A 114,849-nucleotide genomic window follows, 5' to 3' on the forward strand; every position below is an offset into this window, starting at 1 on the left:
CCATCGCGATCGACTGGCCGTACTCGCGGGTCGAGGCGCGGAGGAGGCTGAGCACCTCGCGGCCGGTGCGCGAGTCGAGGTTGCCGGTCGGCTCGTCGGCGAAGATCAGCTGCGGGCGGGTGGCCAGGGCGCGGGCGATGGCGACGCGCTGCTGCTGGCCGCCGGAGAGCTCGTGCGGGCGGTGGGTGAGGCGCTCGCGGAGTCCGAGGGACTCGATCAGGCGGGCGATCCACTCCTCCTCCTCGGCCGTGACGCGGCGGCCGTCGAGCTCGAACGGGAGGCGGATGTTGCCGCGCACGTCGAGGGTCGGGACGAGGTTGAACGCCTGGAAGACGAAGCCGACGCTGCGCCGGCGGAGCACGGTGAGCTCGGCGTCGCCCATCGCGGTGATCTCGACGTCGCCGAGGAAGACGCGGCCGGCCGAGGCGGTGTCGAGGCCGGCGAGCACGTGCATCAGCGTCGACTTGCCGGAGCCGCTGGGGCCCATCACCGCGGTGAACTCGCCGCGCTCGATCGAGAGGGTGACGTCGTCGAGGGCGACGACGGGCGGCGTGCTGCCGTAGAGCTTGCGCACGTCCTCGACGCGCGCCACGACGGAGGAGGTCTGGTTCTGCATGTCCCCGACGCTACGGAGCCGCCTCTGTCGCGGGCGTCGCCCCGGGTGGCCGCCGCCGTCATCCTCCCGGGTGACCCGTGCTGGTCCCTGCGGCCCCCGCGAGATGCCACTTATGAGCGGGATCCACGGCGTGTCGTGCTCATAAGTGGCATCTCGCGGCGGGGATCGGCGCGCGCGTCAGGGGGCGGCGTCAGGGGCGGAGGCCGGCTCGGCGGAGGGTGAGGGCGGAGAGGGCGGCGGTGGCGGCGGGGTCGCCGGCGCGCCAGGCGGGGACGGCCTGCGGGTGGGCGGCGAGGATCTCGCGCGGGGTCGCCTCGGTGAGGGCGCGGAGGGCCAGCAGCTCGGCGCCGCCGGGGGTCGTGCCGAGGGCACGCAGCTCGGCGGTGCGGCGGGCGAAGCGCAGGCGCGGGCGGAGCCAGACCACGGCGAGCAGGAGCAGCGGCAGCCCGCCGACCGCGAGGCCGGCCACGATCGCCAGCGCGCTCGCGAGCTGCTGCTGGTCGCGGCCGGCCGCGGCGAGCACCGCTCCGGCGCCGCTGGCCTCGTCGAACGGCGCGCGCACGGCGTCGCCGAGCAGCGGGATGCCGCCGAGCGTCGAGCCGGCGTCGCTCATGGTGGAGCCGAAGCCGCTGCCCGCGCTCTCGAGGCGTCGGCCGATCTCGGCGAGGCCCGCGATCAGCGAGCCGACGGCGATCCCGGCCGCGATCGCGATCACCGCGACGGCGAGCGCGAGGGCGTCGGCCGTGATCTGGCGGGCGCGGACGGCGGGGAGGTCGGCGTAGATCTGCACCAGCCGATCATCCCCCGCCCGCGGCCGTCGTGCGCGTCGCTGCCGGAGCGGACGGGTCTCGAAGCGGGTCGGTCCCGACGCGCGTCAGTCGAGGAGGTCGTGCAGGACGACGACCTGCTCGCGCTCCGGCCCGACGCCGATCGCGGAGAAGCGGGCGCCGCTCATCGCCTCGAGGGCGCGGACGTAGTCCTGCGCGGCCTGCGGCAGGTCGGCGAACTCGCGGCAGCCGGTGATGTCCTCCTGCCATCCGGGGAACTCCTCGTAGATCGGCTTCGCGTGGTGGAAGTCGCTCTGCGAGACGGGGACCTCGTCGTGGCGCACGCCGTCGACCTCGTAGGCGACGCAGACCGGGATGGTCTCCAGGCCCGAGAGCACGTCGAGCTTGGTCAGCACGAAGTCGGTGACGCCGTTGATCCGCGCGGAGTAGCGGGCGATCGGGGCGTCGTACCAGCCGCAGCGGCGCGGGCGGCCGGTGGTGGTGCCGAACTCGAAGCCTTGCTTGCGCAGGTACTCGCCCCACTCGTCGAACAGCTCGGTCGGGAACGGGCCGGCGCCGACGCGGGTCGTGTACGCCTTGATGACCGCGATGACGCGCTCGATGCGGTTGGGCGCCACTCCGGAGCCGGTGGCCGCGCCGCCCGAGGTCGCGTTGGAGGAGGTGACGAACGGGTAGGTGCCGTGGTCGACGTCGAGCATCGTGGCCTGGCCGGCCTCGAAGAGCACCGTCTTGCCGGCGTCGAGCGCCCGGGCGAGGACGAGCGAGGTGTCCGCGACCATCGGGCGCAGGCGCTCCGTGTACTGCAGCAGGTCCTCCATGACCTGCTCGACCAGGATCGCGCGGCGGTTGTAGACCTTCACCAGCAGGTGGTTCTTCTGGTCGAGGGCGCCCTCGATCTTCTGCCGGAGGATGTTCTCGTCGAAGAGGTCCTGGATCCGGATGCCGACCCGGTTGATCTTGTCGGCGTAGGCCGGGCCGATGCCGCGGCCGGTGGTGCCGATCTGGCGCTTGCCGAGGAAGCGCTCCGTCACCTTGTCGAGGGTGCGGTGGTAGCTGGTGATCACATGCGCGTTGGCGCTGACGAGCAGCTTCGAGACGTCGACGCCGCGGGCGCTCAGCGCCTCGAGCTCGTGGAAGAGCACCTCGATGTCGACGACGACGCCGTTCGCGATGACGGGGACGACGCCCGGCGTCAGAATGCCCGAGGGCAGCAGGTGCAGGGCGTACTTCTCGTCGCCGACGACGACCGTGTGGCCGGCGTTGTTGCCGCCGTTGAACTTGACGACGTAGTCGACGCGGCTGCCGAGCAGGTCGGTCGCGCGTCCCTTTCCCTCGTCGCCCCACTGGGCGCCGGTGATGACGATTGCTGGCATGGCGTGTCCTTCGCGGGTGGGAGCGGAGTCGTGGGGCGTGCACTCGATCTCGAGGGCGGGCCTCGACGGGCCGGGCGGGCATCCGATGGCGCAGCAGCGCGACCAGCCGATCGATTCTAGCGGAGGGGCCCCTTCTGCGGCTCGTGCGCACGGGCCCGGATGCGAGCGCTTGTCGATAGCCGAGCGATGCTCTCGAACCCGTAACGACGCGTTCACACGTGGCGCATAGATTCGAACTCGTTCACACTCCACCGATCACGCGAACAGGAAACCGATGCGCACACTCCGCGCCGCAAGCCTCCTCGCCGTCGTCGCGCTGGGAGCGGTCACCGCCGCCCCCGTCGCGAGCGCGGCCACCCTCGACGACGGCGTCGAGCTCACCCTGGTGTCGACGACCGACACGCACGGGCACGTCTACAACTGGGACTACTTCGCGAACGCGCCCTACGAGGGCGAGGACACGCTCGGCCTCACCCGCGTCGCGACCGAGGTCGACCGCCTCCGCGCCGAGAAGGGCGACGACTCCGTCCTCGTCTTCGACAACGGCGACGCGATCCAGGGCACGCCCCTCACCTACTACTACGGCCTCGGCGACGGCGCCGCGGGCGTCCTCTCGGGCGAGACGACGCACCCGATGGCCACCGCGTTCAACACCATCGGCTACGACGCGCAGGTCGTCGGCAACCACGAGTTCAACTACGGCCTCGACATGCTGAGCGCCTACGAGGGCGATCTGAACGCCCCGCTGCTCGGCGCGAACGTCGTCGACGTCGCGACCGGCGAGCCGTACCAGAAGCCGTACACGGTGATCGAGCGCGAGATCGACGGCGAGACCGTGCGGGTCGGCGTGCTCGGCCTGGTCACCCCGGGCGTCCGCGTCTGGGACAAGCAGTACGTCGACGGCGTGCTCGAGTTCCGCGACATGGTCGAGACCGCGAAGGAGTGGGTCCCGAAGGTCGAGGCCGAGGCCGACGTGGTCGTCGTCCTCGCGCACACCGGCCAGGGCACCGTCCCGGACGCCGAGTACGACCCGGCCGACCTCAACGAGGACGTCGTCAACAACATCGCGACGCAGGTCCCCGGCATCGACGTGGTCGTCGCCGGCCACAGCCACCAGGACGTCCCCGAGACGCTCTACACGAACGTCGCCGGCGAGCAGATCCTCGTCACCCAGCCGTACTTCTGGGCGCAGGGGCTCACCGAGGTGACCCTGAACCTGGTGAAGGACGCCGCGGGCGACCTGCAGGTCGACTGGACCGAGGGCAGCGCGCCCGTCGTCACCCCGGTCTACGCGCGCGACATCGCCGAGGAGTCGACCGCCGTGGTCGACGCCCTCGCCGAGCCGCACGCGACCACGATCGAGTACGTGAACACCCCCGTGGCCGAGTCGCTCGAGGAGCTCTCGGCCGAGACCTCGCGCTACGAGGACACCCCGATCATCGACTTCATCAACAACGTCCAGGCCGAGACGGTCGACGCCGCGCTCGAGGGCACGGAGTGGGCCGACGTCCCGGTGATCTCGCAGGCGTCGCCGTTCTCGCGCACCGCGGTCTTCCCGAAGGGGCAGGTCACGATCCGCGACATCGCCGGTCTCTACATCTACGAGAACACCCTCCGGGGCGTCGAGATGACGGGCGCGGAGGTGCGCGACTACCTCGAGTACTCGGCCCGCTACTTCAACCAGGTCGCCCCGGGCGCTCCGTTCGACCCGGCCACCGGCACGAATGCGATCACCGCGGACCGCCCCACGGGCATCCCGGACTACAACTACGACGCGCTCTCGGGCCTCGACTACGTCATCGACATCTCGCAGCCGGCCGGCTCCCGGATCCGCGACCTGACGCAGCTCGACGGCACCCCCGTCGCCGACGACGACCGCTTCGTGATGGCCGTCAACAACTACCGGCAGAGCGGTGGCGGGGCCTACCCGGCCGTCGCCGCGGCTCCCCTCGTCTACGACGAGCGGCTCGAGATCCGGCAGCTGCTGATCGACTGGGCGAGCGCGCGCGGCGTGATCGACCAGGCGGACTTCTTCGACCAGAACTGGTCGCTGACGTCGGTCGCGGCCGAGGTCCCCGCCGAGCCCGGCACGCCCGAGCCCGGCCAGCCCGAGCCGACCGAGCAGCCGACGGCCACCCCGGTGCCGCTGCCCTCCGCCACGCCCGTCCCCGTCGCCGGGGGCTCGCACTCCGGACCGCTCGCGAACACCGGCGTCGACGCGGCCTCCTCCGCAGGAGGCGCGGCTCTGCTGCTGCTCGCCGGCATCGCGCTGACGGTGCTCCGCCGCCGCCGCTCCGCCTCGCACTCGGAGTAGCCGCCCGCACCACCCGCACGACCGGACGGCGCCGCCCTCACTCCCGAGGGCGGCGCCGTCTCGCGTTCCAGGCGGCGAGCACGCCCGTCGACCACAGCGCCCAGAGCACGAGCAGCGGCTGGAAGACCAGCCGGATCGCCCGGGCAGCGTCGGTCTCGAGGCCGAAGGCCGGAGTCCGGGTGACGAGCTGCGAGACGTTCCCGGGGAACACCGCGACGAAGAAGGCGGCGACGACGATCCCCACCAGCACCCGCCGGCGCCGCAGCAGCAGGAGCGCGAGCCCGAGCGCGATCTCGACGACACCGGATGCCAGGACGACGAAGTCCGCGTCGAACGGCAGCCACGGCGGAACCTGCGCCTGGAAGGACCGCCGCGCGAAGGTCAGGTGCCCCGTCCCCGCGAACACGAGCACGAGGCCCAGGAGGATGCGGGCGATCGTGCGCGGGAGGCTCATCGCCCCAGTCTGCGCCCGCGGTTCCCGCGCTCCGGCTGCACCGCCCCGTATCCTCGATACCGCGCGCGCCGCGCCACCCCGTCCCTACCGCCCTGTCCGCAGACCGTGAAACGAGTTCCATGAGCACCCTGCCCCGCCTGATGGCCTTCGACCTCGACGACACCCTCGCCGCCTCGAAGTCCCCCGTGGACCCGGTGATGGCCGACCTCTTCGTCAAGCTGCTGCAGGCGACCGAGGTGTGCATCATCTCCGGCGGCCAGATCGGCCAGTTCCGGATGCAGGTGCTCGACCGCCTCGAGGGCGCCGACCCCGCCGTGCTGGCGAAGCTGCACCTGATGCCCACCTGCGGCACGCAGTACTACCGCTACGAGAACGGCGACTGGGCGCAGATCTACGCCGAGAACCTCACCGACGACGAGAAGTCCCGCGCGCTCGCCGCCGTCGAGGAGAAGGCCAAGGAGCTCGGCTACTGGGAGTCCGAGACCTGGGGCCCGATCCTCGAGGACCGTGACTCGCAGATCACCTTCTCCGCGCTCGGCCAGGCCGCTCCGGTGCCGGTGAAGCAGGCCTGGGACCCGACCGGCGAGAAGAAGAACACCCTCCGCGAGGCCGTCCAGGCCGTGCTGCCCGACCTCGAGGTCCGCTCCGGCGGCTCCACCTCGGTCGACATCACCCGCAAGGGCATCGACAAGGCCTACGGGATGAACAAGCTCACCGAGCTCACCGGCATCCCCCTCGACGAGATGATCTTCGTCGGCGACCGCCTCGACCCCGACGGCAACGACTACCCCGTCAAGGCGATGGGCGTCGAGACCTTCGCCGTCGAGGGCTGGCACGACACCGCCGCCTACCTCCGCTCCTACGGCCTGTAGGTCTCTGCGAGCCCGGTCCTCCCCCGCGAGATGCCACTTGTGAGCGCGACACGCCGCGAAAGTCCGTCACAAGTGGCATCTCGCGGGGAGCGCCGGGCTCGGGTCAGGCGTCCTCGCTGAGGGAGCCGGTGGCGGTGCCGTCGAGGGCGAGGCGGAGGCGGAGGCGGCGCGGCAGCTTCGCGACGATGATCGCGTGCGACTCCGCGAGCAGCTCCTGGACGAGGCCCTCCTCGACCCGGCCGCCCGCGTCGACGGTCACCCAGTGCTTCTTGTTGAGGTGGTAGCCGGGCTCGATGCCGTCGACGCCCGCGACGAGGTGCACGACGTTCTCGGGCAGCGCTTTGACGCTGACGACGGGCCGGCCGAACCGCTCCATCTCGAGCGCGAAGACCTTGCCCTCGACCTTCCACACCCGCGTCTCCGGGCCGAAGGGGAAGCTCGCGCCTGCGCCCGGCAGGTCGGCGAGGAAGGACTCGAGCGCGGCGGTGTCCACGCGTCCATCATGCCCGCAGAGGTGCCGCCCGCGTAGGCTCGTCCTGTCGTCCGTCCAGCCAGTGGAGCAGTCTCCGCCGTCGGAACGACCGGAATCGGATCCGACCATGCCAGACCCCACGACCACCTCGACCTCCGCTCTGAGCCGTGCGACCGGGAGGTACGCGCGGGCGTTCGCCCTCCCGGGGTCGCTCGCCTTCTCCTCGGCCGGCTGGCTCGGCCGCTTCCCCAAGGGCAGCCTCGCGATCGGGGTGCTCGTCCTCGTGTCTGCGCAGTCGGGCAGCTACGCGCTCGGCGGCGCGGTCTCCGGCGCGCTGACCCTCGCCCTCGCCGTGACCGGGCCGCTCTGGTCGCGGGTGATGGACCGCTGGGGGCAGCGCCGGGCGCTCGCCCTGTCGCTCCCGGTCCTCGTCGCCGCCTCGCTCGGGCTCGTCGCCGCCGTGCTGCTGGGCGCTCCCGTCTGGACCTGGTTCGCGCTCGGGATCCTCGCCGGCGCGGCCGTCCTCGACGTCGGCTCGGCCGTCCGCTCGCGCTGGAGCGCCGCGACCTCGGACCCGGGGCTGCGGCACACCGCGTACTCGGTCGAGTCGGTGGCGGACGAGGCGGCCTTCGTGGTCGCGCCGCCGATCGTCACCCTGCTGGCCTCGCTCGTGCACCCGGCGGCCGGCGTCCTGGTCGGCCTCGGGATCGGCGTGGCCGGCGGTGTCGCGCTGCTCGTGCAGACGGGGACGCAGCCGGCGCTCGCTCCGGTGCGCTCGGCCGCGTCGCCCGCGCGGGAGCGGCTGCCGCTCGGTCTCGTCGGCATCGTGGCGGTCTTCGCGACCATCGGCGGGGTCTTCGGCTCGTTCAACGTCGCGGCGATCGCGACCGCGGAGGCGTCCGGGGCGGGAGCCGCCTCGGGGCTGCTGCTCTCGGCGTACAGCATCGGCAGCGTGCTCACCGGGGTGGTCGTGGGTGCCGCGCGCCTGCCCGGCGGTCCGCGCTCGAGGTTCCTGGTGGCGGGCGCCGTCTTCGGAGTGGTGGTGCCGGTGCTCGTGCTCGCCGGGTCGCTGCCCGTGCTGATCGCGCTGGCCTTCGTCGCCGGCCTCGCGACGTCGCCGCTGCTGATCACCGGCTCGAGCCTCGTCGAGTCGATCGCCCCGCGCAGCCGCCTCACCGAAGCCCTCGCCTGGCCGCCGACCGGCATCGCCCTCGGCGCCACCGCCGGCTCCACCCTGAGCGGCCTGGCCGTCGAGGCCCTCGGCCCGCAGTCCGGCTTCCTGGTCACCGCCGGCGCGGCGGCGCTGGGCGCCCTGCTGACCCTCGCGACGGTCCTGCTCCTCCGCCGCCGCGCCGCCCCTGCGGCGACGCACTCGTCCCGCTGACCGAACACCCAGCCGAGGAGCCCGCACAGCGGGCACACTTCTGCCGCGTCGAGCGGCCCGCGAAGAGGGCCCCGCTTCATGCTGATCGAGTAGCCCGCGCAGCGGACGTATCGAGATCCACCCACCGAACGACGGTGGGTCTCGATACGCCCCTCCGGGGCTGCTCGACCAGCATGCGGCGGGGGTGGCAACCCTGCACCGCGGCAACCTGATCGTCGTCCGGTCGCGGTGATCGCAAGGCGGAGGAGGGAGGCGTAGCGGAGCTACGGCGACCGACGACAACGCCGCGAGCGCCGCGGCCGGGCGGCGATCAGTCCGCGCCGAGGATGACGATGGCGGCCGTGGGGGGCAGCGCGTCCTCGTGGTAGCGCTCGATCTCGGGGATCGCGGCGGGGTCGGCTTGCTCGAGGAAGCCGGTGAGGCGGGCGACCTCGTCGGTCTCGCCGATGGACTCGGCGGCGCGGCGGAGCGCGTAGAGCGCGAGGAGGAAGCCGCGGTTGGGACCGTGGCGCCACGGGATGGGGCCCTGGCCGCGCCAGCCGGCGGTGCGGAGCAGGTCGAGGCCGCGGTGGTAGCCGACGCGCGCGTAGGCGTAGGACGGCAGCGCCGCGTCGATCCCCCACACGCTGTCCGCGAGGAGAGCCCAGGCCAGCGGCGAGCGCGGGTGGGCCGCCGCGAGCGCGGCGAACTCGACGGCTCCCGGGTTCGCGTGCTTGGCGAGGGCCGCGGTGATCGCGGGCTCGTCCGGGAGGAGGGTCGGTTCGGGGCCCAGCAGGTTCTCGCCGTTCATGTCCTCAGGGTAACCCGCTCCCGCTGTGCCCCTCCGGGGCAGCCCGTCGACTCCCCCGTCCGGGCTGCGCCGATAGCATCGACCCCATGGCGACGAAGCGCAGCGAGGTCGAGGCCTGGCTCACGGACATGGACGGCGTGCTGGTGCACGAGAACCAGGCGCTCCCCGGCGCGCCCGAGCTCATCCAGGAGTGGACGGACGCGGGCACCCCGTTCCTGGTGCTCACGAACAACTCGATCTTCACCCCGCGCGATCTCGCGGCGCGGTTGCGGGCGTCGGGGCTGCACGTGCCCGAGGAGCGGATCTGGACGAGCGCCCTCGCGACCGCCGACTTCTGCGCCTCGCAGATGCCGGGTGGCAGCGCCTTCGTGATCGGCGAGGCCGGCATCACCACGGCCCTGCACGAGGCGGGCTTCATCATGACCGAGACCGCGCCGGACTACGTCGTCGTCGGCGAGACCCGCAACTACAGCTTCGAGGCGATCACGAAGGCGATCCGCCTGATCGTCGGGGGCGCCCGCTTCATCGTGACCAACCCCGACGCGACCGGCCCGAGCGCCGAGGGCGTCATGCCCGCGACGGGCGCGATCGCCGCCCTGATCACGAAGGCCACCGGCAAGGACCCGTACGTGGTCGGCAAGCCGAACCCGATGATGTTCCGCTCGGCGATGAACAAGATCGGCGCGCACAGCGAGAACACCGGCATGATCGGCGACCGGATGGACACCGACATCGTCGCCGGCATCGAGGCCGGCCTGCACACCGTCCTCGTCCTCACCGGCATCAGCGACCGCGCCGAGATGGACCGCTACCCGTTCCGCCCCGACGAGGTGCTGACCGGCGTGCACGAGCTGCTCTCGACCGACCCGTACGAGACCGAGTTCCCGCCGGACGACCAGATCCTCTGACCGCCGCCCCGGCCCGCCGCTCCTCACCCCCGACCTGCCGACACTCCAGAAGCAGCGGTAGTCGCCCACTCCGACTCCTCCGAAATTTGCGGTAGTCGAGCGCGAGTACCGCAACTCTTGGAGAGTGGGAGGGGGAAGGGGGCGCCCGGCCGCTCAGAAGCGGACGTGCTGGAGGATCCAGGCGTGCATCGCCACGGCGGCGGCGGCCGAGGCGTTGATCGAGCGGGTCGAGCCGAACTGCGAGATCTCGAGCACGGCGACGGAGGCGGCGATCGCCTCCTCCGAGAGGCCCGGCCCCTCCTGCCCGAACAGCAGCACGCAGCGCTCCGGCAGCGCGAACGTCTCGATCGGCACGCAGCCGGGCACGTTGTCGATCGCGAGCAGCGGGACGTCCTCCGCCTCGGCCCAGCGGGCGAGGTCGGCGACGGTCTCGTGGTGCTGCACGTGCTGGTAGCGGTCGGTGACCATCGCGCCGCGCTTGTTCCAGCGCCGGCGCCCGACGATGTGCACGCTGTCGGCGCCGAACGCATTGGCGCTGCGCACGATCGAGCCGATGTTCATGTCGTGCTGCCAGTTCTCGATGGCGACGTGGAAGGGGTGCCGCGACGCGTCGAGCTCGGCGACGATCGCGTCCATCCGCCAGTAGCGGAAGCGGTCGATCACGTTGCGGGAGTCGCCGCGCTCGAGCAGCTCGGGATCGAGGCGGTCGTCGTCGGGACGCGGACCGACCCACGGCCCCACGCCGTTCGTCGTCGCCTCGGGGGAGGCGGAGGGCCCGGCCTCGTCCACGTGTCGCGCCGCCCGGCCTAGGCCGACGGGGTGCCGTCGACCGAGCCGAGCATGTCGCCGCCGCCGGCGCGGTCGACGAAGCAGTAGTAGCTGCGCTCGCCGGCGTCCCACTGCTCCTGGGTCACGGGGTAGGAGGCGGACACCTGCACGTCGCCGTACGCCTCGGCACCCGCGATGTCGACGACGCCCTGCGCCTGGCAGAGCGAGGAGACCGAGACGGCCAGCGCGTCCTGGCCCGGGAAGGTCGCGTCGGTCAGCTCACCGGTCGCGACCATCTCGCCGGTGTGGGCGGTGGCGCAGTCGACGACCGTGAACTGCTCGGCCCAGACCGTGTCGAACGGCTGGAGGCACTCCCCGCCCAGCAGCGCCGTCCAGGCGTAGCTGCCGGCCGGCAGCGGGCCGACGGTGGGCAGGGCGGCGGTGGGCGCGGTGGTGGGCGTCGCACTCGGCTCGGACGGAGCGGCGGTCGTCGCGGCCGGGGCCGGCGCGGCCTCCTGGTCGCCGTTCGAGCCGACGGCGATCCCGATGGCGAGGATCGCGCCGAGCAGGAGCACGACGCCGACGGCGATCAGGCCGATCAGCAGGCGCCGCCGGCTTCGGGCGCGGTCGGGGCCGGGCGCGCCGACGCTCGTGACGGAGGGGACGGGAGCGGGGGCCGGTGACTTCGCGGGCTTCTCGGCGCGGGGCTTCTCGGCGCGGGGCTTGCGGGTCGAGCGCTTGGCGGCGTTGACGTGCGCGCGAGCGGGAGTGCTGAACGGCGCGACGGCCGGGGCGGCGGACTCGTCCTCGCCGGACGTCCCCTCCGCATCGGTGGTCGGCTCGCCGGAGGCGGTGCCGTCGTCGTCCGGCTCGAGGTTCCAGGCGTAGGCGCCGGCGGTCTCGCGCCAGAGCTCCTCGTCGCCGCCGTCGTCCTCGGGCTCGTCGCGCGGGGCGACGACGTCCTCCCACACCGGCGGCTCGTCCCAGCCGCCGCGGGGGTCGGGCCACTGGTACACGCTGGGCGCCGCGGGCTCGCGCGGCTCGGGCTCGGTCGCACCCTCGGGTCGGTCGCGGCGCGCCTCGGAGCGGCGCCCTCGCTCGCGGAGCGCCGGGGGCGCGGTCGGCAGATCGTCGACCGGCGGTGCCGCGGGCAGGACGGGCGCGGCGGGCGCGGGCTCGGCCGGCGCGACGGGCGACTCCGGCGCGGGAGCCGCGACGGGGCCCGGGGCGGCCGGCGGCTGCGGGAGCACCGGGCCGAGCGGGAAGCGCGGCGAGGGCGTGACCGGTCGCTCGGGAGCGGACTCCGCGGTGGTCGAGTCGTCCGCTGCGGGCCTCGACCGGGGAGCGGTGAAGGCGGCCCAGATGTCGCGACGCGCGGAGGCGGCGTCGGCCTCGGGATCGGACGCGCGCTCGACGGGGGCCTGAGCGTCGTCCTCCGTGGGCGCCTCGTCCGTGGTCGGCGGGGCGGGGGCGGGGTCCGGCTGGACGACGGTCTCAGGATCGGAGCCGGGCTCGGGCTCGACAGGACTCACGGCATCGACCGGCTCTTCGACATCGGCCTGCTGCTCGGAACCGACGCGCTGCTCGGGCTCGACGGGACGCTCGTCCTCGACGGGACGCTCGTCCCCAGCGGGCCGCTCGACCTCGACGGACGGCTCGGCCTGCTCGGCGTCGACGGGGCGCTCGGTAACTGCGACCTGCTCGGTCTCACCGGCCTGCTCGATCGGGCCGGCCTGCTCGGCCTCATCGGCCCGCTCGGTCCCGTCGGCCTGCTCGGCGCTGACGGCCGGTTCGGACCCGGCGCGGCGCTCGACGTCCGCCGACTGCTCGACGACCGACTGCTCGACGACGGACCGCTCGGCCGCGACGGACCGCTCAGCGTCGATGGCGCGCCCCACCTCGGCAGGCTGCTCCGCCTCGGTGGAGTTTCGCGCCTCCGCGGGCTGCCCCGCCTCGGTCGGGTCCTGCGTCTCCGCGGGCTGCTCCTCCTCGGCGGGCGCCGCCTCGGTCGCGGGCGCAGGCTCGGGTGCGGCCTCGGGCGCAGGGCTGCGCGGGGCGTCGAAGATGCTCTTCAGGCGGCCGCCGCTCAGCTGCTCGAGGAGCCACTCGCTGCCGCCGGCGCGGCGCTCGGGCTCGGGCTGCTCGTCGCGCCCGCCGTCAGGCTGGTCGCCGCGCTCGCGGCCGTCGTCGTCCACCATCAGCTCAGCCCGAGGTCGGCCAGCCCGATCGCGGCGAAGTAGGGGTAGCCGGCGCCCTCGATGATCTCGCGGGCCCCGGTCGCGCGGTCGACGACGACGGCGACTCCGGCGATCTCGGCGCCGACCTTCAGCAGGGCCTCGATCGCAGCGAGCGGGGAGCCGCCGGTGGTGGAGGTGTCCTCGACGACGACGACGCGCTTGCCGGCGAGGTCCGGGCCCTCGACCTGGCGGCCGCGGCCGTGGTCCTTGGGTGCCTTGCGCACGACGAAGGCGTCGTACTCGAGTCCGCGGAGGACGCCGCGGTGCAGGATCGCGGACGCGATCGGGTCGGCGCCCATCGTCAGACCGCCGACGGCGTCGACCCGCTCGATCGGAGCGATGAGGTCGAGCATGACGTCGCCGATGAGCGGGGCGACCCGGTGGTCCAGGCTGACGCGCCGCAGGTCGACGTAGTAGCTCGCCTTCTTGCCGCTCGTCAGGGTGAAGTCCCCGTGGAAGACGGCGTCGGAGCCGATGTACTCGATGAGCTGCTGGCGTGCGTCGGTCACGCGCCTACTCTACGGGGCACGCCTACGGCGCGGACTCGGCCCCGCCCGCGCGCGTCGCACCGGCCTTCTCGCCCTGTCCCTCCTCGGCTCCCCCGCGGAACTGGGTCATGTAGAGGTCGTAGTACGCGCCGCGGCGCTGGAGCAGCGCCTCGTGAGCGCCCTGCTCGACGATGCGGCCGGCCTCCATCACCAGGATCGTGTCGGCGTCCCGGATCGTGGAGAGGCGGTGCGCGATGACGAACGAGGTGCGGTCGGTGCGCAGCGCCGCCATCGCGTGCTGGACGAGCAGCTCGGTGCGGGTGTCGACCGAGGAGGTCGCCTCGTCGAGGATGAGCAGCGACGGGTTGGCGAGGAACGCGCGGGCGATCGTGATCAGCTGGCGCTCACCGGCCGAGACGCTGCCGCCCTCGGCGTCGAGCACCGTGTCGTAGCCGTCGGGGAGCTGCTGCACGAAGCGGTCGACCATCGTCGCCCGGGCGGCGTCGACGATCTCCTCGTCGGTCGCGTCGAGGCGGCCGTAGCGGATGTTCTCGCGGATCGTGCCCTGGAACAGCCAGGCGTCCTGGAGCACCATGCCGACCCGCGAGCGCAGGTCGCCGCGGCCGATCCGGGTGATGTCGACGCCGTCGAGCAGGATCCGGCCGCCGGTGAGCTCGTAGAAGCGCATCACCAGGTTGACCAGCGTGGTCTTGCCGGCGCCGGTCGGACCGACGATAGCGACCGTCTGGCCCGGCTGGGCCGAGAAGGTCAGTCCCTCGATCAGCGGCTGCTCCGGGTCGTAGGAGAAGGAGACGTCCTGGAACTCGACGTGGCCGTCGGTGCGCTCGGGCAGCGAGTCGACCGCGGTCTCAGGCTCCTGCTCGTCCGCGTCGAGCAGCTCGAAGGTGCGCTCGGCCGAGGCGACGCCCGACTGCAGCATGTTCGCCATGCTCGCGAGCTGGGTCACCGGCTGGGTGAACTCGCGCGAGTACTGGATGAACGCGGTCGCGTCGCCGAGGGTCAGCTGACCCGAGGCGACCCGGAGCCCGCCGACGACGGCGATCAGCACGTAGGAGAGGTAGGACACGAAGGTCATCGCCGGCATGATCATGCCCGAGACGAACTGGGCGCCGAACGAGGCCGAGTAGAGCGCGTCGTTCCGACGGTCGAACTCCTCGAGCATCTCGCGGTCGCGGCCGAACGTGCGGACGATCTCGAGGCCGGAGAAGGTCTCCTCGATGTGGCCGTTCAGCGCGCCGGTGTTCTTCCACTGCGCGGCGAAGAGCTTCTGCGAGCGGGCGCCGATGACGCCGGCGATCACGGCGGACAGCGGGATCGAGACCAGCGCGATCAGCGCGAGCTGCCAGGAGACGATGAACATCATCACGGCGATCCCGATGATGGTGAGCACCGACTGCACGAGCTGCGAGAACGCCTGCTGCAGCGCCGTCTGGATGTTGTCCACGTCGTTGGTCACCCGCGACATCACGTCGCCGCGCTGCCGGGTGTCGAAGTAGCGCAGCGGGAGGCGGTTGATCTTCGCCTCGATGTCCTGGCGCAGGCCGAAGACGACCCGCATCACGAGGCCGTTGAGGATGTAGCCCTGGGCCCACATCAGCACCGACGCGACGACGTACATCAGCAGCACGATGATGATCAGGCGCCCGAGGACGGTGAAGTCGATGCCCTCGCCGGGCACGATCGCGGTCTTGGAGAGCATGTCGGCGAAGGTGCCGTTGCCCTCGGCCCGCTGCTGCTCGATGATCTGCTCGAGCGGGACGCCGGCGGGCAGCTGCGAGCCGATGACGCCGTTGAAGATGGTATCCATCGCCTGGCCGAGGATCTTCGGCGCGATGACGGTGAGGACGACCGACGCGGACACGAGCGCGACGACCAGGATCATCCGGGCGCGCTCGGGGCCGAGCAGGCTGAACAGCCGCTTGGCGGAGGGCCAGAAGTTCTGCGCCTTCCGGGCGGGCGGGCCGTCGCCGAACATGCCGCCGTCGCCCTCGCCGGGCTCGAACTCGGGCTCGAGCTCGGAGGACTCGGCGACCGGCGCCGTCTGGGCCTCGGTGTCGCGTGCGCGTGCCATCTCAGGCCACCCCTTCCACGCTCAGCTGGGATTCGACGATCTCGCGGTAGGTCGCGTTCGTCTCGAGGAGCTCGTCGTGCGTGCCGCGGCCGACGATGCGGCCCGCGTCGAGCACGACGATCTGGTCGGCGTTCCGGATCGTCGACACGCGCTGGGCGACGATGATCACGGTCGCGTCGGTGGTCGCCTCGGCGAGGGACTCGCGCAGGCGCGCGTCGGTCGCGACGTCGAGTGCCGAGAACGAGTCGTCGAAGAGGTAGACGCGCGGCTTCGCGACGAGCGCCCGCGCGATGCAGAGCCGCTGCCGCTGCCCGCCGGAGACGTTGGTGCCGCCCTGCGAGACCGGCTCGTCGAGCCCGCGCTCCTTCGCCCGGACGAAGTCCTCGCCCTGGGCGATGCGCAGCGCCTCCCAGAGCTCCGCGTCGGTCGCGTCGGGCCGGCCGAAGCGGAGGTTGGAGGCGATGGTGCCCGAGAAGAGGTAGGGCCGCTGCGGGACGAGCCCGACGACCTTCGCGAGCTGCGCGCGGTCGAGCGAGGAGACGGGCACGCCGTCGATGGCGACCGAGCCCTCCTGCGGGTCGAACAGCCGCGGCACGAGGCCGAGCAGCGTCGTCTTGCCCGCACCGGTCGAGCCGACGATGGCCGTCGTCCGGCCCGGCTCGGCGACGAGATCGAGCTGCGAGAGCACGGGGCGCTCGGCGCCCGGGTAGCCGAAGACCACGCCGGAGAACTCGACGCGACCGACGGTCGGCGCCTCGACGCCGCCGGTCGGCGTGGTGAGGCTGGTCCGGGTGTCGAGGACCTCCTGGATGCGCTCGGAGCAGACCACGGCGCGCGGGATCATCATCACCATGAAGACGCCCATCATCACGGCGGTGAGGATCTGCAGCAGGTACTGGAGGAACGCGGTCAGCGAGCCGATCTGCATCTGACCCGCGTCGACCCGGTGCCCGCCGAACCAGAGCACGGCGGCCGTGGCGAGGTGCAGGATCATCATGATCGCCGGGAACATCAGCACGAAGATGTTGCCGACCTTGATCGACACCTCGGTGATCGCCTCGTTCGAGCGGCGGTAGCGCTCCGACTCGAAGGGCTCGCGGACGAAGGCGCGGACCACGCGGATGCCGGTGATCTGCTCGCGCAGCACCCCGTTGATCCCGTCGATGCGGTCCTGCATCAGGCGGAACAGCGGCAGCAGCAGGAAGACCAGCACGCCGACGACGACGAAGAGCACGGGCACCGAGACCCAGACCAGCCAGGAGAGCCCGGCGTCCTCGCGCAGGGCGAAGACGATCCCGCCGATGCACATGATCGGCGTCGAGACCATGAAGTTGAGCGTCATCAGCACGAGCATCTGCACCTGCTGCACGTCGTTCGTGCCGCGGGTGATCAGAGTGGCGGTGCCGAAGCGGCCGACCTCGAGCCCGCTCAGCGAGTCGACCCGGCGGTAGACGTCGCGGCGCAGGTCGCGGCCGACGGCCATCGCGGTGCGCGCACCGAAGTAGACGCCGCCGATCGCCGCGGCGACCTGGACCAGGCAGACCATGAGCATCGTCATGCCGGTGGCCCAGATGAAGTCGGTGTCCCCCTGGCCGATGCCCTGGTCGATGATCTCGGCGTTGAGGCTCGGCAGGTAGAGCGCCGCGAGGGTCGCGATCAGCTGGAGCACCACGACCGCCGCGATCGACCGGGAGTAGGGCTTCGCGTACGAGGACGCGAGACGGAGCAGGATCATGGGTCCTCCGGTCGGGGCGGGGCGGGAGAGGGCGGCCGGATCAACGAGAGGCGGATCGGCCGAGCACGGGGACGGTCGGAGCTTCGGGGCTCGGGCCGAGCGGCGCGGAGGAGCGGCCGCTTCAGGGACGGCGCAAGACAACCATCGACCACCGACACCGGTTCCGCAATCGGTCGGCAGGAGGAGACCGCGCGCGCCCGGCCCCCGTGCGGGGAAGCTGTCGGCGGCGGCTCCTAGACTTCCGGAATGCGCATCGCCACCTGGAACGTGAACTCCATCCGGGCCCGCACCGGCCGCGTCGTCGACTGGCTCGTGCGCGAGGACGTCGACGTGCTCGCCATGCAGGAGCTCAAGTGCAAGCCCGAGCAGTTCCCGCACGAGGCCTTCGCCCAGGCGGGCTACCACGTCGAGATGGTCGGCCTCAGCCAGTGGAACGGCGTCGGCATCGCCTCCCGCCTGCCGATGGAGGACGTCCAGGTCGGCTTCCCCGGGATGCCCGGCTTCGCCAAGGAGCCCGCGGCGGACGGCTCCTTCCCGCTCGAAGCGCGCGCGATCGGCGCGACGGTCGACGGCGTGCGGGTCTGGAGCCTCTACGTCCCCAACGGCCGCGCGGTCGGCGACCCGCACTGGCACTACAAGCTCGAGTGGTTCGCGGCCCTCGAGGCGAGCACCCGCGCCTGGCTCGCGGCCGAGCCCGACCTGCCGCTCGCGCTGGTCGGCGACTGGAACGTCGCCCCGCTCGACAGCGACGTCGGCGACCCGACGCTCGGCCCCGGCTCCACCCACGTCTCCCCCGAGGAGCGCGCGGCCTTCGAGGCCTTCACCGCCGCCGGCCTGCAGGACGTCGTGCGCCCGCTCGCCCCCGAGGGCTACACCTATTGGGACTACAAGCAGCTGCGCTTCCCGCGCAACGAGGGCCTGCGGATCGACTTCGTGCTCGGCTCGCGCGCCTTCGGCGACCTGGTGACCGGCGCCTCCATCCACCGGAACGAGCGCAAGGGCGACGCCCCGAGCGACCACGTCCCCGTGGTGGTCGATCTCGACCTCGACACCTCGCTCGACGACGACCGCCCGATGATCTTCTGACCGTGGCGTCCTCGAAGAAGAAGCGCGCCCGCGCCGAGCAGCCCTCGAGCTCCCAGCGCCCCTCCACGACACAGCGGCCCCCCACCGCCCAGCGCCCCTCCACGGCACAGCGCGCCGCCGCGAGCCGCCCCGCCGTGGCCCGCGCGCACGACGAGCTCCGCGCCGACGCCTACCGCTCCGTCCGCGAGACCTTCGCCGCCGGGAAGCCGCTGCGCCGCCGCTGGGACCTGGTGCTCTCGATCCTCGGCTGCCTCGCGCTCGGGCTGCTCTGCGTGGTGCTCGGCTACCTCGCCGCGATCCTCGCCGTCTTCCCCGGCCAGTGCGAGGGGCAGAACATCGCCTGCGACTACGACCGGATCGACTGGGGCGTCTCGCTCGCCCTGATCGGCCCGCCGATCCTGACGCTGATCGCCGTGGGCGTGACGATCATCCGCTACCTCGTCGGCCGCCGGGTGTTCTGGATCCCGATCGTCGCCTTCGTGCTCTGCGTCGGCACCGCGTTCCTCGCGTCCTGGCTCGTCACCAGCTCGATCCCCGGCTCCGCGCTGGCCTGAGCGGGGCGGCCGTCCACCGGCCGCCCCGCCGTCAGCCGGCGCAGGTCGGGTCGTCGGCGAGCGTCACCTCGGTCTTGTTGATCATCGGCGTGACCCGGACGGCCTGCTCGCCGAAGGTCGCGGCGGGGTCGGCGGCGGTGAAGCCGATCGTCACCGTCGTGGACTCGCCGGGAGCGAGCTGCACCGAGACGCGCGCGACCGGCCGGCCGAGGTCGTCGGTCGGGTCGAAGATCCGGGCCGCCTCACCGAGCGGGTCGGACCAGGACGCCTGCGCCTGCGAGGTCGTCGTGCCGGGAGGGCCGTAGACGTAGACGTTGGTGACGAAGTCGCCGAGCGGGAAGCGGTTCCCGCCGTTCGCCGCCACGTACTTGGGCAGCGTGCGCGCGACCTTCTCCGTGATGGTGTTGGTCAGCGTCACCTGCGTCGAGAAGCTGGTGCCGCCGGCGGCGCAGCGGTTCGTGCTCGACTGGGTCACCGCGGTGTCGAGGTAGTAGTCCATCTTCGAGCCGACCGACGCGTCCTGGAAGAAAACACCGGTGGTCGAGGTGTCGTCGTTGTCCGTCGGCAGGACGCCCGCGATCGGGGTCGGCGCGAGCAGCGCCTGCTCCTCCGGGTCGGTGCTGTAGGCGAGGATCCGGCTCTCGCCGACGGCCTTCACCACGGCCGGGAGCATCTTCGACGGCTCCATGTCGCCGCCGAGGATCTTGCCGAGGACGGTGGCGCTGGCCTCCGAGAAGAACGCGTCCGTCGCGTCGGCGACCGTGGCGTCCGAGTAGCGGAAGTAGACCTTGTTGAGCAGCGTCGAGACCGTGTTCTCGCTGGTCAGCTCGGTGCCGTCGGTGAGCGTCACCGGGCCGGTCGAAGCGAGCAGGTACTGCAGCGCCATCGGGTCGATCGCGAGCACGCCGTCGATCTTCTGCTCCGGGAACTTCTGCGCCCAGAACTGCGTCGCGATCGAGGACGCGGTCGGGAAGTCGGGGCGGCTGGTCGACACGTTGAACGTGGTCGCGAGGTTGCCGCCGAAGGTGTCGAGCGCGCTCTGGTCGACCGTGACCGGCTGCAGCCCGCGGAAGTCCTGGCTCGACTGCTGCGTCCCGACCGTGATCGCGCCGCCGTCCACGTTCAGCTGCATCACCGAGGAGGCGCCGCCGCCCAGGGCCTGCGCCTCGGCGAGGTTCTGGAAGAGCACGAGGTAGCTGCGCGGTCCGCTGGCGCCCAGGGCGTCGGGGAGGATCGCGGTGATCGGCTGGACCTGGTCCATCGCACTGGTCGCCGTCTCGAGCTGCGGGGCGAACGCGTCGAGCGCGGACGCGACCTGCGGCACGAGCGCGCCCCGGTCGATCCCCTCGACGCGGGCCTGCGCCTCGTCGACGACGCCCTTGGCGACGGTGATCTTGTCGGAGAGGGCGGTGATCGCGGCGATGTCGACCTTGCCGTCGACCGGCTTGAGGACGTCGAGCGAGGTGGACGAGAGCGGGGTGACGATCTTGCCCGAGACGTCGTCGGCGATCTCGGTCGCGGCGCGCACGGCGGAGAGGTTCGGGCCGAGGAACGGCACGATCTCCATCACCCGCCACACCGGGTCGTCGGTCTCGTCGCGCGCCTCGCCGGTGAGGGTGGCGATCTGGCCGGCGGTCGACTCCGCACCCGCCGTGTCGAAGCCGGTGAGCTGGTCGGCGACCTGGGAGACCAGCGGGATGGCGGAGGTGAGCTTGGCGCGCACCGTCATCGCCTTCTCGTAGGTCTGCACCGCGAGGAAGGCGGCGACGACCGCGCCGATCACGAGGACCAGCAGGACGGTCAGGGTGATCCAGAGGCCCCGTCTGCTGCGGCGAGGGGTGCCGGAGGCGCGGCGAGAGGAGGTCGTCGTGGTGCTCATTCGAGAGAGCCTAAGCGACGCCCGCCCGCGGACGGCGGTCGATCCGCGCCGTCGTCAACCCAGGAGGAGGGACACGGCGATGAGCACGGGCACCGCCGTGACGGTGGTCACCAGGGCCGTGTCGCGCGCTACGGCGACGCCGCGGTCGTAGCGGGAGGCGAAGTTGAAGATGTTCTGCGCGGTCGGCAGCGCCGCCGTCACGGTCACCGCGAAGAGGTGCTCCGCGTCGAGCGCGAAGGCGAAGCGGCCGAGCAGATAGGCGGTCGCGGGCATCACCAGCGTCTTGAGCAGCGAGGCGACGGCGACCTCGATCCGCCCGGGCCCCGGCTCCAGCGGCCGCTGCCCGCGCAGCGACATCCCGAACGCCATCAGCACGAGCGGGATCGACGCGTTGCCGATGATCGAGAACGGCTCGAGCAGCGGTGCCGGCAGCTGCACCCCGGTGACGGAGACGACCAGGCCGAGCGCCGAGGCGATGATCATCGGGTTCCGCAGCGGCTGGGTGAGAATGCCCGTGACGGAGGCGCGCCCGCTCGTCGAGACGTCGAGCACGGTGAGGATCGTCGGCGCGAGCAGCAGCAGCTGGAGGAGCAGCGTCGGCGCGACCCACTGCGGATCGCCGAGCACGTAGATCGCGACCGGCAGGCCGATGTTGTTGGCGTTCACGTAGGAGGAGGCAGCGGTGCCGATCACCGTCTCCGGCACGGGCCGGCGGAAGAACAGCCGCGACGCGACCAGATAGAGGACCGCCACGATCGCGACCGTGATCAGCGACACCAGGAGGAAGGAGGAGAACAGCACCGTCACGTCGGCGCGGGCGAGCACCGTGAACAGCAGCGCCGGCGTCGTGACGAAGAAGGCGATGCGGGTGAGGACGGCGCGACCCTCGGGCGGCACCAGGCCGAACCGGGCGATCAGGTAGCCGACCGCGATGACCGTCCCGATGATCGCGAACCCGGTGAGCACTCCCTCCACGGCGTCCTCCGTCTCGTCGGCGGAGCCGGGCGGCTCGCGGGCTGGGATCGTCGGCGCGGGTCGGCGCACCGCGTCCAGCCTAGGAGGCGCCGCCCGTTGCCCCGTCGCGAGGCCGGGCCTACGGTGGGCGCATGCCGCATCTCGAGGTCCCCGGAGCGACCCTGCACTGGGAGGCGGACGGCCCCGCCTCCGCCCCCGCCCTCCTGCTCGTGCACGCGGGCATCACCGATCTGCGGATGTGGGACCCGGTCGTCCCCGCGCTCGCGGAGGACCACCTGGTCATCCGCTACGACACCCGCGGCTTCGGCGAGACCCGGACGGACGACGTCGAGTTCGACCCGCGGCAGGACGCCCTCGACGTGCTCGAGCACCTCGGCGTCGAGCGCGCGACGGTGATCGGCTGCTCCCGCGGCGGCTCGCTCGTCCTCGACCTGACGCTCGAGCACCCCGACCGCGTCACCGGCCTGGTGCTGATCGCCCCCGGCGTCGGCGGCTTCCCCTACCCGGACCTCACCGAGGAGGAGGACCGCCGCTTCGACGAGATCGACGCGGTGCTGACCGCTGGCGACCACGAGCGCGTCGCGCGGATGGAGGCGGAGCTGTGGGCGTTCGGCCCCGACCGCGACCCCGCCTCGCTCGATCCCGCGTTCGTCGAGACCGTGCGCGAACTCGCCCGCGGCCGCGCCGGCCACGAGGGCGAGAAGCCGCGGCCGACCGCGATCGAGCCGCCCGCCTACGACCGCGTCGTCGACATCGCCGTGCCCACGCTGGCGATGGTCGGCGCGCACGACGTCTCCGAGTCGCTCCCCGTGCACGCCTTCCTCTCGGCGACCGTGCCGGGCGCCGACGCCCACGTCTTCGACGACGCGGCCCACCTCCCCAGCGTCGAGCGACCCGAGGAGTTCCTCGCGGTCCTCCGCCCCTGGCTGGCGTCCCACGGCCTCTGACGCGAGCCGCGACGGCGGACGCGCCCACGACGGCGCACACTCATGCTGGTCGAGCAGCCCCGCAGGGGCGTATCGAGACCCGCCGACTTCAGCACGCCGGCTCTGCAGACTCGACGTCCGACGCTGGTGGATCTCGATACGCCCGCTGCGCGAGCTACTCGATCAGCATGGACGGGCCCACCGCGGCGGAGAAGCGTGAACATCCCCGCACACCTGCTGGTTGCGCAGCGCGCAGGGAACGGGCGCGCCAGCGCGCAATGTGGTCGCGGAGCGCGCAGGGAACGGGCGCGCCAGCGCGCAATGTGGTCGCGGAGCGCGCAGGGAACGGGCGCGCCAGCGCGCCATCATGCTGGTCGAGTAGCGCGCAGCGCGTATCGAGACCCCGCGTTCCGCAGGAGGGTGGATCTCGATGCGCCCGCTGTGCGGGCTACTCGATCAGCACGGTGGGCCGGGACTACGCGACGTCGGCGAGGTCGAACGCCCAGTCGGCGTAGAGGACGGGCGGGTCGCCGGCCTCCACGACGTCGACGCGGTCGAAGCCGGCCTCGACGCAGATCGCGCTGTCCTCGGCGTCGTCCGCGGGGACGTACGCGTGCACGAAGCGCGGCAGAGGGAACGCCGCGGCCTCCTCGAGGAGCAGGCGCACCGAGCGCGCCACGACACCGCGATCACGAGCAGCGGGAGCGATGCTCCAGCCCGTCTCGTAGGCGAGCGCGCCACGCGAGTGGCCGTACCAATAGCCGATGGAGCCGACGCAGTGCCCGTCGAGCTCGATCGCGTAGAAGAACCCGCTCCCCTCGGCCCAACCGCGCAGGTAGCGGTCGTGCCGGTCGAGGAACTCGTCTTCCGTCTCGAGACGCTCTCCGGACTCCGCGAGATCGCTGCGGAGTGCGGTGACGTCCGCCTGCGGCCAGGGCAGGAGGCGGAGGGTCTCGGAGTGCTGATCGATGCTGACTGTTCTGTGGTCGCTTCCGGGTTCGGGTCCCGTCACGCGATCCGATCCTTCCTCTTGAAGGTGGACCGACGCCCTGCCGCTCCGCCAGGTGTTCGGAGTCGCAGGTCGATCGGATGGCCGCCGGGTGTGTGCAGCCGAGATGTCCGCCCTATCTTCGACCCCTTGGAGGAGCCTTGGCAGGAACCTTGCGAATCTAGCCCCGGACGGGGGGTGCTACCTGCGAAAAGGCTGGTCGCGGCCTGATATCGCGCGCCGATTCCCCCGTCGATCCGCGCAGAGAGGGCCGTTTCGGCGGAGTCGTGCGCCGTGATCGCCGACCTCGCGGATTCGCTCCGGGCCCACGCAAGAAAAGCGCGCGCCGCGGCCCATACGCTCGGGGATGGGCCGGATCCGGCCCGAACCACCCGGTTATACGAGCGTGAGGAGGATCACCATGTCGCAATTCGTGCAGAGCACCGTCGTCGGAGAACCCGAGGTCGTCGAGGACCGCATCGAGACCTCCGGCGCCTGGCTCCGCCTCAAGGCCGCGGCCACCGCACTGCAGCCGCTTCAGGCGCAGGACGGCTCGCTGGCCGACCCGGACCGCCTGGACGACGCCCGCGCCGAGATCGACCGCCTCGTCGACGCGATCCGCACTCTCGCGCCCGCCTTCCCGCACGACGCCGCCTACCTCGAGGCGCTCGTCGTCGACTTCGAGCGCTGGAGCGCCGAGGGCCTCGGCGTCCCGGACTTCCTCGACTCGCTGCAGGCGTTCCAGCCGCAGCTCGACCGGATCGACGGACTGCGCCACCTGGTCGTCTTCCCGATGCTCACGCAGAACGGCAGCCGCGACCGCCACGTCGAGGCGGTGCTCGTCGAGGTCGTCTGGCCGCGCTTCGTCGCCGAGCTCGAGGCGGGGGACTACTCGAACGCGCTGTTCGTGCCCGTGCGCTTCGTCGACTTCACCGCCGGCTACGACACCGACAGCGCCGTGCTCTTCCCCGAGACCGTCGCGATGCGCGCCGTCCCCGCCTTCACCTGGGGCGCGATCTTCGCCGACCGCGAGGCCGCGCGCTTCCGCCGCGTCGTCTCCGCCGCCGCGGAGATCACGCGGCTCGAGCTGCCGGAGGACGCCCGCCGGATGCTCGAGGACCAGCACACCGCGGAGGAGGCCTTCGTGATGTGGGACCTCATCCACGACCGCACTCACATGCGCGGCGACCTGCCGTTCGACCCGTTCATGATCAAGCAGCGGATGCCGTTCTTCCTCTACTCCCTCGAGGAGCTGCGCTGCGATCTGACCGCCTTCCGCGAGTCCGTCGCGATCGAGCGGCGCCTGGCCGGCCAGGAGCACCGCGACGGCGAGGAGGAGGCGCTCGCGGCGCGGGCGCGCACGGTCCAGTACGCCATCCTCTTCGACCGGCTGTTCCGCTTCCCGCTGACCGGCTCGCGGGTGCGCAACTACGACGGGCTCGGCGGCCAGCTGCTCTTCGCCTGGCTGCACCAGCACGGCGTGCTGCACTGGACCGACACCCGGCTCGCCTTCGAGTGGGACAGCGTCGCGGACGTCGTCGTCGCGCTCTCGGACGCCATCGACGAGCTCTACTGGCGCTCGATCGACCGGCCGAAGACCGCGCACTGGCTCGCCGCCTACGCGCTGGTCGCGGCGACCGTGACGCCGCACCCCGCCTCCGCCTGGGCGCGCGGGCTGCCGGACGAGGTGCTCCTCGGCGCTCCGCGCGGGCTGACCGACGCGGTGCTGGACGACGAGTTCCCGCTCTCGATGTTCTACGAGGCCCTCGGCAAGAAGATGGGCGACGTGATCGCGTCGACCGCGGGCATCACCGGGCGCGACTGACCGCGCGGGCGGGCCGCGCAGCGGGCACCTTCATGCTGATCGAGTAGCCCGCGCAGCGGGCGTATCGAGATCCACCGTCCCCAGCACGCCGGGTCTCGATACGCCACCTCCGGCTGCTATTCGACCAGCATGGGGACGTGCACGACCGATACGAATGGAGCGTCATGCGGCGACTCGCGCGGCGGCCTGCCCGACCGTCGTCGGTTAGCGTGGGGCGCATGCCTCCTGGCGCCGTCGCTGCCGACCCCTTCGATGCGGGCTGGACTCGGCGAGCGCCGACCCGTTCCGCCTACGTCCGCGACGCCGTCGCCGCCGGCGTCCTGCTGGTGGCGACCCTCGTCTCCGTCGCCCTCTACGCCTCGGCGGGCTTCACGGACGCCGCGCACCCCGCCGTGAGCACGCTCTGGGCGCTCGCGATGACCCTCCCGCTCGCCCTCCGCAGGCGCTTCCCGTCGACCGTGGCGGTCGCGCTCACCGCTGTCTACGCGCTCGGGCTGATCCTCCAGGTGCCGGAGTCGCTGTTCAACCAGATCTGCCTCTACCTCGCCCTCTACACGGTCGGCGCGTGGAGCCGCGACCGGCGCCTGGCGCTCGTCGTGCGCACGGTCATCGCCGTCGGCATGCTGGGCTGGCTGATCGTCACCCTCGCCACCGGCGCCCCCGTGAGCAGCCCGCTCCCGGCGGAGGAGTCGGCCGGGCTGCTCCCGCCCTACGTCGCGGAGTCGGCGCTGGCCGTCGTCGCGAACCTGCTCTACTTCGGCAGCGCCTACGTCTTCGGCGACGCGTCCTGGCAGTCGGCGCGGCGGCTCGAGGCGCTCGAGGCGCGCACCGCCGAGCTCGACGACGAGCGGGAGCGCTCCTCGCGCCAGGCGGTGTCGTCCGAGCGGCTGCGCATCGCCCGCGAGCTGCACGACGTCGTCGCCCACCACGTCAGCGTGATGGGCGTGCAGGCGGGCGCTGCTCGGCGGGTGCTCGCGCGCGATCCGGAGCGGGCGGCCACGGCGCTCAGCGCGATCGAGAGCGATGCGCGCTCGGCGATCGAGGAGCTGCACCGCATCCTGATCGCCCTCCGCGCTGAGGACACGGCCCTCGACCCGCTCACCGACGCCGCCTCGACCAGGGGGGTCGCGCAGCTCGAGGAGCTCGTCCTCGCCGCGGCCGGCTCCGGTCTGCCCGCCGTGTTCCTCACCGTCGGCGAACCCCGGGACATCCCGGCGACGGTCGGTCTCAGCCTCTACCGGATCGCGCAGGAGTCGCTCACCAATGTGCGCAAGCACGCCGGCCGCGGCGCCACCGCCGAGGTGCGGCTGCGCTACCTCGACGACGCGGTCGAGCTCGAGGTCTCCGACGACGGCGGCGAGGGCGCGCATCCCGTCGCCGCGACGTCCTGCGGGCTCGGGCACACCGGCATGAGCGAGCGCGCCGCGGCCGTCGGCGGCACGGTCGAGACCGGCCCGAGCGGCTCCGGCTACCTGGTGCGTGCCCGCGTCCCTCTGACGAGCGTCCGCGCGGGGTCCGGAGAGCCGGTAGCGTCGTCCGAGGTGTCGTGGGGGCGCCGGGAGCGAGCGAGCGGGGGGCGCGCATGACGGCCGATGTCCGGGTGCTGCTGGTCGACGACCAGGAGCTCGTCCGCGCCGGCTTCCGCACCATCCTCGAGTCCGAGCCCGGGATCGTCGTCGTCGGCGAGGCCCGCACCGGGATCGAGGCGATCGAGCGGGCCTCCGACCTGTGCCCGGACGTCATCTGCATGGACGTGCAGATGCCCGGGATGGACGGCCTGGCCGCTACCCGCGAGATCGTCAAGGATCCGCGGCTGTGCTCCAGCGTCCTCATCCTGACCACCTTCGACCGCGACGACTACCTCTTCGAGGCGCTGTCCTCCGGCGCGAGCGGCTTCCTGCTGAAGAACGCGTCGCCGGAGGAGCTGGTCGAGGCCGTGCAGGTCGTGGCCCGCGGCGACGCGATGCTCGCACCCGACGTGACGCGCCGCGTGCTCGAGCGCTTCGCGACGGCGCCGGCCCGCGCCGAGGTCCACCCCGGCATCGAGGAGCTCACCGACCGCGAGCGCGAGGTGCTCGTGCACCTGGCCCGCGGCTCGTCCAACGCCGAGATCGCCGCCGAGCTCTACGTCGGCGAGGCCACCGTGAAGACCCACGTGTCCAAGATCCTGATGAAGCTGCGCGTCCGCGACCGCATCCAGGCCGTCGTCTTCGCCTACGAGCACGGGATCGCGGTGCCGGGGCGGTCCTGACCGTTCCGGTCCGCGCGCCGGCCCGATCGCGCCCGTCACCGGGCGCTCGTGCCCGTTCGGGCGTCAGCGCCGAGGCTGGGCCGGAGCCGGACGTGGCGGGATTCGACGGACGAACTCCATGCGGATGTCGGGGACGATCTTCCTGTCGAGCACGACGGTCATGTAGCGGCCGTCGACCCGGGCGCCGATGGCGACCACGTCGGGGTCGGTGTCGACGCGGTAGCCGCGCAGCGCCTCGCCGTCGACGACGACCGGGACGCCGCGCACGACGTCCTCGTCGCGCAGGGCGGCGGCGACGACCGGCATGCCGCCGCGGCGGGTGCGGACGCGGCCGGGGAAGGTGTTCCTCAGCACGTCGCCCATGTGCGCGGCGAGGCGCGACTCGAGCGGGCGGCTGCGCTCGGCGGGGATCGGCACGGAGGTGCGCACCGCCTCCCACAGCACGGGGTAGCGCATCCGCGTGACCTGATCGACCATCCACGGCGGGAGGTGGTCGTTCTCGGCGCGCTCGATCGCGCGCTTCTGCTCGGGGGTGAGCGGGACGTGGTTGACCGGGTCGGCGCGGTTGCGCGGATTCTTGAAGAACGAGTAGGAGAGGGAGATCTCGACGAAGCGTCCGAGCGCCATGGTCTGCGCCGCCGCGAACTCCTCGAGGCGGGGCTGCGGGGCGAACGCGAGGACGGGGTCGCCGAAGCGTGCCGCGATCTCGTCCACCCCGGGAGGGGCGGGCATGTCGCGGACCGCCCCCGAAGTGTCCATGCGCATAGGACAAGAGTGGCCTGCCTCCCACGCGATACCAACTTCTTGACGGCAATCGGCTTTCAGGGGATGGTCCGTTCACATGCCGGAAACACAGGGAGCGGCGGCGCCCGCCACCAGGATCGATCCGCGGCGGGCTGCGAGGATGGGGGGATGAGCGCTCTGCACGATCCCGACCTCCGCGGCTTCGCCTCCGACAACTACTCCGGCGTGCACGAGGAGGTGCTCGCCGCGATCGCCGCGGCGAACGGCGCCCACCAGGTCGCCTACGGCGAGGACGTCTACACCGCGGAGCTGCAGCGCGTCTTCCGCCGCGAGTTCGGCGAGCAGGCCGAGGCCTTCCCCGTCTTCAACGGAACCGGGGCGAACGTGACCGGTCTGCAGTCGATGCTGCCCCGCTGGGGGGCGGTCGTCTCGGCCGGAACCGCGCACATCAACTCGGACGAGGGCGGGGCCCCCGAGAAGGTCGGCGGGATCAAGATCCTCACCGTCGAGAGCCCCGACGGCAAGCTCACGCCCGCGCTCGTGGACGAGCAGGCCTGGGGCTTCGGCGACGAGCACCGCGCCCAGCCGCTGGTCGTCTCGATCACGCAGTCGACCGAGCTCGGCACGGTCTACACGCCGGAGGAGGTCCGCGCGCTGGCCGACCAGGCCCACGAACGGGGGATGCGGCTCCACATGGACGGAGCGCGGATCGCGAACGCCGGAGCGGCCCTCGGGCTGCCCCTGCGCGCCTTCACCAGCGACGCCGGAGTCGACGTCCTGTCCTTCGGCGGCACCAAGAACGGCATGCTGCTCGGCGAGGCGATCGTCGTGCTCGACCCCGAGGCGTCCAGCGGGCTGACGTTCCTCCGCAAGACCAACATGCAGCTGTCCTCGAAGATGCGCTTCCTCTCGGCGCAGCTGCTCGCGATGCTCGGCGAGGACGGCGAGGCGGAGCCGCTCTGGCTGCGCTCGGCGCGGCACGCGAACGCGATGGCGGCGCGGCTGCGCTCGCAGCTGGACGAGGCCGTGGCCGCCGGGCGGATCACCGGGCTCGCCTTCACCCAGCCGACGCAGGCGAACGCGGTGTTCGCGACCCTGCCGGCGGGGGTCGCGGACCGGCTGCGCGCCGCCTACCGCTTCTACGACTGGAACCCGGCGACCGGCGAGGTGCGCTGGGTCTGCTCGTTCGACACGAGCGAGGACGACATCGACGCGTTCACGGCGGCGATCGAGCGCGAGCTGGCCGCGTGAGGGCGCGCGCCGTCGGGACCGGGGCGGCGCTGCTCGTCGCGGCCGCCCTGCTCGCGGGCTGCACGGCGGCCGAGCCGGAGGCGAGCGGGACGGCGTCCGCGACGGCCTCTGCGACTCCTCCTGCCTCCACGTCCGCGTCGCCGACCCCGAGCCGCTCCTCCGCCGCCCGGCTCGACTGCGACGCCCTGCTGCCGGTCGCACGCGCGTCGAGCGCCCTCGGGGTCGCGGCCGGCTCGCTCGAGGGCACGCGGGACGAGACGGTGCGCTCCTCGGCCGAGCTGATCCGCGAGTCGGCGCAGGAGAACGGCGGGCTGCTGACCTGCGCCTGGTACGAGGAGGACGGCACGGCGTCGATCACCGCCTCGGCCGCCGAGGACGCCGCGGACGCGTTCGCCGCGGCCGGTCTCTCCGGGGGAACGCGACTCGCGACCGACGTCGAGGCCTACAGCGCCTGCTCGGTCGAGATCTGCTCCGTCGATCTGCTCACCGGCTCGACCTGGGTGACGCTCGCGCTGACCGGCTCGCCGGCCGACGCCGACCTCGCGGCCCTCGCCACGGCGACCGCCGCGGCGGCCGGCGGTCGGCTCGACGAGCCGGTGACCGCGACCGCACCCGCCTGCGCCGAGGTGCTGACCGGCGAGCAGCTGGCCGCGACGGCCGGGCTCGTGGACGCGACCCCGGGGAGCGGGACCGAGGGCGTCGCGCCGTCGACCGCCTCCGGAGCGGCCGCCGCCCGCGCGGGCTACGCCTCGTGCACCTGGACCGACGCGACCAGCAGCAGCTACGCAGGCCTGAGTGTCGACGTGCTGCCGTACGGCGAGGACGGCTGGCGCAATCTGTCCCTGACGACGGGGCTCGCCGTCACCCTGACTCCGCTCGACGGCCTCGGCGACCGCGCGCTCTCGGGCTGCGGCGGCGGCTCGTGCGAGGTCGACGTGCTGGCCGACGACACGTGGTGGCGCGTGCTCGTCACGGGCGACGCGGCCCGCGCCGAGGCCGTGGCGCGCGCGGTCATCGCCGGCTGATCCCCCGCCGCGAGATGCCACTTGTGCACGCGTTCCACGGCGTGTCGCGTGCACAAGTGGCATCTTGCGGGAGGGAGGGGACGGTCAGCCGCGCCAGTACTCGTAGTGCGAGGACTCGCGGCAGCCGAGGGACGCGTAGAGGCGGCGGGCGGCGGCGTTGTCGGCGAGCACCTGGATCCACAGGCGGTCGACGCCTCGGGCGGCGGCCTGCTCGAGCAGGGCGCGGAGGACCGTGGCGGCGTGGCCGCGGCGGCGCGCGTCCGGGCGCGTGGCCAGCGCGAAGAGACCGCACCAGGATTCGCCGTCCTCGGCGGTCGCCCAGGAGAGCCGGCCGCAGGCGGCGGGGCCGCTCCCGTCCCGCAGCAGGGCGTAGGCCGAGTCGCAGCCCGCGAGGATCCGCTCGGCGATCCCGCGCTCGGCGTCGCCGCCGCGGCCGTCGACCGACCACCAGAGCGACAGCCACTCCTCACCGGGCGCCTCCGTCGTCTCGACTTGCTCTGCGTCCTCCGGGGCGGCGGGACCGAGCGCGGCGAGCGCCTCCGCCACGGAGCCGGTGAGGACGAGGGTGCGCTCGTGCCCGGCGTAGCCGCGGCGGGCGAGCCGCTCGGGCAGGTCGGCGGGGAGCGTCGCGGGGCCGAGCTGGAAGAGCGGCGGGATCGCCTGCTCGCGCGCGAACTCCTCCGCTGCGGTGATCGCCTGGTCCACGTCCTCGACGGGACCGGAGGTGAGCACCGAGTTGGCGCGCTTCGTGACGCCGCCGGCCGCGCGCAGCCGCCAGCCGCCGAGCGCGCGGCGCTCGAGGGGCGGCCAGGCGTCGGCGGCGAGTCGGTCGAGGAGTCGCGGGTCCATCCGTCCACGCTAGCGGCGGCCCCGAGCCGGGCTCGTCGAGACGCGATACGGCTCGGGACGGGATCTCCGGCTCGCAGGATCCACGCGATCGGGCGAGCCGAGGCGGATCCTGCGAGCCGGAGCAGGTGCGGCCGCGAGCCGGGGCGCGCGGTGCAGGTTGTGCGGGGAGCTACATGTTGATCATGTGGCCCTTGAGGCCGTGGAAGCCCTCCTGGAGCGCCTCCGACAGCGTCGGGTGGGTGTGCACGTTGCGAGCCAGCTCGGTCGCGGTGAGGTCCCACTTCTGCGCGAGCGTGAGCTCGGGGAGCAGCTCGGACACGTCCGGGCCGATCATGTGGGCGCCGAGGAGCTCGCCGTACTGCTTGCTCGCGATGAGCTTGACGAAGCCGGTCGGCTCGCCGAGGCCGTGCGCCTTGCCGTTGGCCATGAACGGGAAGGTCGAGACGGTGATCTCGTGGCCCTCGTCCGTCGCCTGCTTCTCGGTGAGTCCGAAGGAGGCGATCTGCGGCTGGCAGAACGTGGCGCGCGGCATCATCCGGTAGTCGCCGAGGGTCTGGGTCTCGGCCCCGGCGATGGTCTCGGCGGCGACGACGCCCTGCGCCTCCGCGACGTGCGCGAGCTGCAGCTTGGCGGTGACGTCGCCGATCGCGTAGATGTGCGGGACGTTGGTGCGCATGTACTCGTCGATGCCGATGGCGCCGCGCTCGGTGACCTCGACGCCCGTCTTCTCGAGGCCGAAGCCCTCGACGCGGGGGACCCAGCCGATCGACATGAGGACCTTGTCGACCTCGAGGGTCGACTGCGTGCCGTCCTTGCCGGTGTAGGTGACGGTGACGTAGCCGTCCTTGTCGACGACCGACTCGACCTTGGTCGAGGTGAGGATCTCGACGCCGAGCTTCTTGTACTGCTTCTGGATCTCCTTGGAGACGTCCGGGTCCTCGTTGGGGAGGGCGCGGTCCATGAACTCGATGATCGTCACGTCGACGCCGTAGTTCTTCAGGACGTAGGCGAACTCCATGCCGATCGCGCCGGCGCCCACGATGGCCATCGTGTCGGGCAGCTCGCGGGTCATGATCTGGGTCTCGTAGGTGACGACGTTCTCGGAGAGCTCGACGCCGGGGAGGAGGCGGACGCTCGCGCCGGTCGCGATGATCGCGTCGTCGAAGGTCAGCGACTCGGAGCCGCCCTTGGTGAGCTGCACGTCGAGGCCCTGCGGGCCGGTGAAGGAGCCGGTGCCGTCGAACTCGGTGATCTTGTTCTTCTTCATCAGGAAGTGGACGCCCTTGGTGCGTCCGTCCGCAACGGTGCGGCTGCGGTCGAAGGCCACGCCGAAGTCGAAGGAGACGTCGCCCGAGATGCCGAACTGCTTCGCCTGCGCGTGGAAGATGTGGGCGAGCTCCGCGTTGCGCAGCAGCGCCTTGGAGGGGATGCAGCCCACGTTGAGGCAGACACCGCCCCAGTACTTCTTCTCGACGATGGCGACGGACTTGCCGAGCTGGGCGGCACGGATCGCGGCCACGTATCCACCGGGGCCTGCCCCCAGGACGACGACGTCGAAGTGCTGGGCCATGGATGATCCTCCATCAGAGTGGTGAGTTGTCGCGCGCGGGGAAGCACGCCGCTCTCCAGGGTACCGTTCCGCACCGACAGGACCCCGTGCTCCTCCGTGGGCGAACGGCCGGTCGGCGCGACGAGCGGGAATGCCGGCGGAGCTCCTGCGGTTGGGTCCCTCGGGCGACGAGGCCCGCCCTGTTCAGCCATCTCCGGAGAGAAGCACCCCATGACCGACACCGCCACCCGCACCGCCTCGACCAGCGCCCCGATCCTGGACGTCCTCGCCGAGCGCTGGAGCCCCCGCTCCTACGACGCCTCCGCGGCGATCGCGGACGAGACGCTGACCGCGCTGCTCGAGGCCGCCCGCTGGTCCCCCTCGGCCGGCAACTCGCAGCCGTCGCGCTTCATCGTCGCGCGCCGCGGCACTCCGGAGTTCGACAGCATCGTCGGCACCCTCGTCGGCTTCAACGCCGCCTGGGCCGGCTCGGCCGCCGCGCTGATCGTCGCGCTCGCCGAGACGGTCGACGAGAAGGGCGAGGCGCGCCCGTGGGCCGTCTACGACCTCGGCCAGGCCGTCGCCCACCTCAGCGTGCAGGCGCACCACGAGGGGCTGCACGTGCACCAGATGGCCGGCTTCGACAAGGACGGGATCCGCACGGCGTTCGGCGTCGACGCGCGCTTCGACCCGGTGACCGTCGCCGCCGTGGGCGTGCTCGCCAGCCCCGACGCGCTCGAGAACGACGTGCTCCGCGAGCGCGAGACCGCTCCCCGCACGCGCCTGCCGCTCGAGGAGCTCGTGCTCGTCCAGGCGTAGTCCGCTCCCCCGAGGCCCCGTCGGCCGCCGCTGCGCGGTGCCGGCGGGGCCTTCGTCATGCAAGGGGCGCTTGTGTTACTCCGCGTTTCATCACGGAATCGGATGAGTCGGCGCTCGTCCGTACGATCGGACGGTCCGCCCGCCCGCCCCGCCTCGGAGCCCTCATGACCGGAACCCCCGCCCGCACGAGCCTGGCCTTCGACGCCGCGCTCGGCCAGTCGGCGTTCCCGGTGCGCTTCGACGGGGTCGGCCGCACCTTCGCCCCGGGCGCCCCCGTGCTCGCCGACGTCTCGCTCGACGTGCGCGCCGGCGAGGTGATCGCGATCCTCGGCCCGAGCGGCTGCGGCAAGTCGACGCTGCTGCGGATCGCCGCCGGCCTGGACACGGCGAGCGCCGGAACGGTGCTGATCGACGGGTCGTCGGTCTCCGGCATCGATCCGCGCTGCGCGGTCGCGTTCCAGGAGCCGCGGCTGCTGCCCTGGCGCTCCCTCGCGGCGAACGTGGCGCTCGGGCTCCCGCGCGGCACCTCGCGCGAGGCCGGCCGCACCGCCGTCGACGAGCTGCTCTCGCTCGTCGGCCTGACCGCACACGCCGGCTCCCGGCCGCGCGAGGTGTCCGGCGGGATGGCGCAGCGCGCCTCGCTCGCCCGCGCGCTCGCCCGCAACCCGGGCGTGCTGCTGCTGGACGAGCCGTTCGGCGCGCTCGACGCGCTGACCCGCCTGCGGATGCAGGACCTGCTGCTCGAGGTGCACGCGGCCGCCCCCGCGACGATCCTGCTCGTCACCCACGACGTGGACGAGGCGCTCCAGCTGGCCGACCGCATCGTGCTGCTCGGCCGCGACGAGCCGGGCGGCGTCTCGCGCATCCGGCAGATCATGACGGTCCCCGGTGCGCGGCCCCGCGACCGCGGGTCCGCCGAGCTCGCCGAGCGGCGGGTCGAGCTGCTCGAGGGGCTCGGGATCGAGCGGCACTAGGCCGCTGCGCCCCTCCTTCCTCTCCTCCCCAGGCGCCGATCCCGCCCTCCGTCCACGGATCCCACCGCTCGCGGACATCCCGTCCGTCCGCTCCCGCACACTCGTCCCACTCCCGCCACCGCACCGAAGTCGAGGCCCCCATGTCGTTCCCGTCGTTCAGCACCTCCCCGCTCACCCGCCGCACCGCGCTCGCGGGCCTGCTCACCGCCGCCGCGGTCCCGCTCCTCGCGGGCTGCGTCCAGGGCGAGGGCGGCGGCGGCGCGGCCGCGGAGCCCGCCGCCTCCGCCGGCTCGACCGCGAAGACCCAGGGCGGCACGCTGACGCTCGACTTCGCGACCTACAACCCGCTGAGCCTGGTCATCAAGGAGAAGGGCTGGCTCGAGGACGCCCTCGCCGAGCAGGACGTGACGGTCACCTGGGTGCAGTCGGCCGGCTCGAACAAGGCCAACGAGGCCCTGCGCGCCGGGGCGATCGACATCGGCTCGACGGCCGGCTCGGCCGCGCTGCTCGCGCGCTCGAACGGCTCGCCGATCAGGACGATCGACATCTTCTCCCAGCCGGAGTGGTCCGCCCTCGTCGTGCCCGCCGGCTCGGCGATCACCAGCGTCGAGCAGCTCGCCGGCAAGCAGATCGCGGCCACCAGCGGCACCGACCCCTACTTCTTCCTGGTGCAGGCGCTCGAGGCCGCCGGCCTGAGCATCGACGACGTCACCGTGCAGAACCTGCAGCACGCCGACGGTTGGGCCGCGCTGCAGAACGGCTCGGTCGACGCCTGGGCCGGACTCGACCCGATCATGGCGGGCGCGGAGGCGGCCGGCGCGACCCTGCTCTACCGCAACGTCGACTTCAACTCCTACGGGCTGCTCAACGCCACCGAGAGCTTCCTCGCGGCCAAGCCCGACCTCGCGCAGACCGTCGTGAACGCCTACGAGCACGCCCGCGCCTGGGCCCTGGAGAACCAGGAGGAGACGGCGAGCATCCTCGCGTCCGTCGCCGGGCTCGACGTCGCCGTGGCCACCACGGTGATCTCCGAGCGCAGCAACCTCGACGTCGACAACGTCCCCGGCTCGGCCCAGACCGACGTGCTCGCCATCATCGGCCCGATCTTCGTCGCGAACGGCGACGTCGCCACGCAGGAGCAGGTCGACGCGGCCCTCGACTCGCTGATCGACGACACGTACGCCACGGCGGCCGACCCGTCCGCGATCGCCTGACGGCGCTCCTGACGCCCGCACGACCACAGCACGACAGCACCGACCCGGGACAGACCGACCCGCGACAGCACCGACCGCGACACCGACCGAGGAGACGACGATGGCGACACGCGACGACGAGACCGTGACCGACGCCGACCTCGTGCGCCGGAGCACCGGGCTCGTGCAGGCGCCCGGCGCGGTCGGCACCGCCGTGGTCGGGCCGAGCGTCGAGGCGTCGCTGAAGCGGCTCCGCGACGACGAGGCGGCGCACGCCCGGCCGCTCACCTCGCGGCGCTGGTTCCTGGTCGTGGGCGGGGCGATCCTCCCGGTGCTGCTGCTCGCGGCCTGGCAGATCGTCACGACCACCGGGATGGTGTCGGTCTCGGTGTTCCCGTCGCCGGCGATGGTCTGGGCGGCGGCGGTCGATCTCGCGCAGCGCGGCGACCTCGGGCAGGACGTCGCGATCTCGACCCAGCGGGTGCTGATCGGCTTCGGCCTGGGCTCCGCGCTGGGGCTGCTGGTCGGCGCGCTCTTCGGGCTCTCCCGGGTGTGGGAGGTCGTGCTGGCACCGACGCTCGGCGCGATCCGCGCGGTGCCGTCGCTGGCCTGGGTGCCGCTGCTGCTGCTCTGGATGGGGATCGGCGAGGAGTCGAAGATCACGCTGATCACGATCGGCGCGTTCTTCCCCGTCTTCACCACCGTCGCGACCGCCCTCGGCCACGTCGACCGGCAGCTCGTCGAGGCGGGCCGGGCGTTCGGGCTCTCGGGGGTGCGGCTGTTCACCGCGGTGCAGCTGCCGGCCGTGATCCCCTCGGTGATCGCCGGGCTGCGCCTGGCGCTCGCGCAGTCGTGGCTGTTCCTGGTCGCCGCCGAGCTGATCGCCTCGTCGATGGGCCTGGGCTTCCGCCTGACCGACAGTCAGAGCAACGGGCGCATCGACCGCGTCTTCCTCGCGATCATCCTGCTGGCGGTGCTGGGCAAGCTGACCGACTCGATCGTCGGCGTGTTCCAGCGCTACGCGATCCGGAAGTGGGCGTGAGGATGACCGGCACGGCGCGTCCCACGACCGGCACGACGACCACGGAGGCCCGCCGATGAGCGAGACGATCGCGAACCTGCTCGAGGAGTCCCGCCGCTTCCCGGCGCCCGAGGCCTTCGCCGCGCAGGCGAACGTCGGCCCCGGCGAGCACGCCCGCGCCGCCGCCGACCCGGTGGCGTTCTGGGAGGAGGCCGCCCGGCGCCTCGACTGGGTCGAGCCCTGGCACACCGCGCACCGCTGGGAGCCGGCTGTCCCGCAGGAGGACGGCACGCTGTCGGTCCCGCGCGCGACCTGGTTCGAGGGCGGCACGCTCAACGTCGCCGTCAACTGCGTCGACCGGCACGTCGACGCGGGCCGCGGCGACAAGATCGCCCTGCACTTCGAGGGCGAGCGCGGCGACCGGCGCTCGATCAGCTACGCCGAGCTGCAGCGCGAGGTGGCCCGCGCCGCGCACGCGCTCACCGCGCTGGGCATCGGGAAGGGCGACCGCGTCGTCGTCTACCTCCCGGTGATCCCCGAGACCGTCGTGATCACTCTCGCGATCGCGCGGATCGGCGCGATCCACTCCCTCGTCTTCGGCGGCTTCTCCGCCGAGGCGGTGCGCTTCCGCGTCGAGGACACCGGCGCGAAGCTGCTCGTCACGACCGACGGCCAGTTCCGGCGCGGTGTCGCCGTGCCGGTGAAGGCGAACGCCGATCACGCGGTCGCCGGCGTCGCGTCGATCGAGCACGTGCTCGTCGTCCGCCGCACCGGCGACGAGACGCCGGACCTTCCCTGGACCGAGGGCCGCGACGTCTGGTGGCACGACGTCGTCGACGGGCAGAGCGACGTGCACGAGGCCGAGGCCTTCGACGCGGAGACGCCGCTGTTCATCATCTACACCTCGGGCACGACCGGGAAGCCGAAGGGCCTCGTGCACACCAGCGGCGGCTACCTGACCCAGGCGTCCTGGACGCACTGGGCCGTCTTCGACGCGAAGCCGGACGACGTGCACTGGTGCACCGCCGACCTGGCCTGGGTCACGGCGCACACCTACGAGATCTACGGTCCGCTCTCGAACGGGCTCACCCAGGTCATCTACGAGGGCACGCCGAACACCCCGCACACCGCGCGGCACTTCGAGATCATCGAGCGCTACGGCGTCACCGTCTACTACACGGCGCCGACCCTGATCCGGACGCTGATGACCTGGTTCCCGGAGGGCGTGCCGTCCGAGTACGACCTCTCCAGCCTCCGACTGCTGGGCACGGTCGGCGAGTCGATCAACCCCGAGGCCTGGGTGTGGTTCCACGAGCGGATCGGCGGCGGACGCTGCCCGATCGTCGACACCTGGTGGCAGTCCGAGACGGGCGCGGCCGTGATGTGCCCGCTGCCGGGCGTCTCGACCCTCAAGCCCGGCTCCTCGCTGGGCGCCCTGCCGGGCCTCGGCGCCCTCGTCGTCGACGAGGCGGGCGAGCGGGTGCCGAACGGCTCCGGCGGCTACCTCGTGGTCGACCGCACCGGCCCGGCCCTCGCCCGGACGGTCTGGGGGAACCCGGAGCGGTACCGCGACTCCTACTGGGCCCGCTACGCCGACCGCGGCTACTTCTTCTCCGGCGACGGCGCGAAGTACGACGCCGACGGCGACATCTGGGTGCTCGGCCGGGTCGACGACGTCATCAACGTCTCGGGGCACCGGCTCTCGACCATCGAGATCGAGTCCGCCCTGGTGGCGCACCCGGCGGTCGGCGAGGCCGGCGTGGTCGGCGTAGAGGACGCGACGACCGGTCAGGCGATCGCGGCGTTCGTGATCCCCTCCGACGAGGCGATCGACCGCGCCGAGGAGAATCCCGCCTACTGGACGGCGCTCGAGGCCGACCTGTCGCAGGCGCTGCGCGAGCACGTCGCGACGGCGATCGGCCCGATCGCGAAGCCGCGCGACGTGGTCGTCGTCCCCGACCTGCCCAAGACCCGCTCGGGCAAGATCATGCGCCGCCTCCTCGGCGACATCCGCGACGGCCGCGCCCTCGGCGACGTCACGAGCCTCCAGGACGACACGGTCCCGGAGCGGATCGCCCGCATCGTCGCCGCACGCGGCTGAGACGCGCGGGCGCCGCGTCCAGCAGGGTGGGTCTCGATACGCCGCCTCCGGCGGCTACTCGACCAGCATGGGGCGCCGCCTCCGTCGGCTACTCGACCAGCATGGGGCGCCGCCTCCGTCGGCTACTCGATCAGCATGGGCGCGCCGGACGCGCCGGAGGCGGGTCGGCGAGCGGACCCGCGAAGGGGTCCGGTAGCTGTGGAGAGCCCGATGTGCGTCCACTCGCGCAGGTCGGCACCGTCGAGTGGACGTGTGCGGGGGCCTGTCTCGAACAGGAGGCCCCTCGCGGGTCCGTTCGAGGATCTCCCGGATCAGCAGCCCGCGCGGCGGGCCCCCGGCATGCTGATCGAGTTGCCCGCGGAGCGGGCGCATCGAGATCCACCGGCGTCAGAAGGGCGAGTCTGCAGACCCGTCCTGCTGAGGACGGCCGGTCTCGATACGCCCCAGCGGGGCTGCTCGACCAGCATGTCTGCGGGCGGGGCTGCTCGACCAGCATGGGGGTGTGCGGGCGGGGCTGCTCGACCCGGCACGTGTGCGCCCGGACGGGGCCACCCGACCTGCAGGACGGTGTGCGCCGACTGAGGCTCGCGGTCGGCTCCGAAGCGGGGCGGGGCGGCGGCATCGGGAGTAGCGTTGAGGCGTGCGCGATGTCCAGCAGCGAATCATCTCCGAGCTCCACGTCTCCCCCACCGTCGACCCGGCCGCCGAGGTCGAGCGGCGCAGCGGCTTCCTCGCCGACTACCTCCGGCACACCGGGGCCAAGGGCCTCGTGCTCGGCATCAGCGGCGGGCAGGACTCGAGCCTGGCCGGCCGGCTCTGCCAGCTCGCGGTCGAGCAGGTGCGCGCGGAGGGCGGCGACGCCTCCTTCATCGCGGTGCGGCTGCCCTACCGGGTGCAGGCCGACGAGGAGGACGCGCAGCTCGCGCTGACCTTCATCCGGCCGGACCGCCAGGTGACCTTCGACATCCACGCCGGGGTCGACGGCATCGCCTCCGCGTTCGGCGACGCCGTCGGAGAGCCGATCTCGGACTTCGTCAAGGGCAACGTCAAGGCGCGTGCCCGGATGGTCGCGCAGTACGCGATCGCCGGCCAGGCGGGAATGCTCGTCGTCGGCACCGACCACGCGGCGGAGGCGGTGACCGGCTTCTTCACCAAGTTCGGCGACGGCGGCGCCGACGTGCTGCCGCTGACCGGCCTCACGAAGCGCCAGGGCCGCTCGCTGCTCGAGCACCTCGACGCCCCGGCCCGCCTCTACGAGAAGGCGCCGACGGCCGACCTGCTCGACGAGAACCCCGGTCAGACGGACGAGTCGAACCTCGGCCTCGTGTACGCCGACCTCGACACCTACCTCGAGGGCGGCGACGTCGCGACCGAGGTCGCCGAGGCGATCGAGGCCCGGTACCAGGCGACCGAGCACAAGCGGCAGGTGCCGCTGTCGATGTTCGACGACTGGTGGCGCGCCTCCGCCGTGTACACGCCCGGCAACCACTGACGGCACGAGCCGGCCGACAGCACGAGCCCACCGACACGACGAGCCGCCCCGGGGATCCCTCGGGGCGACTCGCTCGTTCAGGGCGCGGGGCTCAGTCCGCGGCGCGGGCGTTGTAGACGAGCACCTCGCCGGCGTCGACATGCGCGCGGTAGGCGCGGAAGACTTCGAGCGCCTCGTCGCGGAGCACGCCGTCGACGACCTCGATGCCGCGCGCCTCGAACTGGGCGGCCCAGTCCTCGCGCATCGGACCCTCGTCGAACGTGGAGATCTCCTCCAGCTCCGGACCCGACCCGGCGACCACCAGGCGCCGCACGCCCGACCACAGCGTCGCTCCGTAGCACTGCACGCACGGCCGCCAGTTGACGACCAGCTCGTGCGCCGGCAGGCCCTCGCCGCCGAGATCCCAGGAGCCGAGCGCGGTCTGCGCGAGACCGAGCGCGGTGACCTCCGCGTGGCCGGAGGAGACTCCGCTGCCCAGGACCACGTTCACGCCGACCGAGACCACGCGGCCGGAGTCGCGCTCGACGACGATCGCGGCGAACGGGCCGCCGTTGCCCTCGCGGAAGTTGCGATCGGCGAGGGCGTGCACGAGGGCCATGCGGTCCTCGCGCTCGGGCAGGAACTCGGGGACGTCGCGCACGGCGTCCTCGATCCAGGCGGGCAGGGCGATCTCGTAGCGGGTGGCGAGGCGGTCGATGTTCATGCGTCCATGCTCCCATCCGGCGCAGCGGCCCCTCGCACGGCCCGACCCGCCGTCCGGTCCGGCCCGGATCGCAGCCCCTCAGACCCCCAGTGCCCCCCCGAGAGCGGCGGCCTTCGCCGCCCAGAAGCGCTTCGCCACGCCGGTGCGGGAGAAGAGGGCGTCGAAGCCGTGGAACGCGCCGTCGACGATCTCGAGCTCGCAGGGCACCCCGGCCGCGCGCAGGCGCTCGGCGTAGCGGACGTCCTCGTCGTGGAAGAGGTCGAGGGTGCCGACACCGATCCAGGCCGGCGGGAGGCCCGAGAGGTCGTCGCGGCGGGCGGGCGCGGCGTACGGCGAGACGTCGGGGCCGCCGGGCTCGGCGCCGAGGTAGGAGGTCCAGCCGAAGCGGTTGCTGCCCGGCGTCCAGACGCGGACGCCGCGGGGAACCGGTCCGGGTCGGGTGACGGTGCGATCGTCCAGCATCGGGTAGACGAGCAGCTGGAACGCGGGCTGCGCTCCGCCGCGGTCGTGGGCCAGGAGGGTCGCTCCTGCGGCCAGCCCGCCGCCCGCACTCGCGCCGCCCAGCGCGATCCGCTCGGGATCGACTCCCCGCTCCTCGGCGTGCGCGGCGAGCCAGCGGAACGCGGCCAGCACGTCCTCGAGGGCGGCCGGCGCCGGATGGGCGGGCGCGAGCCGGTAGCCGACCGAGAGGACGGTGATGCCGAGCGTGCGGGCGAAGGCGATGTTCGACGCCTCGTCGTCGAAGCGGCTGCCGAGCACCATGCCGCCGCCGTGCACCCAGACCAGCGCGGGCGCGGCGCCGCGGAGGGTGCGCGGACGGTAGCTGCGGACCGGGACCGGGTCGCCGTCCGCCCCCGGGATCTCGAGGTCCTCGACGAGCAGGTCGGGCGGCGCCTCCCCGCCGACGGCGGTGCGACGGGTGGCGAGGCGGAGCAGCCGCGGTCCGAGCACGATCGGCGGGACGAGGCGGCCGAGCGCGAGATCGGGATGGAAGCGAGGTGCGGCGCCGCGCGCGGACCCGCTCATGCCCGCGGGTCCGTGACGAGCGGCAGCACGTCGTCGTAGTGGCCGGGCACGACCGCCGACTCGACGTCGTAGACGCGCACCGCGTCTCCCTCCGCGCCGTGCGCCGGCGGCCAGGGCAGCTCCTCGCCCCGGACGAAGGCCACCAGCTCGCCGTGCATCACCGTGGCGAGCGCCGCGGGCGGGTCCTCGCCCAGGACGCGGGCGGTCGCCTCGGCGTCGAGGTGGTCGAAGAAGAACGGCAGGTCGAGGCAGTGCGACGCGCCGCCGGTCGCGGGCGAGAGCCGGTCGAAGGCGTAGAGCCAGGTCGGCGCCGGTCCTGCGGCACGGTTCCGCGCCGCCTGCAGCACCGCGCGGCGGAACAGCAGGTCGGTCGTGCGGGGCGCCGCCCCGGGGTCGCGCTCGAGGCGCGGGCTGTCGAACTCGTCGGCGGTGGACCCGATCAGGAGCGGCTTGTCGAGGCCGGTCGTCGCGGTCGCCTCGGACACGGGCAGGGGCAGGAGCGCGTCGCCCGAGACCGGCGCGAAGACGATCGCGTGACCTGAGCCGGGCATCATCGTGAGGGCGGCGGTCTCGGAGAGCCCGTCCTCGTCGAGCGAGGCGAGCGCGGCGCGGGTGGGCTCGACGCCGAGGGCGTGCGCGAAGGCGGTGAGCTGCTCCTCCGCCTCCTCGATCGGGACGCTGCGATCGGTCGGCGAGATCGCGACGGCGCGCGCGAAGAGCGGCTGCGCCTCGGCGCAGCCGAGCAGGGTGAGCACGGCGCCGCCGCCCGCGGACTGGCCCGCGATCGTGACCCGGCCGGGGTCGCCGCCGAACGCGCCGATGCTCTCGCGGACCCACTCGAGGGCGGCCAGCCAGTCGCGGACGCCGCGGTTCGCGTCGCCCTCGACGACGCCGAAGCCGTCGACCCCCAGCCGGTAGGCGGCGGTCACGACGATCACGCCGTCGCGCGCGAACGCCGAGCCGTCGTGCCAGTCGCTCGAGGCCGCTCCGGTGACGTAGCCGCCGCCGTGCAGGTAGACGAGCACGGGCAGCGAGCCGGCCGGCTCAGCCGGGGCGAACACGTTCAGGGTCAGCGTGTCCTCGCCCGGGATCGAGTGCTCGGGGATGGTCGTGAACTCGAACGGGCGGCCGCGCTGAGGCGTCGCCCCGTACACGTCCGCCTCGAAGACGCCGTCGAACGGCGCCCGCGGCTCGGGCGCGCGGAACCGGCGGTCGCCCACCGGCGCCGCGGCGAAGGGGACGCCGAGGAACCGGGCGACGCCGTCCTCCGCGACTCCGGCGACGACGCCGCGGGACGTCTCGACCTCGATGCGCACGACCGGCTCCCGCTACGGCCGCACGAGGGTCTTGATCGCGCGGCGCTCGTCCATCGCGGCGTACGCCTCGGCGATCTCCTCGAGCGGCAGCTCCAGGTCGAAGACGAGGCCCGGCTCGATCGCGCCGCTGAGCACGTCGGGCAGCAGCTCCGCCATGTAGCCGCGGACCGGGGCGACGCCGCCGTTGACGCCGACGTTCGAGCCGAACAACTGGCGCACGGGCAGCTCCGGGCCGCCGTTGGGGACGCCGACGTAGCCGACCATGCCGCCGGGGCGGGCCGAGTCGAGCGCCTGCTGCATCGACTCCTTGGTGCCGACGCACTCCAGGACGCAGTCCGCGCCGATGCCGTCGGTGAGCTCGCGGACGCGGGCCACGCCCTCGTCGCCGCGCGTGTCGACGATGTGGGTCGCGCCGAAGCGGGTGGCGAGCGCCTGGCGGGACTCGTGCCGCGACATCGCGATGATCGTGGTCGCGCCGAGGCGCTTGGCCGCGAGCACGGCGCAGAGGCCGACCGCGCCGTCGCCGACGACCGCGACCGTGGAGCCGGCGGTGACGCCGGCCGAGACGGCGGCGTGGTGACCGGTGCCCATCACGTCGGCGAGGGTGAGCAGGCTCGGGATCAGCGTCGGGTCGATGTCGGTGCCGACCGGGAAGAGCGTGCCGTCGGCGAGCGGGACGCGGACCTTCTCGCCCTGCGCGCCGTCGGCGAAGCCCTGCTCGCCGACCTCGGCGCCCCACCAGCCGCCGGTGAGGCAGGAGGTCGAGACGCCGTTCGCGCAGTTGGCACAGGTGCCGTCGCAGACGTAGAAGGGCGCGATCACGAAGTCGCCGACCGCGATGTCGTGCACGTCGTCGCCGATCTCCTCGACGACGCCGACGAACTCGTGGCCGATGCGGTGCGCCTCCTTCGTCGGGGTGACGCCGCGGTACGGCCAGAGGTCGGAGCCGCAGACGCACGCGGCAGTGACGCGCACGATCGCGTCGCGGCCGGTCGAGAGCACGGGGTCGGGCACCTCCTCGAGTCGGACGTCGCGCTCGCCGTGGATGATCGTTGCTCGCATGGGGACTCCTGCTCGAGAGGGGGTGGGGGCGTCGTCCACGCTACGCCGCCGTCGCGGGGCGGAAGGGTGGCCGGTCAGGGGCTTGCACGAACGTCCGCGGCTGCTACGGCGGCGCCTCCCGCCAGCCGTCTGCGCCGACGACGACGTGCGCGACGAACCGCAGCCCGCAGGGCGCGCACGCCTCAGCGAGCGCCCGGGTCGCGGCGAGGTCGGAGGGGAGGACGTCCGCCGCGCCGGCGTGGCTGTGCGCGAGGCCGACCCCGGCCGCACCCCGCGCCAGGACCTCGGCGAGGATCTCGGCCACCGGCACCTCCGCGTGGGTGGGCGGTCCGTCGGCGAGCGCGATCACGTCGCGGACGGCCCCGACGGCGGTCAGCGCGACGGCGAGCACGGTCTCGGTCGGCCGTGCGGCGAGCAGCGGCGTCACCAGCTCGGCGAGGCCGGCCGCGTCGACGACGCGCGCGGCCCGCCCCGCGCGGTTCATCCTCCGCCGCAGCTCGAAGGACGCGACGATGCGGCAGGCGGCGACCTCGCCGACGCCGCGCTGTCGCACGAGGTCGGCGACGCCCGCCCGCGACACCGCGTCGATGCCGCCGAAGCGTGCGAGCAGGCGCTGCGCGACGACGGTCGCGTTCGCCCCGCGGACCCCGCTGCCGATCAGCACGGCGAGCGTCTCCGCGTCGGTCAGCGCCTCGGGACCGCGGGCGCGGAGCCGCTCGCGCGGCCGCTCCTCGGGCGCGAGGTCGGCCATGCGCGCACCGGCGGCGGGAGACGGGGAGTTCATGGGCGGGACGCTACCCGCCGACGCGACCCCGGCGAGGCGCCCGGGCGGCGTCTGTGGACGGCCCGCCCGCGATCGCCCCCTGTGGAGGAGCGACCCTCGCGCATCCCTCCCGCGAGTCCTCAAAAGTTGCGGTAGTGGCGCGCGACTACCGCAACTTTTGAGGAATGGGAGGGGAGGGACGGGACGGGGCGACAGGCGGGGCGGACCGGCCCGAGCTACGGCGTCGCGAGGCCCGCGGAGACCAGCAGGCCGTCCGGGCCCGCGTCGACGAGCACCACGTCGCCGTCGCGGATCGAGCCGTCGAGGAGGGCCGTCGCCAGCCGGTCGTCGATCTCCTGCTGCATCAGGCGGCGCAGCGGACGAGCGCCGTACTGCGGGTCGTAGCCGCGCTCGGCCAGCCAGCCGCGGGCGGCGGGCGTCACGGCGAGGTCGAGACGTCGCTCCGCCAGCCGGCGCGAGAGCCGGTCGACGTAGAGCGAGACGATCTCGCCGAGCTCGGTGCGGTCGAGCGCCTCGAACACGACGATGTCGTCGAGCCGGTTCACGAACTCGGGCTTGAAGGCCTGGCGCACCATCTGCTGCACCGCCTCGACCTTCTGCGGGCGGGTCAGGGACTGGTCCACCAGGAACTGCGAGCCGAGGTTCGAGGTGAGGATGAGGATCGTGTTGCGGAAGTCGACCGTCCGCCCCTGGCCGTCGGTGAGCCGGCCGTCGTCGAGCACCTGCAGCAGCACGTCGAAGACCTCGGGGTGCGCCTTCTCGATCTCGTCGAGCAGCACGACCGAGTACGGCCGGCGGCGGACCGCCTCCGTCAGCTGGCCGCCCTGCTCGTAGCCGATGTAGCCGGGAGGGGCGCCGACCAGCCGCGAGACGGCGAACTTCTCGCCGTACTCCGACATGTCGATCCGCACCATCGCCTTCTCGTCGTCGAAGAGGTGGTCGGCGAGCGCCTTCGCCAGCTCGGTCTTGCCGACGCCGGTCGGTCCGAGGAAGAGGAAGGAGCCGGTGGGCCGGTCGGGGTCGGAGACGCCGGCGCGGGTGCGGCGGACGGCGCCGGCGACGGCCGAGACCGCCTCGTTCTGGCCGATGAGGCGCCGGTGCAGCTCGGTCTCGAGGTGCAGCAGCTTCTCGGTCTCGCCCTGCATCAGCCGGCCGACGGGGATGCCGGTCCAGGCGGCGATGACCGCGGCGATGTCGTCCGAGGTGACCTGCTCGTTGACCATGCGGCCCTCGGCCGGCTGCTCCTCCTGCTCGGCGGCCGCGAGCTCGCTCTCGGCGGCGGGGATGTCGCCGTAGAGCAGGCGGGAGGCGCGCTCGAGGTTGCCCTCGCGCTGGGCCCGCTCGGCCGCGATCCGCAGCGCGTCGAGCCGGTTCTTGAGATCGCCGATGCGGTTGAGGGAGGCGCGCTCGCGCTCCCAGCGCTGCTGCAGCTCGGCGAGGTGGGCGCCGCGGCGGGCGAGGTCCTCGCGCAGCGTCTCCAGCCGCGCCTTCGAGGCCTCGTCCTTCTCCTTCTTCAGCGCGAGCTCCTCGAGCTTCAGCCGGTCGACGGAGCGGCGCAGCTCGTCGATCTCGACCGGCGCGGAGTCGATCTCCATCCGCAGGCGCGAGGCGGCCTCGTCGATGAGGTCGATGGCCTTGTCGGGCAGCTGGCGGGCGGTGATGTAGCGGTTGGACAGCGAGGCAGCGGCGATCAGCGCGGAGTCGGCGATCGCGACCTTGTGGTGGGCCTCGTAGCGCTCCTTCAGCCCGCGGAGGATCGCGACCGTGTCCTCGACGGTCGGCTCGCCGACGAACACCTGCTGGAAGCGGCGCTCGAGGGCCGCGTCCTTCTCGATGTACTGGCGGTACTCGTCGAGCGTCGTGGCGCCGATCATCCGCAGCTCGCCGCGGGCCAGCATCGGCTTCAGCATGTTCGCCGCCGCCACCGAGCCCTCGCCACCGCCGGCGCCCATCAGCGTGTGCAGCTCGTCGATGAAGGTGATGATGCGGCCGCCGGAGTCGTTGATCTCGGCGAGGACGGCCTTCAGCCGCTCCTCGAACTCGCCGCGGTACTTCGCCCCCGCGATCAGCGCGGAGAGGTCGAGGCTGACGAGCCGCTTGCCCTTGAGGCTGTCGGCGACGTCGCCCGCGACGATCCGCTGCGCGAGCCCCTCGACGACCGCCGTCTTGCCGACGCCGGGCTCGCCGATGAGCACCGGGTTGTTCTTGGTGCGACGCGTGAGCACCTGGCTGACGCGGCGGATCTCGGCGTCCCGTCCGATGACCGGGTCGAGCTTGCCGCTCGCCGCGATCGCGGTCAGGTCGACGCCGTACTGCGCGAGAGCGGACGACTCGTCCTGCTGGGGTGTCCGACCGGCCTGCATCTGCATCTCCTCCTTGCGGTTCGAAAGTTGAGTTCGGGTGACTCAAGTTTACGCCCGTCGGAGCCGCCGCGGGGGAGGCGGCGAGTTCTCGAGGAGACGGCGCCGCAGATCAGGCGGTGAGGCGCCCGTCGCCGAGGCCGCCGCGGAGGGAGCCGAGCGCGTCGCGGAGGACCGCGCGCAGCCGCGACTCGCGGACGCCCGTGAGCGCGGCGATCTCGGGCTGGGAGTAGCGGCCGGCCACGGCGAGCAGCAGCAGCTCGCGGTCCGGGCAGGCCAGTGCGAGGAGCCCCTCGGCGAGCGGGCGGCGCGAGCCCTCCCGGGAGGAGCCGAGCGTCTCGCAGAGCACCTCGAGCAGCCAGAGCACCGGCTCCGGGGCGCTGGCGCCCTCCCGGGCACGGCGCCAGACGGCGGCGAAGGCCTCGGTGCAGAGCCGGTCGCGCGTGGAGGCGTCGGCGTGCACCGTGGCGATCGAGGCGGAGAAGAGCCCGCCGAAGCGGTCGAACAGCTCGGCGAACGCGGCGCGGTCACCGGTCGCGACGGCCCGGAGCAGGCGCGCGGCCGTCTCGGCCAGGGCAGGGCGGACCCGCTCCGCACTCGCGTCGTCGCCACCTGCATGCATCTGCACAGAGTGTCACTGGAAGCCGGACCTCGGCACTGCTTGCGATCACACCCGTCAGGGGGTATCGGCCCCGCGCCGCGCTCGCCCGTCACGGCTCCGCGCTCTCCGGCGGCGTCCTTCCGGGGATCAGGAGCCCGGCGACGGCGCGGATCGGGAGGGCGGCGCGGTGCGGATCCGGCGCGCATGGGCGGGCTCCGCGGCGGCTATCGCGCCGAGCCCTCCCGCCGGCGCGACGTCGGTGCCCCGGCGGCCCTCCTCAGAGCTTCGGCCAGCGCGCCCGGGCGAAGCAGAACGCGCCGTAGGCGATCAGCCCGACGGCGACGACGCCGAGCAGCACGACCCCGAACGGCAGCTCGGTCAGCGTCTTCAGCGCCTCGTCCAGGCCGCCCGCCTGCGCCGGGTCGTGCGTGACGGCGGCGATGATCACCAGGATCCCGAGCACGCCGAGCACGACGCCCTTCGCGACGTAGCCCGCGATACCGAGGCCGGTGACGACGCGGCCGGCCGTCCCGCCCGGCAATGCGACGTTCTCGAGGAACTTCTTCGACGCACCGCGGTAGACGAAGACGCCGCCGACCGCGAGGATCGCGAGTCCGGCGATCACGAGGAGCACCACTCCGCCGGGCGCGGCGAGGACCTGCGCGCTCGCGCTCTCGGACGTCTCGGACGAGTCGGAGCTGCCGCCCAGCGCGAAGCGGAGGGTCGTGATGCCGAGCGCGAGGTAGACGACGGCCTTCGCCGCCTCCTTGAGCCGGCTGCCCCAGCGGGACGCGGCGCTGTCGCCGCCCGCCACCAGGAACGCCTCGAGCGCGCCCCACAGCGCGAGTCCGAAGAGCCCGATCGCGCAGACCCAGAGCACGACCAGTCCGCCGGGCTGCGCGGCGAGCGAGCCGAGCGCGCCGGACTGGTCCGCCTCGCCCTGGCCGCCGGTCGCGATCTGCAGGGCGATGACGCCGATGAGGATGTGGACGAGGCCGTTCGCGGCGTAGCCCCCGCGGGCGAGCGTGCGCACCGCGGTCGAGTCCTGAGCGTCGTCGGCGGCGCGCTTGGCCTGGGTTCCTGAAGGAGTGTTCACGGTCCGGACGGTACGCGGTTCCGCCCCCGGCGTCGAACCGGGAGCCTGATCCCCCGTTCCGGGGGCGCGGGTTCACCGACCGGACACCTCGCGTTTCCACACCCTCTGCTCGGCCGGATCCGCTGCGGGACAGGCGATCCGCGGCGGCGGGCATCGGCGAGGACGCCCGTTCTCCACATCTCTCCACAGGTTTGTCCACAGCTGTGGAGATCTCTCGATCCTCTAGCGGAAAGGCCTGGCCGCGACCGTCGCGATCACACGTCGATCGCGCGGACCAGCCCGTCCTGGACGCTGCCGAGCCAGTCGTAGACCGCGCGGATAGCCTGCCCGGTCTCGCCATCGGGCTCGACGTCGTCGGTGTCGACGATGCCGAGGCGGGCGGCGAGGGCGAGGCGCATGTCGGTGAGCCCGCGGAGCCAGGACAGCGCCTGCGGCGGCTCGAGCCGGACGGCGACCTCGCCGAGACCGGCGAAGACGCGGGCGTGGCCTGAGCCCTCGCCGGCGTCGAGCGCAGCGGTGATCGCGCGGGCGTCGTCCATCTTGCGGCCGGCCAGATCCGGGGCGGTGAAGCGGCGGAACTCGGCGGCGGCCTCGTCGTCGTCGCGGTAGGCGTCGGGCAGCAGCCGCGCCAGCGCCGGGTCGTTGCGCGCGTCCTCGCTCGTCCCGCGGTCGAGCAGCTCGAGCATCTCGCCGGCGAGGTGGCGGAGGATCCCGGCCTCCTCGCGGTCGAAGCGGGCGACGGCGGCACCGGAGGAGTCGCGGCGGAAGGAGCGCATCAGGGCCTGCCCGCCGTGAGTCGAGCGGTCATGCGTCGGCCTTCTGCAGCGTCGCCCACAGGCCGTAGCCGTGCATCGCCTCCACGTGCCGCTCCATCTCCTCGCGGTTGCCGGTCGCGACCACAGCGCGCCCCTCCGTGTGCACCTGGAGCATGAGCCGCTCGGCCTCGGCCCGGCCGAAGCCGAAGTAGCTGCGGAAGACGTAGGAGACGTACGACATCAGGTTCACGGGGTCGTCCCAGACGAGCACGACCCACGGCAGCTCGGCGGCCGAGCGGGTCGCCAGCCGCTCGTCGGCGCGCTCGATCGTGTCCACCATCCCTCCAGCCTAGGTCGCAGCGGCGGGCGTCTCCCTGCCTGCGGCCTCGCTGGTCGAGCAGCCCTCTCCATGCTGGTCGAGTAGACGCCTCCGGCGGCGTCTCGAGACCCGGCCTCTGCGAAACGGTGGATCTCGATACGCCCGCTCCGCGGGCTACTCGATCGGCATGACGGGAGGCTCAGGCCGACAGGCGCGGCAGCACCTCGCGGGCGAAGAAGTCGAGGTGGTCGAGGTCCTGGAGGTCCATGAACTGGAGGTAGACGCGCTCGGCGCCGGCCGCGCGCAGGGACTCGAGGCGGTCGACGGTCTCGTCGACGCCGCCGGCGACGCCGTGCTCGCGCAGCTCGGCGGGCTCGCGGCCGATCGCCGCGGCGCGCCGGACGAACTCCGCCTCGTCCGCTCCGCCGACCGCGATCAGCGCGACCGAGTGCACGAGCGAGGACGGCTCGCGCCCGATCGCGACGCAGGCCTCGTCGACGCGCTCGAACGCGCCGGGGATCGCGTCGAACTCGGGGAAGGGCAGGTTGAACTCGCTGGCGAAGCGGGCCGCGAGCCGCGGGGTCCGCTTGGGTCCTCCTCCCCCGACGATCACCGGCAGCGGCAGGCGCGCGGGCTTGGGCAGCGCGGGCGAGTCGGTCAGCGTGTAGTGCTCGCCCGCGAACGAGTAGCGCTCGCCGACCGGCGTCGACCAGAGGCCGGTGACGATCTCGAGCTGCTCCTCGAGCAGGTCGAAGCGACGCGGCGGGAAGTCGATGCCGTACGCGGCGTGCTCCTCCTCGAACCAGCCGGTGCCGAGCCCGAGCTCGACGCGGCCGCCCGACATCGCGTCGACCTGGGCGACCTGGATGGCGAGGATCCCCGGCGGCCGGTAGGTGACGGAGGAGACGAGGGTGCCGAGCGCGATCCGCTCGGTCTCGCGCGCGAGGCCCGCGAGGGTCGTCCAGGCGTCGGTCGGGCCGGGGCCGGGATCGCCGTCGCCCATCCGGAGATAGTGGTCGGAGCGGAAGAAGCCGTCGTAGCCGAGGGCTTCGGTGGCCTGCGCGACCGCGAGGAGATCCTCGTAGCTCGCGCCCTGCTGGGGTTCGGTGAAGACTCTGAACTGCACGGGTCCAGCCTGCCGCACCGACCCGAGCGCACGCTCCGCCTGCGCCCGCGCCGCGGCCCCCGTGTACGGTGGAGCTTTTGCCGTCGACGAGAGGCCCGCGCAATGCCCGAGCAGAAGACGTCCGAGAGGCCCCCGCAGCGCCTCGCCCGCTGGGTGTTCTGGCCGGCCGCGGTGATCACGCTCTCGATCGCCGCGTTCGCGATCCTCGCCCCCGAGGTCGCCACCGAGGTCTTCGCCTCCCTGCAGACCACCGTCGTCAACACCTTCAGCTGGTACTACGTGCTGATCGCCGCGGTCTTCGTCGCCTTCGCGATCTGGATGGGCGTCAGCCGCTTCGGCGACATCACGCTCGGCGCCGACGACGACGAGCCCGAGTTCTCGATGCTCTCCTGGATCTCGCTGCTCTTCGCGGCCGGGATGGGCATCGGCCTCGTCTTCTACGGCGTCGCGGAGCCGCTCACCCACTTCGCCACCCCGCGCCCCGGCGTGACCGGCACCGAGACGGAGCTCGCGCAGAGCGCCATCTCGCAGACCTATCTGCACTGGGGCGTGCACGCCTGGTCGATCTACGTGGTCGTCGGCCTCGCCCTCGCCTACGCGATCCACCGCCGGAAGCGCCCGGTGTCGATCCGCTGGGCGCTCGAGCCGCTGCTGGGCCGACGCGTCCGCGGCGGCTGGGGCAACACCATCGACGTGGTCGCGCTCGTCGGCACCATGTTCGGCGTCGCCACCTCGCTCGGACTGGGCGTCACCCAGATCTCGGCGGGGCTGGAGTCGAGCGGCATCGTCGACTCCTCGCTCACCGTGCAGATCATCGTGATCGCGATCGTGACCGCCCTCACCGTGTTCTCGCTCGTCTCCGGCGTCGGCAAGGGCATGAAGTGGCTCTCGACCGGCAACCTGCTGCTCGCCGCCGCGCTGCTCGTGTTCGTGCTCGTCGCGGGCCCGACGCAGTTCCTGCTGCGCGAGTTCGTGCAGTCGCTCGGCAACTACCTGCAGAACTTCATCGGCCTCACCTTCACCGTCAGCGCCTACGCCGGGCAGGAGGGCGAGGCCTGGCAGGCGACCTGGACGACGTTCTACTGGGGCTGGTGGATGTCGTGGGCGCCGTTCGTCGGCATCTTCATCGCCCGCGTCTCGAAGGGCAGGACCGTCCGCGAGTTCGTCGCGGGTGTGCTGCTGGTGCCGACGATCATGACCTTCCTCTGGTTCAGCGTCCTCGGCGGCACCGCGCTCTACCGCGAGCTCTACGGCGACGGCGGGCTCGTCGGCCCGGACGGCGCAGTGAGCACCGACACGGCGCTCTTCTCGATGCTGCAGGGCCTGCCCGCGGGCTCGGTGCTCACGGTCGGCGCGATCATCCTGATCGGCGTCTTCTTCGTCACCTCCGCCGACTCCGGCGCCCTGGTGATGGCGATGATCGCCACCGGCGGCGACGCGGAGCCGCGCAACCGCATCCGCATCTTCTTCGCGCTCGCGACGGCGCTTCTCGCGCTCTCGCTGCTGATCGCCGGCGGCCTCGACGCGCTGCAGACGGCCGCGATCCTCTCGGCGCTGCCGTTCAGCGTGGTGATGATCCTGATGTGCGTCGCGACGGTGATCGCCTTCCGGAGGGAGATCCGCGCGTACGACAAGGCCCGCCGAGCCGCCTTCGTCGGCGACATCGGCTCGTTCTACGGCCTCGAGGTGGAGGAGCCGCTCGAGCGCGAGCCGGCGCACCCGCTGAAGCGGCTGGCCCAGCGGCTGCGGCCGGGGTCGCCGCCGCACGAGTAGGCGCGCGGACCTCGAGACGCCCGGCGGCGCCGGACTGCTCGATCAGCGGGGTGCCGTCTCGACGCTTCACGCCAACGCTCGGAGCAGCCTGCGCGCTTGCTAGCCTCCAACGCCGGGGCCGAGCGAGAGGGAGCGGCATGCTGATCGTCTACGTCGACGAGTTCGGCAATCACACCCTCGATCGCGACGAGGCGGCAGGAGAACCGGCACTGAGGCGCGGCGCCAGCCAGTACTTCGTGCTCGGCTACGTCGGGGTCCGCGATACGTCGCGGCGCGCACTCGCGGAGCGCATCATGGAGGTCAAGGAGAAGCACTTCGGACACTCTGCTGCTGGGGGACTGCCCTGGGCCGATTCCGAGATCAAGGGACGTCACCTCCGCCGGGTGGCGCGCAGTGTCGCGACGGGACACCACCTCGACAGACCGGCCGCGTACCGGACCCTCACCACCGAGAAGCACACGGCGGCCCTCTTCAAGGACATCGGTCTCCTCTTCGACACCTTCCGCCCCCCTCGTCTTCGCCGCGGTGGTGGACAAGCTCGAGATGATCGCGACGGGGCGCGAACTCACGCCGTTGGGCGTCGCCTACGCATACCTGCATCAGCGTGTCGCAGCGACCGTGGGTGACTTCTCCTCCGACGCCGCGATGTTCGTCGCAGATCAGCAGTCTCAGCACGAGAAGTTCTTCCGCAGCGGTGGCCTGAGGGACGCGCGAGCGACCCTGGACAGGGTGCTGCGAAGGAGGCCCGACTACGACCTCGTGCTCGACAAGCCGCTGTGGGTCGACACCGAGCTCAGCCACTGGGACCGGGAGATCCTTCAGCTCGCGGACATCGTCGCCTACTCCGCAGGCGCCTACCTCACGAGGGGAGGGTCCCCGCAAGAGCAGAGCTACCTCTGGAAGCAGATCCGCCGATGCATGGCACTGCACCAGAAGACGGGACTGCGACTCGGTGCCGGCTTCTCGCTGTACGCGAGCAGCGCACGGATCCCGACGGGCGATGCCGGCGACGTGTGACCAGCCGATGAGGGAGAACCGGCGCGATACGGAGCCCGCCGGATTCCAGAAGCCCCCGCTCGCGCCGGTGCCGAGAGGCTAGCAGGCCGCCCATGTCGCTGGTCGAGGCGGCGCGGCGGAGCGGCGTCTGCTGCAGGATCTCGAGACGCCCGGCTGCGCCGGGCTCCTCGATCAGCAGGAGCTCGGCCGCGGAGCCGCAGGCGACGCCGCGTGACGGCGGATGGCGCCGTGTTACGCGCTGGATGGCCGTGGGCTGAGCAGACTCGTAGGTTGGCCGGGTCGTCAGCCCACGCAAGGAGCCCGTCCGCATGTTCCGTTTCACGTCCCCGTCCCGCTCGCGCGTCGCCGCGGCCGTCGGCGCCGTCCTCGTGGCAGGCCTGCTCGCGGGCTGCACCGCGCAGGCGGCGGATGAGCCCGCGTCCACCTCCGGCACGCCCGTCGAGGGCGGCTCGCTCGTCTTCGCCGACATCGAGCTGCAGACCGACTTCCAGGTGCAGAAGGGCTTCAACTACACGCAGTCGAACGTCTTCCGCACCATCGCCGATCGGCTCACCGCCTTCGACCCGGAGAACGGCGAGGTCGTGCCGTGGATCGCCTCGGAGTGGAGCGTCAACAGCGACAACACCGAGTTCACCTTCACGATCCGCCCGGGCGTCACCTTCTCGGACGGCACTCCGCTCGACGCCGCGGCGGTCAAGGCGAACCTCGACCAGCTCGGCCTCGGCGACGAGGCGAAGAAGATCGTCAAGAACCGCGACTTCATCGGCTACGCCGGCTCGGAGGTGACCGGCGACGACACCGTCGTGGTGCGCCTCTCGGAGCCGAACGCCGACTTCCTCAAGGCGACGGCCGCCTCGACCGCGAGCCTGGTCTCCACCTCGACCCTCGCGCTGGACTACGCCGGCCAGGCCGACATCTCGAAGATCGTCGCCTCCGGCCCCTTCGTCTTCGCCTCGCAGGTGCCCGACCAGGAGATCGTCTTCGACAAGCGCGAGGACTACGCCTGGCCGTCGTCGATCTCGACGAACACCGGCGCCGCGCACCTCGACGAGGTCACCTTCCGCGCGATCCCCGAGGTCGGGCTGCGCGTCGGCGCCGTCTCCTCCGGTCAGGCTGACATCTCGCGCGGCATCCAGCCGACCGACGAGGCCGCCGCGGCCGCCTCCGGCATCGAGCTCGCCGTCGCGCAGGCTCCGGAGCTCACCGCCAACTGGCTCGCCTTCCGCGGCGACGCCCCGGTCGTCTCCGACCAGGACGTCCGCCGAGCTCTGCAGATCGGCTTCGACCGCGACGCGCTGAAGTCGACCGTGCTCAGCGACAGCTACCCGCTCTCCGGCTCGGTGCTCAACCGCTCCGCCCCGGGCTTCGTCGACCTCAGCGACGACCTCGCCTACGACGCCGACGAGGCCGAGAAGCTGCTCGACGACGCCGGCTGGACCGTCGGCTCCGACGGCGTCCGAGAGAAGGACGGGCAGCGCCTGGCCCTCTCGGTCGCCGCCAGCCCGCGCAGCGTCGTGATCAAGCCGGCCTTCGAGTTCATCGAATCGGAGTGGCGCAAGCTCGGCGTCGAGCTGACCAACAACGCCGGCGACAGCGCCATCCTCGCGACCGCCCTCGGCGACCCGGCCTACCCGGCCATCGGCTCGCGCCAGTTCTACCTCGGCGGCCTCGGCCCGCTGTTCAGCGCCGCCGGCAACACCAACACCTACGTCTCGGACGACGAGTTGAACGGGCTCTTCGCGACCGAGCGCGCCGCGACCGACCCCGCCGCCCGTGACGACGTCCTCGCGGACATCCAGGAGCGCCTCGTGCTCGGCACCAACCTGCTGGTGCCGCTCTGGGACGAGGTGCAGGTGCACGCCGTCGGCGCCGGCGTGCACGTGAGCTTCGACGGCGGCACCGCTCCGCTGCTCCAAGAAGCCTGGGTGCAGAGGTAGCCGCGGTGCTCCGGTATCTCGCCGGCCGGGCCGGTCAGGCGGTGCTCGTTCTCTGGCTCACGTACACGATCGTCTTCGCGGTCGTGCAGCTGCTGCCGTCCGATCCCGTCACGATCTTCCTGGCCGGCGACGCCGGAGCCGACCCCGCGCTGGTCCAGCAGGTCAGCGCCCTCTACGGCTACGACAAGCCCTGGTACGAGCAGTACCTGCTGCAGCTGGCGAGCCTGGTGCGCGGCGACTTCGGCTTCTCGCTCTCCACCGGCCAGCCCGTGCTCACCAGGATCGGCGACGTCGTCGGCAGCACCGTGGCGCTGGCCGCGACCGGGCTGCTGCTCAGCATCGTCATCGCCGTCGGTGTCAGCGCGGCGGCGTTCCTCATCGACGCGCCGCGGCTGAAGGCGCTCGTGGTCGCCGTGCCGTCGCTGTTCAGCTCGGTCCCCGTCTTCTGGCTCGGGATCATCGTGCTGCAGGTGTTCTCCTTCCAGCTCCGGATCCTCTCGCTCTTCCCCGACGGGTCGCTGCTGTCGCTGCTCATCCCGGCCCTGGTGCTCGCGATCCCGGTGTCGGCGCCGATCGCACAGGTCCTGCTGAGCGGCGTCGAGCAGGCGTCCGAGCTCGCCTTCGTGAAGACCGCGCGGGCCAAGGGCGCCCGGCCGCTGCGGGTCTTCCTCCGGCACGTGCTGCGCTCCTCGCTCGGCGCGACCACCGCCGTGATCGGCACGACGCTCGGGATCCTCCTCGCCGGCTCGGTCATCACCGAGACGGTCTTCGCCCGCCCCGGCCTCGGCTCGGTGCTGCTGAAGGCGGTGATCGCGCAGGACGTGCCGCTCGTGCAGGGCCTCGTGCTCTTGACGACGCTCGTGGTCGTCGTCACCACCCTCGTGCTCGACCTGATCGCGCCCGTGCTCGATCCCCGCGTGCTGCGCACCCGCGGACAGAAGGGACTGGTGCGCCTTGGCGCTTGAGCTCACCCGGACGGCGGACGACCGCCGTGCCGGCCTCCTCCGCAGCCTGCCCGTCCCCGGGGCGGCCACGATCCTCTCGGCGGCGCTGATCGTCGTCGTCGTGCTCTGGCTGATCGCGCCCGGCTGGTTCACCTCCTCCGACCCGCTCACCGGCGACTCGGCACAGGTGTTCCTCGCGCCGAGCCTCGCCCACCCCTTCGGCACCGACCACCTCGGCCGCGACGTGCTGGCGCGGATGATCTTCGGCACGAGCCAGACCGCGCTCACCGCCGGTCTCGCCGTGGTCGTCGGGCTCGTGCTCGGCACCCTCGTCGGCATCGTCTCCTCCACCCTCGGCTCGTGGGCGGAGTCGGTGAGCATGCGCGTGATCGACGCCCTGATCGCGCTGCCGGCGTTCATGATCGCGCTGTTCGTCGTCTCGGCCTACGGCGCGGGTCCGGTCTCGCTGGGCATCGGAGTCGGCATCGGCTCGGTCGTGCTGTTCGCGCGGGTGACCCGGGCCGAGGTCCTCCGGGTCCGCTCGCTCGACTACCTCGAGGCGAGCCTGCTGGCCGGCGCCGGCTACCTCCGCCAGCTGACCGGCCACGTGCTGCCCGCGATCACCGGGGCACTCGTCGCCCTCGCCGTCGTCGACTTCGGCGCCGCGGTGCTGGCCGTCTCGGCGCTCGGCTTCCTCGGCTTCGGCACCCCGCCGCCCACGCCCGAGTGGGGGCTGATCATCGCCGAGGGCCGCAACTACCTGGCCAACGCGTGGTGGATGACGGCGCTGCCCGGGACCTTCGTTCTGGTCGTCGTCGTCGCGCTCGGCGTGCTCAGCCGCTACCTCGGAAAGGCGACCCGTGCCTGACGCCGCCGGCTCCACCGCCGCCACCGCACCCGCCCTGCAGCTGGAGGGTCTCTCGCTCGACTACCGCGTCGGCCGCCGCGGGGTGCGCGCCCTCGACGACGTCTCGTTCTCGGTCGGCCGCGGCGAGATCGTCGCCCTGGTCGGCGAGTCCGGCTCGGGCAAGTCGACCATCGCGAACGCGGCGACCGGACTGCTGCCCGACGGCGCGCGCGTCACCGCCGGCCGGCTGCTCGTCGACGGCGCCGACGCGACGCGGCTCTCGGAGTCGCGCTGGAGCCGGATCCGCGGCCGCCGCGTCGGCCTCATCCCGCAGGACCCCGGCTCGAGCCTCACGCCCGTGCTCACCATCGGGGCGCAGGTCGCCGAGATCTTCGCGATCCGCGGCGAGCGCCTCTCGCGCAGCGAGCGCCGGGCCCGCTCGATCGAGCTGCTCGAGATCGCGGAGGTGTCGCGGGCCGCCGACCGCCTGACCCAGTTCCCGCACGAGCTCTCGGGCGGCCTGAAGCAGCGCATCCTGATCGCGATCGCCTTCGGTCTCGACCCTGCCCTGCTGGTCGCCGACGAGCCGACCTCGGCGCTCGACGTCACGGTGCAGAAGCAGATCCTGCGCGTGCTCGACCGCCTCGCCGCCGAGCACGGCACCAGCGTGCTCTTCGTCACCCACGACCTCGCGCTCGCGACCGACCACGCCTCCCGCGCCCTGGTGCTGCAGCGCGGGCGCCTGGTCGAGGATGCGCCGGTCGAGCGGATCGTCCGCACCCCCGCCGTCGACTACACGGCCGAGCTGATCGCGCACGCCCGGGCGACGCAGACCGCGCCGCCGCCGAGCGCGGCCGCCGGCTCCTCCGCCGACACGGTGCTGGAGGTGCGGGGGCTGTCGAAGACCTTCCCCGGCCGGCGCGGAGGCGACCCGGTCGCCGCCGTCGACGACGTCTCGTTCTCACTCGCCCAGGGCCGCACGCTCGCGCTGGTCGGTGAGTCCGGCTCGGGCAAGTCGACGACCGCGCGGATGATCCTCCGCCTGCTCGACCCGAGCGCCGGCACCGTCCACCTCGGCGGGCAGGACGTCACGAACGTCTCCGGCCGCGACCGGCTGGCGCTCTGGCGCACCGTGCAGCTCGTCTACCAGAACCCGGACTCGGCGCTCGACCCTCGCTGGACCGTCGGGCGGATCGTCGCCGAGCCGATCGTCGGCTCCGTCCCGCCGCGCGAGCGCCGCGCCCGGGTCGAGGAGCTGCTCGACGCCGTCTCGCTGCCGGACGGCGCGATCGACAAGCGGCCGGGCGAGCTCTCCGGCGGCCAGCGCCAGCGGGTCGCCATCGCGCGGGCGCTCGCTCCGCGCAGCTCACTCGTGGTGCTCGACGAGGCGCTCAGCGCCCTCGACGTCATCACGCAGGAGCGGGTGCTGCAGCTGATCGAGCGGATCCAGCGCGAGCAGGGCGTCTCGTACCTGTTCATCTCGCACGACCTCTCCACCGTCCGCCGGCTCGCGCACGACGTGGTCGTGCTGCGCGCCGGCCGGGTCGTCGAGCAGGGCGGCTCGCGCGAGCTGTTCGAGGCGCCGCGCACGGACTACGTGCGCGAGCTGCTCGACGCCGTGCCCGGGCGGCGGCTGCTGAGCGACCCCGACGCCGACCCGAGCCCGACCACCGGGCCGACCGCCCGCACTGCCGAGGAGCCCCGATGAGCACCGCCCCGAAGCCCCTGCGCTTCTCCGCCTTCGTGATGAACACCGCCTCGCACATCCAGCACGGCCTGTGGCGGCACCCGGACGCGCGCCAGCACGAGTTCACCTCGCTCGCGCTCTGGACCGACCTCGCCCGGACGCTGGAGCGCGGCCGCTTCGACGCGATCTTCTTCGCCGACGTCCTCGGCCTCTACGGACCGGCGCGCGGCGACTACGCCGTCAACGCCCGCGAGGGCCTGCAGTTCCCGAGCAACGACCCGTCGGTGCTGCTCGGCGCGCTCGCGGCGGTGACCGAGCACCTCGGCCTGGTCTTCACCTCCTCGGTGCTGCAGGCGCACCCGTTCGAGTTCGCCCGCCGCGTCTCGACGCTCGACCACCTCTCCGGCGGCCGGGTCGGCTGGAACGTGGTCACCAGCGCGCAGGAGAGCGCCGCGCGCAACTTCGGCGCCGACGGGCTCGAGGAGCACGACGAGCGCTACCGCTGGGCCGAGGAGTACCTCGAGGTCGTCTACAAGCTCTGGGAGGGCTCCTGGGACGACGACGCGCTGAAGCGCGACAAGGCGCTCGGCCACCCGCAGGACGCGGTCTTCGCCGACGCGGGCGGGATCCACCGTATCGACCACGTCGGCGAGCGCTACCGCGTGGCCGGCCCGCACCAGAGCCCGCCGTCGCCGCAGCGCACGCCGGTGATCTTCCAGGCCGGCTCCTCCCCCGCGGGCAGCGCCTTCGCGGCCCGGCACGCGGAGGGCCAGTTCGTGCTCACCTCCGGGATCGACAAGACCCGCACGCTGATCGAGCAGACCCGCGCCAAGGTCGCCGCGACGGGCCGCTCCGCCGAGGACCTCGCCTTCTTCCTCGGCCTCGCCTTCGTCACCGGCGACACCGAGGAGGCGGCGCAGCGCAAGGCCGCGGAGCTCGACGAGTACCTCTCCAGCGACGGCTTCCTCCTGCACAGCAACCTCGCCTTCGATCCGAGGACGGGCGAGCCGCTCGACCCGGACACCCCGCTCTCGGAGCTCTCGACCGGCACCAACGTCAGCCACCTGCAGTGGATGCGCGAGCTCTCGCCCGACCCGGACCCGAAGGTGCGCGACCTGGCGACCCTCGCGGCGAAGCTGCGCGGCCGGATCGTCGGCACGCCCGAGCAGATCGCCGACCGCCTCGCCGAGTGGCAGAACGCGGGGATCGACGGCGTCAACGTCATGAACTGGATCCTGCCCGGCAGCTTCGAGGAGTTCGTCGACCACGTGATCCCGGTGCTGCAGGAGCGCGGGCTCGCTCAGCGCGAGTACGCCCCGGGGACGCTCCGGCAGAAGCTGTTCGGACGCGACCAGCTGCCCGACGAGCACCCCGCGCGTGCGTTCCGCGGCGCGTTCACGGGAGACGCCGCGACGGAGGCCGCTCGATGAGCCTCAGCACCGCCGACCTCGCCCGGTTCCGCGCCGTCATCGCCGAGGTCGGCGCGGAGTCGCTCGTCCGCGAGCGGGAGCGCCGCCTGCTCCACCCCGAGATCGCCGCGCTCGTCGCCTCCGGCTTCACCGCGATGCGCGTGCCGGTCGAGTGGGGCGGCGCCGGCGCGACCCTGCCCGAGTTGTTCACCCTCCTGGTCGAGCTCGGCGCGGCCGACCCCAACCTCCCGCAGGCGCTGCGCGGCCACTTCGGCCTGGTCGAGCGCTTCCTCGTCGGCGGCACTGCCCGCGACGAGACCTGGCTGCGGCGCGCGGCGGCCGGCGCCCTCTTCGCCAACTCGCAGGCCGAGAAGGGCTCCGCGACGACGACGGAGGCGCGGCTCGTCCCGGTCGACGGCGGCGGCTGGCGGCTGACCGGCCGCAAGTTCTACACGACCGGCACCCTCTACGCCGACTACACCTGGACCGGCGCGCTCGACCCCTCGGGCGAGCGCTACGGCGCCGTCGTGCCGACCGCCGCGCCCGGCGTCGAGGTGCTCGACGACTGGACCGGCTTCGGCCAGCGCCTCACCGCGAGCGGCACCACCGTCTTCGCCGACGTGCCGCTGGACGACGAGAGCGTCTACCGGGTGCTGCAGGAGCCCGACTGGTACACCCTCGACTTCCGGCTGCTGCTGCACCTGCTGCTTCAGGCGACGATGGCGGGCATCGGCCGCGCCGCGCTCGAGGACACCCTCCGCTTCGTCCGCGGCCGCTCGCGCTCGTTCGGCGTCGCCGGCGAGAGCCTGCCCCGCGAGGACCCGCGGGTGCAGTCGGTCGTCGGCGAGCTGGCGAGCCGCGTCGCCGCGGTCGAGGCCCTGGTGCACGACGTCGCCCGCGACTACGCCGCCGTCCGCGAGCGCGAGCACGCCGACGAGGCCGAGCGCACCCGCGACTACGTGCGGGTGCAGATCCGCCAGTTCGAGGCGCAGCAGATCGCGGTGGCCGACATCGTCGCGGTGACATCGCGCCTGTTCGAAGTGGGTGGCGCCTCCGCGGTGCTCACCGAGTCGGGGCTCGACCGGCACTGGCGCAATGCCCGTACGATCGCCTCGCACAACCCGGCGGTCTTCCGTCAGGCCGCGATCGGCGCCTACCTGCTGAACGGCACCGAGCCCGAGACCGACTTCCGCACCAGCGTCCCGCCCCAGGAGCAGCCCGCATGACCGATCCCCGCCCCCTGCTCTTCAACGCGTTCGTGATGAACACGCCCTCGCACATCCACCACGGCCAGTGGCGGCGGCCCGGGGCGCGGCACGACTCGTTCGAGGACCTGGGGCACTGGATCGAGGTGGCGAGGACGCTCGAGCACGGGGTGTTCGACGCGATCTTCTTCGCGGACGTCGTGGGCACCTACGGCGCGGTCGGCGCCTCGCTCGAGGTGAACGCGCGCGAGGGCCTGCAGCTGCCCAACAACGACCCGTCGATCCTGCTGGCCGCCCTGATCGGCTCGACCGAGCACCTGGGCCTCGCGATGACCAGCTCGATCCTGCAGGCGCACCCGTTCGAGTTCGCGCGGCGGATGTCGACCCTCGACCACCTCTCGAAGGGCCGGGTCGCCTGGAACATCGTCACCAGCTACCAGGAGAACGCGGCCCGCAACTTCGGCCTCGACCGCCTCACCGAGCACGACGCCCGCTACGCCCAGGCCGAGGAGTACCTCGACGTCGTCTACAAGCTGTGGGAGGGCTCGTGGGACGACGACGCGTCGGTGCGCGACCAGGGCGGCGCGTACTCCCGGCCGGAGTCGGTGCACCGGATCGACCACGTCGGCGAGGCGTACCGGGTGGAGGGGCCGCACCTCTCGGCGCCGTCGCCGCAGCGCACGCCCTTCCTCTTCCAGGCCGGCTCCTCACCCGCCGGCCGCGCTTTCGCGGCCCGGCACGCGGAGGCGCAGTTCGTCGGCGGCTCGACGACGGAGCAGACCCGCGAGCTGATCGCGTCGACCCGCGCGCTGACGGAGGCGGCGGGGCGCCGCGGCGACGACGTCCTGTTCTTCTCACCGCTGTCGGTGATCGTGGGCAGCACCGAGCAGGAGGCCCGCGAGCGCGAGGCCGAACTCGACGCGTACACGAGCGTCGACGCCCACCTGCTGCACGCCGGACTCAGCGTCGACCAGGCGGACGGGAAGCCCTTCCCGCCCGAGACGAAGCTGCGCGACATCGTCACCAACGGCAACCGCAGCACGCTCGAGTCGATGATCCGGCTGCTGCCCGACCGCGACGCGACCGTCGCCGATCTCGCCCGCCTGGCCGTCGGCCGGCACCAGCGCGTCGTCGGCACGCCCGAGCAGATCGCCGACCGGCTGTCGGAGCTGCGCGACGCGGGTGTCGACGGCATCAACCTCGCGCACTGGACGCTGCCCGACAGCTACGTCGAGTTCGTCGACGAGGTGATGCCGGTGCTGCGGGCGCGCGGCCTCGCCCGCTCGGAGTACGCGCCCGGCGGGCTGCGCGAGCGGCTGACCGGCGCCGCGCGGCTGAACCCGCGGCACCCGGCGGCGCGCCACCGCGGGGCGTTCCGCGGCTGACGAGGGTCGGCCGCCTCGTCACTGGCCGCCCGCAGCGACGTCAGCCGTCGAGCGTGTGCACAGCTCAGGCCGGCAGCGGCGGATCGAGTGTTTTCGGACCGATCCGGCCCTTCTAGCCTGAGCTGTGCACGCGCCGGGCCGGAGCCCGGTCCGTCGCTCAGCTCGGCGAGGGGACGAAGGGGTGCTCCGGCGGATCCTGGTCGTCGTCGAGGCGGGCGTCGTCGTCGAGGCGCGAATCGGCGCCCTCGTCGGTCGCCTCTCCGGTCGCCTCCGCGTCGTCGACCTCGGCCGGGTCCTCCGGGGGGACCGGCAGGGAGTCGGCGGCGGGACGGGTGGTGTCGGTGACGTCCTCGGGGGCGTCGAAGCCGAAGCTGCTCATGGTGTCCTCTCCGCGGCGCACCGGGAGGCGACGCCGCTGCCGGCAGCCTAGGTCGCGCCTCCGGGAGCGGTCACCGGCTTGACGGCGCCGCCCACTGCGAGAACCTTCGGCACGCGGATCCGACCTCGGCACGCGGGATCGCGCGATTCCGGCGAGCCGGACGATGTTCCACGAGCCGGAGGTCGGCGAGCGCGGACCGCAGGGGAGCGAGCGGAAGCACGCGGCCGCTGCGACCGTCAGTGCACGTACTCCAGCAGGTCGACGCCCAGCGTGCGCATGCCGTCGAGCACCGCGAGGCGGTAGCGCAGACTCGAGTCGTCGAACTGCGTGATGACGGCGTAGGCGACGCCGGCGCGCGGGCCGCGGAGCACGCCGACCTCGGCGCGGACGCCCACGTCGGTGCCGGTCCGGTTCACCAGCAGGACGCCGTGGTCGGGCTGCCGGTGCGAGAGCGCGTCGAGGCCGAAGGCGGAGGCGACCATCGACAGGTCGCTGTTCAGCGAGAGCCAGCCGATGACGCGCGAGCTGACCGCGGGGTCGACGACCTCGCCGTTCGCGAGTGTCGCGAGCAGCCAGGTCAGCTCGCTGGCCGAGCCGATGGAGAGCTGCGGAGCGTCGTCCGGACCGCGCTCGTCGCGGACGACGTCGAGCAGGGCGGTGCGCGAGAGGCCGAGCGCCTCGGCCCGCTCGCGGACGGCGTCGAGTCCGACCCGGCGCAGGAGGACGTTGGTGGCCAGGTTGTCGCTGGTCGCGCCGACGAGGGCGGCGAGATCCGCGATCGGCATCGACGGGATCTGCAGGTGCTGCCAGATCCCCGTGCCGGTGACGGCGTCGGCGGCGGTGCGGTCGACGAGGCGCAGGTTCTCCTGCGGGTCGGTGGCGAGCCGCGCCGCGACCTCGACCAGGAGCACGATCGTGCCGACGGACGCCGTCGGCATCGAGACGGAGTCGTCGACCGCGAAGAGGGCGCGGCCGGTGCCGAGGTCGACCGCGCGGGCCGACACCACGACGCCGTCCAGGGCGAGCCGGCCGAGCGCGTCGAAGCCGCGCTGGAAGTCGTCGTGGTCGTAGTCGCCCTTGTGCCGGCCGCGACGGGCACGACGACTCTCACGACGGGTCTCGTGGGCGGGGATCACCACGGCTGCGGCCTCTCTCCGGGTCGGTGGAACGGTCGGTGCGGAGGGGAGGAGCGGGGTCCACCGCGACGACGCGTCGGTGGACGGACGGCGCGGAAGGCATCGGTCGGCTCTCGATGCCCGCCGCTCGCCCGTGGTGCGGGACGGCAGTCGGCGGCGACTACCAGATGGCGACGCGCTCGCTCGGCGGGAGCCAGAGGGAGTCGCCTTCGGTGACGTCAAAAGTAGCGTAGAACTCGTCCAGGTTCCGGACGATCTGGTTGCAGCGGAACTCCGACGGCGAGTGCGGGTCGATGGCGAGCAGGCGGATCGTCTCCTCGTCGCGCGCCTTCTGCTGCCAGGCCTGCGCCCAGGAGAGGAAGAAGCGCTGCGCGCCGGTCAGGCCGTCGATCACGGGCGACTCCTCGCCGTCGAGCGAGAGCAGGTAGGCCTTCCACGCGATGCCGAGACCGCCGAGGTCGCCGATGTTCTCGCCGATGGTGAGCGCGCCGTTGACGTGGTGGCCGGGCGTCGTCGCGGGAGCGAGGGCGTCGTACTGCGCGATGAGGGCCTTCGTGCGCTCCTCGAACGCGGCCCGGTCGTCCTCGGTCCACCAGTCGGTCAGGCGGCCGTCGCCGTCGAAGCGCGAGCCCTGGTCGTCGAAGCCGTGGCCGATCTCGTGGCCGATCACCGCGCCGATCGCGCCGTAGTTGGCCGCGGCGTCGCGGGACTCGTCGAAGAAGGGGAACTGCAGGATCGCGGCGGGGAAGACGATCTCGTTGAAGCCGGGGTTGTAGTACGCGTTGATGGTCTGCGGCGTCATGAACCACTCGTCGCGGTCCAGCGGCTTGCCGATCTTGCCGAGCTCGCGGTCGAACTCGAAGGCGGCGACGCGGCGGGCGTTGCCGACCAGGTCGGCCGGGTCGATCGAGAGGGCGGAGTAGTCGCGCCAGCGGACCGGGTAGCCGATCTTCGGCGTGAACTTCGCGAGCTTCTCCAGCGCGCGCTCGCGGGTGTCGGCGCCCATCCACTCGAGATCCACGATCGAGCGGCGGTAGGCCTCGATCAGGTTCGCGACGAGGACGTCCATCGCGGCCTTCGCCGTCTCGGGGAAGTGGCGCTCGACGTATATCCGGCCGACGGCCTCGCCGAGCGAGCCCTCGACGAGCGAGACGGCGCGCTTCCAGCGCTCGCGCTTCTGCGGCGTGCCGGTGAGGGTGCGGCCGTAGAAGTCGAAGTTGGCGTCGACGAAGTCGCTGGAGAGGTACGCCGCGGCGCCGCGGATCACCTGCCAGGACAGCCAGTCGCGCCAGGCGGGGAGGCGGTCGTCGGTCAGCAGGCCGGCGAGCCCCTCGAGGAAGCTCGGCTGGCGCACGACGACCTCGGCGAGCGCCCCCTCCGGCGCGCCCATCGCGGTCAGCCAGACGTCGAGGTCGATGCCGGCGGCGAGCTCGGTGACCTCGGCCCAGGAGCGGAGGTTGTAGGTGTCCTGGCTGTCGCGGCTGCGCACCTTGTCCCAGTGCACGGCGGCGAGGTCGGTCTCGAGCGCGACGATGCGCTCGGCGCGCGACTCCGGCGAGTCGATGCCGGCGAACCCGAGCATCCGGGCGACGAAGGGCAGGTACGCCTCGCGGACGGAGGCGAACTCCTCCTCGCGGTAGTAGCTCTCGTCGGGCAGGCCGAGGCCGCCCTGGTTGACGAACACGAGGTAGCGCTCGGGCTCGCCCGGGTCGTTGTCGACGAAGAGGCCGAAGAGGCCGGGGACGCCCGCGCGCTCGAAGGTGCCGACGGCCTGCAGCAGCGCGGCGATCGAGTCGACGCGCTGCACGTCCGCGAGGTCGTCGGCGAGCGGGGCGGCGCCGAGCTCCTCGGCGCGCGCCTCGTCGAGGAAGGAGGTGTAGAGGTCGCCGAACATGCGCGCCTCGGTGCCCTGCGGGGCGGACTGCGCCTCGACGATGATGTCGCGGACCGCCTTCTCCGCCTCCTCCTGGAGCACGTGGAAGGAGCCGTAGCGCGCCTTGTCGCTCGGGATCTCGGTGCGGTCGATCCACAGCCCGTTGACGTGGCGGTAGAGGTCGTCCTGCGGACGCGTCGCCGGGTCGAGTTCGGAGAGGTCGATACCGGAGCGAGGCGTCGTCGAGGTCATGGCGTCAAGCCTACGTCGGGGGTCGGACACCGCGGCCCCGGGGCGCGGGTCCGGCTCGCCGAACCGCCCCCGGCACGCGGGAACCAGCCGATTCGACGAGCCGGAGCCGATTCTGCGTGCCCGAGGTGCTTCAGTCAGCGGCTCCGGCACGCGCGAGCGCCTCCGGCACGCCAGAACCGGACGATCCGGCGAGCCGGAGCGGATTCCGCGAGCCGGAGGTCAGCCACCGGCCGCAGGACGCGGCTCAGCCGGCGAGCTGCTCCTCGACGTAGGCGCGGATCGGGGTGGTCGGGCGGCCGATGAGGCGGGCGAGCGAGCCGTCGGTCTCGCCGAGGAGCCCGTCGGCGATGTTCGCGTCGAGGCCGACGACGAAGCCGACGCCGCCCTCGGGGACGCCGGCCTCGGTGAGGATGCGGGTGTGCTCGGCGGAGTCGACGTGCGTGATCGCGGCGTCGCGGCCGGCGACCTCGCCGACGAGGGCGGCGAGCTCGTCGAAGCTCCAGGCGGTGTCGCCGGAGAGCTCGTGCACCGAGCCGACCAGGGAGGCGTCGAGCAGGGCGACGGCGGCGGCCTCGGCGTAGTCGGTGCGGGCGGCGCTGGAGACGCGGCCGTCGCCGGCGCTGGAGAGGGTGGTGCCGGTCGAGGCGAGCTCGGCGACGGTCTGCGCGTAGTTCTCGTTGTACCAGCCGTTGCGGAGGATCACGGCGGGGAGGCCCGAGGCGGCGATCGCCTCCTCCGTCGCCTTGTGCTCGGGGGCCAGGATCAGCGGGCTGGTGGTCGCCTTCGGGGCGCTCGTGTAGACCAGGCGCGCGCCGGCGCGGGCGGCGGCCTCGATCGCGGCGGTGTGCTGCGCGACGCGCTTGCCCACCTCCGAGCCGGAGACGAGCAGCACGGCCTCGGCGCCGGAGAAGGCGGCGTCGAGCGAGGCCGGGTCCTCGAAGTCGGCGACGGCGGTGCGGACACCGAGGTCGGCGGCGAGCGCCTCGAGCTTGGCGGCGTCGCGGCCGGTGGCGACGATGTCGGAGGCGGCGGTGCCGCGGGCGAGCAGGTGCTCGACGGCGAGACGGCCGAGGTGGCCGGTGGCTCCGGTGACGACGAGGGTCATGGGGGTGGTCCTTCCGTTCGGGAGACGGCGGGTGGGGCGCCGTCGGAGAGGGGAACCGGGCCGCACCGCCAGAACTTCCCGGAATGCAGTACCCACTATTTGGTTAGTACTCCTGTGACCATCATCGAGAGCCCCCTCCTCACCGGCGACGTCTACTCCGCCGACTGCCCGAGCCGCGAGGTCTTCGGCCACGTCACGAGCAAGTGGGGCGTGCTCGTCCTCGCCGCCCTGGCCGAGCGCGGCCTGCGCTGGGGCGAGCTGCGGCGCCGGATCGGCGGCATCAGCGAGAAGATGCTGGCGCAGACCCTCCGGACCCTCGAGGAGGACGGCTTCGTGCACCGCGAGGCGCTCGCCGTCATCCCGCCGCGGGTCGACTACGCGCTGACCCCGCTCGGGGCCGAGCTGGCCGAGCGGCTGCTGCCGGTCGTGGAGTGGATCGCGGACAACGTCGGCGCGGTGCTGGCCGCCCGGGACGCCCGCTGGAGCGACGAAGGATAGCCTCACCTTCTTGTGAGAACGTTCATATTCCGTTCAGGGAGAGGCCTCCGCTGAGCGGGATGCGCGTCCCCTCGCACTGGTCCACTCGATCGCACTGCCTGCCGATCGAAGGACGACCATGACCGATACCGCCCGACGCCCGCTCCTCCTCCCCATGGCGGGGCACGTGCGCGGCAAGCGCAGCCCCGTCACCTGCGCCCTGAAGTGCGCCAACGCATGCTCGACCGCCGCCTGCAACACCTCGCACAACAGCTCGTTCCGCGACATCGTCGCCCGGCAGATCTCGCGCCGCAGCGCCCTCGGCCTGGGCCTGGCCGGCGCGGTCACCGTCGCCGTCGCCTCGGCCGGCGGCGCCCCCACCGCCGAGGCGGCCGTCGCCGGCGCCGCGGTCGGCGGCTCCCCGCTCGCCTTCACCCCGATCGCCCCGGTGCCGTACACGGTCGACGAGTTCACCGTGCCCGAGGGCTTCGCCTGGCAGCCGATCATCCGCTGGGGCGACCCGCTGTTCGCCGACAGCCCCGCCTTCGACATCCGGAACCAGACGGAGTCGGCCCAGGCCGCGCAGTTCGGCTACAACAACGACTACACCGACATCGTCGAGATCCCCGGCTCGAAGCGCCTGCGCGCCCTGCTGGTCGTGAACCACGAGTACACGAACGAGTCGATCATGTTCCCGGCCGCGCAGCTCGAGGCCGAGCCCGAGCGCGTGCGCGCCGTCGGCCGCGCCGCCCACGGACTCAGCGTCGTCGAGCTGGTCCGCACCGCCGTCGACCGCCCCTGGGCCTACGTCCAGGGCGGCGAGCACAACCGCCGCTACCTGCTGGACACCCCCTACGAGGTCACCGGCGCCGCGGCCGGCTCGGCGCTGCTGAAGACCGCCGCCGACCCGACGGGACGCTCCGTCCTCGGCACGCTCGGCAACTGCTCCGGCGGCACCACGCCGTGGGGCACGATCCTCTCCGGCGAGGAGAACTTCAACGGCTACTTCCGCGCGACCGCGACCAGCGACGCCGAGAAGCGCTACGGCCTCACCGACGCCGAGACCGCCCGCCTCTGGGAGCTCGACGACCCGCGCTTCGACGCCCGCACGCCCGGCTACGAGAACGAGCCCAACCGCTTCGGCTGGATCGTCGAGTTCGACCCCTTCGAGCCGGAGTCGACCCCGAAGAAGCACACCGCGCTCGGCCGCCTCAAGCACGAGGGCGCGAACGTCATCGTCGCCCCCGACGGCCGCGTGGTCGCCTACCAGGGCGACGACGAGCGCTTCGACTACCTCTACAAGTTCGTCTCGAAGAAGCGCTACATCGAGGGCGACCGCGCGCACAACAAGACCCTGCTGGAGGAGGGCGACCTCTTCGTCGCGAGCTTCACCGGCGACTCCCCCGTCGCCGAGATCACCGGCACCGGCGCGGTCCCCTCGGACGGCGGCTTCGACGGCATCGGCGCCTGGCTGCCCCTGGTCCTCGACGGCGCGTCGATGATCGCCGGCATGAGCGTCGAGGAGGTGCTCGTGCACACCCGCATGGCCGCCGACATCGCCGGCGCGACCAAGATGGACCGCTGCGAGGACGTCCAGCCGAGCCTGGTCAGCGGCCGGATCTATGTGGCCTGCACCAACAACTCCAACCGCGGCACCGAGGGCAAGGAGGGGCCGACCGAGGTCAATCCGCGCACCGAGAACCGCGACGGCCACATCGTCGAGATCATCGAGGACGGCGGCGACCAGACCGGCCGCACCTTCACCTGGAACCTGCTGATGCTGTGCGGCGACGTCGCGCAGGGCGACACGGTGTACTTCTCGGGCTTCCCGGTCGACCAGGTCTCGCCGATCTCCTGCCCGGACAACCTCGCCTTCGACTCCGTCGGGAACCTCTGGATCTCGACCGACGGGGCCCCCAGCGGCATCGGCTACAACGACGGCCTCTTCAAGGTGGCGCTCGAGGGCGCCGAGCGCGGCCGGGTGGAGCAGTTCCTCTCGGTCCCGCGCGACGCCGAGACCTGCGGGCCGATCGTGCACGACCAGGACCAGCACGTGTTCGTGGCCGTCCAGCACCCGGGCGAGGAGGGCACCTTCGAGGCGCCGAGCTCGTACTTCCCGGACTTCGCTTCTGCGGGAGTCGTCGCCGCGGGTGCCGTCGCGGCGCCGCGCCCGGCGATCGTGCAGATCCTGCCGGCGTCGCAGCTCGTCACGCCGACGCCCACGCCGACCGCGGGGCCGACCACGGCGCCGACGGCGACTCCGACGGCCGGGCCGACCTCGGTGCCGACCGCCGCGCCCACCGCCGGGCCGACCGCCGGGCCGACCGCGGTTCCGACCGTCGCGCCGACCGGCACGCCCGTCCCCCTGCCCGTGGGCGGCGGCGGCGGACTCGCCTCGACCGGTGTCGAGAGCGTGGGCCTCGTCGCCGGCGCCGCCGCCCTGCTGACCGCGGGTGCGGCCGCACTGGGTCTGGGTGCGCGCCGCCGCGCGGCCGGCACGGAGGCCGAGCCCGAGGCCTGAGCGGGGACGCAGGTCCGTTGTGCAGGCGATCCGACGATCGGCGGCGCGCTCGACGCGGTGGAAAGTGTCTTCCGCCGCCCGGTCGCCTGCACAACGGTCGGACACCTGCACAACGGACGGACGCCTGCACAACGGGGGCCTGAGGGGTGCGCTAGGTTGAGCGCGATGTCGACCCTCCGGAGCCGCGAGTCCGCGGTCATCGTCGCCGTGCAGCGCTCGCCGCTGGCACCGCCCCTGCGCCCGATCGCCCGCTGGCTCAGCTTCTTCGGCGAGCACGCCGCGGGCTGGCTGCTGCTGGGCGTGGTCGGTGCCTTCGCCGATCCGTCGCGCTTCTGGGCGTGGGCGCTCTGCGACGTCGCGATCGTCGTGGCGCACGGGCTGTCGATCGTGATCAAGCGCGTCGTCCGGCGGCCGCGGCCCCTCGGCGAGGGCGTCGAGGTGCGGGGGACGGCGCCGAGCAAGCTCAGCTTCCCGAGCTCGCACGCGTCCTCGACCACCGCGGCGGCGATCGTGTTCGCCGTGATGCTGCCCGCGCTCTGGCCGCTCGCCGTCCTCGTGGTGCTGGTGATGCTGCTGTCGCGCATCGTGCTCGGGATGCACTTCCCGACCGACGTGCTCGCGGGCGCGGCGCTCGGCACGCTCGCGGCGCTGGCCGCGCTGCCGTTCCTCCCACTCTCGTTCTAGCTTCCGGCGCGGGGGCGTCTGCCGTCCGTTGTCCGATCTGCAGGTGATCCGCGCGTCTGTCTTCCGCGCCTCGCGGTGGAAGGCGCCTTCCACAGCGGATCGCCTGCAGATCAGACGGGAGGCTCAGAGGAGGCGGCGGGCCGAGGCCCAGGCGGTCAGCTCGTAGCGGGAGGAGAGCTGGAGCTTGCGCAGCACCGCGGAGACGTGGGACTCGACGGTCTTCACCGAGATGAAGAGCTCGGCGGCGGCCTCCTTGTAGGCGTATCCGCGGGCGATGAGGCGCATCACCTCGCGCTCGCGGGCCGAGAGGCGGTCGAGCTCGTCGACGGACTCCGCCTGCTCACCGCTGAGGGCGCCGAACGCGTCGAGGACGAAGCCGGCCAACCGCGGCGAGAACACGGCGTCACCGCCCGCCACCGCGAGGACCGCCCGGCTGACCTCGGGGCCGGAGCTCGCCTTGGTGATGTAGCCGCGAGCGCCGGCGCGGATGACGCCGACGACGTCCTCCGCCGCGTCCGAGACGCTCAGCGCCAGGAAGCGCACCGCGTCGAGGTGCGCGGCGCTGCGGCGCAGGACCTCGGCACCGCCGCCACCCGCGCCGCCGGGCAGGTGCACGTCGAGCAGCACCACGTCCGGACGCTCGGCCGCGACCAGCGCGACCGCGGAGTCGGCGTCGGCCGCCTCGCCCACGACGTCGAGCTCGGGGGCGAGATCGGCGCGCAGGCCGGAGCGGAAGATGGAGTGGTCGTCGACCAGCACGACGCGGGTCACCGCTCGGCCCCCGCCGGCAGGCGCAGGTGGACCTCGGTGCCCGAGCCGCCCGCTCCGGGCCGCACGGTCGCACTGCCGCCGGCGCGCGCCATCCGGCCGACGATCGACTCGCGGATGCCGAGGCGATCGCCGGGGAGCGCGCCGAGGTCGACTCCGGGGCCGCGGTCGCGCACGAACACGTCCACCCCGGTGGCCGACGACTCCACGTAGACCGAGACCTCGCCGCCAGCGTGCCGAGCGGCGTTGAGCATCGCCTCGCGGGTCGCAGCGAGCACGGGGGCGGCGCCCGGAACCGAGGCCCCCACCGCGACCACCTCGAGCGTCGCCGGCCAGTCGAGCTCGATCGCGGCCGCGATGGCGCGGATCTCGGCCGCCAGGTCGTTGGCGACCGGGACGTCGCGCTCGAACAGCCAGTCGCGCAGCTCCCGCTCCTGCGCGCGGGCGATGCGGGCGACCTCGCTCGAGGCGCCCGCCCGGTTCTGGATCAGCGCGAGGGTCTGCAGCACCGAGTCGTGCAGGTGCGCGGCGATCTCGGCGCGCTGCTCCTCGCGCACCCGCGCCGCGCGCTCGCCCATCAGCTCGGTCCACAGCGTGACGACCCGGGGCGCGGCGAGCACGCCCGCGGCGACCAGGAGGACGCCGACGGCGAGGACCGCGTTGACCGCGCTCGGGCGGGCCGTGAGCACGGCGGCCCCGGCGACGACGAGCACGGCGCAGGCGGCGAGGCGGACCAGGGCGGAGGAGCGCGTCGAGCGCGACGGATCGCCGCGGTCGAGTCCGAGACTCCAGGCGACGGCGCCGCCCGAGAGCACCGCGACGGCGGCGAGCGCCCGGGTGACGTCGGCGTCGTCGCCCCCGCGCAGCGCGACCACGACCGAGAGCGTCGCGGCCCCGGCGACGCCGACGAGCAGCACCGCGACCGGAACCGACCGCCGCACACCGCCGGTCTGCGCACCGGAGTCCGGGCCCGCGTCGCGCAGGGGAACCAGTGCCCAGAGCCACAGGTAGAGCAGCGCGCCGCCGCCGCCCAGCAGCGTCGCGACGATCATGAGGAAGCGCACCGTCCCCGGGCGCAGGCCCAGGTGCTCGGCGAGCGCCGCGCACACGCCGCCGAGGACCATCCGGCGCGGGCGGCGCAGCGGAGGCCGGGCCGAGGCGGGCCGGCCCGCGGACGATCGGCCCGGGGACGACCGACGCCGCGGCGGGTGCGCCGCGGTGCTCGGGAGGGTGGGTGTGCTCACCCCTGCATCCAAACAGGTCGTCGGGGTCGCCGGGGCGGGAGTCGGGGTCGGATCAGGGGTTCCCCCGATGGTCGGCGCCTGTGGAGGAGCGTCACACTCGAGCCATGACAGCAGCGAGCACGACCCCGCCGGACCCGGCGCAGGAGACGGCGGGCGACCCGCCGGCTCCGGACCCGACGCCCGGAGCCGGCGATCCCGGGAACGGCACTCCCGGAAACGGCACCCCCGGCGCCTCCGCACCCGGCCCCTCCTCCGAGAACCGCTTCCTCCTCTGGCTGCGCTCCCTCGATCTCGCCCGCCGGCCCGGCTGGGTCGGCGGCGTCTGCTCCGGCATCGCCGATCGCCTCGGCATCGACCCGCTGATCGTGCGCGGGATCTTCGTCGTGGTCGCGGTCCTCGGCGGCCCGGCCTTCCTCTTCTACGCGGCGGCCTGGCTGCTGCTGCCCGACGAGGACGGCGTGCTGCCGGTCGAGGAGCTGCTCCGCGGTCGCCTGACCCGCGTCCACGCCGGCATCGGCGCCCTGGTGCTCGCCTCGATGCTCCCGGTCGCGCAGGGCTTCTGGTCGCTCGGCGGCGCGTACACCGGGGCGGTGCCCTGGGCGCCCGCCACCGGCCGCGCCCTCTGGACGGTCGTCGTCCTGGTGCTCATCGTGGTCTTCGTGGTCTGGATCGCCCGCCGCTCGGGCCGCACCGACCCGGCGCCCCCGCCCTTCGGCAGCCCCGAGGGTCCTGGCGCCTCGACCGCCGGCTACCCCGCCCCCACCGGCGAGCCCGCGAGCGGCGCTCCCCTCCTCCCTCCGCAGCGCCCGACCGAGCCGCGGCCGAGCACCCCCGAGGACCTCGCGCTGTGGCGCGAGCGCCAGGAGGAGTGGAAGGCCGAGCGGGAGGCGTTCCGCGCCCAGGAGAGCGCGACCGCCCGCGAGACGGCCCGGGCCCGAGCGGAGGAGTCGCGCCTGCGGGCCGCCGCGATCACCGCGGCGCGCCTCGAGCGGCGTCGGCTGCTCCGCGAGGCGAACCCGCGGCTGCGGCGGAGCGTCACGCTGCTCGTGCTCGGCCTGGCCGCCGTCGCCGGCGCGATCGCGTCGCTCACCGTCTCCGGCTCGACCGCGACCGTTGTCGGCTTCAGCGTCGCGACCCTGGTGCTCGGACTCGCTATCGTGGCGGCCGGGCTGCTCCGCCGGCGCGCCATCCTCCTGATCGCGGTCTCGGTGATCACGGTGCTGACGGCCTCGACGGCGTCGCTCGTCCCGCCGGAGCGGCAGCTGCTGCCGCTCCTGAGCTCGTACGGCGTCTCGAACGCGACTCCCGGCAGCTACGCGATGCTGGCGGGCGACCTGCAGATCACGATCGACCCGTCGCTGGGTGCTCCGGGGGAGGTGATCGACGTCTGGCAGGGCGCCGGGAACATCACCGTCATGCCGATGGCCGGAGCGGCGGTCCGCCTCGAGGCGACCACGGCGAACGGCTACTACTGGCTGACGACCGCCTTCGCCGACGGCGACGTGGGGTCCGACCCGGTGGACGTCGAGTACAGCCGCGACGGAGCCACCTGGACGCAGACCTTCGGCGACCCGGACGCCGAGCCGGTCGTGGTCCGGATCGCGCAGGGCCGCGGCGGGGTCACCGTCTACGACCGGACCGCCGAGGACTCGACCAGCGGCGCCGCACTCGACCCGGACGGCCCTGCGACCGCGGAGCCGACCTCGGAGGCGACCGCTGCCGCGACCGACCTCCCGACCCCGACGGATCCCGGCACCCCGACGGACACCGGCGCCCCGACGGACCCCGCCACCCCGACAGACCCCGGCAGCACGACCGGAACCGACAGCACGACCACGACGGAGGCAGGACGATGACCGCGCAGAGCACCACCGCCACGCAGACCAGCACCGCCCCCGAGACCGCGCAGCGGCCCAGGATCCGCGCCGGCGCGGTCGTCTGGGGACTCGTCCAGGCCGTCGTGGCGGTCCTCCTGCTCCTCGTCGCCGCCGACGCCGGGCTGCGGACCGCCGTCGTCGACTGGGCGCTCTCGCTCGGCCCGGCCGGAGCCGCCGCGATCGCGATCGCCGCGCTGGGCACGATCGCCCTCCTGATCGGCCTCGTCCGGGTCCTCGATCGACGCTGACGAGCGGCAGGACCGCGCCCACCACCCGGAAGCGCGCAACATCAGCCAGGAGTGCCCCTCGTCGCCCGTCGGCGATGAGACGGCCTCCTGGCTGATGTCCGTGCACGCCCCGCGCCCGGAGCGACCAGCGCACCCACCCGCAACCCCCTAGGCCGAGGCCGGACACGAGCGCAGACTCGCAGTCCGGCCTCGACCGCGCGCGCGAGCGCCCGCGCACGGACAGGCGCCTCCCCCTCCCCGAATCGAGACCGCCGATGCCGCACGCCGCCCGCAGGACATGCCGATGGAGCTGAGCATCGCCGCCGTCATCGGCGTCGCCGTCCTCGTGGCCGTCGCCGCGTTCGCCCGCCGGCTCGGCGTCGCCGCGCCCATCGCGCTGGTGCTCGCCGGCGTCGGCCTCTCCTTCCTCCCCGGTGTCCCCGAGGTGGTCGTGCCGCACGAGTGGGTGCTCGACGGCGTGCTGCCGCCCCTGCTCTACGCCGCGGCGATCAGCGTGCCGTTCGTGGACTTCCGCCGGAACATCGCCACCATCAGCGGCCTCTCGGTGGTGCTCGTGCTGATCTCGGCCGCCGGGATCGGAGCGCTGCTCTTCGTCCTGCTGCCCGAGCTGGGCCTGCCGCTCGCCATCGCGGTGGGCGCGATCATCAGCCCGCCCGACGCGGTCGCCGCCACGAGCGTGGGCCGCCGCCTCGGCCTGCCGCCCCGGCTGCTCACCCTGCTCGAGGGCGAGGGCCTGATCAACGACGCGACGGCGCTCGTCCTCCTGCGCTCGGCCCTCGCCGCCGCGGCCGCCACCCTCGCGACCCCGTGGGCGGCGGTCGGCGACTTCCTCTACGCCGTGGTGGTCGCCGTGATCGTCGGCCTGGTCGCCAGCATCGTGACGGTCTTCGTCCGCTCCCGCCTCGAGGACCCGGTGCTCAACACCGTCGTCTCCTTCGTCGTGCCGTTCGTCGCGTTCATCCCGGCCGAGAGCCTCGGGGCCTCGGGAGTGCTCGCCGTCGTCGTCGCGGGCCTGCACACCGGGCACGCCTCCTCCCGCGCCTTCACCGCGCAGTCGCGCGTGAACGACCGCATCAACTGGCGCACCGTGCAGTTCCTCCTCGAGAACGGCGTCTTCCTGCTGATCGGACTCGAGATCCGCAGCCTGATCGAGGACGCCGACAGCGCCGCCCTGACCATCCCGGCGGCGGTCGGCATCGGCCTCGTCGCCACGGCCGGGCTCATCGTCGTCCGCTTCGCCTGGGTCGGCCCGGTGCTGCTCGGCGAGCGCTGGCAGACCCGCCGGGCCGAGCGGCGGGCGCGCGAGCAGAAGGAGCTGCTGGAGTCGACGGGCGGGGTGCGGCTGCCGCGCGCGGAGCTCGGCCGGGCCAAGCGCCGCTACCAGCTGCGCCGCTCCGACTACCGCCACTTCAGCAGCAACGGCCTGGGCTGGCGCGGCGGTCTCGTGCTGGGCTGGTCGGGCATGCGCGGAGTGGTGACCCTCGCCGCCGCGCAGTCGCTGCCGGAGGACATCCCGTACCGCCCGCAGCTCGTGCTGATCGCCTTCACCGTGGCGGTGTCGACGCTGCTGATCCAGGGCAGCACCCTGCCGCTGCTCATCCGCGCCACCGGGATCCGCGGGGTCGACGTGCCGGAGGACCAGCGCGAGCTCGCGGGCCTGCTCGACGAGATCACGGAGAAGGGGCTCTCGGTCCTCGAGAAGCCCGGCGAGGTGGTCGAGGGCGTCGACGACGTCGACCCCGACGTGCTCGAGCGCGTGCGCCAGACCTCCTTCCTCCGCTCGGAGGCGGCCTGGGAGCGGTCGCGCGGCTCCCAGCGCGACACCGCCGACACTCCGCACCGCCTCTACCGGGCGCTGCGGCTCGCCGTCGTCTCGGCCGAGCGCGAGGCCCTGCTCGACGCCCGCTCCCGCCGCGCCTACCCGCAGCGGATCCTCGGCCAGGCTCAGGCGCTGCTGGATCTCGAGGAGACCCGGCTGCGGCTGCGGCGCGGATCGACGTCGTAGCGGCGGACCCGGACGAGGCCCGACCCGCGACCTCAGCCCGTGGTCGTCCGCGTCATGATCGCGACGACGAACAGCCCCGCCCACAGCGCGCCGCAGACCAGCAGCCGCAGGTTGCCGAGCACGATGTCCTCCGGCGCCGACGCCCGCCCGCGCTCGATGTCGAGGGCGTAGAGGAACAGCGCCGCGCCGAACGGCACCACCGACGCCATCGACCAGAGCGAGTTCTCGCCGTTGATGAACAGTGCCCAGAGCGCGTAGGAGATCATCGTCAGCGACGCGGCGACCGACCAGATGAAGCGCAGGTACCCCGGCGTGTAGACCTTGAGGGTCGAGCGGGTGTGGCTCTCCTCCTTGCCCTCGCTCTGCAGCTTCTCGGAGTAGCGCTTGCCCGCGACCATGAACAGCGAGCCCGAGGACACCGCGAGCAGGAACCACTGCGTCAGCGGGATGTCCGCGATGGCCGCGCCCGAGATCGCGCGGAGCACGAAGCCGCCCGCCACGATCAGGATGTCGATCACCGGCTCGTGCTTGAGCCAGAGGCAGTACGAGATCTGCATCACCAGGTAGGCGGCGAGCGTCGCCGCGAACCAGGTGAAGCCGAGGAGGAAGGTGACCAGCACCGGCACGATCATCAGCACGAACGCGGCCGGCCAGGCGACCTTCAGCGGCAGCGCGCCGGAAGCGATAGCGCGGAAGCGCTTCTTCGGGTGCACGCGGTCCGACTCGACGTCGAGGAGGTCGTTCAGCAGGTAGCCGCCGGAGGAGGCGAGGCTGAACGCGATCACCCCGATGACGGTCGCGACGAGGATCTCGGGCTCGAGGATGCGCGCGGCGGCGACCGGAGCGGCCAGCACCAGGACGTTCTTCAGCCACTGGCGCGGACGCATGGCGGCGACGAGTGCGCGGGCGGTGTTCACGACGTCTCCCTCTCGGGGAACAGGGCCTGGAGCGGCCGGATCGGGCGGGATCGGGGTGACGCGGGCCCAACCTACAATCGGGGGTGAACGCGCTCCATCCGCCCGGATCCGCAGCGCTCACGACCGGAGCACCACGGAGGGAAGCGCATGCGGACGGCCGCGCTGTACGTCGTCTTCGCGATCCTTGCAACGGCGGTGAATCTGGGCACTCAGATGCTCGTCGAGCTCGCCGTCGACGCGGAGTGGGCCACGATCGCCGCCGTGCTCGCGGGCACCCTGACGGGGGTGATCGCCAAGTACGTGCTCGACAAGCGCTTCATCTTCAAGCACGAGACGATGAATGCGGCGCACGGGCTGAAGACCTTCCTGCTGTACGGCGTGATGAGCGGCGTGACGACCCTGATCTTCTGGGGCTTCGAGTTCGGCTTCGACTATCTGTTCGGCACGGACTTCGCCCGCTACACCGGCGCCGTCATCGGCTTGGCCATCGGCTACGTCGCCAAGTACCACCTCGACAAGAACGTCACGTTCTCCGGCCCGCGAGAGGAGCCCGCATGACCACCCCCGTCTCCTCCTGGGGCCTGCTCTCGCGCGACGAGCACCGCGTCACCCGGATCACGAGCATCGAGCAGGCGCAGGCCGCGCTCGCCGCGGGCGACAGCGGGATCGCCTACGGGCTCGGCCGCAGCTACGGCGACGTCGCGCTCAACGGCGGCGGGCGCATCTGGGACTTCAGCGGCTTCGACCGCCTGCTGGCCTTCGACGACGAGACCGGCGTGCTGCGGGCCGAGCCGGGCGTGCTGCTGCGCGACGTGCAGGCCGTCTTCTCCCCGCGAGGCTGGATGCTGCCGGTCACTCCCGGGACGAAGAACGTCACCCTCGCCGGCGCGATCGCGAACGACGTGCACGGCAAGAACCACGCCTCCGCCGGCACGCTCGGCCGGCACGTGCGCTCCTTCACGCTCCTGCGCAGCGACGGGTCGTCCTCGCGCTGCACGCCCACCGAGAACGTCGAGCTGTACGAGGCGACGATCGGCGGCCTCGGGCTCACCGGGCTGATCGTCGAGGTCGAGCTCGAGCTAGCCCGCGTCCCCGGGCCGTGGCTCGTCAGCGAGGACGTGCCGTTCCAGACGCTCGACGGGTACCTCGATCTCGTGCACGAGTCGATGGACGTCTTCGAGCACACCGTCGCCTGGATCGACGTGACCACGGGCGGCGGGCGACGCGGGGTCTACTCCCGCGCGGACAGCACGGCCGCCCCGGAGCTGCCGGAGACCCGGCCGGGCTCGCTGAAGGTGCCCTTCGCCTTCCCGCTCTCGGTCGTCAACCGCGCCACGCTGCCGCTGCTCAACCGCGCCTACTACCGCCTGAAGGCGACCCGCGCCCGCCGCTCCGTGCAGCACTACGAGCAGTTCAACTACCCGCTCGACGCGATCGAGGGCTGGAACACGATGTACGGCCCGCGCGGCTTCTACCAGTACCAGAGCACCGTGCCGTGGGAGGGGGCGCTCGAGACGACCCGCGAGATGCTCGCCCTGATCGCGGCCTCGGGCACCGGCTCCTTCCTCGGCGTGCTGAAGACCTTCGGGGCGCTGGAGTCGCCGGGGCTGCTGAGCTTCCCGGCGCCCGGGGTCTGCTTCGCGCTCGACTTCCCGAACACGCCCGTCGCGCTGCCGCTGTTCGAGCGCCTCGACGCGCTGGTGCTCGCCGCGGGCGGCCGGCTGTACCCGGCGAAGGACGCGCGCATGACGCGCGAGATGTTCGAGGCCGGCTTCCCGCGCCTCGCCGAATTCGCCCTCCAGCGCGACCCGGGGATCTCCTCCGGCTTCTCGCGCCGAGTCCTCGGGAGCTGACGTGAGCACTGGTACCCCCTCCAAGATCGTCGTGGTCGGAGCGACCTCCGCCATCGCCGAGCACACGCTGCGGCTGTGGCTGGGCACGGGCGCGCGCTCGGCGCTGCTGGTGGGCCGCGACGCCGGCCGGCTGGAGGCGCTGGCGACGGATCTGCGGGTGCGCTTCCCCGCGGCCGCGCTGTCGGTGGCCGCCGTCGACCTCACCGACCCGGCCGCGATCTCCTCGGTCGTCGCGACCTCGCTCGAGGGCGGCGCCCCCGACACCGTGCTGATCGCCCACGGCGCGATGACGACCCAGGACGAGGCGTCCGCCGACCTCGCCGTCGCCCGCGACGTGCTCGTCGTCACCGGCGTCTCGGTGGCCCTCTGGATGGAGGCGTACGCGAACGCGCTGACCTCCGGCAGCATCGGCGTGATCGGCTCCGTCGCCGGTGACCGCGGCCGCAAGACCAACTACGTCTACGGCTCCGCCAAGGGCCTCGTCGAGCGCTTCGCCCAGGGCCTGCAGCACCGCCTGGCCGGCTCGCGCCTGTCCGTCGTGCTGATCAAGCCCGGCCCGACCGACACCCCGATGACCGCCTCGCTCAAGCAGAGCGGAGCCTCGCTGGCCCCGGTCGACTCCGTCGCGAAGGACGTCGCCGCCGCGATGGCCTCCGGCCGCGCCGTCGCCTACGCCCCGGCCAAGTGGCGCGTCATCATGACGGTCATCCGCCTGCTGCCGTCCCCGATCTTCAACCGCCTGAACATCTGACGCGGACGGCTGCCGGGACCCCGGCGGCGGGGTCTCGATACGCCCCTGCGGGGCTACTCGACCAGCATGGATGGTCAGCGGCACGCCGCCTCATGCTGATCGAGCAGCCCGCGGAGCGCGGCGTATCAAGATCCACCGGAGCCAGAGGTACGGACGGCCCCGTCGCGCACAACCGCCTGCTCTCGAAGTTATACTTCGGCCCGATGTATAACATCGAGCGAGAGGTGAGATCGTGGCACTGAGTCCCTACACACCGGGTTCTGTCCCCATGAAGCTGCCGGGCCGAACCGAGACGCTGCAACAGTTCCGGCAGGCCGCACAGCGGATCGCGTCCGAGGGACGATTCGTCCCGCGGGTCCACGTCGACCACGGCCCCCGCGGCGTCGGGAAGACTTCTCTCCTCCGCGAGGCCCAGCGCATCTTCCGCGGCTACGACATCAGGACCGTCCTGATCACCGCCGACCCCGGCGAGGACCTCGTACGCTCGCTCCTCGCCGAACTCCGACTCGCCGTCGGCACCGGGCCTCGTCTTCGCCAGACGGCCCGCGACGCGATCGACTCCGCGACACTGTCGCTCGGCGCTCCCGGACTCGCGAGCGCGACGGTGACCGTCGCACCTCCCGAGGCGCGGGCAGCAGCCTCGGCCAAGGAGTTCCAGCGCGCACTCCGAGCAGCTCTCGACGCGGTCGTCGGCGACGGAGACGCCGGCCTCGTCCTTCTGATCGACGAGATCCAGGAGGCGGACGCCACGAGCCTGCGCACCATCGCCTACGCCTGGCAGGAGATGAACCCACTCGACGTGTCGGACCAGGGCCAGCCGCGCACCGCGCTCTTCGCGGTCGGGCTCCCGGGCGCACCGAGCACGATCACTCGTGCCGTCACCTTCAGCGAGCGCTTCAGCTTCCAGCCGCTCCACGGTCTGTCGGAGGCCGGTGCCCGCGAAGCACTGGAATCGACGGCGACCGACGTCGGTGTGCGCTGGGAGCGGGCCGCGCTCGATCGAGGTGTCACGGAATCAGCTGGATACCCCTACAAGGTCCAGCTCATCGGCGACCTCGCCTGGCGGGCCGCGGAGAGGCGCCTCGAATCGGACGGCCTCGGCCCCACCGATGTCATCACCCTCGACGACGTCCGCGCGGCCCTGCCCGGAGTCGACGCCGAGATGCTCACCCTCTTCCGCTCACGCTGGCGCAGTGCTTCGGCGAAACAGCGGGAGATGCTCGTCGGCATCGCACAGCTCGGCGGGGAGGACGTCCGACGCGGCGTGCTCGCAGACACCCTCGGAGCGACCACTCGATCGATCTCCGTCACCCGGCAGCGGCTGCTCGACAAGGGTCTCGTCGACGCCAACAAGCACGGACACCTGTCGTTCACGGTTCCCGGTTTCACCGCGTTCGTGCTCGATCAGGTCGAGAACGAGTAGGACGACGACACGCGGATTCCCGTCCGCAGCAGGACCGCCATCGCCCACGACCTCGTGTTGCTCGCACGCCGCGGGTTCATACTGGTCTGATGAGAATCGTCATGGTCACCGACGCACACGAGGGCCTGACTCTCGCCTCCGACAGAGCAACGACGCTGACGCAGACTCGTTCCGATGGATCGAGTGACGCAGGCGATGTCTCCGACGACACCGACACACTCTTCCGCCCGCACATGAGCAGTCAGAGCTTCCCGGACAGCAACGTCTACCGTTCGCAGAGTCAAGGCGCTGCAGTCGGCGCCGCACGAGCCACGTCGGGGTCGTACGATCCGCGTCCGAGCCAGGGTACGAAGACACCGCCGCAGAGGATCGTCCTCCATCCGGGCGGTACCTCCGCTCGATAGCCCTCCGCGGCTGCTCGACCGGCACATGCTGATCGGGTAGCCCGCAGGGCGGCCGCATCGAGACTCGTGTCTCCCCGTGGAATCACCTCCGGAAGGGGGATCTGCAAGGGGGTTCGCCGCAGACGGCCGCGTTCTACGCTCGGCGCATGCCCCTCCGCAGTGCTGCGAGCGCCCCAGCCGTCCTTCCGCAGATCGCCGCGCCCAGCGCTCGACAGCGGGCCGCGGCCGAGGTGCTCGGGCACGTCGTGGTGGCTCTCGCGGTCGGGTCGGCGCTGCTGCTGCTGGCGTCGGCGAGCGTCGCGGGGCTGCCGTTCCTGCCCGGCGGGGGCCGCGTGCCGCCGTTCGAGGCGTGGTCGCTGATGCGGACGTCGGCGACGGTGCAGATCGGCGCCGCGGTGCTCGCCGCCGGCCTCGCCGCGCTCGCCCGCGCGGGCGGCTGCCGCGTCCGCGCCGACCGCTGGTGCCTCGTCGCCGCCCTCAGCGCCGCCGCCGGCGCCGTGCTGCTGGCAGCCCCGCCGCTCTGATCCGCGGATACGCGGCAACGGCCGATCGAGCAGCCTGCGGAGCGGGCGGCACCCCATGCTGATCGAGTAGCCCGCGCAGCGGGCGTATCGAGATCCACCGTCGCCCGAAGGCGAGTCTGCAGACCCGCCGGCTGGTGACGGCAGGTCTCGATACGCCCCTGCGGGGCTACTCGACCAGCATGCAAAGGGCGGCCTCACCAGCCCCTACGCCGGCGCGCCGATCGTGGAGTCCTCATAGTCCTCCGTCAGGCCGTGGGGGGTCTTCTCCCACTTGTGCGGGCTGAAGACGATCTGCCAGGCCGCGCGCCAGGCCGAGATGGAGTGCAGCACCCAGTAGACGGGGTTCAGGATCGCGAACGCCGCGACCCGCCAGTTGTAGCGCTTCCACGCCGCGATCCCCGAGACGACGATCATCAGCGTGTTCGAGAAGAGCATGTTCGTCGTCCCCGCGACGATCAGCCACTCCGGCAGATCGAGCCCCAGGAACTGCACGCCGATGTAGGTGATGACGGTGAAGCCGAGCACCAGCGGGTAGAGCAGGAAGGCGACCGGCGTCCCCATGATCAGCGCCACCAGGCTCAGCGAGCCGAGCACCCCGTTCACCTTGAACCAGCGGATCGGGTGCCGCGTGTTCACGCCCGCGGTCATCATGTAGCCCTTGATCCAGCGGGTGCGCTGCTTGATCCACGCGGGGACCTCGGCGCACGCCTCCTCCCAGGTGTTGGAGTCGACGACGCCCACGCGGTAGCCGTGCGCGGCCACGCGCAGGCCGAGGTCGGCGTCCTCCGTCACGTTGTACGGGTCCCAGGCGCCGAGCTCGCGCAGCACGCGCGTCTCGAAGTGGTTCGAGGTGCCGCCGAGCGGGATCGGCAGGTGCGACTGGTCCAGGCCCGGCAGCATCGCGCCGAACCAGTGCGCGTACTCGACCGCGAACATCCGGGTGAGCACGTTGTAGTCGGCGTTGAAGTAGCTCAGCGCCCCCTGCAGGCAGACGAGCTGCTTCTGCTCCGGATCCACGTGCTCGCGCTCGAACGCGTCCTCGCGGAACAGCCGCACGCACTTGCGCAGCTGGTCGGGGTCGGGCCGGTCCTCGGCGTCGTAGATCACCACGAACTCGCCGCGGGCGAAGCTGAGCCCGTAGTTGCAGGCGCGCGGCTTGGTCTGCGGGCCGCCCGGGGGCACGATCACCATCCGCACGTACTCCGGCGGGCTCATCCGGCGCACCGCCGAGATCGTCTCGTCGTCGTCGGCCTCGAGCAGCACGAGCACCTCGAGCTTGGCCTTCGGGTAGTCGAGGGCGCCGATGTTCACCAGCAGCTTGCTGATGATGTTGGCCTCTTTATAAGCGGGGATCAGGATCGTGTAGATCGGCAGCTCGTCGTCCGTCATCCGCGGCGGCGAGACGTCCAGGCCGCGGCGGCCGCGCTCGAGCGCCACCTCCTCCTCCCACGCCTTCACCGAGCTCTGGTTGAGCGGCGCGCGCAGGCCGGCCAGCGCCTTGAAGGCGATGTTCATCAGGAACAGCAGGTTGGCCGAGGCGAGCACGATCACGAAGGTCAGGCTCGGCGCCAGCACCGCCCCGACGATCACGATCGCGGCGACGACGAGCGGAGTGATCACCTGCCAGCGGCGCAGCCCCGACTTGGCCGACTCGTCACCGCTCTGCACCGCGAGCGAGTCGGCCGCGCCGAAGAGCAGCGCGGCGCGGCAGGCGCTCTCGACCGCCTGGAAGATGTCCCAGTCGGTCGTGGTGCGCACAGTGACCACGTCGACCTCGAGCATCTCCCGCGCCTCGGCGAGCATCGCCTCGGTCGGCGGGACGGAGGTCGCGATGACGCCGGTCCCGTCGGGCAGCACCCGCCAGGGCACCCAGCCCGCGCCGACCAGGGTGGAGGCGCCGATGCGGGCCAGCAGCGCGGACCCCGGCGGCTCCTCGACCAGGTCGAGCATCGGGGCGTCCCACTGCTCCGCCAGCGCGCCGTACATCTCGCGCCGGGTGACGGCGCCGTCGATGACGAGGTGCCGGCCGAGCAGACCGCCCTCGCGCTCCTGGCGGCGCAGAGCCTCGTCGAGCTGCTCGGACGTGATCAGTCCGCGCGAGAGCAGGATCTCGCCCACCCGGGGCGTCGTCGTCGCCATGGTCAGCCTCCGAGCCGCTCGTAGATGACGTAGATCCCCTGCGCGAACACCGGCCGGTAGCGGGTGTCGAAGGAGGAGTCGCGGGTGATCGCGTCGTAGACGAGGTCGGCGACGCCGGTCTCGCTCAGCTCGGGGGCGTCAGCGGTGGTCACGAAGACCCACTTCGCGTGCGTGTACGGGGCGGCGAGCGCCTCGTCGAACAGCTCGCCGGCCGAGCGGTTGTAGTACTCGGCGAGCGGCACGCCGATCTCGGGCAGCAGCGCGTTGCCGGCCGCGCTCTCGTCGATCAGGATGCCGCCGCCGTCGTAGTTCTCGCTCAGGAACCGGGCCGCGGCGGTCGCGCCCGACGCCTCCTTGATCGAGACGTAGCCGGTCGCCTCCGCGATCACCGCGTTGCGATCCAGGTCCTGCACCCACCAGGCCGTCTGCGCGCCGAGCAGCACCAGCACGAGGCCGAGCGCGCCCGCGCCGATCCGCGGCACCCGCCGCAGCGCGTCGACCAGCACGGCACCGAGCACCGCGAGGAACGGCAGCACCGACAGCGCGTAGCGGTTGTTCCACCAGTTCGTCGGCAGGGTCTGGTCGTTGTTCATGTGCGTCTGGCCGAGGTAGAGGCTCAGCAGCGAGAAGGCGTAGGAGACGATCATCAGCCAGATGACGAGCGCGTCGTCCGAGATCCCGCGCCGCCAGGCGAGCACCAGCGCGCCGGCCAGGCCGAGCGCGACCGTCAGAAGGCCCGAGGTCTCGAGCACCGCCCAGTTGTACGACCAGAGCGTCAGCCCCGCGTTGCCCTGGTAGGCGAGCAGCCCCGCGTCGGCGACCGCCTTCTGTAGATTCGCCGCCGAGTACTGGCCGTTCATGAACTCGAGCGGGTTGCTGTAGACCGCGAAGTTGTAGACCAGCCACCAGACGATCGCGATCAGCGGCAGGATCCCGAAGGCGCTCGCCATCTTGATCGCGTAGACGAAGGACCGCTTCTTCCGCCAGGCGACGATCAGCACCACGAACGTGCCGCCGAAGACGAGCACCCAGCCCTCGTAGCGCGAGAGGGTCGCGGCCGCGGCGGGCAGGCCGGAGAAGACCATCATCTCGCCGGCACTGAGGTTGCGCCGGCTGGTGACCCAGTGCGCCAGCCCGGAGAAGCAGCCGACCATCGTGACGATCAGCACCGGCTCCGTCATCGCCGTCGAGAAGGCGTAGAGCACGCCGGGGTTCGCCAGCACCAGGAGCACCGCGGTGAGCCGGCCGGCGCGCAGGTGGCCGACGCGCGCCGAGATCCGGTAGACGCCGCAGGCCGTGCCGGCCAGGCAGATCATCCCGAGCAGCCCGGCGGCCCAGCCCGTGTGCCAGAGCCAGAGCGACTGCACGAACGGGATCAGGATCAGGCTCGGCACCGGCAGCCAGACCGTGCCGAGCTGGGTGAAGCCGGGCGCCTTCGAGTCGAAGATGCGCCGCGAGATGGAGAGGTGGCTCTGGGTGTCCGCGTAGGCGAGGTTGATCCCGGAGGAGGTGGTCACCAGGCAGGCCGCGAAGCCGACCAGCAGCGAGACCACCAGGATCACGACCGTGCCGGGCACCTGCCGCCCGGTGACCGGCCGGCCGAGGCGCTCCCACGCCTCCCGCCACCAGGGGAGGCGGGCGGGCGCGCCGGCCACCGGCGACGGGGCGGCGATCGTGCTGGTCATGCGCTCGGTCAGTCGGTCGAGGAGTGGCGCGCGGCGGGGTGGTCGCCCTCCGCGGCCGGCGCGGAGGCGGGTGCGGAGTCGGCGGCCGCGGGCTCGCCGGCCGCACGCTCCTGCGCGTCGACGTAGGCGGCGACCTTCCGCGACCGGCGGCGGCGCGCCAGCCAGCCGAGGAGGATCAGCAGGCCGATCACCACGACCGCGATCACGAACCAGATCGCGTAGGAGGAGTAGTCGTCCTTCACCTCGTCCTGCGGCGTGATCTCGTTGCTGTCGATCGCGACCGGGTCGGAGTCGGCCGAGCCGGAGACCGCGAGGTTCCCGGACAGCGAGGTCCAGCCCTCCTCCGCGGCCCAGCCGGCGATCGAGGACTGCAGTCCGGAGGACGCCGTCGCGTCGCCGTCGGCGCTCCAGCCGCCCAGCAGCACGATGTCGCGGCCGTCCGTGGTAAAGGCCTCGAGGGCCGCGTAGGGCGCCTCGGTGCCGACGCCGTAGCTGAGGCGCGAGGCGTCGATCGCGGTGAAGGAGGCGAGGCGCAGCGGCGTCTTCAGCGCCTCGGCCTCGTCGGTCCCCGCGCCGACGACGATCCCGGAGCGGTCGGAGTCGACGAACTCGTCGACCCCGACGACCGAGACGGCGAGGGGGTCGGCGTCGACCCGCTGCAGCGCGGTGACGAGGTCGCCGGCGCTGCGCAGCGCGTCGGCGCCGCTCGCGGAGCCGCCGAACGCGACGGCGAGCTCGCCGCCGAACGCCTGCGGGAAGCGGCCGAAGCCGGGGCCTGCGGACTCGCCGCGGACGCCGGTGACACTCGAGCCCGCGCCGTCGACGAAGAACTCGATCGGCACGGAGTCGGCCGAGCCGATGCAGGCGCCGTCGCTCTCGCGCACGGCCGAGAGCGTCACCGAGAGGCCGTTGGACGCGCTGAGCTGCCCGGTCGGCACCGGCAGCGTCATCGCGACGTCGGTGTCCTGGCCCAGCACCGTCGAGCCGATAAGGAAGTCGTTCCAGTAGACGTTCGCCGTCGCGGTGATCCCCTCGGGGACGGCGGAGTGCGTGCCGACCAGGTCCACCTCGACGCTCGAGACGGGTCCGCCGAACGCGGACTGCGTGATGGTCGTGTAGCTCGTCGACGCCCCGGTGCTGCCGAGGGCGATGCGCTCGGTGCCGAAGTCGGCCAGCGTGTGCTCGAGCGAGCTCGAGGGGACGACCTTCTGCGCGAGACCGGTGGTGGTCGCGCTCGAGGCGAGTCCGGCGTACTCGCTGCCGAGCGCCGCGCCGGCCGCGGCAAGGTCCGCCTCCGCCCCGGTGAGGGTGAGCTCGGGCACCCCGCCGGCGTCGCCGATCGCGCTGACGACGTCGCCGTCCCCTGCCGCGAAGCGCACGATGCGGCCCTGCGCGGCGTCGAGCGCCGGGCGGCCCTCGGTCGCGCTCTCCTCCGACACGGTGATCGCGGTTCCGGAGGAGTAGCGCGAGGCCAGCGAGGCAGCGGCTGAGAGGCCCGCGGCGCGCAGGGCGTCGTCGGCGCCGTCGGGCACGACGATCGAGACGCCGGTGACCGCGTCCGGGAAGAAGTCGCCGACGGTGGTCGGCGCGGTCGGGGTGCCGTCGACGACGACGCCCAGGCCGGAGACGCTCAGCACCTCGCTCCCGACCTCGCAGAGCGCGCCGGCCGAGTCGCCCGAGCCGCCGAGCTGGACGCCGACGGCGAGCACGCCGTCCACGACGTCGGAGGCCTGGACCGGCGCGTCGATCGCGGTCGCGGTGGCGGCGTCGAGCGTCTGCACGACCCGGCCCGACACGATGACCGAGAGCGTGCCGGTGAGCGGCTCGAGCGGTGCGAGCGACGCGATCACGCGGGTCGGCACGACCCCGTCGGCGACCGGGACGGTGACGAACTGCGGCGCGGAGCCGGCCGCGACCGAGACGACGGCGTCGCTCTCGAGCCCCTGGACGACGCCGCCGGTGGCCGGATCGACGAGGTCGGCGGCGGACGCGGAGGTCGCGGCGCCGAGGACGAGACCGAGGCAGAGGACCGGGACGAAGGCCGGGACGAGGGCGCGTCGAGGCAGGAGCGAAGGAGCCATGGGGCGGGGTTCCGATCGGCATACGGGAGTCCGGGAGGTCCGGCGCTCGAGGATGGAGAGTGGAACGGTCGTGCACGAGGAGCGGCGGGAGACCGCGGAAGTGCGGGAGAGGACGCCCCGTTCTGGCGTCAGTCTAGGCAGTCGCCGACAGCCGATCCGGTGGTGAGCAACCGCTGCTCCGCCCCCGTCCGAGTGTCAGGCCGGCCGTAGACGAACCCCTGCACATCGGTCACTCCGAGCTCGCGCAGCACCGCGACCGTCTCCTCGTCCTCCGCCCCCTCGACGATCATCCGCACGCCGACCGCGACCGCGAACGACTGCATCGCCCGGACGATCTCGCGCTGGCGCAGCTCGGTCGTCAGATCGGCGATCAGGGCGCGGTCGAGCTTCACGACGTCGAGGGGGAACGTCGCCACGGCGAGCGCCGAGGAGCCCTCCGTGCCGAAGTCGTCCAGCGCCAGCAGCACGCCCGCGTCGCGCAGGAGCTGGGCCTGCGCGCGCAGCTCGTCCGTCGCCGCCGCGAGCGACCCCTCGCTGAGCTCGAGGCAGAACCGCAGGCCCGGGAACCGCTCGGGCACGGCGGCGAAGTACGGGCCGAGCCGCTCGGCGGCGAGCTGCTCCAGGTCCGCGTTGACGCTCATGCACTCCACCCCGGCGCCGGAGTCGCGGAAGCAGGCGGCGGCGGACATCGCCTTCTCCACCACCTGCACGGTCAGCTCGTCGAGCAGGCCGGCGTGCCGCACCGTCCGGATCAGCAGGGACGGGTCGATCCGCCCGAGCGCCGGGTCCTCCAGCCGCACGAGCGCCTCGTAGGCCCAGATCCGGTCGGTGCCGAGATCGACGACGGGCTGGAAGGCGAGGTCGAGGGTGCGGTCGCGGAGGGCGCGCGACGCGACCTCGCGCACCGGGTCGGTCAGCACCGAGGTGACGTCGAGGCTGCTCGAGCGCCCCCGGCCGCTGCGGCCCCGCCCGCGCTTGAGCGCGAGCATGCTGCGGTCGGCCTCGATCACGATGGTCGTCGGGTCCGTCTCCTCGTGCGCCGAGAACGCCACGCCGACGGTCACGACCGGGGCGAGGGTGTCGCCGTCGACGGTCGCCGGCTCGCTCACCCGCTCGACCAGGGCCTGCACCCGCCGCCGCGCGTCCTCGGCCGAGTCGAGCCCGCGCAGGACCAGCGCGAACTCGTCACCGCCGACCCGCGCGGCGACTCCGCCCTCGTCGGCCACCTCCGCGAGCCGCTCCCCGACCAGGCGCAGCATCTTGTCGCCGACGTGGTGGCCGCGGCCGTCGTTGAGGTCCTTGAAGTCGTCCAGGTCGAGGAAGAGCACCGCGATGCCCTCGAACGGCCGCCGGTCGCGGTTGGCGGCGGCGAGCGCCGACTGGAACACCCGCTGGTTCGGCAGCCCCGTCAGCGCGTCGTGGTCCACGGAGCGCCGCAGCGACTCGACGTCGTAGCGGGTGCTCAGCGTGTCCGCGCCCATGTGCGCGAGGGCGTCGAGGATCTGCTCGTCGTCGTCGTTGAAGGGGATCGCGCTCACCCGCTTCGACGCGACGACGTACCGGGTCCGACCGTCGGGCAGGAGCATGGCGGAGGCGATCTCCCGCCCGGAGGCGGGCTCGTCGCGCACCTCGATCGCGTCCGCCTCGATCGAGGTCAGCGCGTGGCGGACGATCTTCCGCTCCGCCTGCTCCACGGTCCCCCAGGGCAGCGCGAGTGCCGCGTCGAGCACGCCGGCGAGCCGGCGCCGCACGCCGCGCACCTCGATCCGCTTCGCCACGCCGAAGACCAGCGCGCCGACCACCAGGACGACCATCGGGCTCTGCTCGATGGCGGGGTCCCCGGCCATCGCCGGCACGACCACGGCGTCGAGGAACCAGACGGCCGTGCTCAGCAGCCAGACCAGGAGGAGGTAGAAGCCGACCCGCTTGGGCGACAGGGCGCCGAAGCCCCGCTCCCACTGCATCCCCCAGCGGCCGCGCTGGCGGAGGAGGTCGACGAGCAGGATGACGGCGAGGAAGAGCGCGCTCGCCGCGAGCAGCGCGATCGGCGGCGTCAGCACGACCCTCCCCGCCTGGAAGACGGTGACGTAGAGGAGCGCGGCGAGGGACCCCAGTCCCGTGACGTAGCCCGCGACCGCGAGGTTCCGGGTCTGCAGCAGCTGGGTGACCAGGCTCGCCGCCGTCCAGACGCCGAGCAGGCGGAACGGGTCGGCCTCCGGCTGCATGATCACGAGGAGCGTGACCGTCAGGCCCGCGACCGGCATGCCCGAGCGGCGGCCGAGGGCGATCCGGAAGGCCGCGGTGAGCGCGACGGCCACGCCGAACGCGGCGACGAACGCCCAGCTGACCGGCGGCGTGATGATCAGCAGGGCCGTCGCGCGGGCGATGAGCACGAGCGCGAAGAGGCTCAGCACGCCCGCGATCGCCAGATCGAGGAGGCTCAGCTCGCGCGTACGGGGCATGGTGGCATGCTAGGCCGTGGGTCGTTCCGCGCCGCCCCCGCCGGACTGTCGACGATCCCTGCGGCCCCAACGCCCCACTTCGGAGGTCGGCACCGCCTCCTCGACCCGTCGACTGTGAGCGGATGCCCCCTCTCACCGCACTGACCGCCGACCTCACCCGTCGCAGTCTCCTCGCCTCCCCCCTGGGCGCCGCCGCGGCCGGCACCGCCCCCTCCGACCCCGTCCTGCACTCCGAGATCGCCTCCCCGGGCGGAGTCGCCGGCCTCGACTCCACCGCCACCGTCCCGGTCGCCCAGCTGCCGGAGGCGGTGCGCACCGTCTCCGGCGAGCGCCCCGTCGCGAAGGGCGAGCTCGTCTACAACGTCCAGGACTACGGCGCGACCGGCGACGGCAGCACCGACGACCTGCCCGCCATCGACGCCGCGATCGACGCGGCCGTCGCCACGTACGGCGGAACGGTCCACTTCCCGCGCGGCATCTACCGCATCGCCGGATCGATCGGCCGCGCCGAGGGCCTGGCGAGCATCGCCTTCCGCGGCGCGGGCGAGCTGTCCACCCGGATCCGCTCGCTGACGAACGCCCCCGTCGTCACCGGCGCCTTCTCCGCCTGCCGCTTCGACAACCTGATCCTCGACGCGAACGGCCTCGGCTCGCCCTGCGTCTCCGCGCACCTGGACAAGACGGTGCTCGACTCGCTGCAGCTCTACGGCTGGACCGACTACGGCATGCGCCTGAACGACGGCACCTTCGGCGACCTCGGCCTGCTCAACCGCATCCAGCGCTGCAGCATCGACCAGTGCACCGGCACCGGCATCTGGACCGGCTACCGGATGATCGACTCCTGGATCGTGGAGAACAACATCGGCGCGAGCTACGCCGACCTCTCGATCGAGGGCGGCCCGATCCGGATCCTCGGCAATCACCTCGACGGCTCGCCGCAGATCAACATCGAGCTCCGCGGCAACCGCCGCATCACCATCGCGAACAACATCATGGAGGGGGCGCGCCGGCAGTCCCTCGTCTACACGATGCCGCCGTGGCTGACCGAGGACCTCGCGCAGATCCAGATCGTCGGCAACGCGATCAGCAACGGGGGCAAGGCCGCCGCGAACACCTACCCCGCCATCGCCATCCTCGGCGTCTCGCCGACCGCCCGCACCGTCGGCTTCAGCATCACCGGCAACATCTTCGCCTGCGAGGACGCCGGCTCCGGCTGGACCCACTGCGTCGAGGCCCTCAACGCCCGCGCCGTCTCCGTCCTCGGCAACCAGTGGGCGACCGGCCACGTCAACGCCAAGCCCGTCCGCGCCGTCGGCAGCACCGCCTACGAGGTCATCGGCAACCACGGCGACAACGCGGTGAAGACCACGTAGCCGCCGATCGAGCGGACCCGCCGCACGGGATGCTCGGCATGCCGGTCGAGCAGCCCCGCAGGGGCGTATCGAGACCCACCCGCCTGAGCAGAACTGAGTCTGCAGACCCGTCCGCCGACGCTGGTGGATCTCGATACGCCCGCAGGGCGGCTACTCGATCAGCATGCAGGCGCCCCGCCCGAGCCGTGGGCGGCCGCGCTCCATGCTGGTCGAGTAGCCCCGAAGGGGCGTATCGAGACCCACCCACCCCCGAACCTCTGCCACCGTGTCCCCATGCCCCGACTCGACGCCTCCACCACCGCGCACGTCGACGCCATGCACCACCCGCGCCGCGAGCAGATCGACCGCACGCGCGAGGCGGTCCTCGCCGCCGACGAGCGCCTGGTCGAGTCGGTGAAGTGGAACGCCCCGAGCTACGCGATCGGCGCCCACCTGGTGACCCTCCGCCTCCGCCCCGGCGACCGCGTCGAGGTGATCCTGCACCGCGGCACCGCCCCCCTCCCGGACCGCCGCCTCGCCGACGCGCTGTCCGACCCGGACGGCCGCCTCGACTGGCGCGCCCCCGACCGCGCCGTCCTGGCACTTGTCCCCGGCGAGGACCCGTCCTGGCTCACCCCCCTCGTCGCACAGTGGCTGGCGGCCGTCGCCCCGCGCTGACCCGCTCGCCCCTCTCCCGACCGCCGACCCCCGGCACCACCTCCGGCACGCCGGAACCGCCCGGTCCCGCGAGCCGAACCCCGATTCCGCGAGCCCGAGGTCCCCCGAGCCGCGCACCCGCCCCGCGCGTCAGCGCCAGGCCAGCGCCGACCGCTCGGCCCAGTACTCCCCCGGATCCTGCGCCGGCAGCCCCTCCGGCAGCGCGCCGGCCCGCGCGCGCACGTTCTCCCGCAGCTGCTCCGGAGTCGCCGCCCCGCTGAGCACCACGTCGGCCCACGACTGCCCGAGCGCCGCACCGAGCGCGAGCTCCTCGGGAACCCCCTGCCGCCCCCGCAGCACCTCCGGCGCCCGGTCGCCGACCAGCCGCCCGTTCGCGAGCGCCTCCTTCACCACCACGGTCCACCCCGCGTCGTGCGCCTCGGCGAGCGCCGCCCCGGCCGAGCGCTCGAGCAGGTTCCAGGTCGTCTGCACCGTGCTGAACGGCGAGTCCGGGATCGCCAGGGCGAGCCGGATCGTCCGCGCCTGCTCCGGCCCGCTCGTCGACAGCCCGACCGCGACGCCCGACCCGGCGAGCCCGCGCAGCCGGTCGAGCAGCGCCCGGTCCACGAGCGCCGGGCTCTCCGGCGTGATCGAGTGCACGAGGTAGCGGTCCGGCGCGCTCCCCAGCGCCGCGAGGGTCGCCGACCACTGGCGCTCGAGCATCGCGACCGAGTGCTCCTTGCGCTCGTGCACCTCAGCGTCCATCGCCCAGCCGCCGACGTACTCGTAGCCCCACTTCGACTCGACGGTCAGCTCGGCGCGCCGCTCCGGATGCTCCGCCAGCCACCCGCCGAGGAACTCCTCGGCGCGACCGTAGGACCGAGCGGCATCGAAGAAGCGGACGCCGAGACCCCACGCGGTGTCGAGCAGCTCGTGCGACCGCGCGCGGAGGGCGTCGACGCTGCGCCCCTCCGGCGGCCCGAGATCGCCGTCGCGCCCGGCGGTGATGTAGGCCGGTCGCCCGACGGCGGCCAGGCCGAGGCCGAGGCGGGGAGTGCGGGATGCCATGGTGCTCGTTCCGTCCGGGGGTGCCTCCACCGTAGCCACCGCCCGCCGACCCCGCCCGCGCACCCCGCCCGCCCCGCTACCGTCGAGCGGGTGACCACCACCGACCGCCGCACCCTCGACCGCAGCATCCTGCGACTCGCCGTGCCTGCGCTCGGGGCGCTGATCGCCGAGCCGCTGTTCCTGCTCACCGACTCCGCCCTCGTCGGCCACCTCGGCGCCGTGCCGCTCGCCGGCCTCGCCCTCGGCGGAGCGGTGCTGCAGACGATCGTCGGCCTGATGGTCTTCCTCGCCTACAGCACCACTCCCCGGGTCGGCCGCGCGCTCGGCGAGGGCGACGAGCGCCGCGCGGTCGCGGCCGGCATCGACGGCGGCTGGCTCGCGCTCGCCCTCGGCGCGGTCATCGCGGTCGCCGGAGCCATCGCCGCTCCCGCCCTGATCGGCCTCTTCGGCGCGGAGCCCGCGGTCGCGGACGCGGGCGTCCGCTACCTCTCGGTGAGCATGGCCGGCATCCCCGCGATGCTCGGCGTCTTCGCCCTGACCGGCCTGCTCCGCGGCTTCCAGGACACCCGCACTCCGCTGATCATCGCGGGCGGCGGATTCGCGGTGAACGCGGCCCTGAACGCCGTGCTGATCTACCCCGCCGGCCTGGGGATAACCGGGTCCGCCCTGGGGACGGTGATCGCCCAGTGGGGCATGTTCGGCGCCTACGCGGTGATCGCCCTGCGGCTCGCCCGCCGCGTCGGAGCGCCGCTGCGCCCGCACCCGGCCGGGCTGCGCGCCTCCGCCGGATCGGGCGGCTGGCTGCTGCTGCGCACCGCCTCCCTGCGCGCCGCCATCCTGCTCGCCGTCGCGGTCGCGGGCTCGCTCGGCGCGGAGGAGCTCGGCGCCTTCCAGGTCGCCATGACGCTCTTCTCCACCGTCGCCTTCGCGCTCGACGCGGTCGCGATCGCGGCGCAGGCGCTGCTCGGCCGCCTCCTCGGCGAGGGCGACCCGGCGCGCGCCCGAGCGGTCGCGAAACGCTGTGTGACCTGGGGAATCGGCGCCGGAGTCGCCCTCGGAGCGGCGATCGTCGCGACGAGCGGAGTGCTCCCGTTCGTTTTCTCGAGCGACCCCGAGGTGCTCCGCCTGCTCCCCGCCGCCCTCGTCGTGGTCGGCCTGACGGCTCCGCTCGGCGGCTTCGTGTTCGTCCTGGACGGCGTGCTGATCGGCGCCGGCGACGGCCGCTACCTCGCGCTGAGCGGCCTCGTCAACCTCGCCGTCCTCGCCCCGCTGGCCCTCCTCGCGCCCCTCGCGCCCGAGGACTGGCGCCTCCTGGCCCTCTGGATCGCCTACGCCGCGGGCTTCCTCGGCGCCCGCGCGCTCACCCTCGGCCTCCGCTTCCGCGGCGACGTCTGGCTCCGCTGACCCTCGAACGAAGTTTCGAACACCCTGTGGACAACCCTGTGCACAACTCCGGGTGACCCCCGCGTCCACCCCCTCCCGCGAGATGCCACTTATGAGCCCGACACGCCGCAGAATCCGCTCATAAGTGGCATCTCGCGGAGGGAGTCAGCGCGGCGGCGCGCTCGTGGTGCCGAGGTGGAAGACGGAGGTGAAGCGCACCGGCTCGGCCTCGTCGCCGGCGATCAGCGCGAGGACGGCGCGGGCCGCGGCCCGGCCCTTCTCGACCGCGGGCTGCACCATCGTCGTCAGGTCGTACTCGGCCGCGAGCCCCGGCACCTGCACTCCGTCGAAGCCGACCACCGACACCTCGGCCGGCACCCGCAGCCCGAGCTGCTCGGCCGCGAGGACGACCCCGGCCGCCAGCAGATCGCTCTGCGCGATCACGGCCGTCGGCGGCTGGGCGGCATCGAGCAGCACCCGCCCGGCGGCGACCCCCTCGTCGACCGTGCTCGCCCCCGCCGCCACGACCTCCAGGTCGCCGAACACGTCCTGCGCCCCCAGCAGTCGCTCGACCGCCGTGATGCTCGGACTCGAGCGCCAGTCCGCCGGGATCGGGCCGCGGCGGCGGTCCTTCGCGAAGGGCAGCGAGACGACGGCGACGCGCTCGTGCCCGAGGTCCCGCAGATGCTCGGCCAGCGTCCGGGTCGCCTCCCGGTTGTCGAGGGAGACGACCGCAGCGCCGAGGTCGGAGACCCCCTCGACCACCACGACCGGCACGCCGCGGCGCCGCAGCACCGCCACGGAGTCGTCGACGGAGGGACTGCAGCCGACCAGGATCATCGCGTCCACCGGCGCCGTCGCCAGCAGCCCCGAGCCGCCCTCGGTCTCGGTGAGCAGCAGGATGCCCGCGCCGGCCCCGCCGAGCACGTCGGCGATGCCGTCGAGCATCGCGATCTTGATCGGGTCGCGGAAGGCGTGCAGCACGCGCTCGTCGACGACGACCCCGACGATCCCCGAGCGCCCACGCCGGAGCGACTGCGCCCGCGGATCCGGTCCGGCGTAGTCGAGCTCGGCGGCGGCCTGCAGCACCCGCTCGCGGGTCGACGCCGCGACCGGTCCGGAGCCGCTGAACACGAGCGACGCCGTCGACGGCGACACGCCCGCCCGGCTCGCGACCCGCGCGAGGGTCGGGCGCGACGTCGGCGATCCGCCGCTCTTCGACTCCACGGCCTTGCTCGACTCCACGGTGCTCCTCGTCCCCGACCCGGAGGGCCGGCGCCCGGCGACCCGTCCTTGACCGGTCCCGGCGTTCCGGATAGCTTAGACCGGCCCGCATCGAATCGATTCGATCATCGTCGATCAGGCCCCCACGACCGCCCCGCGATCAGCCAGGACCCCGCATGCCCTCGACCTCCGCCCTCAGCCGCCCGCAGCTCGTCGCGTGGCGCAACGCCGTCTTCACGATCTTCGTGCTGAGCGGCCTCTCGATCGCGACCTGGGTCTCGCGCACCCCCGCCATCCGCGACGAGCTGCAGCTCCCCACCTCCGGCGTGGGCCTCCTGATCCTCTCGATGTCGATCGGCGCGATCGTCGGCCTCAGCCTCTCCACCGCGATCATGTCGGCCCTCGGCCCCCGCCGCGGCATGGTCGCCGGACTCGTCGTCTGCTCCTCCGGTCTCGCGCTCCTGGGCCTCGCGGCGGACGCGTTCGGCGCACTCCCCCTCGCCTTCGCGGGCATGGTCCTGCTGGGCTTCGGCAACGGCGCGGTCGACGTGATGATGAACGTCGAGGGCTCCGCGAACGAGAAGGCCTTCGGCAAGACCCTGCTCCCGCTCTTCCACGCCTTCTTCAGCCTCGGCACCGTCCTCGGCGCGATCCTCGGCGCCGCCGCCTCCGCGCTCGCCGTGCCGGTCGCCGCGCACCTCTCGGGCGTCGCCGTCGTCGTGGTGATCACCGTCTCCGTCGCGATCCGCTTCGTCCCCGTGCGCGACGAGCTCGACACCTCCGGGGTCGCCGTCGTCGCGAAGGCACCGGTCCGCGAGCGCGTCGCCGCCTCGCTCGGCGTCTGGCGCGACCGCCGCCTGGTGCTGATCGGCCTGATCATGCTGGGCATGGCCTTCGCGGAGGGATCGGCCAACGACTGGCTGACCCTCGCCATGGTGGACGGCCACGGCACCGACAAGACCACCGCCGCCGTCGTCTTCGGCGTCTTCGTCGCCGCGATGACCGTCGGCCGGGTGCTCGGCGGCCCCGTGCTCGACCGCTTCGGCCGCGTGCCCGTGCTCCGCGCGTCCGCCGGGCTGGCGATCGTCGGCATCCTGCTCTTCATCCTCGCGCCGGTCGACGGCCTCGTGATCGCCGGAGCGGTCGCCTGGGGGCTGGGCTGCTCGCTCGGCTTCCCGGTCGGCATGTCCGCCGCGGCCGAGGGCCCGCACTCTGCGGCCCGGGTCAGTGCCGTCGCGATGCTCGGCTACGTCGCCTTCCTGGTCGGCCCGCCCGCGATCGGCTTCCTCGGCGAGCACTTCGGCCTCCTCAACGCGCTGTTCCTGGTGCTCGCGCTCGTCGTCCTCGCCGGGCTCGCCTCGCCCGCCGCCCGCCCGCAGAAGGAGCCCGCGGAGCGCGTGCAGGACGGCGCGCGCGCGTGAGCGCCCCCGGCCTCGAGCCCTGCCGCGTCGCCGTCGTCACCGGGGCGAACCACGGCATCGGCGCCGCGATCGCCGAGCGCCTCGCCGCCGACGGTCTGTCCGTGCTGGTCGCCTTCCTCGCCGAGGAGCTGCCGGAGTACGAGCCGGAGCGCCAGCGTCTCGCCCACCGCACCGACGGCGAGCAGGTCGCCGAGCGGATCCGCGCCGCCGGCGGCCGCGCCCGCGCCGTCTCCGCCGACCTGCGCGACGCCGCCTCCGCCGCCCTGCTCCTCGACGCCGCGGAGGAGTCGCTCGGCCCGGTCGACGTCCTCGTGCACAACGCCACCGGCTCCGTCATCGACACCTTCCGCACCCGCCCGAACGACTGGATGGGCCGCCCCCAGCGCCGGGTCGACGCCGCGAGCATCGACCGGGTGCTCGACATCGACGCCCGCGCCGGCGCACTGCTGATCGCCGAGCTCGCCGAGCGGCTGGAGCGCCGCGGCGGCCACGGCGGCCGGATCGTCACGCTCACCTCGGGCGGCGAGCGCGGCTTCCCCGGTGAGGTCTCCTACGGCGCCGCCAAGGCAGCCCTCGTGAACTACACGATCTCCGCCTCGCTCGAGCTCAGCCCGCTCGGCGTCACCGCCAACGCGGTCCACCCGCCCGTCACCGACACCGGCTGGGTCACCGACGACGTCCACGCCGCCGTCGCCGCGAACGACGCCTTCTTCGACGTCGCCCGCCCCGACGAGGTCGCCGACCTCGTCTCCTACCTCGTCTCCCCCGCCGGCCGCCGCGTCACCGGCAACGTCCTCCGCATGGCCTGACGCGCGCCGACCCCGCAGGGGCCCACTGCATGCTGGTCGAGCAGCCCCGCAGGGGCGTATCGAGACCCACCGCCCCAGCACGACGAGCCTGCACTCCGCCCTGCCGACATCGCCGGATCTCGATACGCCCTCTGCGAGGGCTACTCGATCAGCAAAGGCCGCGGCCTCACCCGTCATGGGGAGTCCGCCGGACCCCTTCATGCTGGTCGAGCAGCCCCGCAGGGGCGTATCGAGACCCACCCGTCCGACCGCCCCCGACCGCCCCCGTCTATCCTCGACGGGTGCGTCTCGTCATCGCGCGCTGCTCCGTCGACTACACCGGCCGTCTCAGCGCCCACCTCCCCCTCGCCACCCGACTGCTGCTGGTCAAAGCCGACGGCAGCGTCCTCGTGCACTCGGACGGCGGCTCCTACAAGCCGCTGAACTGGATGAGCCCCCCGTGCATCCTCAGCACCGGCGAGCCCGACGAGGACGCCCGGGCGGCCGGCGTCCACGAGCAGTGGACGGTCACGCACCGCAAGACCGGCGACGCCCTGGTCGTCTCGATCCACGAGGTCCTGCACGATTCGGCGCACGAGCTCGGCGTCGATCCCGGCCTGATCAAGGACGGCGTCGAGGCGCACCTGCAGCGCCTGCTGGCCGAGCAGATCGATCTGCTCGGCGAGGGCCACACCCTCGTCCGGCGCGAGTACATGACGGCGATCGGACCGGTCGACATCCTCGCCCGCGATTCGAGCGGCGCCTCCGTGGCGGTCGAGATCAAGCGCCGAGGAGAGATCGACGGCGTCGAGCAGCTGACCCGCTATCTCGAGCTGATGAATCGCGATCCGCACCTCTCTCCGGTCACCGGAGTCTTCGCGGCGCAGGAGATCAAGCCGCAGGCGAGGACCCTCGCGCAGGACCGCGGAATCCGCTGCGTCGTGCTCGATTACGAGTCGATGCGCGGCGTCGACGATTCGCACACGCGCCTCTTCTAGCGCTCGCGTCCCCCTTTCCAGGGGCTCTGCGAGAATCCACGAGCGGTCGCGGAGAACAGCACGCGAAAGGCCCCGTCGACGGATCGACGGGGCCTTTCGACGATGCGGGCGCGACCTCTCGGTGCGCCCGGCGCGGCTCTACTTGTGAGCGGCGGCGTAGGCCGCCTGGACCTCGGCGGGGATGCGACCGCGGTCGGACACCTGGTGTCCGTTGGCGTTCGCCCACTCGCGGACGGCCTTCAGCTGCTTGGGGTCGCTCTTCGACGCCGAGGCGACCGACGTGGCGGCAGCGGGGCGCGAGCCGACGCGGCGGCCGTTCGAGACGAACTTCTCGAGCGCGGAGTGCAGCTCGGCGATGTTGTCCGGACCGAGGTCGATCTCGTAGTTGGCTCCGTCGATGCTGAAGCGGACGGTGCCGCCGTCACCGGAGTCGATAGGGGTTCCGTCGATATCGTCGACAAGCGTGATCTTCTGGGCCACTTTTCCTCCTGGATGTCACTGACAGGAGGAGACATTACCCCTTCCTGTCGGCGGTCGAGCACTTATCGGCGCCATTCGCCCGATTCTCCGTCGTCATCTGCGCCGATACTCAGGATAAGCGTCGAAATCGGCCTGAGAATCGGCTCATCTCTCCGGCAACCGTCGTATAGCGCAGTCGGACATCGAATGCGCGCGATTGTCGCGACTGATTCGAGAGATGGCGCGAACCCGGATACCGTGAAGACATGCCCCGGAGGAACGGACCCCCTGCCCGCCCGTCGCGACCCGGCCCGTACCGCAACACGGCGGCCCGCGAAGCGCTCGAGGCACTGGTCGCCGACGCGACCGCGGAGGGGGTCGAGCGCCTCCTGGCCGCCTGCCTCGAGGGCTCGCTCGTCGTCGATGTGACCGGCTCGCAGCCCGGTGGCGTGCCGCACGTGCGCGTGGTCGCGACGACCACCGGCGAGCAGGTGCTCCCGCTGTTCACCTCGACCGACGAGCTGCGCGCCGCCGTCCCCCGGCAGCAGCACCCGCGCGTGCAGATGCTGGTCCTGCCCGGCCGAGAGGCGTTCGCACTGATCCGCACCGCCGACTTCGTCGCCGTCCAGCTCGACGCCGGCTCGATCGCCCAGGTCGTCGCCCGGTCGTTCATCGAGCAGTCCCTCGACGCCCCGGCACCGTAGAGTGTTCCCCCCGACGGGGCACACCGCCGGGATCACGACGTCCCTCCGAGGGCAGGAGCCCGCCATGTCCGACACCACTCTCGCGCCCGACGCGCAGCCCGGCATCGAGGCGACCTGGAGCTGCATCCTCTTCGATCTCGACGGCACGATCACCGACTCGGCGCCCGGCATCACCGGCACCCTCGTCGACACCTTCGTCGAGCTCGGCCGCCCGGTGCCCACGCCCGTCGAGCTGCTCGCCTACGTCGGACCGCCGCTGCTCGACGCGTTCCGCGAGCTCGGCGGGATGAGCGTCGACGAGGCGCAGGCCGCCCTCGTCGTCTACCGCCGTCGCTACAACGCGGGCGGCCTCTTCGACTCCAGCGTCTACCCCGGCCTGCCGGAGCTGCTGGCGGGCATCGCCGCCGCCGGCGTCCCGCTCTCGCTCGCCACCTCGAAGCCGGAGTCCGCCGCGCGCCGGGTCCTCGAGCACTACGGCCTCGCGCAGCACTTCACGATCATCTGCGGCGCCTCCGAGGACGAGGTCCGCAGCGCGAAGGCGGACGTCGTCGAGGAGGCGCTGCGCCGCCTCCGCGAGATCGGCGTCGACCTCTCGACGCCCGTCATGGTCGGCGACCGCGAGCACGACGTGCACGGTGCCGCCGCGCACGGGGTGCCGACGATCATGGTCGAGTGGGGCTACGGCTCCCCGCTCGAGGCGGTCGGCACGATCGCGGTGGCCTCCGGCGCGGACGAGCTGCGAGCGCTCCTGCTGCCCTGAGGCCGGGCGCCCTTCGCGCCCCGCGCCCCGTACGATGAGGGCATGACTGGTCTGGGCGTCGTCCTCTCTTTCGTGCTCTTCCTCGGCGGCATCCTGGTGCTCGGCAACTCGTTCCTGCTGCCCGATCTCGCCGGCTTCCTCTTCTTCGGCGGGATCCTGATGATCTCGGCGTCGCTCGCGCTCGCCTTCCACCTGCTGCCGAAGTCGGAGTAGCGCCCGGGGCCCGCCGGCGATCGGACCGGCGCCGGCGGTCAGCCCAGGTAGTTCGCGTCGAGGTTGATGACGTTGCCGATGTAGACCGCCTCGCCCGCCCCCGCGACCCCGGGGTTCATCCGCAGGAGCTGCTGCACGGGGATCCCGAAGCGCTGGGCGATGTCGAAGAACGAGTCGCCCTCGACCACGGTGTAGGTCACGATGTCCCCCGCGCCGTTCGTCGTCGGCTCCCCGCTCGCTCCCGGGATCGCGCCGTTGTCGACGGCGAAGGCCGTCTCGGGGATCACGGGCACGTCGTTCGGGGTGAAGGTGACGGTCGCCTCCGGCACCGGAACGAACACCGTGGCGGTCGACTGCGGAAGGGCGGCCGTGACGGTCGGATCGGGAGTCGGCGTCGCCGTGGCGAAGACCGTCACCGTGGGCGCCGGAGCCGGCGCGGAGCAGCCGGTGAGCACCCCCGCGGCCACCAGCGCGAGCAGTGCGCCTCCCAGAACTCGTGCGCGCATGTGCTCCCCCTCGTCGCGCCCACCCCCGGGCGCACGGATCCACCCTAGGAGACGTGCAGGGCGCGGCGATGCCTGACGACGCTCGGAAGCAGGCGTGCGGCGCGGATCAGGCGTGCGGCTCGGGCAGCAGCCGCAGCCCGCCGCCGCCGTTCGCCGCGTCCATCAGCACCTCGACCCAGGACGGGTTGATCGTGGGCTGGCGGCTGCCGGCGAAGTGGAACTGCAGCGCGATGTTCGGGTTCATCCAGAACGAGTGGCGGCCGCGGGCCCCCTCGGGCATCGAGTCGAGGGTGAGGCTGAAGCGCTCGTCGCGCCGGAACTTCGCGTAGACGACGATCTGCAGGTGGGCGAGGGTCCGGTCCTCGATCTCGATCACGGCCGGCGGTGTGCCGTAGAGGAATTGACCCATGACGCCAGCCTATCCCTAGTCCGGCTCTTTACTAGAAGGTCTAGCTACTTCTCGGGTTCGTCGTCTGCGGCGGCGTCGATCTCGTCGACCGCGGCGCCCATCCGGCGGAGGAAATTGACGACGACCTCGGCCTCGCCCGCGTCGAGGTCCTCCGCGATCTCGAGCATCCGGCGGTGCATCTCCTGCAGCGTCTCGCGGACCTCCTGATCGCTGTCGACCGTCGCCTCGACGACGATGCCGCGGCGGTCGCTCGGGTGCGGCTTCCGCACCAGGTGCCCGCTGCGGACGAGCCGGTCGATCAGCACGGTGGTCGACGCGGAGGAGATCGAGAGGTGCGCGGCGAGATCCTTGGCGCTGACGAGGTCGCCCTCGCGCTGGCGCCGCAGCAGGAACTGGATCGCGATCAGGTCGGTCTCGCCCATCGCCATCTTCTCGCGGGTGCGGCGGCGCATCGCCACCTCGGAGACGCGGTACCCGCGCATCGCGCTGAGCACCTCGACGGCACGTCGCGTCGAGGAATCGTCCGGGTACCAGTAGCCGGCGCCGCCCCGGACCGTCGTCTCGCTCATCCGGCCATCCTAGACTCGCGTGCAATCAGAGCGTCTAGCGACCGGGGGCCGGTGCCGGCGGCCCGCCCGCCTACGCTGGACCGGTGACCGCCACCCTCGTCGCCAAGGGCCTCTCCGGAGGCTACGCGCACCGCACCCTGTTCGACCGCCTCGACCTCACGGTCGCCCCGGGCGACGTCGTCGGCGTCGTCGGCGCGAACGGAGCGGGCAAGTCCACCCTCCTGCGCATCCTCGCCGGCGAGACCGCCCCGCTCGAGGGCAGCGTCGTGCTCGCGCCCGGCGACGCGTTCGTCGGCTGGCTGCCCCAGGAGCACGAGCGCCGCGAGGGCGAGACCGTCGCCGGCTACATCGCCCGCCGCACCGGCGCCGCGGAGACCTCGGCCGAGCTCGATGCGGCCGCCTCCGCGCTGGCCGAGCCCGACCCCGACGGCCGCATCGCGGACCGCTACGCGCTCGCCCTCGACCGCTGGCTGGCGAGCGGCGCCGCCGACCTCGACGAGCGGACCCCGGTCGTCCTCGCCGACCTCGGCCTCGCCCTCGACCCGACGGGCCCCACCGGCGGCGTCTCCGCCGACTCCCTGATGACCTCGCTCTCCGGCGGCCAGGCGGCCCGCGTCGGCCTCGCCGCTCTCCTGCTCTCCCGCTTCGACGTCGTGCTGCTCGACGAGCCCACCAACGACCTCGACCTCGACGGCCTCGAGCGGCTCGAGGCGTTCGTCCGCGGCCTGCGCGGCGGAGTGGTGCTCGTCAGCCACGACCGGGAGTTCCTCGCCCGCAGCGTCACCCGCGTGCTCGAGCTCGACCTCGCGCAGAGCACCACCACCGTCTACGGCGGCGGCTACGACGCCTTCCTGGAGGAGCGCGAGACCGCCCGCCGCCAGCGCCGCGAGAAGTACGAGGACTTCGCGGACAAGAAGGAGGACCTCGTCTCGCGCGCCCGCACCCAGCGGGAGTGGTCGAGCCAGGGCGTCCGCAACGCGATGAAGAAGGCGCCCGACAACGACAAGATCCGCCGCAAGGCCTCGGCCGAGTCGAGCGAGAAGCAGGCCCAGAAGGTCCGCCAGATGGAGAGCCGCATCGCCCGGCTCGAGGAGGTGGAGGAGCCGCGCAAGGAGTGGCAGCTCGCCTTCACGATCGGCAGCGCCCCGCGCTCGAGCTCGGTCGTCTCGACCCTGAACGCAGCGGTGGCCCGCCGCGGCACCTTCACCCTCGGCCCCGTCTCGCTGCAGGTCGACGCCGGCGACCGGATCGGCATCACCGGCCCCAACGGCGCCGGCAAGTCGACGCTCCTGTCACTGCTGCTGGGCCGCTCCGCTCCGGAGGAGGGCGGCGCCTCGCTGGGCGCGAGCGTCGCCATCGGCGAGATCGACCAGGCGCGTGCGATGCTCGCCTCGGACGTCCCGCTCGCCGACGCCTTCGAGGCGCTGGTGCCGGAGTGGCCGACCGCCGAGGTGCGCACCCTGCTGGCCAAGTTCGGCCTCAAGGCCGACCACGTCTCGCGCCCCGTCGGCGAGCTCTCGCCCGGCGAGCGCACCCGCGCCGCCCTGGCGCTGCTGCAGGCGCGCGGCACGAACCTCCTCGTGCTGGACGAGCCGACCAACCACCTCGACCTCGCCGCGATCGAGCAGCTGGAGCAGGCGCTCGAGGCCTACGAGGGCACGCTGCTGCTGGTCACCCACGACCGCCGCATGCTCGAGACCGTGCAGCTGACCCGCCACTGGCACGTCGAGGCGGGCGTCGTCACCGAGCGCTGACCCGCGCGCCGCGGGACGCCCCTCCGCTCCCTCACTCCCTGCACTCTCCAGAAGTTGTCGTACTCGACCACCCGCGACGACAACTTTCGGACCGCGGGTGCACCCTCGACTCCCGTCACTTCTTCCGCTCTCCGAGAGTTGTCGTACTCGACCACCCGCTACGACAACTTCTGAGGAGTCGGGGCGCCGGAGTCAGAGCGACGCGGCGCGCGCCAGCAGCAGGGCGCGGGTGCGCTCGTTGCCGGCCAGCGCGGCGGCGACGGCGAGCTCGGCGCGCGCCTCCTCCCGCCGGCCGAGGCGCGCGAGCAGCTCGCCCCGCACGCTCGGCAGCAGGTGCGAGGCCCGCAGAGCACCCTCGGACGCGAGCCGGTCGACGATCAGCAGCGCGGAGGCGGGACCGGTCGCCATCGACACCGCGGCGGCGCGGTTCAGCTCGACGACCGGGCTCGGCGACACCCGCCCGAGGATCTCGTACAGCAGCACGATGCGCTCCCAGTCGGTCGCGGCGACGCTCGGCGCGATCGCGTGGCACTCGGCGATCGCCGCCTGCAGCCCGTAGGACCCGCGGCCCTTGCCTACGCGGTCGGCGCGGCGCAGCGCCTCCCGGCCGCGCTCGATCTGCCCGCGGTCCCAGCGGGTGCGGTCCTGGTCCTCGAGCAGCACCGGCGAGCCGTCGGGCGCCGTCCGCGCCGCGAACCGCGAGGCCTGCAGCTCCATCAGGGCGAGCAGCCCCTGCACCTCGGGCTCGCGCGGGAGCAGCGCGGCGAGCACGCGCCCGAGCCGCAGCGCCTCCCCCGCCACCTCCGTGCGGAGCCAGCGATCGCCCGACGTCGCGGCGTAGCCCTCCGTGAAGATCAGGTAGACGACCCCGAGCACCGCGTCGAGCCGTGCCCGCCACTCCGCCGGGTCCGGCACCTCGAACGGCACGCCCGACGCCGCGAGCGACTTCTTCGCCCGGACGATCCGCTGCTGCACGGTCGCGACCGGCACCAGGAACAGCCGGGCGATCGCCTCCGTGCCGAGCCCGCCGACGAGCCGCAGCGTGAGCGCGATGCTCGCCTCCCGCGAGAGGACGGGGTGGCAGGCGGTGAAGACCAGCCGGAGCACGTCGTCCTCGATCGGCCGCCACTCGTCGTCGACGCTCTCCTCGAGGGTGCGGGCGAGGAGGCGGTAGCGGTCGTCGAGCGCCGTCCGCCGCCGCCAGCCGTCGATCGCCCGCCGCTTCGCCACGGCCGTCAGCCAGGCCCCGGCGTTGCGCGGGACGCCGGTCGTGGGCCACTGCTCGAGCGCCTCGACCAGGGCCTCCTGCGCCAGGTCCTCGGCCAGGCCGACGTCGCCCGTCACCCGCGCGAGCGTCCCGACGATGCGCGCGCTCTCGATCCGCCAGACGGCGTCGACCCGCGCCCGGATCTCCTCCCTGGGAGGCGCCGGCGTCATGTCAGCCGTTCTCGGCGCGGGCCTTCTCGTCCTCGCGCCAGCCGGCCTCCTTCTGGAGGTACTCGTTGTCGGCGAAGTCCGCGAAGTCGCTCTCGTCGGTGACGCGGCGCACCTCCAGCGTGTTGCCGGGGACGAGCGGGCAGCGCAGCGCCCACTCCTTCGCCTCCTCCTTCGAGGAGACCTGGATGATCCAGAAGCCGTTGAACAGCTCGTGCGTCTCGCCGTAGGGGCCGTCGGTGATCGCGGCGGGCTCGGAGGAGAAGTCGACGACGAACCCGGAGGTCGCGACGTCGTCGGAGAGGCCCTCGCCGGCGAGCAGGACGCCGGCGGTGATCATCGCCTCGTTGTACTGCCCCATCCGGGTGATGATCTCGTCGAACGGGATCGCCTCGTAGGCGGCCTTCGCGGCATCGGTCGCGCGCATGATCAGCATGTACTTCACGGTGGTCTCCTCGGGATTCGCGGGCGCCCTCTGCGCCCTCCTACTATCCCGTCGAACGGCGCCCGCCGATATCGACATCCCCGTGAAAGAGATCCGAACGAGTCGCTGCCCCCGTGCTGATCGAGCAGCCCCGCAGTGCTGTCATCACACTGGTCGGCGTCTCGTCCGTGAGGGAGAGGACGCGCGGCATTCCGTTCATGCTGGTCGAGTAGCCCCGAAGGGGCGTATCGAGACCCACCACCCCCGGCACACCGGCTCCGCGGACCGCCCCGCGCCGCGGATCACCCCACCGCGTCCAGCAGCGCCCGCACCACGGCCGCCGAGCGGTCCGCCGCGTCGTCCACGTGCGCCTCGAACGACCCGGGCTCGCAGAGGTCCGAGATGCCGCGCACCGACACGAACGGCAGCCCATGCACGTACGCGGTCTGCGCGAGCGAGACCGACTCCATGTCCGTCGCCAGCGCCCCGTCGTACAGTCCGCGCACCCGCGCGACGTGATCGCCCGAGACGAAGACGTCGCCCGAGACGATCAGCCCGCGCCGCACCGTGATCGCCGCGCCGTCCGGCATCGCCGCGTCGAGATCGACGGCGAGCGCCGGCGCGTGCCCGGAGTAGCGCGCCGGCATCCCCGGCACCTGCCCCATCGCGTAGCCGAACGCCTGCGCGTCCGCATCGGTCTGCACGTACTCGTCGCCGACGACCACGTCGCCGACGCGCACCTCGGCTCCGAGCCCGCCCGCCGACCCGGCGCTGATCACCAGCGGCGCGCCACCGATCCGGAGGACCGCCGCCGTCAGCCCGCCGGCCGCGTTCACGAGCCCCACGCCGGTGCGCACGAGCAGCACCGGGTGGCCGCCGACCTCGATCGACCACTGCAGGGCGTTGCCCACGGCGACGGGCTCCGGGGCGCCGCCCGCCGCCGCGAGGAACGGCTCGGCCTCCTCGTCCATCGCGACGAGGACGATCGCCTCGACCGCGCTCACGCGGTGACCTGCTCCCACTGGTCGCGCTCCGCGAGGAACGTGCGCGCCGCGTCCTGGGCGCCCTCGAGCGAGTGGTTCGCGCCCCAGCCGCACTGCGTCTCGTTGGCGGCGGGGACCTCGGTGGCCTCGGTGATGTCGCGGAGGGTCGACTCGACCAGGTCCAGCACCTCGGCGAGCTCGGGCTCGCCCTGCAGGATCAGGTAGAAGCCGGTCTGGCAGCCCATCGGCGAGAAGTCGACGACGCGGTCGGAGTGGTTGCGCGACTTCTCCGCGAACAGGTGCTCGAGCGAGTGCACGGTCGGCATCTCGAGGTGGCCGTGGTTGGGCTGGGTGAAGCGCACGTCGTACTTGACGAGGTGGTCCCCGGCCGGAAGCGTCTTCGCGTCGGCCAGGCGCACGTAGGGCGCGGCGACGGTGCGGTGATCGAGGTTGAACGACTCGACGTTCATGCGCGGCTGATCCACGGTGGTCTCCTTCTCCTGGGGTCCCTCCATTGTCCCCCGCGCCTCCGACAGCAGCCCGAGCGCCCTGCACGCTGATCGAGCAGCCCGCCCAGCGGGCGTCCCGTGATCCACCGTCACGCCTACCGACGGTGGACGGGTCTCGATGGGCCCCGCGATCCATGCTGATCGAGTAGCCCGCGCAGCGGGCGTATCGAGATCCGCCGTCACCGAGAGCTCGTTCCGCAGCCCCGGCCGGGCCGACGGCGCCGGGCTGTGCATCCCGGCCGACCGGTGTCCGTCTGCGCGCCTACCGCGCCGCCGCGTCCTCGCCCGGCACGAAGCGGTAGCCCATCCCCGCCTCCGTCAGCAGGAACCGCGGGTGCGCGGCATCGGGCTCGAGCTTCTTGCGGAGCTGCGCGAGGTAGAGCCGGAGGTAGCCGGTGTCGGTCACGTGGGTCGGCCCCCAGATCTCGTCGAGCAGCGAGCGCCGGGTGACCAGCTTGCCCGCGTTCCGCACGAGGATCTCCAGCACCTGCCACTCCGTCGGCGTGAGCCGCACCGCTGCGCCGTCGCGCATCGCGCTCTTCGCCGCGAGGTCGACGGTCACGTCGCCGATCCTGACCGTCGGCTCGCCCTCGGCCGGCTGCACGCGCCGCGACAGGGCCCGGATGCGCGCGAGCACCTCGTCCATCGAGAACGGCTTGGTCACGTAGTCGTCGGCCCCCGCGTCGAGGGCACCGACCTTGTCCGCCGACCCGGTGCGCCCCGAGACGACCAGCACCGGCGCGCTCGTCCAGCCGCGCAGCGCCTGGATCACCTCGACCCCGTCGAGCCGCGGCATGCCGAGGTCGATCATGTAGAGGTCCGGCCGCTCGTCGATGGCACGGTTGATCGCCTCGGTCCCGTCGCCCGCGGTGACCACGTCGTAGCCGCGGGCGGTCAGGGTGATCCGCAGCGCGCGCAGGATCTGCGGGTCGTCGTCGGCGATCAGGATCTTCATGCGGCTCCTCCCGAAGCATCGGTGCGCGGGGCCCGCAGCTCGGCGGCATAGGTTTCAGCGACATCGGTCTGGGCGGCATCGGTCCGGGCGGCCGCGTCGTCCGCCACCACCGGCAGCGTCACCACCATCGTCAGCCCGCCGCCCGGGGTGTCCTCGGCCTCGAGCGTCCCGCCCATCCCCTCGGTGAACCCCTTCGACAGCGCGAGCCCCAGCCCCAGCCCGGTCGTGTTGTCGTCGTCACCCAGACGCTGGAACGGCACGAAGACCTCCTCCCGGCGCTCGGGCGCGATCCCGGGGCCGTGGTCGACGATCCGGAGCTGCGCCGTGCCGCCGAAGACGCTGGTCGACACCCGCACCCGGGTCCCCTGCGGCGCATAGCGCACCGCGTTCGCCAGGAGGTTCACCACGACCCGCTGCAGCAGCACGCCGTCGGCGAGCAGCTCCGGCCCGGCCGGATCCAGGTCGAGGTCGACCTCCCCCGGGCCGAGCCCCAGCTCGTCGAGAGCGGGCAGCACGACATCGGCCGCGTCCAGCGGCGCGAGCGACACGGCGAGCACTCCCGCCTCGAGCCGGGTCACGTCGAGCAGGTCGGTGACCAGCGCGCCCAGGGTGGTGAGGCTCTCGTCCGCGGTCGCGAGCAGCTCCGCCCGGTCGCCGTCGCTCCACTCCACGTCGCGCGAGCGCAGCCCCGAGACGGCGGCGGTGGCGGCCGCCAGCGGCCGGCGCAGGTCGTGGCTGACCGCCGAGAGCAGGGCGCTGCGCATCCGATCGGTCTCGGCCAGCGGAGCCAGCGAGCTCGCCGTCTCGCTCAGCGCCTCCCGCTCGAGCGCGGAGTCGAGCTGCGCGGCGACCACCTGCAGCAGCCGCCGCTCGCTGCCCTCCAGCTCGCGGCCGTGCAGCTCGAGCTCCGCCTGCGCGCCCACCGGGATCCGCACGGGCTCACTCGCGGCCGTCGGCTCGCCGTCCGCGGCGACCACCGTGCCGTCCCGCACCAGCCGGACGCCGGTGAGGCCGAACGCCTCGCGCGCGCGCTCGAGGATCGCCTGCAGCGCACCCTGGCCGCGGATCACCCCGCCCGCGATCGTCGCGAGCAGCTCCGCCTCGGCTCCGGACCGCTTCGCCGCGCGGGAGCGCCGGGCCGCCCTGTCCACCACGGCGCTGACCAGCACGGCGTTCAGGACGTAGAGCGCGAGCGCGAGCTCGTGCAGCGGCTCGTCGACGGAGACCGTGTAGAGCGGATCGACGAAGAAGTAGTCGAGGGTCAGCCCCGAGAGGACGGCCGCGAACAGCGCGGGCCAGAGCCCGCCGACCAGCGCGACGAGCACGACGAGCAGCTGGTACGAGAGCACGTCGCTGGTGATCGACTCGTCGCTCCGCAGGCTCGCCATCAGCCAGGTGACCAGCGGCCCGCCGACCAGCGCGAGGGCCGTGCCGAGCAGCCGGCGCCGCAGCGTCAGCGCTCCGCCGAGGCGCGGCAGCACCGCCGCGCGACCGGCGGCCGAATGGCTGACGATGTGGACGTCGATGTCGCCCGACTCGCGGATCACGGTCGCGCCGATCCCCGGAGTGAGCGCCGCGGCGAGGCGGCTGCGCCGGCTCACGCCGAGCACCAGCTGCGTGGCGTCCACGGAGCGGGCGAACGCGACGAGCGTGCGCGGCACGTCCTCGCCGACCACCTGGTGGTAGCTGCCGCCGAGCGACTCGACGAGCGCGCGCTGCGCCGCGAGCACCTCGGGCCGCGGCGTCCGCAGTCCGTCCGGCGTCAGCACGTGCACGGCGAGCAGGTCGCCGCCGGAGGCGCGCGCGGCGATCCGCGCACCGCGGCGCAGCAGAGTCTCGCCCTCCGAGCCGCCGGTCAGCGTCACGACCACGCGCTCGCGGGCGGCCCAGGTGCTGTCGATGCCGTGCTCGCCGCGGTAGTCGCGGAGCGCACTGTCCACCTCGTCCGCGAGCCAGAGCAGTGCCAGCTCGCGCAGCGCGGTGAGCGTGCCGAGGCGGAAGCGGTGCGAGAGCTCGGCGTCGATCCGCTCGGGCGGGAAGACGCGGCCCGCGGCGAGCCGGTCGCGCAGCGCCTGCGGAGCGAGGTCGACGAGCTCGATCCGGTCGGCGGCGCGGAGCACGGCGTCGGGGATCGTCTCGTGCGGCCGCGCCCCGGTGATCGCCTCGACGACGTCGTTCAGCGAGGCGATGTGCTGGATGTCGACGGTCGTGAGCACGGTGATGCCGGCGTCGAGGAGCTCCGCCACGTCCTCCCAGCGCTTCCGGTGCGACGAGCCGGGAGCGTTGGTGTGCGCGAGCTCGTCGACCAGCGCGATGTCCGGTCGGCGGGCGAGCACCGCCACCGGGTCCATCTCCTCGAGTCGCGCACCGCGGTGCAGGACCGCGCGCCGCGGGACGACCTCGAGGCCCGCGATCCTCGCGGCGGTCTCGGCGCGGCCGTGCGTCTCGACGACCGCGATCACGACGTCGCGGCCCTCGGCGGCGAGGCGGCCGCCCTCCTCGAGCATCGTGGACGTCGTGCCGACGCCGGGCGCGGCTCCCAGCAGCACGCGCAGGCGGCCCTTCGTCATGCTCCGGCCCCCACCCTCGGCTCGCGAGATCGGCTCCGGCACGCACGATCGCGGCGTTCCGGCGAGCCGAGGCTGATTCTACGAGCCCGAGGTGCGCCGCGAGCCTCAGCGCAGGCGGTACGCCTTCCAGAACTGGCGCATGGTCAGGCCGTACTCCTTGCGGAAGAGCCGGGCGGCGGTCACGTACTCGTGCAGTCCGCACCGGGCGGCGAGCACCTCGAAGCCGTCGGGGTTGTCGGCCGCGCTGATCTCCGCGGCGAGCGCCGTCAGGCGACTGGTCCGGATGTACTCGGAGAGGGTCGGTCCGTCGCTCGCGAAGAGCCGGTGGATCGTGCGGGGACTGGTGTGGAAGACCTCGGCCAGGGTGCCGACGGTGAGATCGCGCTGGGCGAGGTGGTCGCGCACGTAGCCCTCGACGTGCTCCCGGGAGAGCTTGATCCGATCGAGGTCGCCGACGGCGAGGTGCGACCGGTTCGCGAGCGACGCCTCGATCAGTCCGGTCAGCTGCGCGAGCTGCGCGCGGAACGCGTCCGGCGAGATCGAGTCCTGCGAGGCGAGCTCGTGCGAGAGGGTCTGGAACAGGCGCATCAGTCGCGGCGGCGAGATCACCTCCAGCCCGTAGAGCGGGACGGAGGCCCGCAAGCGCTCGCTCAGCTGATCGACCGGAATGCTGATGAAGATGCACTCGGTCACGTCGTAGGTCTCCGAGGACACCGGCTCACCGCCGCCCGCGATGGCGATGGAGCCCCGCGTGAG

Annotated in this window: 101 protein-coding genes (2 of these 101 running past the window's edge); 49 read left to right on the top strand and 52 right to left on the bottom strand. The window is 73.0% G+C overall.

Annotated elements, in window-relative coordinates:
* The 3 genes from MT353_RS16790 to MT353_RS16800 all read right to left on the bottom strand — a co-directional run.
* Positions 1-616: the 5' portion of an ABC transporter ATP-binding protein gene (locus tag MT353_RS16790; protein WP_243625376.1), read on the bottom strand. The gene continues 137 nt to the left of window position 1, outside the view; only the first 616 of its 753 coding nucleotides appear in the window; it begins with the start codon at positions 614-616; its stop codon lies off the left edge, out of view.
* 190 nt (positions 617-806) lie between these two features.
* Positions 807-1,406, bottom strand: a complete 600-nt coding sequence (locus tag MT353_RS16795) for a hypothetical protein (protein ID WP_243625377.1) — start codon at positions 1,404-1,406, stop codon at positions 807-809.
* Between the two features lie 84 nt (positions 1,407-1,490).
* Positions 1,491-2,777 (bottom strand): adenylosuccinate synthase, encoded by a 1,287-nt coding sequence (locus tag MT353_RS16800; RefSeq protein WP_123736253.1) that lies wholly within the window; start codon positions 2,775-2,777, stop codon positions 1,491-1,493.
* A 274-nt stretch (positions 2,778-3,051) separates the two neighbouring features.
* Here MT353_RS16800 and MT353_RS16805 point away from each other — a divergent pair, with 274 nt between their 5' ends.
* The gene (locus tag MT353_RS16805; RefSeq protein ID WP_243625378.1) at positions 3,052-5,091 is read left to right on the top strand and encodes a bifunctional UDP-sugar hydrolase/5'-nucleotidase; all 2,040 of its coding nucleotides are present in this window, start codon (positions 3,052-3,054) and stop codon (positions 5,089-5,091) included.
* A 37-nt stretch (positions 5,092-5,128) separates the two neighbouring features.
* On the opposite strand, the gene MT353_RS16810 is transcribed toward MT353_RS16805, so the two are convergent.
* Entirely contained in the window at positions 5,129-5,545 is a 417-nt protein-coding gene (locus tag MT353_RS16810) for a hypothetical protein (protein ID WP_243599342.1), read from the bottom strand.
* A 119-nt stretch (positions 5,546-5,664) separates the two neighbouring features.
* On the opposite strand from MT353_RS16810, the gene MT353_RS16815 reads away from it, so the two are divergent.
* Entirely contained in the window at positions 5,665-6,417 is a 753-nt protein-coding gene (locus MT353_RS16815; RefSeq protein ID WP_123447127.1) for an HAD-IIB family hydrolase, read from the top strand.
* A 103-nt stretch (positions 6,418-6,520) separates the two neighbouring features.
* Here the strand turns inward: MT353_RS16815 and MT353_RS16820 are convergent, their stop codons facing one another.
* Complete coding sequence (locus tag MT353_RS16820) at positions 6,521-6,910, bottom strand: MmcQ/YjbR family DNA-binding protein (RefSeq protein ID WP_243625379.1); 390 nt, start codon at positions 6,908-6,910, stop codon at positions 6,521-6,523.
* A gap of 106 nt (positions 6,911-7,016) precedes the next feature.
* Here MT353_RS16820 and MT353_RS16825 point away from each other — a divergent pair, with 106 nt between their 5' ends.
* Positions 7,017-8,273, top strand: a complete 1,257-nt coding sequence (locus MT353_RS16825; RefSeq protein WP_243625380.1) for an MFS transporter — start codon at positions 7,017-7,019, stop codon at positions 8,271-8,273.
* Between the two features lie 310 nt (positions 8,274-8,583).
* On the opposite strand, the gene MT353_RS16830 is transcribed toward MT353_RS16825, so the two are convergent.
* Positions 8,584-9,063 carry a DUF3151 domain-containing protein gene (locus tag MT353_RS16830; RefSeq protein ID WP_123706013.1) on the bottom strand — a complete coding sequence of 160 codons (480 nt, stop codon included), beginning with the start codon at positions 9,061-9,063 and terminating at the stop codon, positions 8,584-8,586.
* An 86-nt stretch (positions 9,064-9,149) separates the two neighbouring features.
* Between MT353_RS16830 and MT353_RS16835 the strand changes: the two genes are divergently transcribed.
* Positions 9,150-9,971, top strand: a complete 822-nt coding sequence (locus MT353_RS16835; RefSeq protein WP_123447131.1) for an HAD-IIA family hydrolase — start codon at positions 9,150-9,152, stop codon at positions 9,969-9,971.
* Between the two features lie 153 nt (positions 9,972-10,124).
* On the opposite strand, the gene MT353_RS16840 is transcribed toward MT353_RS16835, so the two are convergent.
* Genes MT353_RS16840 through MT353_RS16860 form a run of 5 tightly spaced genes read right to left on the bottom strand, consistent with a single transcriptional unit; the run spans position 10,125 to position 17,291 of the window.
* Positions 10,125-10,760: a TrmH family RNA methyltransferase gene (locus MT353_RS16840; RefSeq protein ID WP_243625381.1), complete on the bottom strand. Its 636-nt coding sequence runs from the start codon at positions 10,758-10,760 to the stop codon at positions 10,125-10,127.
* A gap of 17 nt (positions 10,761-10,777) precedes the next feature.
* Positions 10,778-12,937 (bottom strand): septum formation family protein, encoded by a 2,160-nt coding sequence (locus MT353_RS16845; protein ID WP_243625382.1) that lies wholly within the window; start codon positions 12,935-12,937, stop codon positions 10,778-10,780.
* Positions 12,937-13,485: an orotate phosphoribosyltransferase gene (pyrE, locus tag MT353_RS16850; RefSeq protein ID WP_123447133.1), complete on the bottom strand. Its 549-nt coding sequence runs from the start codon at positions 13,483-13,485 to the stop codon at positions 12,937-12,939. The genes MT353_RS16845 and pyrE overlap by 1 nt, the downstream gene beginning before the upstream one ends.
* 22 nt (positions 13,486-13,507) lie before the next feature.
* Positions 13,508-15,556, bottom strand: coding sequence for an ABC transporter ATP-binding protein (locus MT353_RS16855; protein WP_279392292.1), 2,049 nt, complete (start codon positions 15,554-15,556; stop codon positions 13,508-13,510).
* 1 nt (position 15,557) lies between these two features.
* Positions 15,558-17,291 carry an ABC transporter ATP-binding protein gene (locus MT353_RS16860; RefSeq protein WP_243581387.1) on the bottom strand — a complete coding sequence of 578 codons (1,734 nt, stop codon included), beginning with the start codon at positions 17,289-17,291 and terminating at the stop codon, positions 15,558-15,560.
* Positions 17,292-17,537: 246 nt separating this feature from the next.
* Between MT353_RS16860 and MT353_RS16865 the strand changes: the two genes are divergently transcribed.
* Together MT353_RS16865 and MT353_RS16870 are read left to right on the top strand one after the other, a co-directional pair.
* Entirely contained in the window at positions 17,538-18,377 is an 840-nt protein-coding gene (locus MT353_RS16865; protein ID WP_243625383.1) for an exodeoxyribonuclease III, read from the top strand.
* 2 nt (positions 18,378-18,379) lie between these two features.
* Positions 18,380-18,931 (top strand): hypothetical protein, encoded by a 552-nt coding sequence (locus MT353_RS16870; RefSeq protein ID WP_243625384.1) that lies wholly within the window; start codon positions 18,380-18,382, stop codon positions 18,929-18,931.
* Between the two features lie 31 nt (positions 18,932-18,962).
* Here the strand turns inward: MT353_RS16870 and MT353_RS16875 are convergent, their stop codons facing one another.
* Together MT353_RS16875 and MT353_RS16880 are read right to left on the bottom strand one after the other, a co-directional pair.
* On the bottom strand, positions 18,963-20,810 hold the full coding sequence (locus MT353_RS16875) for a DUF4012 domain-containing protein (protein ID WP_132437390.1): 1,848 nt from the start codon (positions 20,808-20,810) through the stop codon (positions 18,963-18,965).
* Between the two features lie 54 nt (positions 20,811-20,864).
* Positions 20,865-21,785, bottom strand: coding sequence for an AEC family transporter (locus MT353_RS16880; RefSeq protein WP_123736312.1), 921 nt, complete (start codon positions 21,783-21,785; stop codon positions 20,865-20,867).
* A gap of 131 nt (positions 21,786-21,916) precedes the next feature.
* On the opposite strand from MT353_RS16880, the gene MT353_RS16885 reads away from it, so the two are divergent.
* Complete coding sequence (locus MT353_RS16885) at positions 21,917-22,732, top strand: alpha/beta fold hydrolase (RefSeq protein WP_123736238.1); 816 nt, start codon at positions 21,917-21,919, stop codon at positions 22,730-22,732.
* 454 nt (positions 22,733-23,186) lie between these two features.
* On the opposite strand, the gene MT353_RS16890 is transcribed toward MT353_RS16885, so the two are convergent.
* Positions 23,187-23,723: a GNAT family N-acetyltransferase gene (locus MT353_RS16890; RefSeq protein ID WP_159421751.1), complete on the bottom strand. Its 537-nt coding sequence runs from the start codon at positions 23,721-23,723 to the stop codon at positions 23,187-23,189.
* 397 nt (positions 23,724-24,120) lie between these two features.
* Here MT353_RS16890 and MT353_RS16895 point away from each other — a divergent pair, with 397 nt between their 5' ends.
* The 3 genes from MT353_RS16895 (at position 24,121) to MT353_RS16905 (ending at position 27,775) form a co-directional block, all read left to right on the top strand.
* Positions 24,121-25,524, top strand: a complete 1,404-nt coding sequence (locus tag MT353_RS16895; protein ID WP_243599350.1) for a DUF6421 family protein — start codon at positions 24,121-24,123, stop codon at positions 25,522-25,524.
* Between the two features lie 218 nt (positions 25,525-25,742).
* The gene (locus MT353_RS16900; RefSeq protein ID WP_123736232.1) at positions 25,743-27,110 is read left to right on the top strand and encodes a sensor histidine kinase; all 1,368 of its coding nucleotides are present in this window, start codon (positions 25,743-25,745) and stop codon (positions 27,108-27,110) included.
* Complete coding sequence (locus MT353_RS16905) at positions 27,107-27,775, top strand: response regulator transcription factor (protein WP_123706238.1); 669 nt, start codon at positions 27,107-27,109, stop codon at positions 27,773-27,775. The genes MT353_RS16900 and MT353_RS16905 overlap by 4 nt, the downstream gene beginning before the upstream one ends.
* A 63-nt stretch (positions 27,776-27,838) precedes the next feature.
* Here the strand turns inward: MT353_RS16905 and MT353_RS16910 are convergent, their stop codons facing one another.
* A complete protein-coding gene (locus MT353_RS16910) occupies positions 27,839-28,534 on the bottom strand; it encodes a hypothetical protein (protein ID WP_127887847.1) in 696 nt (231 codons plus the stop codon).
* Positions 28,535-28,687: 153 nt separating this feature from the next.
* Here MT353_RS16910 and MT353_RS16915 point away from each other — a divergent pair, with 153 nt between their 5' ends.
* Together MT353_RS16915 and MT353_RS16920 are read left to right on the top strand one after the other, a co-directional pair.
* A complete protein-coding gene (locus tag MT353_RS16915; protein WP_123706031.1) occupies positions 28,688-29,770 on the top strand; it encodes a low specificity L-threonine aldolase in 1,083 nt (360 codons plus the stop codon).
* Positions 29,767-30,795: a hypothetical protein gene (locus MT353_RS16920; RefSeq protein ID WP_243625385.1), complete on the top strand. Its 1,029-nt coding sequence runs from the start codon at positions 29,767-29,769 to the stop codon at positions 30,793-30,795. The genes MT353_RS16915 and MT353_RS16920 overlap by 4 nt, the downstream gene beginning before the upstream one ends.
* An 84-nt stretch (positions 30,796-30,879) precedes the next feature.
* Here MT353_RS16920 and MT353_RS16925 read toward each other — a convergent pair whose 3' ends face one another.
* Together MT353_RS16925 and lpdA are read right to left on the bottom strand one after the other, a co-directional pair.
* On the bottom strand, positions 30,880-31,644 hold the full coding sequence (locus MT353_RS16925) for a GNAT family N-acetyltransferase (RefSeq protein WP_243625386.1): 765 nt from the start codon (positions 31,642-31,644) through the stop codon (positions 30,880-30,882).
* 169 nt (positions 31,645-31,813) lie between these two features.
* Positions 31,814-33,214, bottom strand: a complete 1,401-nt coding sequence (gene lpdA, locus MT353_RS16930; RefSeq protein WP_123706034.1) for a dihydrolipoyl dehydrogenase — start codon at positions 33,212-33,214, stop codon at positions 31,814-31,816.
* 210 nt (positions 33,215-33,424) lie between these two features.
* On the opposite strand from lpdA, the gene MT353_RS16935 reads away from it, so the two are divergent.
* The 6 genes from MT353_RS16935 to nadE all read left to right on the top strand — a co-directional run bounded on the left by MT353_RS16935 (position 33,425) and on the right by nadE (position 40,793).
* On the top strand, positions 33,425-34,012 hold the full coding sequence (locus MT353_RS16935; protein WP_123447154.1) for a nitroreductase family protein: 588 nt from the start codon (positions 33,425-33,427) through the stop codon (positions 34,010-34,012).
* Positions 34,013-34,176: 164 nt separating this feature from the next.
* Positions 34,177-34,986: an ABC transporter ATP-binding protein gene (locus MT353_RS16940; protein ID WP_123447155.1), complete on the top strand. Its 810-nt coding sequence runs from the start codon at positions 34,177-34,179 to the stop codon at positions 34,984-34,986.
* 140 nt (positions 34,987-35,126) lie between these two features.
* Entirely contained in the window at positions 35,127-36,200 is a 1,074-nt protein-coding gene (locus MT353_RS16945) for an aliphatic sulfonate ABC transporter substrate-binding protein (RefSeq protein WP_243625387.1), read from the top strand.
* Positions 36,201-36,300: 100 nt separating this feature from the next.
* A complete protein-coding gene (locus MT353_RS16950; protein ID WP_243625388.1) occupies positions 36,301-37,221 on the top strand; it encodes an ABC transporter permease in 921 nt (306 codons plus the stop codon).
* Between the two features lie 55 nt (positions 37,222-37,276).
* Positions 37,277-39,301, top strand: a complete 2,025-nt coding sequence (gene acs / locus MT353_RS16955) for an acetate--CoA ligase (RefSeq protein WP_243625389.1) — start codon at positions 37,277-37,279, stop codon at positions 39,299-39,301.
* A 640-nt stretch (positions 39,302-39,941) separates the two neighbouring features.
* Positions 39,942-40,793, top strand: a complete 852-nt coding sequence (gene nadE, locus MT353_RS16960; RefSeq protein WP_132437378.1) for an ammonia-dependent NAD(+) synthetase — start codon at positions 39,942-39,944, stop codon at positions 40,791-40,793.
* A 91-nt stretch (positions 40,794-40,884) separates the two neighbouring features.
* Here the strand turns inward: nadE and MT353_RS16965 are convergent, their stop codons facing one another.
* From MT353_RS16965 to MT353_RS17015, 11 genes are all read right to left on the bottom strand, one after another.
* Complete coding sequence (locus tag MT353_RS16965) at positions 40,885-41,496, bottom strand: CMP deaminase (RefSeq protein ID WP_104328596.1); 612 nt, start codon at positions 41,494-41,496, stop codon at positions 40,885-40,887.
* A 78-nt stretch (positions 41,497-41,574) separates the two neighbouring features.
* Positions 41,575-42,522, bottom strand: a complete 948-nt coding sequence (locus MT353_RS16970) for an alpha/beta hydrolase fold domain-containing protein (protein WP_243625390.1) — start codon at positions 42,520-42,522, stop codon at positions 41,575-41,577.
* Positions 42,519-43,838: a carboxylesterase/lipase family protein gene (locus MT353_RS16975; RefSeq protein WP_243625391.1), complete on the bottom strand. Its 1,320-nt coding sequence runs from the start codon at positions 43,836-43,838 to the stop codon at positions 42,519-42,521. The genes MT353_RS16970 and MT353_RS16975 overlap by 4 nt, the downstream gene beginning before the upstream one ends.
* 12 nt (positions 43,839-43,850) lie before the next feature.
* Entirely contained in the window at positions 43,851-44,900 is a 1,050-nt protein-coding gene (locus tag MT353_RS16980) for a zinc-dependent alcohol dehydrogenase family protein (protein ID WP_243625392.1), read from the bottom strand.
* Positions 44,901-45,003: 103 nt separating this feature from the next.
* Positions 45,004-45,684, bottom strand: coding sequence for a RadC family protein (locus tag MT353_RS16985; protein ID WP_243625393.1), 681 nt, complete (start codon positions 45,682-45,684; stop codon positions 45,004-45,006).
* 215 nt (positions 45,685-45,899) lie between these two features.
* Positions 45,900-48,047, bottom strand: a complete 2,148-nt coding sequence (locus tag MT353_RS16990) for an ATP-dependent Clp protease ATP-binding subunit (RefSeq protein WP_123706241.1) — start codon at positions 48,045-48,047, stop codon at positions 45,900-45,902.
* A gap of 109 nt (positions 48,048-48,156) precedes the next feature.
* Complete coding sequence (locus tag MT353_RS16995; protein WP_243599361.1) at positions 48,157-48,666, bottom strand: hypothetical protein; 510 nt, start codon at positions 48,664-48,666, stop codon at positions 48,157-48,159.
* Between the two features lie 256 nt (positions 48,667-48,922).
* Positions 48,923-49,741 (bottom strand): DUF1206 domain-containing protein, encoded by an 819-nt coding sequence (locus MT353_RS17000; protein ID WP_243625394.1) that lies wholly within the window; start codon positions 49,739-49,741, stop codon positions 48,923-48,925.
* Positions 49,742-49,995: 254 nt separating this feature from the next.
* A complete protein-coding gene (locus MT353_RS17005) occupies positions 49,996-50,517 on the bottom strand; it encodes a DUF2017 domain-containing protein (protein WP_243581408.1) in 522 nt (173 codons plus the stop codon).
* 28 nt (positions 50,518-50,545) lie between these two features.
* A complete protein-coding gene (gene clpS, locus MT353_RS17010) occupies positions 50,546-50,836 on the bottom strand; it encodes an ATP-dependent Clp protease adapter ClpS (RefSeq protein WP_132437372.1) in 291 nt (96 codons plus the stop codon).
* Between the two features lie 178 nt (positions 50,837-51,014).
* Positions 51,015-51,941, bottom strand: coding sequence for an LLM class F420-dependent oxidoreductase (locus tag MT353_RS17015; protein WP_123447170.1), 927 nt, complete (start codon positions 51,939-51,941; stop codon positions 51,015-51,017).
* A gap of 102 nt (positions 51,942-52,043) precedes the next feature.
* On the opposite strand from MT353_RS17015, the gene MT353_RS17020 reads away from it, so the two are divergent.
* The 10 genes from MT353_RS17020 to MT353_RS17065 all read left to right on the top strand — a co-directional run bounded on the left by MT353_RS17020 (position 52,044) and on the right by MT353_RS17065 (position 64,145).
* Positions 52,044-53,714, top strand: a complete 1,671-nt coding sequence (locus MT353_RS17020) for a BCCT family transporter (RefSeq protein WP_243625395.1) — start codon at positions 52,044-52,046, stop codon at positions 53,712-53,714.
* 137 nt (positions 53,715-53,851) lie between these two features.
* On the top strand, positions 53,852-54,340 hold the full coding sequence (locus MT353_RS17025) for a DUF3800 domain-containing protein (protein ID WP_243625396.1): 489 nt from the start codon (positions 53,852-53,854) through the stop codon (positions 54,338-54,340).
* Positions 54,240-54,731, top strand: a complete 492-nt coding sequence (locus MT353_RS17030; protein ID WP_243625397.1) for a hypothetical protein — start codon at positions 54,240-54,242, stop codon at positions 54,729-54,731. Before MT353_RS17025 ends, MT353_RS17030 begins: the two co-directional genes overlap by 101 nt.
* Positions 54,732-55,039: 308 nt before the next feature.
* Positions 55,040-56,668 carry an ABC transporter substrate-binding protein gene (locus tag MT353_RS17035; RefSeq protein WP_243625398.1) on the top strand — a complete coding sequence of 543 codons (1,629 nt, stop codon included), beginning with the start codon at positions 55,040-55,042 and terminating at the stop codon, positions 56,666-56,668.
* Positions 56,669-56,673: 5 nt separating this feature from the next.
* The gene (locus MT353_RS17040; RefSeq protein ID WP_243625399.1) at positions 56,674-57,633 is read left to right on the top strand and encodes an ABC transporter permease; all 960 of its coding nucleotides are present in this window, start codon (positions 56,674-56,676) and stop codon (positions 57,631-57,633) included.
* A complete protein-coding gene (locus MT353_RS17045; RefSeq protein WP_243625400.1) occupies positions 57,623-58,480 on the top strand; it encodes an ABC transporter permease in 858 nt (285 codons plus the stop codon). Before MT353_RS17040 ends, MT353_RS17045 begins: the two co-directional genes overlap by 11 nt.
* Positions 58,473-60,167 (top strand): ABC transporter ATP-binding protein, encoded by a 1,695-nt coding sequence (gene nikE / locus MT353_RS17050; RefSeq protein ID WP_243625401.1) that lies wholly within the window; start codon positions 58,473-58,475, stop codon positions 60,165-60,167. Before MT353_RS17045 ends, nikE begins: the two co-directional genes overlap by 8 nt.
* Positions 60,164-61,576 carry an LLM class flavin-dependent oxidoreductase gene (locus MT353_RS17055; RefSeq protein ID WP_243625402.1) on the top strand — a complete coding sequence of 471 codons (1,413 nt, stop codon included), beginning with the start codon at positions 60,164-60,166 and terminating at the stop codon, positions 61,574-61,576. The genes nikE and MT353_RS17055 overlap by 4 nt, the downstream gene beginning before the upstream one ends.
* Positions 61,573-62,781, top strand: a complete 1,209-nt coding sequence (locus MT353_RS17060) for an acyl-CoA dehydrogenase family protein (RefSeq protein ID WP_243625403.1) — start codon at positions 61,573-61,575, stop codon at positions 62,779-62,781. The genes MT353_RS17055 and MT353_RS17060 overlap by 4 nt, the downstream gene beginning before the upstream one ends.
* Positions 62,778-64,145, top strand: coding sequence for an NtaA/DmoA family FMN-dependent monooxygenase (locus tag MT353_RS17065; RefSeq protein ID WP_243625404.1), 1,368 nt, complete (start codon positions 62,778-62,780; stop codon positions 64,143-64,145). Before MT353_RS17060 ends, MT353_RS17065 begins: the two co-directional genes overlap by 4 nt.
* 157 nt (positions 64,146-64,302) lie before the next feature.
* Here the strand turns inward: MT353_RS17065 and MT353_RS17070 are convergent, their stop codons facing one another.
* The 4 genes from MT353_RS17070 to MT353_RS17085 form a co-directional block, all read right to left on the bottom strand.
* Entirely contained in the window at positions 64,303-64,524 is a 222-nt protein-coding gene (locus MT353_RS17070) for a hypothetical protein (protein WP_243625405.1), read from the bottom strand.
* 236 nt (positions 64,525-64,760) lie between these two features.
* On the bottom strand, positions 64,761-65,663 hold the full coding sequence (locus MT353_RS17075) for a serine hydrolase (protein WP_123447174.1): 903 nt from the start codon (positions 65,661-65,663) through the stop codon (positions 64,761-64,763).
* 157 nt (positions 65,664-65,820) lie between these two features.
* Complete coding sequence (locus MT353_RS17080) at positions 65,821-67,785, bottom strand: M13 family metallopeptidase (RefSeq protein ID WP_243625406.1); 1,965 nt, start codon at positions 67,783-67,785, stop codon at positions 65,821-65,823.
* A 244-nt stretch (positions 67,786-68,029) separates the two neighbouring features.
* Positions 68,030-68,890, bottom strand: a complete 861-nt coding sequence (locus MT353_RS17085; RefSeq protein ID WP_243625407.1) for an NAD(P)H-binding protein — start codon at positions 68,888-68,890, stop codon at positions 68,030-68,032.
* Positions 68,891-69,004: 114 nt separating this feature from the next.
* Between MT353_RS17085 and MT353_RS17090 the strand changes: the two genes are divergently transcribed.
* From MT353_RS17090 to MT353_RS17100, 3 genes are all read left to right on the top strand, one after another.
* Positions 69,005-69,388: a helix-turn-helix domain-containing protein gene (locus MT353_RS17090; protein WP_243625408.1), complete on the top strand. Its 384-nt coding sequence runs from the start codon at positions 69,005-69,007 to the stop codon at positions 69,386-69,388.
* Positions 69,389-69,506: 118 nt separating this feature from the next.
* The gene (locus MT353_RS17095) at positions 69,507-71,888 is read left to right on the top strand and encodes an alkaline phosphatase PhoX (protein WP_374204720.1); all 2,382 of its coding nucleotides are present in this window, start codon (positions 69,507-69,509) and stop codon (positions 71,886-71,888) included.
* A gap of 165 nt (positions 71,889-72,053) precedes the next feature.
* On the top strand, positions 72,054-72,572 hold the full coding sequence (locus tag MT353_RS17100; RefSeq protein WP_243625409.1) for a phosphatase PAP2 family protein: 519 nt from the start codon (positions 72,054-72,056) through the stop codon (positions 72,570-72,572).
* Between the two features lie 123 nt (positions 72,573-72,695).
* Here MT353_RS17100 and MT353_RS17105 read toward each other — a convergent pair whose 3' ends face one another.
* Complete coding sequence (locus tag MT353_RS17105) at positions 72,696-73,343, bottom strand: response regulator transcription factor (RefSeq protein WP_243625410.1); 648 nt, start codon at positions 73,341-73,343, stop codon at positions 72,696-72,698.
* Positions 73,340-74,584 (bottom strand): ATP-binding protein, encoded by a 1,245-nt coding sequence (locus MT353_RS17110; RefSeq protein WP_243625411.1) that lies wholly within the window; start codon positions 74,582-74,584, stop codon positions 73,340-73,342. The genes MT353_RS17105 and MT353_RS17110 overlap by 4 nt, the downstream gene beginning before the upstream one ends.
* A 104-nt stretch (positions 74,585-74,688) precedes the next feature.
* On the opposite strand from MT353_RS17110, the gene MT353_RS17115 reads away from it, so the two are divergent.
* From MT353_RS17115 to MT353_RS17125, 3 genes are all read left to right on the top strand, one after another.
* Positions 74,689-76,440 carry a PspC domain-containing protein gene (locus tag MT353_RS17115; protein ID WP_243625412.1) on the top strand — a complete coding sequence of 584 codons (1,752 nt, stop codon included), beginning with the start codon at positions 74,689-74,691 and terminating at the stop codon, positions 76,438-76,440.
* Positions 76,437-76,709: a hypothetical protein gene (locus MT353_RS17120; protein WP_127887872.1), complete on the top strand. Its 273-nt coding sequence runs from the start codon at positions 76,437-76,439 to the stop codon at positions 76,707-76,709. The genes MT353_RS17115 and MT353_RS17120 overlap by 4 nt, the downstream gene beginning before the upstream one ends.
* A 283-nt stretch (positions 76,710-76,992) precedes the next feature.
* Entirely contained in the window at positions 76,993-78,714 is a 1,722-nt protein-coding gene (locus MT353_RS17125; RefSeq protein ID WP_243625413.1) for a sodium:proton antiporter, read from the top strand.
* A 32-nt stretch (positions 78,715-78,746) separates the two neighbouring features.
* Here MT353_RS17125 and MT353_RS17130 read toward each other — a convergent pair whose 3' ends face one another.
* Positions 78,747-79,631, bottom strand: coding sequence for a decaprenyl-phosphate phosphoribosyltransferase (locus tag MT353_RS17130; protein WP_123447195.1), 885 nt, complete (start codon positions 79,629-79,631; stop codon positions 78,747-78,749).
* Positions 79,632-79,778: 147 nt separating this feature from the next.
* Between MT353_RS17130 and MT353_RS17135 the strand changes: the two genes are divergently transcribed.
* The 5 genes from MT353_RS17135 (at position 79,779) to MT353_RS17155 (ending at position 84,586) form a co-directional block, all read left to right on the top strand.
* On the top strand, positions 79,779-80,189 hold the full coding sequence (locus MT353_RS17135) for a GtrA family protein (RefSeq protein WP_243625414.1): 411 nt from the start codon (positions 79,779-79,781) through the stop codon (positions 80,187-80,189).
* On the top strand, positions 80,186-81,484 hold the full coding sequence (locus MT353_RS17140) for an FAD-binding oxidoreductase (protein ID WP_243625415.1): 1,299 nt from the start codon (positions 80,186-80,188) through the stop codon (positions 81,482-81,484). Before MT353_RS17135 ends, MT353_RS17140 begins: the two co-directional genes overlap by 4 nt.
* A gap of 1 nt (position 81,485) precedes the next feature.
* Complete coding sequence (locus MT353_RS17145) at positions 81,486-82,235, top strand: SDR family NAD(P)-dependent oxidoreductase (RefSeq protein ID WP_123706073.1); 750 nt, start codon at positions 81,486-81,488, stop codon at positions 82,233-82,235.
* 268 nt (positions 82,236-82,503) lie between these two features.
* Complete coding sequence (locus MT353_RS17150) at positions 82,504-83,658, top strand: ATP-binding protein (RefSeq protein ID WP_243599374.1); 1,155 nt, start codon at positions 82,504-82,506, stop codon at positions 83,656-83,658.
* 550 nt (positions 83,659-84,208) lie between these two features.
* Complete coding sequence (locus MT353_RS17155; RefSeq protein ID WP_159421716.1) at positions 84,209-84,586, top strand: hypothetical protein; 378 nt, start codon at positions 84,209-84,211, stop codon at positions 84,584-84,586.
* Between the two features lie 204 nt (positions 84,587-84,790).
* Here the strand turns inward: MT353_RS17155 and MT353_RS17160 are convergent, their stop codons facing one another.
* From MT353_RS17160 to MT353_RS17175, 4 genes are all read right to left on the bottom strand, one after another.
* Complete coding sequence (locus MT353_RS17160; protein WP_243625416.1) at positions 84,791-86,725, bottom strand: glycosyltransferase; 1,935 nt, start codon at positions 86,723-86,725, stop codon at positions 84,791-84,793.
* 2 nt (positions 86,726-86,727) lie between these two features.
* On the bottom strand, positions 86,728-88,410 hold the full coding sequence (locus MT353_RS17165; protein ID WP_159421714.1) for a glycosyltransferase family 39 protein: 1,683 nt from the start codon (positions 88,408-88,410) through the stop codon (positions 86,728-86,730).
* Positions 88,411-88,418: 8 nt separating this feature from the next.
* Positions 88,419-90,491, bottom strand: coding sequence for a hypothetical protein (locus MT353_RS17170; RefSeq protein WP_243625417.1), 2,073 nt, complete (start codon positions 90,489-90,491; stop codon positions 88,419-88,421).
* A 128-nt stretch (positions 90,492-90,619) separates the two neighbouring features.
* Complete coding sequence (locus MT353_RS17175; protein WP_243625418.1) at positions 90,620-92,953, bottom strand: bifunctional diguanylate cyclase/phosphodiesterase; 2,334 nt, start codon at positions 92,951-92,953, stop codon at positions 90,620-90,622.
* Positions 92,954-93,075: 122 nt separating this feature from the next.
* Here MT353_RS17175 and MT353_RS17180 point away from each other — a divergent pair, with 122 nt between their 5' ends.
* Together MT353_RS17180 and MT353_RS17185 are read left to right on the top strand one after the other, a co-directional pair.
* Positions 93,076-94,326: a glycosyl hydrolase family 28-related protein gene (locus MT353_RS17180; RefSeq protein ID WP_279400855.1), complete on the top strand. Its 1,251-nt coding sequence runs from the start codon at positions 93,076-93,078 to the stop codon at positions 94,324-94,326.
* A gap of 273 nt (positions 94,327-94,599) precedes the next feature.
* Complete coding sequence (locus tag MT353_RS17185; protein ID WP_243625420.1) at positions 94,600-94,983, top strand: DUF1801 domain-containing protein; 384 nt, start codon at positions 94,600-94,602, stop codon at positions 94,981-94,983.
* Between the two features lie 129 nt (positions 94,984-95,112).
* Here the strand turns inward: MT353_RS17185 and MT353_RS17190 are convergent, their stop codons facing one another.
* Positions 95,113-96,030: an aldo/keto reductase gene (locus MT353_RS17190; protein WP_243625421.1), complete on the bottom strand. Its 918-nt coding sequence runs from the start codon at positions 96,028-96,030 to the stop codon at positions 95,113-95,115.
* 90 nt (positions 96,031-96,120) lie between these two features.
* Between MT353_RS17190 and MT353_RS17195 the strand changes: the two genes are divergently transcribed.
* Complete coding sequence (locus tag MT353_RS17195; RefSeq protein WP_243625422.1) at positions 96,121-97,434, top strand: MATE family efflux transporter; 1,314 nt, start codon at positions 96,121-96,123, stop codon at positions 97,432-97,434.
* A 144-nt stretch (positions 97,435-97,578) separates the two neighbouring features.
* Here the strand turns inward: MT353_RS17195 and MT353_RS17200 are convergent, their stop codons facing one another.
* Positions 97,579-98,658, bottom strand: a complete 1,080-nt coding sequence (locus MT353_RS17200) for a LacI family DNA-binding transcriptional regulator (RefSeq protein ID WP_243599382.1) — start codon at positions 98,656-98,658, stop codon at positions 97,579-97,581.
* Positions 98,659-98,813: 155 nt separating this feature from the next.
* Between MT353_RS17200 and MT353_RS17205 the strand changes: the two genes are divergently transcribed.
* The 3 genes from MT353_RS17205 to nucS all read left to right on the top strand — a co-directional run bounded on the left by MT353_RS17205 (position 98,814) and on the right by nucS (position 101,844).
* Positions 98,814-100,058, top strand: a complete 1,245-nt coding sequence (locus tag MT353_RS17205; RefSeq protein ID WP_243625423.1) for a sugar MFS transporter — start codon at positions 98,814-98,816, stop codon at positions 100,056-100,058.
* Positions 100,055-100,867 (top strand): SDR family NAD(P)-dependent oxidoreductase, encoded by an 813-nt coding sequence (locus MT353_RS17210; RefSeq protein ID WP_243625424.1) that lies wholly within the window; start codon positions 100,055-100,057, stop codon positions 100,865-100,867. The genes MT353_RS17205 and MT353_RS17210 overlap by 4 nt, the downstream gene beginning before the upstream one ends.
* Before the next feature lie 281 nt (positions 100,868-101,148).
* Positions 101,149-101,844 carry an endonuclease NucS gene (gene nucS, locus MT353_RS17215; RefSeq protein ID WP_123706083.1) on the top strand — a complete coding sequence of 232 codons (696 nt, stop codon included), beginning with the start codon at positions 101,149-101,151 and terminating at the stop codon, positions 101,842-101,844.
* Between the two features lie 138 nt (positions 101,845-101,982).
* On the opposite strand, the gene MT353_RS17220 is transcribed toward nucS, so the two are convergent.
* Positions 101,983-102,324 (bottom strand): Lsr2 family protein, encoded by a 342-nt coding sequence (locus MT353_RS17220; RefSeq protein WP_160086045.1) that lies wholly within the window; start codon positions 102,322-102,324, stop codon positions 101,983-101,985.
* Between the two features lie 245 nt (positions 102,325-102,569).
* On the opposite strand from MT353_RS17220, the gene MT353_RS17225 reads away from it, so the two are divergent.
* The 3 genes from MT353_RS17225 to MT353_RS17235 all read left to right on the top strand — a co-directional run bounded on the left by MT353_RS17225 (position 102,570) and on the right by MT353_RS17235 (position 103,980).
* The gene (locus MT353_RS17225) at positions 102,570-103,007 is read left to right on the top strand and encodes an SseB family protein (RefSeq protein ID WP_123447212.1); all 438 of its coding nucleotides are present in this window, start codon (positions 102,570-102,572) and stop codon (positions 103,005-103,007) included.
* Positions 103,008-103,071: 64 nt separating this feature from the next.
* Complete coding sequence (locus MT353_RS17230; protein ID WP_159421707.1) at positions 103,072-103,767, top strand: HAD hydrolase-like protein; 696 nt, start codon at positions 103,072-103,074, stop codon at positions 103,765-103,767.
* Between the two features lie 42 nt (positions 103,768-103,809).
* Positions 103,810-103,980, top strand: a complete 171-nt coding sequence (locus MT353_RS17235) for a hypothetical protein (RefSeq protein ID WP_164874567.1) — start codon at positions 103,810-103,812, stop codon at positions 103,978-103,980.
* A gap of 38 nt (positions 103,981-104,018) precedes the next feature.
* On the opposite strand, the gene MT353_RS17240 is transcribed toward MT353_RS17235, so the two are convergent.
* The 3 genes from MT353_RS17240 to MT353_RS17250 form a co-directional block, all read right to left on the bottom strand.
* A complete protein-coding gene (locus MT353_RS17240; protein WP_243625425.1) occupies positions 104,019-104,486 on the bottom strand; it encodes a LysM domain-containing protein in 468 nt (155 codons plus the stop codon).
* A 106-nt stretch (positions 104,487-104,592) separates the two neighbouring features.
* Entirely contained in the window at positions 104,593-104,895 is a 303-nt protein-coding gene (locus tag MT353_RS17245) for an ATP-dependent DNA ligase (protein ID WP_123447216.1), read from the bottom strand.
* 44 nt (positions 104,896-104,939) lie between these two features.
* The gene (locus MT353_RS17250; RefSeq protein ID WP_243625426.1) at positions 104,940-105,464 is read right to left on the bottom strand and encodes a MarR family winged helix-turn-helix transcriptional regulator; all 525 of its coding nucleotides are present in this window, start codon (positions 105,462-105,464) and stop codon (positions 104,940-104,942) included.
* 83 nt (positions 105,465-105,547) lie between these two features.
* Between MT353_RS17250 and MT353_RS17255 the strand changes: the two genes are divergently transcribed.
* Complete coding sequence (locus tag MT353_RS17255; protein WP_243625427.1) at positions 105,548-107,218, top strand: ABC-F family ATP-binding cassette domain-containing protein; 1,671 nt, start codon at positions 105,548-105,550, stop codon at positions 107,216-107,218.
* 192 nt (positions 107,219-107,410) lie between these two features.
* Here the strand turns inward: MT353_RS17255 and MT353_RS17260 are convergent, their stop codons facing one another.
* The 7 genes from MT353_RS17260 to MT353_RS17290 form a co-directional block, all read right to left on the bottom strand.
* The gene (locus MT353_RS17260) at positions 107,411-108,655 is read right to left on the bottom strand and encodes an RNA polymerase sigma factor (protein ID WP_243625428.1); all 1,245 of its coding nucleotides are present in this window, start codon (positions 108,653-108,655) and stop codon (positions 107,411-107,413) included.
* A 1-nt stretch (position 108,656) separates the two neighbouring features.
* On the bottom strand, positions 108,657-109,097 hold the full coding sequence (locus MT353_RS17265; protein WP_173252136.1) for a YciI family protein: 441 nt from the start codon (positions 109,095-109,097) through the stop codon (positions 108,657-108,659).
* Positions 109,098-109,378: 281 nt separating this feature from the next.
* On the bottom strand, positions 109,379-110,080 hold the full coding sequence (gene mtnN / locus MT353_RS17270; protein ID WP_243599391.1) for a 5'-methylthioadenosine/S-adenosylhomocysteine nucleosidase: 702 nt from the start codon (positions 110,078-110,080) through the stop codon (positions 109,379-109,381).
* Positions 110,077-110,574 carry an S-ribosylhomocysteine lyase gene (locus tag MT353_RS17275; RefSeq protein ID WP_374204721.1) on the bottom strand — a complete coding sequence of 166 codons (498 nt, stop codon included), beginning with the start codon at positions 110,572-110,574 and terminating at the stop codon, positions 110,077-110,079. Before MT353_RS17275 ends, mtnN begins: the two co-directional genes overlap by 4 nt.
* 256 nt (positions 110,575-110,830) lie before the next feature.
* Positions 110,831-111,523 carry a response regulator gene (locus MT353_RS17280; protein WP_243625429.1) on the bottom strand — a complete coding sequence of 231 codons (693 nt, stop codon included), beginning with the start codon at positions 111,521-111,523 and terminating at the stop codon, positions 110,831-110,833.
* The gene (locus MT353_RS17285) at positions 111,520-114,093 is read right to left on the bottom strand and encodes an ATP-binding protein (protein WP_243625430.1); all 2,574 of its coding nucleotides are present in this window, start codon (positions 114,091-114,093) and stop codon (positions 111,520-111,522) included. The genes MT353_RS17280 and MT353_RS17285 overlap by 4 nt, the downstream gene beginning before the upstream one ends.
* A 105-nt stretch (positions 114,094-114,198) precedes the next feature.
* A protein-coding gene (locus MT353_RS17290; RefSeq protein ID WP_308197337.1) for a hypothetical protein crosses the window boundary here: on the bottom strand, positions 114,199-114,849 show its 3' portion. Its footprint extends 333 nt past the window's final position; the window shows 651 of its 984 coding nt (coding positions 334-984); its start codon lies off the right edge, out of view; it ends in the stop codon at positions 114,199-114,201.

This window comes from Rathayibacter sp. VKM Ac-2927 (genome assembly GCF_022815525.1).
Classification (GTDB): domain Bacteria; phylum Actinomycetota; class Actinomycetes; order Actinomycetales; family Microbacteriaceae; genus Rathayibacter; species Rathayibacter festucae.

Bases quoted from the DNA above. Each gene is read 5' to 3' on its own strand.
- MT353_RS16990 (WP_123706241.1), bottom strand. From the start codon at position 48,047: ATGCAGGCCGGTCGGACACCCCAGCAGGACGAGTCGTCCGCTCTCGCG.
- MT353_RS17085 (WP_243625407.1), bottom strand. From the start codon at position 68,890: ATGACCCTCGTCGTCACCGGAGCCACCGGCCACCTCGGCCGTCTCGCC.
- MT353_RS16900 (WP_123736232.1), top strand. From the start codon at position 25,743: ATGCCTCCTGGCGCCGTCGCTGCCGACCCCTTCGATGCGGGCTGGACT.
- MT353_RS17240 (WP_243625425.1), bottom strand. From the start codon at position 104,486: ATGCGCGCACGAGTTCTGGGAGGCGCACTGCTCGCGCTGGTGGCCGCG.
- MT353_RS17025 (WP_243625396.1), top strand. From the start codon at position 53,852: ATGCTGATCGTCTACGTCGACGAGTTCGGCAATCACACCCTCGATCGC.
- MT353_RS16915 (WP_123706031.1), top strand. From the start codon at position 28,688: ATGAGCGCTCTGCACGATCCCGACCTCCGCGGCTTCGCCTCCGACAAC.
- MT353_RS17080 (WP_243625406.1), bottom strand. From the start codon at position 67,785: ATGACCTCGACGACGCCTCGCTCCGGTATCGACCTCTCCGAACTCGAC.
- MT353_RS16910 (WP_127887847.1), bottom strand. From the start codon at position 28,534: ATGGACACTTCGGGGGCGGTCCGCGACATGCCCGCCCCTCCCGGGGTG.
- MT353_RS16885 (WP_123736238.1), top strand. From the start codon at position 21,917: ATGCCGCATCTCGAGGTCCCCGGAGCGACCCTGCACTGGGAGGCGGAC.
- MT353_RS17055 (WP_243625402.1), top strand. From the start codon at position 60,164: ATGAGCACCGCCCCGAAGCCCCTGCGCTTCTCCGCCTTCGTGATGAAC.
- MT353_RS16945 (WP_243625387.1), top strand. From the start codon at position 35,127: ATGTCGTTCCCGTCGTTCAGCACCTCCCCGCTCACCCGCCGCACCGCG.
- MT353_RS17250 (WP_243625426.1), bottom strand. From the start codon at position 105,464: ATGAGCGAGACGACGGTCCGGGGCGGCGCCGGCTACTGGTACCCGGAC.
- MT353_RS17170 (WP_243625417.1), bottom strand. From the start codon at position 90,491: ATGGCTCCTTCGCTCCTGCCTCGACGCGCCCTCGTCCCGGCCTTCGTC.
- MT353_RS16875 (WP_132437390.1), bottom strand. From the start codon at position 20,810: ATGAGCACCACGACGACCTCCTCTCGCCGCGCCTCCGGCACCCCTCGC.
- MT353_RS16980 (WP_243625392.1), bottom strand. From the start codon at position 44,900: ATGCGAGCAACGATCATCCACGGCGAGCGCGACGTCCGACTCGAGGAG.
- MT353_RS17275 (WP_374204721.1), bottom strand. From the start codon at position 110,574: ATGGAGGGACCCCAGGAGAAGGAGACCACCGTGGATCAGCCGCGCATG.
- MT353_RS17135 (WP_243625414.1), top strand. From the start codon at position 79,779: ATGCGGACGGCCGCGCTGTACGTCGTCTTCGCGATCCTTGCAACGGCG.
- lpdA (WP_123706034.1), bottom strand. From the start codon at position 33,214: ATGGCCCAGCACTTCGACGTCGTCGTCCTGGGGGCAGGCCCCGGTGGA.
- MT353_RS17180 (WP_279400855.1), top strand. From the start codon at position 93,076: ATGCCCCCTCTCACCGCACTGACCGCCGACCTCACCCGTCGCAGTCTC.
- MT353_RS16940 (WP_123447155.1), top strand. From the start codon at position 34,177: ATGACCGGAACCCCCGCCCGCACGAGCCTGGCCTTCGACGCCGCGCTC.
- MT353_RS17185 (WP_243625420.1), top strand. From the start codon at position 94,600: ATGCCCCGACTCGACGCCTCCACCACCGCGCACGTCGACGCCATGCAC.
- MT353_RS16805 (WP_243625378.1), top strand. From the start codon at position 3,052: ATGCGCACACTCCGCGCCGCAAGCCTCCTCGCCGTCGTCGCGCTGGGA.
- MT353_RS16815 (WP_123447127.1), top strand. From the start codon at position 5,665: ATGAGCACCCTGCCCCGCCTGATGGCCTTCGACCTCGACGACACCCTC.
- MT353_RS17035 (WP_243625398.1), top strand. From the start codon at position 55,040: ATGTTCCGTTTCACGTCCCCGTCCCGCTCGCGCGTCGCCGCGGCCGTC.
- MT353_RS16950 (WP_243625388.1), top strand. From the start codon at position 36,301: ATGGCGACACGCGACGACGAGACCGTGACCGACGCCGACCTCGTGCGC.
- MT353_RS17125 (WP_243625413.1), top strand. From the start codon at position 76,993: ATGGAGCTGAGCATCGCCGCCGTCATCGGCGTCGCCGTCCTCGTGGCC.
- MT353_RS17100 (WP_243625409.1), top strand. From the start codon at position 72,054: ATGTCGACCCTCCGGAGCCGCGAGTCCGCGGTCATCGTCGCCGTGCAG.
- MT353_RS17245 (WP_123447216.1), bottom strand. From the start codon at position 104,895: ATGGGTCAATTCCTCTACGGCACACCGCCGGCCGTGATCGAGATCGAG.
- MT353_RS16965 (WP_104328596.1), bottom strand. From the start codon at position 41,496: ATGAACATCGACCGCCTCGCCACCCGCTACGAGATCGCCCTGCCCGCC.
- MT353_RS17160 (WP_243625416.1), bottom strand. From the start codon at position 86,725: ATGGCGACGACGACGCCCCGGGTGGGCGAGATCCTGCTCTCGCGCGGA.
- MT353_RS17115 (WP_243625412.1), top strand. From the start codon at position 74,689: ATGACAGCAGCGAGCACGACCCCGCCGGACCCGGCGCAGGAGACGGCG.
- MT353_RS17165 (WP_159421714.1), bottom strand. From the start codon at position 88,410: ATGACCAGCACGATCGCCGCCCCGTCGCCGGTGGCCGGCGCGCCCGCC.
- MT353_RS16970 (WP_243625390.1), bottom strand. From the start codon at position 42,522: ATGAGCGGGTCCGCGCGCGGCGCCGCACCTCGCTTCCATCCCGATCTC.
- MT353_RS17065 (WP_243625404.1), top strand. From the start codon at position 62,778: ATGACCGATCCCCGCCCCCTGCTCTTCAACGCGTTCGTGATGAACACG.
- MT353_RS17225 (WP_123447212.1), top strand. From the start codon at position 102,570: ATGCCCCGGAGGAACGGACCCCCTGCCCGCCCGTCGCGACCCGGCCCG.
- MT353_RS16865 (WP_243625383.1), top strand. From the start codon at position 17,538: ATGCGCATCGCCACCTGGAACGTGAACTCCATCCGGGCCCGCACCGGC.
- MT353_RS16925 (WP_243625386.1), bottom strand. From the start codon at position 31,644: ATGGACCCGCGACTCCTCGACCGACTCGCCGCCGACGCCTGGCCGCCC.
- MT353_RS17070 (WP_243625405.1), bottom strand. From the start codon at position 64,524: ATGAGCAGCTTCGGCTTCGACGCCCCCGAGGACGTCACCGACACCACC.
- MT353_RS17230 (WP_159421707.1), top strand. From the start codon at position 103,072: ATGTCCGACACCACTCTCGCGCCCGACGCGCAGCCCGGCATCGAGGCG.
- MT353_RS16995 (WP_243599361.1), bottom strand. From the start codon at position 48,666: ATGCATGCAGGTGGCGACGACGCGAGTGCGGAGCGGGTCCGCCCTGCC.
- MT353_RS17285 (WP_243625430.1), bottom strand. From the start codon at position 114,093: ATGACGAAGGGCCGCCTGCGCGTGCTGCTGGGAGCCGCGCCCGGCGTC.
- MT353_RS17280 (WP_243625429.1), bottom strand. From the start codon at position 111,523: ATGAAGATCCTGATCGCCGACGACGACCCGCAGATCCTGCGCGCGCTG.
- MT353_RS17140 (WP_243625415.1), top strand. From the start codon at position 80,186: ATGACCACCCCCGTCTCCTCCTGGGGCCTGCTCTCGCGCGACGAGCAC.
- MT353_RS16985 (WP_243625393.1), bottom strand. From the start codon at position 45,684: ATGAACTCCCCGTCTCCCGCCGCCGGTGCGCGCATGGCCGACCTCGCG.
- MT353_RS17095 (WP_374204720.1), top strand. From the start codon at position 69,507: ATGACCGATACCGCCCGACGCCCGCTCCTCCTCCCCATGGCGGGGCAC.
- MT353_RS16800 (WP_123736253.1), bottom strand. From the start codon at position 2,777: ATGCCAGCAATCGTCATCACCGGCGCCCAGTGGGGCGACGAGGGAAAG.
- MT353_RS16835 (WP_123447131.1), top strand. From the start codon at position 9,150: ATGGCGACGAAGCGCAGCGAGGTCGAGGCCTGGCTCACGGACATGGAC.
- MT353_RS16855 (WP_279392292.1), bottom strand. From the start codon at position 15,556: ATGGCACGCGCACGCGACACCGAGGCCCAGACGGCGCCGGTCGCCGAG.
- MT353_RS17120 (WP_127887872.1), top strand. From the start codon at position 76,437: ATGACCGCGCAGAGCACCACCGCCACGCAGACCAGCACCGCCCCCGAG.
- MT353_RS17260 (WP_243625428.1), bottom strand. From the start codon at position 108,655: ATGACGCCGGCGCCTCCCAGGGAGGAGATCCGGGCGCGGGTCGACGCC.
- MT353_RS17235 (WP_164874567.1), top strand. From the start codon at position 103,810: ATGACTGGTCTGGGCGTCGTCCTCTCTTTCGTGCTCTTCCTCGGCGGC.
- MT353_RS16860 (WP_243581387.1), bottom strand. From the start codon at position 17,291: ATGATCCTGCTCCGTCTCGCGTCCTCGTACGCGAAGCCCTACTCCCGG.
- MT353_RS16845 (WP_243625382.1), bottom strand. From the start codon at position 12,937: ATGGTGGACGACGACGGCCGCGAGCGCGGCGACCAGCCTGACGGCGGG.
- MT353_RS16905 (WP_123706238.1), top strand. From the start codon at position 27,107: ATGACGGCCGATGTCCGGGTGCTGCTGGTCGACGACCAGGAGCTCGTC.
- MT353_RS16810 (WP_243599342.1), bottom strand. From the start codon at position 5,545: ATGAGCCTCCCGCGCACGATCGCCCGCATCCTCCTGGGCCTCGTGCTC.
- MT353_RS17020 (WP_243625395.1), top strand. From the start codon at position 52,044: ATGCCCGAGCAGAAGACGTCCGAGAGGCCCCCGCAGCGCCTCGCCCGC.
- MT353_RS17155 (WP_159421716.1), top strand. From the start codon at position 84,209: ATGCCCCTCCGCAGTGCTGCGAGCGCCCCAGCCGTCCTTCCGCAGATC.
- MT353_RS16825 (WP_243625380.1), top strand. From the start codon at position 7,017: ATGCCAGACCCCACGACCACCTCGACCTCCGCTCTGAGCCGTGCGACC.
- MT353_RS16895 (WP_243599350.1), top strand. From the start codon at position 24,121: ATGTCGCAATTCGTGCAGAGCACCGTCGTCGGAGAACCCGAGGTCGTC.
- MT353_RS17190 (WP_243625421.1), bottom strand. From the start codon at position 96,030: ATGGCATCCCGCACTCCCCGCCTCGGCCTCGGCCTGGCCGCCGTCGGG.
- MT353_RS17005 (WP_243581408.1), bottom strand. From the start codon at position 50,517: ATGCGCTCCTTCCGCCGCGACTCCTCCGGTGCCGCCGTCGCCCGCTTC.
- clpS (WP_132437372.1), bottom strand. From the start codon at position 50,836: ATGGTGGACACGATCGAGCGCGCCGACGAGCGGCTGGCGACCCGCTCG.
- MT353_RS17060 (WP_243625403.1), top strand. From the start codon at position 61,573: ATGAGCCTCAGCACCGCCGACCTCGCCCGGTTCCGCGCCGTCATCGCC.
- MT353_RS17205 (WP_243625423.1), top strand. From the start codon at position 98,814: ATGCCCTCGACCTCCGCCCTCAGCCGCCCGCAGCTCGTCGCGTGGCGC.
- MT353_RS16830 (WP_123706013.1), bottom strand. From the start codon at position 9,063: ATGAACGGCGAGAACCTGCTGGGCCCCGAACCGACCCTCCTCCCGGAC.
- MT353_RS17175 (WP_243625418.1), bottom strand. From the start codon at position 92,953: ATGCCCCGTACGCGCGAGCTGAGCCTCCTCGATCTGGCGATCGCGGGC.
- acs (WP_243625389.1), top strand. From the start codon at position 37,277: ATGAGCGAGACGATCGCGAACCTGCTCGAGGAGTCCCGCCGCTTCCCG.
- MT353_RS16935 (WP_123447154.1), top strand. From the start codon at position 33,425: ATGACCGACACCGCCACCCGCACCGCCTCGACCAGCGCCCCGATCCTG.
- MT353_RS17150 (WP_243599374.1), top strand. From the start codon at position 82,504: ATGAAGCTGCCGGGCCGAACCGAGACGCTGCAACAGTTCCGGCAGGCC.